This window comes from Kitasatospora sp. MAA19 (genome assembly GCF_029894125.1).
GTDB lineage: Bacteria > Actinomycetota > Actinomycetes > Streptomycetales > Streptomycetaceae > Kitasatospora.
Genome location: NZ_JARXYZ010000002.1, coordinates 112,039 through 223,484, shown reverse-complemented (window position 1 = coordinate 223,484; position 111,446 = coordinate 112,039). Strand labels below are relative to the sequence as shown.

Sequence of the window (111,446 nt, the reverse complement as noted above, 5' to 3'; positions counted from 1 at the left end):
CTACGAGCTGGCGGCCTGTCCGGTCACCCGCGAGCAGTACGGCGCCGGGGCCGGCGACCGGTACCCCGCCGACAGTGTCTCCTGGTACGACGCCGTCCACTACTGCAACGAACTGTCCCGGCGGGACGGGTTCGCACCGGCCTACCGCCTCGACGGCGAGTCCGTCACCTGGGACCGCGCCGCCGACGGCTACCGGCTGCCCACCGAGGCCGAGTGGGAGCACGCCTGCCGCGCCGAGACGGACGGCCCCCGCTACGGGCCGCTCGACGAGATCGCCTGGCACCGCGGCAACTCGGGCGAGCGCCCGCACGACGTCGGTGGCCTGCGCCCCAACGGGTTCGGTCTGTACGACCTGCTCGGCAACGTGTGGGAGTGGTGCTGGGACGTGTACGACGCCGAGGTGTACGGCGGCTACCGTGTGCTGCGCGGCGGTGGCTGGTTCGACGAGCACTGGAGCTGCCGCGCCTCCGTCCGCCGCCGCAGCCACCCCACCCTGCGGATCGACGACGTCGGCTTCCGGCTCGCCCGGTCGATCACCGCCTGAGGACGCGACCGCCGCCTGAAGACGCGACCACCGTCTGACGAAGCGCCCCGGGGAACCCGGGCCCGGCCGTGGACCGTTGGGGTCTGCATGAACGACGCACCGGTGTCCCTCAGACCGATCGACGAAGCCGACCTCGGCCAGTTCGAAGCGCTGCTCCTCGCCCCCGAGGCGGTGGGCCCGTTCCAGTGGTTCGGGTGGCGCGACCCGGGCCGGCACCGGCGGCAATGGACGGAGAACGGTCTGCTGGCGCCCGAGCAGTCGGTGCTCGCCATCCGCTGCGGGGACGAGTTCGCGGGCTTCGTCGGCTGGCGGCAGGTGGGGACCATGAGCGCCTCCCACTACTGGAACCTCGGGATCGTGCTCCGCCCGGAGTGGCGTGGCCGCGGCATCGGCACCGAGGCCCAATGCCTCCTGGTGGACTACCTGTTCGCGCACTCGCCGGTGGTGAGGCTGGAGGCCGATACGGAGGCGACCAACTACGCGGAGCAGCGCGCCCTGGAGAAGTGCGGCTTCACCCGCGAGGGTGTGCGGCGCAGCGTCACCTTCCGGGACGGCGAATGGCGCGACGGTGTCCTCTACAGTCTGCTGCGTACGGACCCCAGGCCTTGGGGCCGGCCCTAGGCGACCCCGAACCACTCCTCGGCCAGGTCGTCCAAGGTCCGGGAAACCGGCTTCAACTCCCTCAGGTACCACGGTAGATGGCTGTACACATGGAGCAGCGTGTACGCCATCAGCAGGCGCGGGTCGAAGCCGCGCCCGTATCCGGCCAGGAGGCGGCCGAGCAGGCGGGGGTCGGCGCGGGTGGTGAAGAGGCCGACGGCGACGAGGTCGTAGGCCGGGTCCCCGATCATGGCGGGTTCGAAGTCGATCAGGCCGGTGAGGCGCCAGCCGGACGCCGGGTCGACGATCAGGTGTTCGCGCATGAACTCGGTGTGCAGCAGGGCGCGTTGCGGGGCCCGGGGCAGCGGCGCGGCGGCCAGGAAGTCGGGGATCTGCTCCAACCAGGCCTCGGACAGCCCGCGTTCGCGCTGCCGGGCCACCGCGCCGGCTCGCTGCCGGGCGAGGAAGGCGCCCCAGTCGCCGGGGCCGAGGACGTCGGCGAGCGGTTCGGGGTCGAGGGCGTGCAGGACGGCCAGGGCCTCGCCGCAGCCGTGGGCGATCCGCTCCCGGTCGGTCTGCGGGATCCGCGGCCAGGCGGGGGCCAGGCCCTCGCCGGGCAGGCGTGACATCAGCACGTAGCGCCAGCCGTTGACGTACGCGCCGGCGGCCCGGACGTTCGGGGTGGGGATCGGCAGGGCGCCCTGGAGGTGGGTGAGGACGCGCTCCTCGGTGACGCCGTCCTCGGCGCCGGCCGCCGGAAACAGCTTGAGGACGTGCTCCCGGCCGACCGCGTAGACCGGGACGGACCCTTCCGCGAAGCGCTCCAACGGCAGCCCGGCGAGGCCGAGTTCGGCGCAGAGCGCCGCGGCGCCCGGGCGCATCACCGCCTCGTCGGGGAGGATCGCGTCCCACTGCTCTTCCGTCTCCACCACAGGCAGCATGGGCGCACGGTAGGCGGGCGGGCGCGGCTGCGGCAAAGGGTTTTGGGCCAGGAGGCTCAGCAGGTGCCGCAGTCGTCGGCGTCCGGGGAGGCGGGTTCCGGTCCGCTGTCCGGGTCGCGGGTGAGGAGGTAGCGGGCGCCGGGGCCGGCCTCGCCGGCGCGGTCGGCGGCGTTGTAGAGGGCGCAGCGGGAGAGGGAGAGGCAGCCGCAGCCGATGCAGCCGGTCAGCTTGGCCTTGAGGCGCTGGAGCTCGGCGATCTGCTCGTCGATGCGGCTCTGCCAGGACTCGGCGACGCGGTCCCATTCGCTGCCGCTGGGGGCGGGGCGTTCGGGGAGCCGGTCGAGCGCGACCCGGGCCTCGTCGAGGGAGAGGCCGACGCGCTGGGCGGCGCGGACGAAGGCGATCCGGCGCAGCGTGCCGCGGGTGTAGCGGCGCTGGCCGCCGGTGGTGCGGGTGGCGTGGATGAGGCCGAGGCTCTCGTAGTAGCGCAGCGCGGACGGGGCGAGGCCGCTGCGGCGGGCGAGCTGGCCGATGGTGACCAGGTCGTCGCGGTGCGGGCCGGGCGCGCGGCCGTGGTCGGGTATCGCGGTCATGGGAACCCACTGTAGCCGCTTGACCTCAAGTCAGCTTTAAGTTGCACGATTCTCGCATGACGACGAACGCGAACGTGGACACCGTCCGTTTTGAGGACCTGCCCGCCCTGATGGGCCTGATGACCGGCGCCGAGAAGCACGGCCCCGCCGCCACCTCCACCCTGGACGTGCTCTGGGTGCTGTACGACCGGGTGCTGCGAGTGACTCCGGAGAGCGCCACGGCCCAGGACCGGGACCGCTTCCTGCTCTCCAAGGGCCACGGCCCGATGGCGTACTACGCGGTGCTGGCGGCCAAGGGCTTCGTCGATCCCGGAGTGCTGCCGAGCTTCGGCGGCTACGACTCGCCGCTCGGCCACCACCCGGACCGGACGCTGATCCCCGGGGTGGAGATCGCCTCCGGTTCGCTCGGGCACGGGCTGCCGCTGGGCGTCGGCACCGCGCTGGGCCTGCGGGCGCAGGGCCTGGCCGACCCGGCGGTGTGGGTGCTGGTCGGCGACGCCGAGTTCGACGAGGGCTCCAACCACGAGGCGGTGGCCTTCGCCGGCGCGTACGGGCTGGACCGGCTGCACGTGGTGGTGATCGACAACTCCTCGGCCACGCACGGCTGGCAGGGCGGGATCGCGGCCCGGTTCGCGGCCGAGGGCTGGTCGACGCAGACGGTGGACGGCCGCGACCACGAGGCGCTGTACCGGGCCTTCACGGCCGAGCACCCGGGCCGCCCGCACGTGGTGGTCGCCCGGGTCGAGCCCAAGGACGCGTAGCAAGAGCCCGTAGCTCAAGAACCCGTAGCCCCGCACCTCCCGAGACCACCAGCAGACCCACCGTGAAAGGCACTTCACTGATGGACACCATGCGCGACCGCTTCATCGACGTCAGCTCCCGACTGCTGGACGAGGACCCGCGGCTGGCCGTGGTGCTCGCCGACATCAGCGCGGCCGCCTTCGGCCCGGCGCAGGAGCGCCACCCGGACCGGGTGGTCAACGTCGGCATCCGCGAGCAACTGCTGATCGGCGCGGCCGGCGGCCTGGCCCTGACCGGGATGCGCCCGATCGCCCACACCTTCGCCAGCTTCCTCATCGAGCGGCCCTTCGAGCAGGTCAAGTTGGACCTGACCCACCAGGGCGTCGGCGCCGTCCTGGTGAGCGCGGCCGGCTCCTACGACTGGCCGGCCGGCGGCCGCACCCACATGTCCCCGGGCGACGTCGCGCTGCTGGACACCCTGCCGGACTGGACGGTCCACGTGCCGGGCCACCCGGACGAGGCCGAGCAGCTGCTGCGCCACGCCGTCGCGGACGGCGACCGCAACGTGTACGTCCGGCTCTCGGCGCACCAGAACGCGGCGCCGGTGCCGGTCGAGGCGGGCCGGTTCAGCACCGTGCGGCAGGGCTCGCGCGGCGTGGTCGTCGCGGTCGGGCCGATGCTGGACGCGGTGCTGGCGGCCACCGAGGGCCTGGACGTCACCGTGCTGTACGCGGCGACGGTGCGCCCCTTCGACGCGGCCTCGCTGCGGGCGGCGACGGGGGAGCGGGCGGACGTGGTGCTGGTCGAGCCGTACCTGGCGGGCACCTCCGCGAACGAGGCGCACGCGGCGCTGGCCGACCGCCCGCACCGGGTGCTGGGCCTGGGCGTGCCGCGCGAGGAGCACCGGCACTACGGCTCGATCGACGAGCACCTGGCCGCGTACGGGCTGGACGCCGCCTCGCTGCGGGAGCGGATCGGCACCTTCCTCTGGTGACGCGCGTGGTGCGTCACACCGCGACGATCGCCACCGCGTCCGCCCCCAGCCGTACCGCCGTCCCGTTCAGCGCCGCCGCCCCGAAGGCCGCGACCAGCTCGCGCCCGGTCCCGTCCAGCGGCGGCACGGCCTCGGCCGGGCCGAGGTTGACGGCGACCCGGTACGGCCCCCGGTGCACCACCAGCCAGCGCGCCGCCTCGTCGTACGCCACCCGCACCGCGCCGAGGCCGGGGTCGGACAGCTCCGGCCGTTCGCGCCGCAACCGGATCAACGTCCGGTACCAGGCGAGGAGTTCGCGGTGCGGCGAGCGCCGGGGCTCGGTCCAGTCGAGGACGGACCGCAGGAGGGTGGCGGGCTCCTGCGGGTCGGGGACGGCCTCCGCGGCCCAGTCGTGTTCGGCGAACTCCCGCCGCCGGCCCTGCCGGACGGCCTCCGCGAGCTGCGGGTCGGTGTGGTCGGTGAAGTACTGCCAGGGGGTGGCGGCGCCCCACTCCTCGCCCATGAACAGCATCGGGGTGAACGGCGAGGTGAGCACCAGCGCGGCGCCGCAGGCGAGCCGGCCGGGGGTCAGGCTGGTGGAGACGCGGTCGCCGAGCGCCCGGTTGCCGATCTGGTCGTGGGTCTGCAGGTAGCCGAGCAGCCGGTGCCCGCCGTCCGGGGGGAACGGCCGGCCGTGGCCGCGGCCGCGGAAGGCGGACCAGGTGCCGTCGTGGAAGAACCCGCGGGTGAGCGTCTTGGCCACGGCGGCGAGCGGCCGGTGGGCGAAGTCGCCGTAGTAGCCCTGGGATTCGCCGGTGAGCGCGCAGTGCAGGGCGTGGTGGAAGTCGTCGCTCCACTGCGCGGTGAGGCCCTGGCCGCCGGCTTCGCGCGGGGCGGTGGTGCGCGGGGTGTTGAGGTCGGATTCGGCGATCAGGAACAGCGGGCGGTTGGTCGAGACGGCCAACCTCTCGACCTCGTGGGACAGTTCCTCCAGGAAGTGCACCGCCCGGTCGTCCGCGAGGGCGTGTACGGCGTCCAGCCGCAGGCCGTCGATCCGGTAGTCGCGCAGCCAGGCGAGCGCGCTGCCGATCAGGTAGCGGCGCACCTCGTCGGAGCCGGGGGCGTCCAGGTTGACGGCCGAGCCCCACGGCGTGTGGTGCCGGTCGGTGAAGTACGGGCCGTACGCGGGAAGGTAGTTGCCGGAGGGGCCGAGGTGGTTGTGGACCACGTCCAGGACCACCCCGAGGCCCTTGCGGTGGGCGGCGTCGACGAACCGCTTCAGCCCTTCGGGCCCGCCGTACGGCTCGTGCACGGCCCAGAGCGAGACCCCGTCGTAGCCCCAGCCGTGCCGGCCGGGGAACGGGCAGACCGGCATCAGTTCGACGAAGTCGACACCCAACTCGACCAGGTGGTCCAGGTGTTCGGCTGCGGATTCGAAGGTGCCGCGGGCGGTGAAGGTGCCGATGTGCAGCTCGTACAGCACCGCGCCGGGCAGTGCGCGGCCGCGCCAGCCGGTCTGCGACCAGCGGAACGCGGCGTGGTCGACCGGCCGACTGGGACCGTCCGGGCCGTGCGGCTGCCAGGGCGAGCGCGGGTCGGGCAGGGGCGGCCCGCCGTCGAGGCGGAACGCGTAGTCGCCCTCCGGCGCGTCGCCCGACCACCAGCCGGCCCGGTCCGGGCAGCGCGCCAACGCGTGGGCGGCGCCGTCGACGTCGACCGAGACGGCGGCCGCGGACGGCGCCCACACCTGGTAGGTCCTCACTTCTCGCCCCTCCTGGTCAGCAGCGCCACCGGGTGGTCCGCCAGCAGTTCGGTGACCGGCACCGCGCCCGCCGGGTGGGTCCGCAGGGTCAGCCGGTCCGTCCAGGGCCCGCCCCCGGGCAGCTCCAGGACGGTGTCCCGCCAGCCGCCGGCCCGCTCCAGCCCGTACGGCAGCCGGGTGACGGCGGTGACCACGTCCGCTCCGCGGGCGAAGGCCAGCAGGTGGTCGGCGCCGCCGCCGACGGCGGTCAGCGGCCGGTAGGGCCCGAGCGGACGGGAGCGCCGCAGGTGCAGCGCCGTCGTGGTGAGGTGCAGCTTCTCGCGGGCGAGGTCGCCGGGGCGCGCGGTGGCCGAGTCGGTGAGCCGGACGGCGAGCGCGCCGAGGTCCACCACGCCACGGTTGTCCGGGTCGACGAGGGTGTACAGCGGCTCCTCGCTGCCCTGGTAGAGGTCGGGCACGCCCGGGATGGTGAGGTGCAGCAGCGCGGCGGCGAGGGTGTTGGAGCGGGCGTACGGGGCGAGGGCGTGCACCAGGCCCTCGATCCGGGGCCGCAGCCCGGGGTCGGCCAGGACGGCGCGGGCGCGGTCGGCGAGCGCCTGCTCGTAGCCGCTGTCGGGGGCGGTCCACGAGGTGCGCAGCTTGGCCTCGCGGGCGGACTTGAGCAGGGCGGCGGCGAGCCGGTCGGGGTCGATCGGCCAGGCGGCGACGAGGGTGTGCCAGAGCAGCCAGTCGCCGTCGCGGTCGGGGCCGGGCCCGGCGGCGGTGGACCAGGCGGCGGCCTCGGCGGCCCAGGCCTCGGGCTGCTCGGCGAGGACGGCGAGCCGGGCGCGGGCGTCGGCGCTGCGCTTGGTGTCGTGGGTGGACAGCGCGGTCATGCTGTGCGGCCAACGGTGTTCCAGGTAGCGGCACCAGTCGTGGAACTCGGCGGGGCGCAGCCCCGGCCGGCCGGGCTCGCCGCCGACCTCGTTGAGGCCGGGCAGCGCGTTCCACCGGTAGAAGGCGGTGTCCTCGACGCCCTTGGCGGCGACGGCCGCGGCGGTCTGCGCGAAGCGGACGCAGAACTCGTCCCGGTCCGTCCCGCGCCCCAGCTCCCCGAGGGCCAGGGCGGCGACCAGCCGGTCCGTCGGGTCGGCCGAGCCGTCCAGCGCCGCCCGCAGCTGCGCGGCGGAGCCCGGCGGCGCCGGCTCCCCGGGGCGGGCGTACGGCCGGTACGCCGGGTAGCCGGTGAGCAGCCGCCGCAGCGCCGCGCGCAGCTGCCAGGGCGCGTGGTCGGCGTACGCCGGCTCGGCGGCGCCGATCCGCAGGGCGCAGCGCACCAGCCGTTCGACCTCGGCGGCCAGCTCGCCGCGCGGCCCGGTCATGTCGGCCCGCCCGTGCCGGGCGGCGGCGACCGCCGGGTGGGGGCCGGGGCCGGGCACCCGGGCGGGGTGACCGCCGAGGAAGTCCTCGTACGCCCCGGCCAGCCGGTCGGCGCCCGCGCGGTCGGTGAGCACGCCGTCGATGTGCCGCAACGCGTCGTAGCCGGTGGTGCCGGCGACCGGCCAGTCGGCGGGCAGCCGCTCGTCGCCGGTGAGGATCTTCTCGACGACGGTGTACGCCCCGCCGCTGGCCCGGGCGAGGCGCCGCAGGTAGCCGCGCGGGTCGGCGAGCCCGTCGGGGTGGTCGATCCGGAAGCCGTCGACGACGCCCTCGGCGTGCAGCCGCAGCAGGACGGCGTGGGTGGCGGCGAACACCTCGGGCTCCTCGACCCGGACGGCGATCAGCTCGTTGACGGTGAAGAAGCGCCGGTAGTTGAGTTCGGTGCGGGCCAGCCGCCACCAGGCGAGCCGGTACCACTGGCGGGCGAGCAGCCCGGTCAGTGGCAGGTCGGCGGTGCCGGGCCGCAGCGGCAGCTCGTGCTGGTGGTAGCGCAGCACGTCGCCGTCCACCACCAGCTGGTCCAGGACGGCGCCGAGCCGGTCGCCGAGCAGCGGCAGCAGCACCCGGCCGCGACCGGGGGCGTCGGCGGGCCCGGGCTGGGCGGCCCAGTCGATGTCGAACCAGTGCGCGTACGGCGAGTCGGGCCCGTCCCGCAGCACCTGCCACAGCGGCTGGTTGAGCCGTTCGGGGACGGGCACGGCCATGTGGTTGGGCACCACGTCGACGATCAGCCGCAGGCCGTGCCGGTGGGCGGCGGCGGCCAGGGAGCGCAGCGCGCCCTCACCACCGAGCTGCTCGCTGATCCGGCCGTGGTCGACGGTGTCGTAGCCGTGGGTGGAGCCGGGGGTGGCCTCCAGCAGCGGGGACAGGTGCAGGTGGGAGACCCCGAGGGCGGCGAGGTAGGGGACGGCGGCGGTGGCGTCGTGGAGGGTGAAGCCGGGCTGCAGCTGGAGGCGGTAGCTGGCGGTGGGGGCGGTGGGGGGACCGGGTGCGGGGGAGGTAGCGGCCGGGCGGGGCTGCGCGGGCTCGGCGGCGGAGGTCATAGGTCCATGAGTACCCGGGGGAGCCCGCCGCCAAGACCCGCTGCTGGCCCGAACAGGTGACCGCACGTCCGTTCAGGCAGGCCGCTGGAGCACCATCAGCGAGCGGTCGGTGAGCCACAGCGCGTCCCCGGCCTTGACCCGGGTGCCCGCGCCCGGGGCGGGCAGCCGGGGCTGCGCGGTGTCGACCACGACCTGCCACTCCTGCCCGTGGTCGGCGGGCACGGTGAACTCCAGCGGCTCGAAGTGCGCGTTGAACATCAGCAGGAAGGAGTCGTCGACGATCCGCCCGCCGCGCCGGTCCGGCTCGGAGATGGCGTAGCCGTTGAGGAAGACGGTCAGCGACTTGGCGTAGCTGGCGCCCCAGTTGCGCTTGGTCATCTCCTCCCCGCCGGGCGTGAACCAGGCGATGTCGGTGAGGTCGTCGTAGCCGCCGGCGGCCGGTGCCCCCGCCCCGTGCCGCCCGGAGACCGGCCGCCCGTGGAAGAAGCGCCGCCGCCGGAACACCGGGTGGTCGCGGCGCAGCCAGATCATCCCCTGGGTGAACTCCAGCAGCCGCGCCTGCGGTCCGTCGCCCTCGGGCCAGTGCACCCAGGTGAGCTCGTTGTCCTGGCAGTAGGTGTTGTTGTTGCCGTGCTGGGTGCGGCCGAGTTCGTCGCCGTGGGAGATCATCGGCACGCCCTGGGAGAGCATCAGGGTGGCGATGAAGTTGCGCTGCTGGCGGGCTCTGAGCTCCTCGACGGCAGGATCGGTGCTCGGGCCCTCGGTGCCGCAGTTCCAGGAGCGGTTGAAGGACTCGCCGTCGCGGTTGTCCTCGCCGTTGGCCTGGTTGTGCTTCTCGTTGTAGGAGACCAGGTCGCGCAGGGTGAAACCGTCGTGGCAGGTGACGAAGTTGATGGAGGCGATGGGGCGGCGGCCGTCGTCCTGGTAGAGGTCGGAGGAGCCGGTGAGCCGGGAGCCGAACTCGGCGAGGGCGGCGGCCTCGCCGCGCCACAGGTCGCGCACGGTGTCCCGGTACATGCCGTTCCACTCCGTCCACAGCGGCGGGAAGTTGCCGACCTGGTAGCCGCCCTCGCCGAGGTCCCAGGGTTCGGCGATCAGCTTCGCCTGGGAGACCACCGGGTCCTGCTGGACGAGGTCGAAGAAGGAGGAGAGCCGGTCGACCTCGTGGAACTGGCGGGCCAGGGTGGCGGCGAGGTCGAAGCGGAAGCCGTCGACGTGCATCTCGGTGACCCAGTAGCGCAGCGAGTCCATGATCAGCTGGAGCACGTGCGGGCTGCGCATCAGCAGGCTGTTGCCGGTGCCGGTGGTGTCCTCGTAGAAGCGCTGGTCCTGGGCGAGGCGGTAGTAGGAGACGTTGTCCAGGCCGCGCAGCGACAGCGTCGGCCCGAGGTGGTTGCCCTCGGCGGTGTGGTTGTAGACGACGTCCAGGATCACCTCGATCCCGGCCGCGTGCAGCGCCTTGACCATCGACTTGAACTCCTGCACCTGCTGGCCCCGGTCGCCGGTGGAGGAGAAGGAGGAGTGCGGGGCGAAGAAGCCGATGGTGTTGTAGCCCCAGTAGTTGGCCAGGCCCAGGTCGCGCAGCCGGTGGTCACGGACGAACTGGTGCACCGGCATCAGCTCGATCGCGGTGACACCGAGCTTGGCCAGGTGCTCGATCACCGCCGGGTGGGCCAGGCCCGCGTACGTTCCGCGGATCTCCTCGGGGATGCCCGGGTGCAGCCGGGTGAGGCCCTTGACGTGGGCCTCGTAGATGACGGTGCGGTGGTAGTCGGTGCGCGGCGGGTGGTCGGTGCCCCAGTCGAAGTACGGGTTGATCACCACCGAGTGCATGGTGTGCGGGGCGGAGTCGAGGTCGTTGCGGCGCTCGGGGGCGCCGAAGTGGTAGCCGTAGACCGCCTCGTCCCAGTCGATGTGCCCGCTCATCGCCTTGGCGTACGGGTCCAGCAGCAGCTTGGCGCTGTTGTGGCGCTGGCCGAGGCCGGGATTGTACGGGCCGTGGACGCGGAAGCCGTAGCGCTGGCCGGGCTGGACGCCCGGGAGGTAGGCGTGCCGGACGAAGGCGTCCGTCTCGCGCAGTTCGACGGCCGTCTCCGAGCCGTCCTCGTCGATCAGGCACAGCTCGATCCGGTCGGCGCTCTCGGAGAACACCGCGAAGTTGGTGCCGACCCCGTCGTAGGTGGCGCCGAGGGGATAGGGCTTACCGGGCCAGACCTGCATGAGTCCTCAACTTCCTTGCACTCAACGGAAACTGACATGTAGTCCGACAACCTGCCCGGACCCGGACGCTCTCTTCCCGGCCGGGCGGCCGGGCATGTGCGGCGCTCGCGCGCCGTGACGCACGGCACAGTCCGCATACTCCCCGAGCCTTCCCCCGGCGGCCGGGACATGTGATCCCGGTTCGCCCGAACGGGTGTCCAGTGGGCATTCCTCTGATAAGCGGGGCCGGTGACGGGCGGGAGCCCGTGACCGGCGGGACCGGTGCCGGGCGGAGCCTGTGAAGGGTGGGGCCAGTGGTGGGCCCGGGCCCCGTGGGCCATCCGGCTGCGCACGGCTCGCGGCGGGCAGTACCCTTGATCGTCCGGCCGCCCCGGGCTGGTGGCGCTCCATCAGCCGGGCGGGGGCGCAAGTCAGCAGCAACCAGGTGAGGTGGCGCATGGTGTTCCCCGCCGGCGGCCGCGGCTCGGGGTCCGACGGCCCCGACCGGGGCGGCGCCCGCAGCGAGGCGCCCACGGTCGTCATGCGCCCCACCATGACCGGCCGCGCCCTGGTGCCCGCGCAGGGCGGCCCGGTCGAGATCCCCGCCCTGGCCTGGTCCGCCGCCGAGTGGGAGGACGCCTACCAGCGGGTACGTCTGTCCGGCCGCGCCTACGTCTGGCTCAACCTCGTCGAGCAGCGGCTGCGCTCCCTCGTCGACGAGGTGCTGCACCCCATCTACGCGCCCGCCCACGGCGAGGACTGGGTCACCGCCGCCGCCGGCCCCGCCGGCGAGGAGTGGGCCCACCGGGCCGGCGCCGTCCGCGAGGTCAGTCGCCGCAAGGGCTACCTGCTCGACCCGGCCGACGACGACCCGCTGGTCTTCCTCACCCTGCCCCAGCTGCGCGAGCTGATGGTCCAGCACTGGCCCTGCTTCGAGCCCTACCTGGCCGACCGGCGCGAGATCGAACTCGCCCTGGACGAGCTGGAGGTGGCCCGGCACGTGGTCTCCCGCAACCGGGTGCTCACCCAGACCGTCCTCGCCCAGACCGAGCGGGCCGCCGCCCGCCTGCTCGCCGTCCTCGACGGCGGCGCCGGGGGAGTGCCCGCCGACGTCGTCGAGTCCCTGGTGGCCGGCCGGTACGCGGACGTCGTCGCCGTGCACGCCGACCGCGTCCGCCTCCAGCGCGACCTGCCCGTCGAGGACCTCCTGGAGGGCGCCCGCCGGCTGGACGCGCTCGGCATCGGCCTCGGCATGCTCTGCCAGAACTACACCGGCAAGCGGCTCGTCCGCCTCGCCGGCGACGGCTGCCGGGTCCGGCTGCTCTTCCTCAACCCGGCGAGCAGTGCCGTCCGCCGCCGCGAACGCGAACTGGGCCTCGGGCGGGGCGAGTTGTCCCGCTCCATCGAGATGAACATCATGCACGTGCGCCGGGTGCGGGCCCGGCTGCGCGATCAGGGCGGCTTCGAGATCCGCGTCTTCGACGAGACCCCGCGCTTCACCGCCTACCTGGTCGAGGGCCCGCGCCCGACCGGCCAGGTCGGCGGCCGCCGGCAGACCCGCGACCTCGGCGTCATCCAGCCCTACCTGCGCCGGGCCCGCGGCATGGAGTCCCCCGCGCTGGTCCTGCGCGGCGGCGCCGGCCAGCAGCCCGGCGGCACCGAGGCCGGGCTGCTGGAGGTCTACCGGGAGGAGTTCGAGGGCGCCTGGGGCGACTCCCGGCCGGTGTCCTGAGCGCCGCCGCCCTGAGCGCCGGTGTCCGCGCTGCCGGCTCCCCGGGCGCCGGTCTCCCCGGCGCCGGTCTCCCGCGCGAGCACAGGTCTCCCGAGCGAGCGCAGGTCTCCCGAGCGTCCGCATGCCGGGAAAACCGCTGGTCGCACGGGTGCGCCCGCTGCCACACTGCGGGCCGTGAACAGCCTTCCCCAGTGGACCCTGCGCCCCGCCACCCCCGCCGACGTCGAACCCGTCGCCGAACTCAAGGCCGTCGTCCTGCGCGCCGACCTCGAACGCCTCGGCCGCTACGACGACGACCGGGTCCGCCGGCGCCTGCGGGACGGCTTCTCCAGCCGGCACAGCTCGGTCATCCTCGTCGACGGCGCCTTCGCCGGCTCCGTCACCGTCCGCCCCGCCGACCAGGGTGGCCGCTGGATCGAGCACTTCTACCTCGCCCCCGCCCACCAGGGCCGCGGCCTCGGCACCGCCGTCCTGCGCCACCTCCTCGCCCAGGCCGACGCCGCCGGCGAACCCGTCCGGCTCGACGTCCTCCAGGGCAGCCCCGCCCGCCGCCTGTACGAACGCCACGGCTTCGTCCTCGACCACGAGGACCCGATCGACGTCTACCTGGTCCGCGAACCCGCCGCCTGAACCGGACCGGTGTGACGATAGGCCGGACGGCTGGTAACCGACCGGTAGTCAGCCGATAGGACGTCAGACCCGGTGCGAGCGCGCGCCGGGGCCCGGCCCGCTTGTTAGCGTCCGGTCCATGATCGACAGCCCGTACCCCACCGGCTCCGAGCACCCCCACGCCACCCGGCGCGGCCTCCTGCGCACCGCCCTCGGCGCCTCCACCGCCGGGGCCCTCGCCCTCACCGGCGCCCGCCCCGCCCACGCCGCGCCCCGCGCCGCCGCCGGGCGGACCGCCTTCCACGGCGTCCACCAGGCCGGCATCACCAACCCGCCCCCCGGCTACGGCACCTTCCTCGCCCTCGACGTCAAGGCCCGCGACCACAAGGACCTCGAAACCCTCCTGCGCACCCTCACCGACCGCATCCGCTTCCTCACCGCCGGCGGCACCCCGCCCGACCCCGGCCCCGACGCCGCCCCCGCCGACAGCGGCACCCTCGGCCCCGTCCTGCCCGCCGACGAGCTCACCGTCACCGTCGCCGTCGGCGCCTCCCTCTTCGACACCCGCTACGGCCTCGGCGCCCTGCGCCCCCGCCGGCTCACCGCCATGCGCCCCTTCCCCGTCGACGCGCTGCGCCCCGCCGAATGCCACGGCGACCTCTCGCTCCAGATCTGCGCCGAGAGCCGCGACACCGTCCAGCACACCATCCGGGACCTGCTGCGCAGCACCCACGGCCTGATCCGGCCCCGCTGGCAGCTCGACGGCTTCCAGAACCGCTCCCGCCCCACCGGCGCCGCCCGCAACCTGCTCGGCTTCAAGGACGGCATCGAGAACCCCGACACCGGGAACGCCCGGGACACGGACGCCCTCGTCTGGGTCGGCGACGAGCCGCGCTGGGCCGCGGGCGGCAGCTACCAGGTCATCCGCGCCATCCGCATCCTCGTCGCCGGCTGGGACGAGGTGCCGCTCCAGCAGCAGGAACGCATGATCGGCCGGCGCAAGAGCGACGGCGCCCCGCTCGGCGCCGCCGACGAGACCGACACCCCCGACTACCGCAACGACCCCGCCGGGGCCGTCATCCCCCTCGACTCCCACATCCGCCTCGCCAACCCCCGCACCGACGGCGCCCGCGACAGCCGCATCCTGCGCCGCGCCTTCAACTACGACCGCGGCCTCGACCCCGACGGCGAACCCGAGCTCGGCCTCGCCTTCTGCTGCTACCAGCAGGACGTGGCCCGCCAGTTCGAGGCCGTCCAGATCCGCCTCGACACCGAACCCCTCGCCCGCCACCTCCGCCCCACCGGCGGCGGCTACTTCTACGTCCTGCCCGGCGTCCGCGACGCCACCGACTGGCTCGGCCGCACCCTCCTCACGGCCGCCTGACGCCCCGCTGCGCGCCACCGGCGCGACCCGTCGCCCTCCCGTCCACCGCCCCGTCGCCCTCCCGTCCACCGCCCAACCGGCCTGCCACCACCCGGCGTTCGGGCCACCCGCCCCCGCCGGGCCCGCGCCTGCGGGGGTGGGCCCGGTCCCCGCCGACCCCGCCGCCGACCGACCCAGCGGCCGGGTTGTCGGTGGGGCGGGTGATGATAGGGGCTGTTTCGAGCAGCAGGACGGAAGGACACACCCTTATGAGCTGGTGGCAGCAGCCACTGGTCGGCTTCGACCTGGAGACCACGGGCACCGACCCGGCCGTGGACCGCATCGTCACGGCCGCGCTCGTGGACACCGTCGGGGCCGGCCGGGTGGGCGCCGTCCACTGGCTGCTCGACCCCGGAGTGCCGATCCCGGCCGAGGCGGAGGCGATCCACGGCATCGGCGACGGCGTGGCCCGCGGCAAGGGCCGGCCGGCCAAGGAGGCGGTGGAGGAGATAGCCGTCGCGCTCTGCGAGCGGCTCGCCGCCGGGCGCCCGGTGGTCGCCTTCAACGCGCCCTTCGACCTGTCGCTGCTCGACGCCGAGCTGCGCCGGTACGGGCTGGCGCCGCTGGCCGAGCGCCTCGGCGGGCCGGTCGGGCCGGTGCTGGACGCGCTGGTCGTCGACCGGGCGGTCGACCGGTACCGCAAGGGCTCGCGCACCCTCCAGCGGGTCTGCGAGGTGTACGGCGTCGAGCTGACGGACGCGCACGAGGCCGGCAGCGACGCGCTGGCCGCCGTCCGCGTCGCCGTCGCCCTCGCCGAGCGCTACCGGGCCGAGGTAGGCGACGTCGCGCCGACCGAGCTGCACCAGCGTCAGATCGGCTGGTACCGGGAGTGGGCCGAAGGCCTGCAGGAGTGGCTGCGCCGCGGCAAGGACCCGCAGGCCGTGGTCGACCCGCGCTGGCCGATGAGGTAGCCGCCGCCGGCAGACTGCCGGGGTGACGGTACGACTCGCCCGGCCCGCCGACCTGCCCGGCTTCCTCGCGCTCGCCGCCGAGGTCGAGCACCGGTTCGGCCCGATGGTGGCCGAGCCCGGCGTCGTCCCGGCCGAAGCCGCCCCCGCAGGCCCGGAGGGCGGCTCCCGGCAGGTCCACCGGCGCCACCTCGGCTGACGGCGCGCCGGGGGTGCGGCTGGCTGCTCCCGCCCGGGCGTGCGGTGCCTGCGCACGCACCTCGCCGCGTTGTCGTCGGCCGCCGATGGCTCCCAGCCTTCGGCCGGGAGGTGCCCCCACCGCATGGACTCTCTCCCAGCCTTCGGCCGGGAGGTGCCCCCATTCCCCGCCTCGCGATGCACGCACCCGGGCACCGCGCGCCGATCCGACGCGAATGGTCGGCCGCACCCCAGGGGCCGGCCCGCGTGCGGCGGACCGCCGGCCGGTCTACGCGGCGGGGAAGTCGAAGGTGTAGCCCTGCGCGACCAGCCAGGGCAGCAGCTCCTTGAGCGCGGCCACGGTCTGGCTGCGGTCGCCGCCGCCGTCGTGCATCAGGATCACGCCGCCGGGCTTGAGCTGCTTCTGGACGGTGGAGACGATGGCGGGCACGCCGGGGCGGGACCAGTCGCGCGGGTCGACGGACCAGGCGAGCGAGGACATGCCGAGGCTCGCGGTGATCTGCTCGTTGTCGGCGTTGAAGCCGCCGCCGGGCGCGCGGAACCAGGTGACCCGGGTGCCGGGGCCGCCGGCCTGGACGATCATGTCCTTGGCGGCGGAGATCTCGTAGGCCGCCTGGTCGTGCGGGAGCTTCGCGAACGGCTGCGGGTGGTGGACGCTGTGGTCGCAGAGCCGGTGGCCGGCCGCGAGGACGCGCTTGACCAGGGCCGGGTTGGCGGCGGCGTTCTGGCCGATCTCGCAGAAGGTGGCCTTGACCTTGTACTGCGCCAGCAGGTCGAGGATCTGGCCGGTGGCGGGGCCGGGGCCGTCGTCGAAGGTGAGCGCCACGGTGCGGCCGCCGGAGGCGGTGGAGCCGATCACGGTGCCCGGCTTGACGGGGGTGGGCGGCGCGGGCGGTGCAGGTGGCGCGGGCTGCGCGGTGGGGGTGGCCGGGGCGGCCGGGTGGGTCGTGCTGCCGGCCGGCGTCGCGGGGACGCCCGTGGTCGCGGTGGCCGTCCCGGTCGGCGCCTTGGGCGTGCGCGGCTTCGGGACGGCCGGCGGGGCGGCGGAGGCGGAGGCGCCGTCGGAGTCGGGGGTGGGCACGACGGTGGCGACCGGGCTGCCGGTCGGCTGGTCGGTGGCCGGCGTGATGGTGATCGGGGGCTGGCCACTCGGGCTGTTCTGCGACTGGAGGGCTCCGCTGGCGGTGCCGCACGCGGCCAGGCCCAGGGCGGCGGCCACCGCGACACAGCCCACGATCAGCCGGCGGCGGGCGGCGCGGGGAGTGGGGGGCGGGAGGGAGGGCCGGCGGGTGGCGGGCTGGGGCATGGCGGCGGCTCCTGTGGTGCAGGGGGGTGCAGCGGACGGGTGCCAATCCCTCGGTCAGGATGACCGTCCGATAGGACGCCGATCGTACGTACCCCGGTTGCGGACCGGACCGGATCGCCGTAGGAGTCTTCTCACAGGCGCCCGAGTTGGCGTCCCCACGGCCCGCCGGGTATCCGGACACCTCCGCCCGCCGGGCCTCCCGAGGCCTGCGCCCGACGGGTGACCGGACGCCTCAGAAGGGGTACCAGCGCACCTCGGTGGCGCCCTCCCGCAGCGAGGCGACCCGGCGCCGGAACTCCGCCAGCGCGCCCGGGTTGCCCGGTGCCTGCTGGGCCACCCAGGAGGCGCTGGCGGTCTCCCGGGCCCCGCGCAGCACCGCGAAGCCGGACCAGTCCCGCACGTCCCAGCCGTACGCCTCGACGAACGCCCGGTACTCCTCGCCGGGCACGCCGTACCGGTCGTGGCTGAGCGCGAGGACCACCAGGTCGTGCTCGCGCAGGTCGTGCGAGACGTTCTCCAGGTCGAGCAGGACGGGCCCGTCCGGGCCGACGTGGACGTTGCGGGGCAGCGCGTCGCCGTGGATCACCCCGGGGTGCAGGTGCGGGGCGAGGTCGGGCAGCGCGGCGGCGAAGCCGTCCCGGCGGTGGCGCAGGAAGGCGACGTCCGCCGGGTCGACGTGCCCCTCGGCGGAGGCCAGCCAGCGTTCGACCGGGGCCAGCAGGTCGCGGTGGGCGAGCGGGAACGGCGGCAGCGGCAGCCGGTGCAGGGCGCGCAGCAGCGGGGCGAGGTCGGCGGGGCGGGCGGGGCGGACGGCGGGGGCGAGCCGGTGCCAGAAGGTGACCGGGTGCCCGTGCGCGAGCTGGGGCTCGGGCGCCACCGCGTCGTACGGCCGGACCACCGGGACGCCCTGGGTGGCGAGCCAGTGGGCGACGGCGAGTTCGCGCTGAGCCCGCTCGTACAGCTCGGGGCCGCGGCCGACCTTGGCGACCACGGCCGGGTCGCCGAGGTCGAAGACGGCGTTCTCGCCGAGTGCGAGCAGCCGGGCGTCGCCGGGGCCGGGCAGGCCGGCGGACTCGCAGGCGTGGGCGAGCAGCAGCCGGGCGCGGCCTTCGTCGAAGGGGATCATGACGGTGCTCCGTTGTGCCGGCGTTCGTCCGGAGGCCTCCGGACGGTGATCATCATGACGCACGGGGGTGCGGGGGTGGGGTTTTCCCTACCCTCCCACCCTGACATCTCCTCCCAGGGGGTAGGGGGTGGGATCCACCCTGAGGGGGAGCTGTCTCCACCCGGAGCACGAGGTCACGGAGGGTGCGCCCGGGTGAGACTGGGACGGGGCCGCTTCGGGGCGGCCCGACGGGGGTTGGAACACGGGGGCTCCTTGCCGGGCGGCAAGCAAGTACTCGTAGGATGACGCCCAGACCTACTTACCTGCCGACCGGCTAGGGAGCGCCGCCGTGCGTCTCCCGGTCGGTCCTGCCGTCGCCCGGCGTCCCGTCCCCCAAGGGCTGCGGTGAACCATGCCCAGGAGGCATCGAGCATGTTCCACCGACTAGGACAATTCGTCGTTCGCCGCGCGTGGTGGGTGATCATCGCGTGGGTGATCGGGATGATCGCCATCATCATGACCGCGCCGAAGGTCAGCTCGCAGGCTGACGAGGCCTCGTTCCTGCCCAAGCACTACGAGTCCATCCAGGCCGCGCAGGTGCAGGAGCGGGCCTTCCCCGCCGCCTTCACCCCGTCCGCGCTCGCGCTCTTCGAGCGCAACGACGGCGCCGCGCTGACCGACGCCGACCAGACCGCGATGGTCAAGCTGGTCCACGACCTGACGGCGAAGAAGATCGACGGCGTCGAGACGATCCTCCCGCCGGACAAGCAGTCCACCTCGCCCGACCACAAGTACGCGATGGCCCTGATAGCCATCGACAAGTCGAAGCAGCAGGACCAGAACCAGACGGCGGACGTGGCCAAGGCCATCCGCGACGACGGCAAGGCACTGGCCGCCGGCACCGACCTGAAGTTCCAGCTCGGCGGCCCCGCCGCGCAGGCGCTCGACCAGAAGGACGCCTCCGGCTCGGCCGAGGGCATCATCACCATGGCCACGCTCCTGCTGGTCATCGTGATCGTCGGCATCATCTTCCGCAGCATCCTGGCCGGCCTGCTGCCGATCCTGGTCTCGCTGATGATCGCGCTGCCCGCCTCCATGGGCCTGATCAACTACGCCACCAAGGCGTTCGACCTCAAGAGCACGCCGATCCTGATGGCGATCCTGATCGTCGTCGTGCTCGGTGTCGGCACCGACTACTTCCTCTTCCTCGCCTTCCGCTACCGCGAGCGGCTGCGGGCCGGCGACGACCGCAAGGACGCCGTGGCCAACGCGGTCGGCCGGGTCGGCGAGGCGATCGCCTCCGCGGCCGGCGCCGTCACCATCGCCTTCGCCGCGCTGATCCTCTCCAGCCTCGGCATGTTCCAGGCCCTCGGCCCGGCCCTGGCCATCGCGGTGGTCGTCACCGCCCTGGCCTCGCTCACCCTGGCCCCGGCGCTGCTCGCCGTCATCCCGGCCCGCGCCGTCTTCTGGCCCGGCAAGAAGTGGATGAACGAGCCGAGCGATGCCCGGTTCGCCGCGCTCGGCCGGGTCGTCCAGAAGCGCCCGGCGCTGGCCGCCGCCGTCTCCGGCGGTGTGCTGGTCGCCCTGTCCGTGGGCGCGCTGAGCTACAACGGCCTCTTCGACATGGCCGGCAGCTCGATGCCCAAGGACAAGGAGTCGATGGTCGTCCAGGACAAGATGGCCACCGGCTTCTCCGCCGGCGCCGCCGACCCGAGCCAGGTCTACCTGAGCTCCACCGACGGCAAGAAGCTCGACCCGGCCTCCTTCCCGGCCTACGCCGACAAGCTCCAGCAGGTCGGCGGGGTGTCCAAGGTCTTCCTGCCGAGCGCCGACGCCAAGAGCATCAGCGCCGACGGCGAGACCGCCCAGTTCACCGTCATGCTCAAGGACGCCCCGGCCAGCAACGAGGCGATCAGCACGATCACCGAGCTGCGCACGGTCGCCCACGGGCAGGCCCCGGCCGGCACGGAGGCCAAGGTCGCCGGTCTCACCTCGGTGTTCAAGGACATCAACCTGGCGATGGCCCACGACTACAAGCTGGTCTTCCCGATCGCCGGGCTGCTGATCCTGCTGATCCTCGCGCTCCAGCTGCGCAGCGTGGTCGCCCCCTGGTACCTGATGGCCTCGGTCGGCCTCGGCTTCAGCGCCACGCTGGGCGCCACCACGCTGCTCTTCCAGAAGATCGGCAACGAGACCGGCCTGATGTTCATGATGCCGATCCTCATCTACCTCTTCGTGGTGGCGATCGGGACCGACTACAACATCCTGATCATCGCCCGCCTGCGCGAGGAGGCCCGCGCGGGCCGCAGCCCGCGCGAGGCGGCCCGTGAGGCGCTGCGCCACGGCGGCCCGACCGTCGCCGCGGCCGGCTTCATCCTGGCGGCCTCGTTCGGGACGTTCATGCTCGCGGGCAACACCTTCATGATGGAGTTCGGCTTCGCGATGGCCTTCGGTATCGTGCTGGCGGCCTTCGTGATGGCGATGTTCTTCACCCCGGCGCTCACCGCGCTGATCGGCAACCGCGCCTGGTGGCCCGGTCACGGCGGCACCCCGGGCCACGGCCACGGGCAGGGTCACGGCACCGGCCCGGCGCCGGTGGCGGGTGCGCACGGCGTGCCGGAGCCGGCCGGCCGGTACTGACCGGTTCGTCCGGATGCCGGTGCCGACCGGTTCGTTCGGACACGGTCGGCGCCACCAAAGGCGCGTCAACAGGCGGCGCCCCGCTTCGGCGGGGCGCCGCTTGCCCCCTTTCCGTGGCCGCCAAACGTGATCTGCCGAGCACAAAAGTCCCCGGTCAATCGGGGTGTCGCCATGCTACGATCGACTCAGTTGCAGTTTTGGTTCCCATGAACGTATGTGTGCGCCTGCTGGTTCCAACCAACAGGCGCATTTGTTTTGTCCGGTGTTTCAGTCTCCGGATGGGGATCGCGGCTACTCCGGGGTTCACGCGGTGTGAATCCCTGATGCCCCAGTTAGAGGAGACGGTTATGGCTACCGGCACCGTGAAGTGGTTCAACAGCGAAAAGGGCTTCGGCTTCATCGAGCAGGCCGAGGGTGGCCCGGACGTGTTCGCCCACTACTCGAACATCCAGGCGAACGGCTTCCGTGAGCTCGTCGAGGGCCAGCAGGTCGAGTTCGACGTCACCCAGGGCCAGAAGGGCCCGCAGGCCGAGAACATCCGCGTCATCGGCTGACGTCAGCCTCCGCGCTGACTCGCGATCTCGCGAAGCGGGGGCCCGTACCACACGGTGCGGGCCCTCGCCCATGCCGCCGTACGGCCGGGGCGGCGATCTTCCCACCGACGGCCGACCAGTCCCTGACCGGGGCTGCCGACCGACGTACGGAGATTTCGTGACCACCCCTGCCCGCCCGCCGCGCGACCGCGCCGCCCGCAGCACCGACCAGACCCGCCGCGGCGAGAACCCGCGCCGCACCGGCAACGCCGGCCGCGCCGAGAACCCGGAGCGCGCCCGCCGCGGCGAGAACCCGCGTGCCACCGGCAACGCCGAGCGCTCGCGCAAGCCGCGCAACCGCACCGGCGCCCCCAAGAACACCCGTGCCGCGGCCGTGTCCGAGCCCGCCGACTTCACCGTCGTCGAGGGCACCCCGGCCCGGCCCCCGGCGGAGACCTTCGCCGAGCTCGACCTGCCCAAGGCGATCCTCAGCGCGCTCACCCGCGAAGGCGTCACCGCGCCGTTCCCGATCCAGGGCGCCACCCTGCCGGACTCGATCGCCGGCCGCGACGTGCTGGGCCGCGGCCGCACCGGCTCCGGCAAGACCCTCGCCTTCGGCCTGCCGCTGCTCGCCCGTACCGCCGGCCGCCGCGCCGTCGCCCGGTACCCGCTGGCGCTCGTCCTGGTCCCGACCCGCGAGCTGGCCCAGCAGGTCACCGAGGCGCTCACCCCCTACGCGACCGCCGTCAACCTGCGGATCACCACCGTCGTCGGCGGCATGTCGATCAACCGGCAGTCCAACGCCGTCCGCCGCGGCACCGAGGTCCTGGTCGCCACCCCCGGCCGGCTCGACGACCTGATCGGGCGCGGCGACGTCAACCTCTCCGACGTCACCGTCACGGTCCTCGACGAGGCCGACCAGATGGCCGACATGGGCTTCCTGCCGCAGGTCAGCAAGCTGCTGGAGCAGGTCGCCGAGGGCGGGCAGCGGATGCTCTTCTCCGCCACCCTGGACCGCAACGTCGACCGCCTGGTCAAGCGCTTCCTGACCGACCCGGTGACCCACTCGGTCGACCCGTCGGCCGGCGCGGTCACCACCATGGACCACCACGTCCTCCAGCTCGACCCGGCCGACAAGGCGTCGACCACCGCGCACATCGCCTCCCGCGACGGGCGGGTGATCATGTTCGTGCACACCAAGCACGGCGCCGACCGGCTGGCCAAGCAGCTGCTCGCCAACGGCGTCAGGGCCGCGGCCCTGCACGGCGGCAAGTCCCAGCCGCAGCGCAACCGGGTGCTGGACCAGTTCCGGGACGGAAACGTCACCGCGCTGATCGCCACCAACGTCGCCGCCCGCGGCATCCACATCGACGGCCTCGACCTGGTCGTCAACGTGGACCCGCCGGTCGACCACAAGGACTACCTGCACCGCGGCGGCCGCACCGCCCGGGCCGGCGAGTCCGGGACGGTCGTCACCCTCGTGCTGCCCGAGCAGCGCCGCGAGGTCAACCGGCTGATGACGGTCGCCGGCATCCGCCCCACCGTCACCAAGGTCCGTCCCGGCGACGCCGACCTCGCCAAGATCACCGGCGCCCGCACCCCCAGCGGCGTCGCGGTCGCGGTCGCCGTCCCGGTGCCCGCCGAGGCGCCCGCCGCCAAGTCCGAGGCCAAGGCCGGCAACCCGCGCCGCCGCCCCGGCAAGCGCTCCGGGCTGCCCGCCGACGTCGACATGAACGGCAACCCGCGCCGCGCCCGCCCCAAGCAGCGCCTCGGCGCCGCCGCCCAGGGCGACCGCCCCCAGGCGGCCGGCTTCATCGGTCGCTCCTCCGGCCGGGCCAAGCCCGGCAGCGGCGCCAAGTCCGGCTCCAACTACGGCACCGGCCGCCAGCGCCGCACCTTCGACTGACGGTCGTCCGAGTCCCGCCGAACGGGCCCCGCGACCTCCCCGCACCAGGGGGAGGCCGCGGGGCCCGTTCCGCGTTCCGGGGCGGGGCCGACGGGCGCGACGCCGCTGCCCGCGCGGTGAAACTGCCGCCCCGGACGACGTCGCAGTCCAGCGCCGGTCACCCCGGCAGCTGCCGTCGAACTGCCGTTGACGGTCGCCCACGGGCCCCCGAGTCTTTCCCGTGGCCCACACACCCGTCGCACCGTCACCACGGAGCCGCGGAGGGTGAGTCGACACCACTCGCCGACCGGAAGGACGACCGTACCGATGCGCCGCACCTCCGCACTGCTGACCACCGCCCTGCTCGCCGGGGCCGCCGCCCTGGTCGCCCCGGCCACCTCCGCCCAGGCCGCGCCCGCCTGTTCCGCCTACGTCGCGGGCTGGAACGCCGTGGGCACCTGTACCGGCCTCGACCCGATGCAGACCTGGTCCGTCACCGCCAACTGCTCCTACTGGAACGCCGACCACACCGTGCAGTTCTTCCGCCCCGCGTTCGGCGGCGTGGCGATCGGCGACGGCACCGCATCCGCCGCCTGTGGCATCGGCGACACCGTCATGTTCCCGCGCGTCCTCCTGGGCGCCGTGCCGCCCGCGGGCCCGACCGGCCAGATCACGGGCTACGCGAGCAAGTGCGTCGACGTGAAGGGTGCCAACGTCGGCAACGGCACCCCCGTCCAGATCTACGACTGCAACAACTCGTGGGCGCAGAAGTGGCGGATCGGCGTCGACGGCACGATCCGCGCCCTCGGCAAGTGCCTGGACGTCTCGGGCGGCGGCACCGGGAACGCCACCAAGGTCCAGATCTACGACTGCAACGGCACCGGCTCCCAGCAGTGGCAGGCCCGTCCCGACGGCTCGCTGCTCAACCCGCAGTCCGGTCGCTGCCTGGACGACCTCGGCTTCTCCACCGCCAACGGCAACCAGCTGGGCATCTGGGACTGCAACGGCGCCGACAACCAGAAGTGGAACCTGCCGGTCTGACGACCCGTCCGGTCCGCCGACCCGGAACCCCGCCGGGGCGGCGGACCGGCGGCTCGGACCGCCGACCCCACCCCCACCGCCGTCATGGCGGGCCCGGCCGGCACCCTCTACCAGCTATCCGGCGGCCTCGCCGCCTCCGACACCGGCCACCCGGCGGACACCTTCACCCTCCGCCGGATCTCACCGCCTCCATGACCCTCCCCGATGTTGGTGAAGTACAGTGGTATGTACATCACCAACATCGATCGACGGAGGTGCCGAATGTCCGTGACACAGATCGACATCGACGAAGAGGCGCTGGAACGGGCGATGGCCCTGGCCGGAGTGCGCACCAAGAAGGACGCCGTCAACCTCGCGCTGCGCTTCTACGCCGATCAGCAGGAGCGCGCGGCCCGCATCGGCCGCCATTTCGAGCGGGCACGGCACTGGGGAGCCGTCGAGCACGCCGAGCGGCTGCACCAGGCCGAGAAGGACGCTCGGTGATCTACCTCCTCGACACCTCCGCACTGTTCCGGCTGCTGCGTGAGCCGAAGCTCCAGACCGCTTGGTACGACGCGATCGACGCCGGGTCGATCGCGTCGTGCTATCCGCAGCGGGCCGAGTTCCTCTACAGCGCGCGCGACGGCCGGGAGTACGACGAGATCTCCGAGATGTTCGCCGAGCTCTACCCGGATGTCTCGGTGCCCAAGAGCGCGGGCCGCTGGATCGACACGGTGCAACGGCGGATGGCGCTCGCCGGGCAGCACCGGAGCGCCTCCGCCGTGGACCTCGTGATCGCGGCGACGGCCGCGCACCACGGACTCACGGTTCTCCACGACGACGCGGACTACCGGACCGTGGCGCGGCACGCCGCCGACCTCGGCGAGCACAGCGTCCTGGACCACGCCTGAGCCGGCACCGGGCTCAGGCGGTGAGGGCCGGGGCCGTCGGTGCGGCCCGGCGCGCGGCGTCGTAGCGCTCCAGCAGCAGGGTGGCGAGTTCGGGGGCGGGGCCGAGCACGCCGGCCACGACGTCCGCCCCGGTGGCCTCGGACGTCCCGGTCGAGGCCTCGGCGATGCGGTCGGGCAGCAGGCCCGGGGCCAGCAGGTAGGGGGAGACGGCGGTACGGGCGACGCCGGCGGCGGTCAGGGCGGTCAGGGCGTCCGGGACGCGCGGGCCGCCCGCGGAGGCGTAGGCCACCTCGACGGCCGCCCAGCCCCGGCTGCGGCGCCACTCGGCGGCCACCGCGCGGGTGGCGGCGTCGGCGGCCGGGTCGGAGGAGCCGGCCGCCGCGAGCACGACGCCGGTCCGGGCCCGGACGGCGGGCGAGGCGAGGTCGGGCCCGGCCTCGGCCAGCCGCCGGTCCAGCGCGGCGAGCAGCAGCGGGGAGGGGCCGAGCACGTCCGCCACCGGCAGCCGGGAGCCGGCGGCCCGCAGCGCGGCGGGGACGTCGTGCTTGGCGTGGTACGCCCGGTTGAGCAGCAGTGGGACGGCCACCGCGTCGTCGAGCCGCCCCACCACCTGCGGGATGCGCGGCGCGCAGTGGTCCAGGTACGCGGTGGCGACCTCCAGCCCGGGGCGCTGCGCCCGCACCCCGTCGACGAGCGCGGCGACCGTGGCGGCGTGCCGCGGATCGCGGCTGCCGTGCGCGATGAGGAGGAGTGCGGGCATGGCGGGAGTCCTTGCTCGGTCCTACTTGGAGGTGGCCAGCAGGCCGCGGTTGCGCAGCACCCGGCGCTCGACCGGGGTGAAGACCAGCAGCTCGATGGCGATGCCGACGAACAGGATGAGGATGATGCCGAGCAGCACCCCGGACATGTCGGAGAACTCGCGCTGGTCCTCCAGGAACCGGCCCAGGCCGCGGCCGAGGTCGGGGGAGGAAGCGACCAGTTCGGCGGCCATCAGGGAGCGCCAGGAGAACGCCCAGCCCTGCTTGAGCCCGGCCAGGTAGCCGGGCAGCGCGGCGGGGATCAGTACGTGCCGGGCGCCGGTGAGGCCGGTGGCGCCGATGGTGCGTCCGGCACGCAGGAACAGCGGCGGCACCTGGTCGATGCCGGCGACCAGGCCGTTGGCGATGGAGGGGACGGCGCCGAGCAGGATGACCGCGTACATCATCTGGTCGTTGATGCCGAGCCAGATGACCGCGGCCGGAACCCAGGCGACCGACGGCAGCGACTGCAGGCCCTGCAGGACCGGTCCGATGGCGGTGCGCACCGGGCGGACGCGGGCGACGACCAGCCCGATCGGGGTACCGATGACGACGGCGAGCAGGAAGCCGGACAGGCCGCGCCAGACGCTGGTCCAGATGATCGAGAACAGGGTGCCCTGGTACCAGAGGTCCTGGGCGGAGTGCCACACGTCCGTCGGGCTGGGCAGCTTGTAGGAGGAGGTGAGGTGCAGGCTGTACGCGCCCTGCCACAGGGCGAGCACCACGAGGACGCCGATCAGTGGCGGCAGCGCCTTGCTCCGCAGCGCCTCGCCGAGCGAGCCGCGCTGGGCCGAGACGGTGTCGAGGGCGTCCAGGCCGGCGCCGACGCCCGCGGTGTCGGTGGCGGCCTTGCGCAACTCCAGGACCGGAGTGGTGTCAGTGCTGGCCATGGCGACGGATCTCCCCACGCAGTTCTTCGGTGATCTCGATGGACAGGTCGGCGACGCCGGAGGACTCGATGCGGCGCGGCTGCGGCAGGTCGATCCGCCACTCGCGGGCGACCCGGCCGGGGCGCGAGGAGAGCAGGACGACGCGCTGGGCGAGCCGCACGGCCTCGCGCACGTTGTGGGTGACGAACAGGACGGACAGCTGCCGTTCGGCCCAGATCCGGGTGATCTCGTCGTGCAGCACGTCGCGGGTGATGGCGTCGAGCGCGGCGAACGGCTCGTCCATCAGCAGCACCTTGCTGCCCTGGGCGAGCGCGCGGGCCATCGCGACGCGCTGGCGCATGCCGCCGGACAGCTCGTGCACGCGCTTGCCGTACGAGCCGCCCAGGCGGACGAGTTCGAGCAGGCGCTCGGCCTCGGCGCGGCGCTCCGGGCGGGGGACGCCGGCGAGCTTGAGGGCGAGTTCGATGTTGCGGCCGGCGGTGAGCCAGGGGAACAGCGCGTGCTCCTGGAACATCAGCGCGGGGCGGCCGCCGGGCACCTCGATGGCGCCCGCGGTGGGCTTGTCGAGGCCGGCGACCAGGTTGAGCAGGGTGGACTTGCCGCAGCCCGAGGCGCCGAGCAGCGTGACGAACTCACCGGGCGCGACGTCGAGGGTGATGTCGTCCAGGACGTGGGTCTGCGCGCCCGGGCGGCCGAAGGATTTGTGCACGTGTGAGATCCGGACGGCGGGCGCGGCGCCGCCGGTGTCGGCACCGGGGGTGTCCGCCGAGGTGGTCAGTGCCGGGGTCATCCGGGCACCTCCTGCGTGAGTGGTCGGAGGCTGGTGAGGTGGGGCCGGGGTCCGGCCCCGCCCGCCCCGGTGGGCATCGATCGGGGATCGACCGGGCGGGGGGCCGGACCGCGGAGTCGGGGGCGGACCGCGGAGTCGGGGCGGACCGCGGCGCTACTTGCCGCCGAGTCCGGCGTCCGCCACGGGGCCCTGGCCCTCGGCCGCGAGCACCTTGTTGAGCAGGGTGAGGTCGTAGATGCCGTTCAGGTTGGGCTTCTTGAGCAGCCCGGCGGTCACGGCGTGGTCGGCCTCGGCCTGCAGGGTGCCGGCCAGCGGGTCGTCGAGGAAGTCGACGTCGGCCCAGGCCGGGTCGAGGACGGCCGGCTCCAGCGCGTTGCCGGCCTCCTTCTTGATCGCCTCGTTGGCGTCGGCCTTGGCCTTGTCCGGGTTGGCCTTGATGAAGGCGTTGGTGTTCACCGAACCGCGCAGCACGGCCTCCACCACGTCCGGGTGCTCCGTGAGGAACTTCTGCGAGACGATGATGTTGGTGATCACGAACTTCTTGTCCGGCCAGACGTCCTTCTCGTTGAGCAGGACCTTCGCGCCGAGGGTGACCAGCTTGGAGGCGGTGGGCTCGGGCACCCAGGCGCCGTCGATGGAGCCCTGCCGGTAGGCGTCGGGGGTGACCTTGTTGTCGGTGCGCACCACCGAGACGTCGCCCGCGCCGGTCGCCGCGTCGATCTTGTAGCCCTTGCCCGCCAGGTAGTTGAGCAGCGCCACGTCCTGGGTGTTGCCCAGTTGCGGGGTGGCTATCTTCTTGCCCTTGAGGTCGTCCAGCGAGGAGATCTTGTCCGGGTTGACCACCAGCTTGACCCCGCCGGAGGCCGAACCGCCGATGATCTTCAGGGACTTGCCGTCGGACTTGGTGTAGCCGTTGATCGCGGGGGAGGGGCCGATCCAGCCGATGTCGATCGACCCGGCGTTGAGCGCCTCGATCTCGGACGGGCCCGCGTTGAAGACCTGGGTCTTGATCTGGGTGGCGCCCAACTCCTTCTGGAACAGCCCCTCCTGGAGGCCGACCAGCGCGGTGCCGTGGGTCAGGTTGGCGAAGTAGCCGATCTTCACGGTGTCCGCGGAGAGCTTCGCGCCGGAGGCGGCGGCCGAGCCGGAGGTGGAGTCGGCGGCGTTGGACTTCTTGTCGTCCGCCTTGGAGCCGTAGCTGCAGGCCGACAGCAGGGTCACGGCGGTCAGGCCGGCCACCGCGGCCACGGCGGAGCGTCTGATCCGGCCGGCGTTCGGGCGGACCGGCCTAGGCGAGAGGGCGCTGCGGGCGGGTGCCTGGTTCGGTGCCAAGGGTGGGTCCTGTTCATGGACGGACCGTCAGGAAGCGGTCCTGGGACGGAAGTTCTGGTGTGGCGCTGGCGGCATCGTCGATGCCGGGCAAGCCGGGCCGGCTGCGGGGGAGCCGGCCCGGTGACGGGGCGTTCTCAGCCCCGTCGGCCCACACATCGGGTCAGGCCGCCCTGGCCGCTGCCGAGGACGCCGCTGCCGATGCGGCCGCCTTCCTTGTCCATGCCCGAGAACGCCTCGCTGGGCATCAGACCCAGTCCTCCTCGGCGGGTTCGGTGGCGCGTACGGTCGCGAAGGCCTCGCCCGCCATGCCGGCGGTGAGGGTGGTGCCGTCGGCCGGGTCGATCAGCAGGAACGAGCCGGTGCGGCGGTTGTCGCGGTAGGTGTCGAGGGCCAGCGGCTCGGCGGTGCGCAGCACCACGTGGCCGATGTCGTTGACGGTCAACCCCTCGGCGCCGGAGCGCTGTTCGAGGGTGTCGATGTCGATCCGGTACGTGATGTCCTTGACCAGCGCGCGCACGGTGCGGGTGGTGTGCTTGAGCAGTACCTTGTCCCCGGCGCGCAGCGGGCGCTCGTTGAGGTGGCTGACGGTGGCCTCGATGTCCTTGGTGGGGACGGGGGCCGGGCCGGCCGCGAGCAGGTCGCCGCGGGAGACGTCGAGGTCGTCGGTGAGGCGGACGGTGACGGACTGGGGCGCCCAGGCGAGCTGCGTCTCCTTGCCGAGCGCGTCGATCCCGGCGACGGTGGTGGTGTGGCCCGAGGGCAGGACCGTCACGGCGTCGCCGACCCGCAGCACGCCGGAGGCCAACTGGCCGGCGTAGCCGCGGTAGTCGGGGTGCTCCTCGCTCTGCGGGCGGATCACGTACTGGACCGGGAAGCGGGCCGGTTCGGCGCTCGGGTCGCTGCCGACCGGGACGGTCTCCAGGTGCTCCAGCAGGGTCGGGCCGCCGTACCAGTCCATGTGCGCGGACGGTTCGACGACGTTGTCCCCGGCGAGGGCGGAGATCGGTACGGCCACCACGTCGCCCACGCCGAGCGAGGCGGCGTAGGCGGTGAACTCCTCGGCGATGGCGGCGAAGACGGGCTCCGCGTACTCGACCAGGTCCATCTTGTTGACGGCCAGCACCACGTGCGGCACCCGCAGCAGTGCGGCGACGGCGGCGTGCCGGCGGGTCTGCTCGACGACGCCGTTGCGCGCGTCGACCAGGACGACAGCGAGTTCGGCGGTGGAGGCGCCGGTCACCATGTTGCGGGTGTACTGCACGTGCCCGGGGGTGTCGGCGAGGATGAACCGCCGCCGGGGGGTGGCGAAGTAGCGGTAGGCGACGTCGATGGTGATGCCCTGCTCGCGCTCGGCGCGCAGGCCGTCGGTGAGCAGCGCGAGGTCGGGCGCGTCCTGGCCGCGGCCCAGGGAGACGCGCTCGACGGCCTCCAGCTGGTCGGCGAGCACCGACTTGGAGTCGTGCAGGAGGCGGCCGACCAGGGTGGACTTGCCGTCGTCGACGGATCCGGCGGTGGCGAAGCGCAGCAGGGAGGTGGCGGTGGTTTCCTGGACGGTGCTCATTTAGAAGTATCCCTCGCGCTTGCGGTCTTCCATCGCGGCCTCGGACAGCTTGTCGTCGGCCCGCGTGGCGCCGCGTTCGGTGAGGCGGCTGGCGGCGATCTCGGCGATCACGGCCTGGATGTCGGTGGCGTCGGAGTCGACGGCGCCGGTGCAGGACATGTCGCCGACGGTGCGGTAGCGGATCAGCCGCCGCTCGACGGGCTCGTCATCCTTGGGACCGCCCCACTGGCCGGCGGTCAGCCACATGCCGCCGCGGGAGAAGACGTCGCGCTCGTGGGCGTAGTAGATCTCCGGGAGGTCGATGCCCTCGCGCTCGATGTACTGCCAGACGTCCAGCTCGGTCCAGTTGGACAGCGGGAAAACGCGGACGTGTTCGCCGACCGCGTGGCGGCCGTTGTAGAGGGACCACAGCTCGGGGCGCTGGCGGCGCGGGTCCCAGGCGCCGAACTCGTCGCGCAGGGAGAAGACGCGCTCCTTGGCGCGGGCCTTCTCCTCGTCGCGGCGTCCGCCGCCGAACACCGCGTCGAAGCGGCCCTTCTCGATGGCGTCGAGCAGCGGGACGGTCTGCAGCGGGTTGCGGGTGCCGTCCGGGCGCTCGCGCAGCCGGCCGTCGTCGATGAAGTCCTGGACGTGGGCGACGTGCAGGCGCAGGTGGTGCTCGGCGACGACGCGGTCGCGGTAGGCGATGACCTCGGGGAAGTTGTGCCCGGTGTCGACGTGCAGAAGGGAGAAGGGCACGGCGGCCGGGTGGAAGGCCTTGAGTGCCAGGTGCAGCATGACGATGGAGTCCTTGCCGCCGGAGAACAGGATCACCGGGCGCTCGAACTCCCCCGCGACCTCGCGGAAGACGTGCACCGACTCGGCCTCCAGCGCGTCCAGGTGGGACAGCGCGTACGGGGTGTCGTCGGTGCGGACCGGGCTGTCGGTCGCGGTGGTCATGCCAGACCCCTCTCGGTCAGGAAGGCGTGCAGCTCGGCGGCGGACTCGGCGACCGCGCGGCCCTGCGTCCGGATCCGCAGCTCCGGCTTCTCCGGAGCCTCGTACGGGTCGTCCACGCCGGTGAGCCCGGTGATCTCGCCGGCGGCCTGCTTGGCGTACAGGCCCTTGACGTCGCGTTCGGCGCACAGCTCGACCGGGGTGGCGACGTGGATCTCCAGGAACTCGGTGCCGGCCGCGGCGTGCCGCCCGCGCACGGCGGCGCGGGAGTCGGCGAACGGGGCGATCACCGGGGCGAGCACCTTGACGCCGTTGGCGGCGAGCCTCTCGGCGACGAAGCCGATCCGGGTGACGTTGGTGTGCCGGTCCTCGCGGGTGAAGCCGAGGCCCTTGGAGAGGAACTCGCGGATCTCGTCGCCGTCCAGGACCTCGACCTTGTGGCCCTCGGCGCGCAGCCGCTCGGCCAGGGCGAAGGCGAGCGTGGTCTTGCCCGCGCTCGGCAGCCCGGTCAGCCACACGGTGGCGCCGCGCTCGCGGGGGGCGGCCGCGGGGGCCGCCTCCGCGGCTCCGTCGGCGGCGGCCGGGGTGTCGGCTGTGGTCACTTTTCGAAGTCCTTAGGGAGTAGGTGACAGGTGGTCAGAGGTGGATGCCGCACTCGGTCTTGCCGGATCCGGACCAGCGGCCGGCCCGGGCGTCCTCGCCCTCGGCGGGCTTGCGGGTGCAGGACAGCGGCGAGCAGCCGATCGAGGTGTAGCCCTCCCACAGCAGCGGGTTGAGCAGCACCCCGTGGGCGGCGACGTAGGCGTCCACGTCCTCCTGCGTCCACCGGGCGATCGGGGCGATCTTGACCTTGCGGCGCCTGGCGTCCCAAGAGACCACCGGGGTGTTCGCCCGGCTCGGGGACTCGTCGCGGCGCAGCCCGGTGGCCCAGGCGTCGTAGCCGCCGAGGCCGCGGTTGAGCGGCTCGACCTTGCGCAGCGAGCAGCACAGGTCCGGGTCGCGGTCGTGCAGGTTCGGCCCGTGCTCGGCGTTCTGCTCGGCGACGGTGCGCAGCGGCGTGAGGGTGATGACGTTGACCGGCATGGTCGCGGCCACCGCGTCGCGGGTGCCGATGGTCTCCGGGAAGTGGTAGCCGGTGTCCAGGAACGCGACGTCCACGCCGGGGAAGACCGAGGAGGCGAGGTGGGCGACGACCGCGTCCTCCATCGAGGAGGTGACGCAGAAGCGCTTGCCGAAGGTGTCGGCGGCCCAGGCCAGGATCTCCTGGGGCGTCGCCTCCTCCAGCTCGCGGCCGGCCCGGGCGGCTGTCTCCTCGCCATCAATCACGTTGCTCATGTGACGCACCCCCGTGGTTTGTCGGAGACAGCAGGCCGAGGAACTTCAACTGGAAGGCGCGGCGGCAGCCGTGGCATTCCCAGGCCCCGTGCCCGGCCTCGGAGGGGCGCAGGTCCTCGTCCCCGCAGTAGGGGCAGAAGAACGGGGCGGCGCGTTCACTCACGACAGCTGCTCCTCGCCGGCGCGGGCCGCCCACTGGGCGAAGCGCTCGCCCTCGGCGCGGTCGGCCTGGTAGCGGGTCAGGAGGCGCTCGACGTAGTCGGGCAGGCCCGCCTTGGTGACCTTGAGGCCGCGGACCTTGCGGCCGAAGCCGGCCTCCAGGCCGAGCGCGCCGCCGAGGTGCACCTGGTAGCCCTCGACCTGCTCGCCGTTCTCGTCCGAGACCAGCTGGCCCTTGAGGCCGATGTCGGCGACCTGGATGCGGGCGCAGGCGTTCGGGCAGCCGTTGATGTTGATGGTCAGCGGCTCGGCGAAGTCCGGCAGGCGCTTCTCCAGTTCGTCGATGAGCGTGCGGCCGCGCTCCTTGGTCTCGACGATGGCGAGCTTGCAGTACTCGATGCCGGTGCAGGCCATGGTGCCGCGGCGGAACGGCGACGGGGTGACCCGCAGGTCCAGCGCCTCCAGGCCGGCCACCACCGCGTCGACCTGGTCCTCGGCGACGTCGAGGATCAGCATCTTCTGCTCGGCGGTGGTGCGCAGCCGGCCGCTGCCGTGCGCGGCGGCGAGGTCGGCGATCCGACCCAGCAGCCGGCCGTCGACGCGGCCGACGCGCGGCGCGAAGCCGATGTAGTACCTGCCGTCCCGCTGCCGGTGGACGCCGACGTGGTCGCGCCAGCGGCCGCTGGGCTCCTGCGGTGCGGGGCCGTCGACCAGCCGGTACTTGAGGTACTCGTCCTCCAGCACCTGACGGAACTTCTCCACGCCCCAGTCGGCGACCAGGAACTTCAGCCGGGCGCGGTTGCGCAGCCGGCGGTAGCCGTAGTCGCGGAAGATGCCGATGACGCCGCCGTAGACGTCGGCCACCTCGTCCAGCGGGACCCAGGCGCCCAGGCGCACGCCCAGCTTGGGGTTGGTGGAGAGGCCGCCGCCGACCCACAGGTCGAAGCCGGGGCCGTGCTCGGGGTGGACCACGCCGACGAAGGCGACGTCGTTGATCTCGTGCGCGACGTCCAGCAGCGGGGAGCCGGAGACGGCGGACTTGAACTTGCGCGGCAGGTTGGAGAAGTCCGGGTTGCCGATGAAGCGCCGCTGGATCTCCTCGATGGCGGGGGTGCCGTCGATGATCTCGTCCTCGGCGATGCCGGCCACCGGGGAGCCGAGGATGACGCGCGGGGTGTCGCCGCAGGCCTCGGTGGTGGACAGACCGACGGCCTCCAGCTTCCGCCAGATCGCCGGGACGTCCTCGATCCGGATCCAGTGGTACTGGACGTTCTGGCGGTCGGTCAGGTCGGCGGTGTTGCGGGCGTACTGCTCGGAGACCTCGGCGATCGCCTTCAGCTGGGCGACCGTCAGCCGGCCGCCGTCGATGCGCACGCGCAGCATGAAGTACTCGGCGTCGAGCTCGTGCGGGTCCAGGATCGCGGTCTTGCCGCCGTCGATGCCCTCCTTGCGCTGGGTGTACAGACCCCACCAGCGCATCCGGCCGCGCAGGTCGGCGGGGTCGATCGAGTCGAAGCCACGGTGCGCGTAGATCGTCTCAATACGTGTCCGCACATTGAGACCGTCGTCGTCCTTCTTGAACTGCTCGTTGGCGTTCAGAGGAGTGAAGTGGCCCATGCCCCACTGGCCCTCGCCGCGGTGGCGGGTCGCCTTGCGCGTCGCCGCGGGGCGGCGCGCGGCGGCGCGGTCGGCCGTGGGCTCGGCGGTCTCGGGAGTGGTGGCCATGGTGAAGTCCTTCGAGGCAGGTGGCTCTGACGCCGGGTGGGTCGCTGGGCGTGCTCGGCGGTGCGCTGCTGCTGTGACCTGCGGGTTTTCCCAGGGCCGGGAGAGCAGTGACCGTGACCGGGCGGGCGCCTGCACGTCCGATTCAGCGGGGACGGCGAGGAGGATGGCGCCGGGGGCGGTGGTGCGGCGGGGTGGGCTCAGATCACCGGACAGATGGCGCTGGACACGCGAAGGAGATCGACGTGGAGTCGACCTACTAGGGTGGTTCCGGCGCTCGGCATGGCAAGAGATTCGCACGGCGCGGGACCCGCGGTCCACTAACATCCGCATGATGGACGCTGAAGTTTCGCCATGTGAGACTCCCGGCCATTCCCGCCGCTCCCCGCGTCGGCGCCCGGCCACGCGCCCGCACCCCGGGGGAGATCAACCGGGCCGCCCCGGCCCGATACCGTTAGTCCTGTGGAAGCAGCAGGCGATACGAGCAGACCGAACCCCGAACGGCCCTCCCGGCGTCGGGGCAAGGGCGCCAGGCGTGCGGCCAAGCAGGCCACCTGGCACCGCACGGCGTGGGAACTGGTCAAGGACACCACCAACACCTGCGTCGAGTACCGGGTCACCGGCCTCGCCGCGGAGGCCGCCTTCTTCACCCTGCTGTCGATCCCGCCGCTGCTCCTCGGACTGGCCGGCACCCTCGGCTACCTCGACGAGTTCCTCGGCGCCGGCACCATCGACCGGCTCAAGCACGACATCGTCTCGGCCTCCGGGACGGTCCTGTCGGACTCGTCCGTCCGCGAGATCGTGGTGCCCCTGCTGAACCAGGTGTTCGACCGCAGCCGGCCCGACCTCGTCTCGATCGGCTTCCTGCTGTCGCTGTGGTCCGGCTCCAGGGCGCTCTACATCTTCATCGACACCATCACCGTCATGTACGGGCTCGACGGCAAGCGAGGCATGGTCAAGACCCGGCTGATGTCGCTCGGCCTCTACCTCGGCGCCCTCGTCATCGGCTCCCTGGTGCTGCCGCTCCTGATGGCCGGACCCGGACTGGTCGAGAACGCCGTGCCCGGGATCGCCGGGCTGGTCGGCGCCGCGTACTGGCCGGTCGCCATCGTGCTGCTGATCGTCTCCCTGACCACCCTGTACCACCTGGCCGTCCCCGTCTCCACTCCCTGGCGCGAGGACATCCCCGGCGCCCTGGTCGCTCTGGTGGTGCTGGTCTTCTGCAGCGTGGCCCTGCGGATCTACCTGGTCAGCTCGGTCGAGGGCCCCTCGGTGTACGGCTCGCTGGCCGCGCCGGTGGCCGTGCTGCTGTGGATCTTCGTGGTCGCCCTGGCCGTCCTCATCGGCGCCGCCATGAACGCCGCCATAGACCGCCGCTGGCCCACCCTGGAGACCGCCGACGCGCGCGCCGAGAACGAGCGCGCCCACGAGGAGGCCGCCGCCGCCGTGGTCCGCGAGGTCGCCGCCCGGCGGGCCGCCGAACGGGCCCGGCGCGCCCGCGAACTCGGCCTCGCCGAGGGCGTCGAGGAGGAGTGGGGCGAGGAGGAGGCCGACGACGTCGAGGTCCCCTCCGAGTACCCCGAGCGCTGGGCCGACGTGCTGGCCGCCGAGAACGTCCGCGGCCGCCTCACCGCCCGCGGCGGGCCCCACCACCGGCCCGCGCCGCCCCCGCCGGACAGCGACCGGCCGACCGGGCCGCCGCCGGAGCGGCAGGCGCCGGACTACCCGCCCCGGCCGCCGTGGGAGCAGCAGCGGTAGGGGCTCCGGGAGCCACGACGCCACGATGGGCAGGGCCTCCTCCGCGGGATGCGGGGGAGGCCCTGTGCGTTTCCTGCGCGTTTCCTGTGCGGCCGTCACCGGGTGTTCGGCGGGTGCCGGGTGCCGGGTGCGCGGGTGTCGGTCCGTGGGTCCGTGCGTCCGGGCGGGGCCCGGGTGGTCGGACGAGGGTCAGGCGGTGGCCGGGCTCGGCGGGAAGGGGGACTGCGGGGCCGGGGGGTTGCCGTACCCGTACGCGGACGGCTCGGCCGGGGCGTGCGGGCCGGCCGGGTCCGCCCCCGTCCGGTCCGGGCCGGCCGGGTTCACGGAGATCGGGGCCGTCAGGGTCGAGCCGCGGGGCGGGGTCGGGCCCGGGGCCGCCGGGGTCGAGCCGCCCGGGGCCGCTGACCGGTCGGCCGGTCCGGCCTGCGCCGGGAGCGGATCGGGGCTCGGCGGCGCCGGCTCCAGGGCCGTCCGTCCGGCCGAGTCGCTCAGCTTGATCAGCAGCGCCACGATCAGCCAGTTCGCCAGCAGCGACGAGCCGCCCGCCGCCAGGAACGGCAGCGCCTTACCGGTCAGCGGCACCAGCCCGCTCACCCCGCCGACCACCACGAACACCTGCAGCGCCAGCGCCGTCGACAGCCCCGCCGCCAGCAGCTTGCCGAACGGGTCGGTCAACCCGACCGCCGTCCGCAGCCCGCGCTGGACCAGCAGCAGGTACACCAGCAGCACCGCCGTCACCCCGGCCAGGCCCAACTCCTCGCCGATCGTGGTGAAGACGAAGTCGCTGCGCCCGGCGAAGCCGATCAGCCACGGTCGCCCCGAGCCCAGGCCCGTCCCGGTCAGGTGCCCGGTGCCCAGGCTGAACAGCGCCTCGGCGGGCTGGTCGGAGATGATCGCCGGGTCGTGGTGCTCCTTGTAGATGTCGAGCGGGTGCAGCCAGGCCTCGACGCGCCCGTGCACGTGCGGTTCCACGGTGCCGACCACCGCCGCTCCGCCGACCGCCATCAGCACGCCGAGCACCACCCAACTGGTCCGCTCGGTCGCCACGTACAGCATCACGACGAAGACGCCGAAGAAGATCAGCGAGGTGCCGAGGTCGCGCTCGAAGACCAGCACCAGCAGGCTGACCACCCAGATCGCCAGCACCGGGCCGACGTGCCGCCCGCGCGGCAGGGTCATCCCCCAGATCTTCCGGCCGGCCAGCGCGAGCGCGTCCCGGGACGCCATCAGGTAGCCGGCGAAGAAGATCGTGATCGCGACCTTCACGAACTCGTCCGGCTCGAAGGAGAGCCCGAACAGGCGGATCCAGCGCTTGGCGCCGAAGTCCTCCGCCCGGCCGGGGAAGAACGCGGGCGCCGCCAGCAGGATCAGTGCCCCCGTCATCAGCAGGTACACGTACCGCTGGAAGAACCGGTGGTGCTTGATCAGCACGATCAGCGCGATCGCCACCGCGACCGAGATGAACACCCACATCAGCTGCGAGGGCGCGGCCGGGAGCTTCTGGTAGTCGCCCTTCCTGGCGTGCGCCGCCGCGTAGGAGATGTCCAGCCGGTCCAGCAGCATCAGCCCGAAGCCGGTCAGGAAGACGCCCAGAGGCAGGATCAGCGGGTCCGCGTACGGGGCGAACCGCCGCACCGCCAGATGCGCCGCCCCGGCCAGTCCGCCCAGGGCCAGGCCGTGCACCAGCAGTCCGTGCGGCATCTTGCCGGTCAGTGCCAGATCGGCGTCGATGTGTCCCGCCAGACAGACGGCCACCGCGAGCGCCAGCAGGCCCAACTCGATGTTGCGGTGGCGCGTCGCCAGCCGGCGGCCCTCGCCGCGTGCAGTGCTGTGCACCCTTGTCGTCCCCTTGTCATCACCCGCGCGGCCGGTATCGCCGACGGTGCATCCTGCCAGACGAACGGGGTTCTCCGCCGGTTGCGATCCGAGGGGTATCGAGGCCGGAACTTTGCCTGGGCAAAGCTTTGTTCAGGCTTGGTAAAGCTTTGTTCAGCTGTGGGTATAGAGGTGGGCCCCGGGCGCGGCGGGCCCCGTCCGGGAGGCCATCATGGCCGGGCGCCGTGGTCCGACCCGCGGCGCCCGACGGCCGACCGGACGGCGCCGGCGGCGGCAGGGCGCGATACGAGGTGAGCGGACGGATGGACGGCGCGGTGCGAGTGCTCGCCTACAGCGGACCGCCGCCCTGGCAGTGGTCCGACCTGGCCACCTCGTGGACGGCCGAACCGCTCGTGCTCGCCCTCTCGGTACTGCTCGCCGGCTGGTACCTGTCCGCGGTGCGCGCCGTCCACCGGGCCGGCGGCGAGCGCTGGCAGCCGTCCCGCACCGCCGCCTTCCTCGGCGGGCTGCTGCTGTGGATCTGGTGCACCTGCTCCGGCCTCGGCGTGTACGAGCGGATCCTGTTCACCGACCGGGCCGTCCAGGTCGTGCTGCTGCTCATGGTCGTCCCGCTGCTGCTCGCCCTCGGCGCACCGGTCTCGCTGCTGGTCGCAGCCGCGCCGCCGGCCCGGCGGGAGCGGATCCTGCGGGTGCTGCGCAGCGGGCCGTCCAAGGTGCTGATGTTCCCGGCCGTCTCCACCGCGCTGCTGATGGCCCCGCCGTGGCTGCTCTACTTCACGCCCTGGTACGAGGAGTCGGTGTCCAGCGCGTTCGGGAACGTGCTGCTGCACCTGGCGCTGGTGCTGCTCGGCCTGGCCTACTTCTGGCCGCGGCTGCAGATCGACCCGGTCGGGCACGAGTACCCGCACCTGGTCGGGTTGTTCATCACCTTCGCCGAGGTGATCTTCGACGCGGGGCTCGGGCTGGTGCTGATCTACGGCGGCCACCTGGTCGCCGAGCACTACTACGTGGCGCTCGGGCGGCCGTGGGGGCCGAGTCTGGCGCAGGACCAGACCTGGGGCGGCAACGCGTTCTGGGTGCTGGGCGACCTGGTCGGACTGCCGTTCCTGGCCGCGCTGGTGCGGCGGATGGTGGTGCAGGGGCGGGAGGAGATCAAGGCCGTGGACGCCGAGCTGGACGCCCGCTTCGAGGAGGCGGCGGCCCAGGCGCAGGCGGCGGGGCTGCCGGTCGAGGAGGAAGCGGGGATGCGGCCCTGGTGGCTGGACGACCCGAACCTCAAGCACCGGTACGGCGGGTAGGCGGCCCCAGCCCCGGCGCTTTTGCAGGGCCAATGTTGGCCCGTGCGCTCCGGTTGCCTCGCGTTTTCGCAGGTCAAAAACCGGTTGGTCCGGGCGGGTCGGTCGGCTAGCGTTTGTCGCGTCCGGTTCGGGGGCCGTTGTGGCCGCCCCGAGGAGTAGAGAGCAGGAGGTGGACCCCGTGGTCGTTGTCGCCCCGATAGCTGCCCAGGGCAGCACTCGCGTTCACCTCCTTTTCCCGGCCGCCGGCTGACCTTTCCGCGCCAGCCGCTGCCCGCCGGGATGATCTCCTCCCGAAGGGCCCACTGCGTTGTTCAACGCTGCCTCCGTTTCGTCGTCCTCTTTTTCTTCTCTTTCCTCGTTCTCCTTCGGTGACTCGCCGCTGCCGCTGTCCGGCTACGGCTGGACGGCAGAGCTCGCCGAGCAGTTCGCGCCGCTCGCCGAGGCCGGGCTGGTCCCGGCCCGGATCGTCCGGGTCGACCGCGGCCAGTGCGACGCCGTGCTCGCGGATCCGGAGACGGGCGAGCCGCGCACCGTCCGGCTCGACACCCGTCCGGTCGGCGACGCCGACATGATCAACTGCCCGTGCACCGGCGACTGGGCCGCCGTCGACCTGTACGCCCAGCCGATGGCGGCCGTGGTGGCGCTGCTGCCCCGCTCGACCGCGATCATCCGCAAGGTGGCCGGCAAGCGCTCCGACGGCCAGGTGCTGGCCGCCAACGTCGACACCGTCCTGATCGCCGCGTCCCTCGCGGCCGATCCCGACCTCGGCCGGATCGAGCGCTTCCTCGCCCTGGCCTGGGAGTCCGGCGCCGAACCCCTGGTCGTCCTCACCAAGGCCGACCTGGTGGACGACGCCGAGTTCATCCGCGCCGACGTCGAGGCGATCGCGCCCGGCGTCACCGTGCTCGTGGTCAGTGCCGAGACCGACGAGGGCATGGACGTGCTGCGCGCCTGCACGCCCGGCACCACGGCCGTGATCGGCCAGTCCGGCGTCGGCAAGTCCACGCTCACCAACGCGCTCGCCGGCGTCGAGGCGATGGCCGTCCAGGAGGCCCGCTCGGTGGACCAGAAGGGCCGCCACACCACGACCACCCGCGAGCTGGTCCTGCTGCCCGGCGGGGGCGTGCTCATCGACACCCCCGGGCTGCGCGAGGTCGGCCTCTACGGTGGCGAGGGCGTGGACCTGGCCTTCGCCGACATCGCCGAGCTGGCCGAGGACTGCCGGTTCCACGACTGCGGCCACCACACCGAGCCCGGCTGCGCGGTGCAGGCCGCGCTGGCCGACGGCACCCTGCCGCAGCGCCGGATGGACAGCTACCTCAAGCTCCAGCGCGAGAACGAGTGGATCGCCTCCCGCTCGGACGCCCGGGTGGCCAAGGCCCGGTTGAACAAGTGGAAGGCGATCACCAAGTCGATGCGAGCGGCGGGAGGTCCGGTGAAGCGCTGACCAGGCCCGCTCGGCTTGACCCCTCGCACCGATCGGCCGTCGGCCCGGCCGGTCGGTGCGGGACGGGGCCGGCCCGGGCGGGTACGGGCGGGCACGGGCGGGACGGTCCGGCCAGGTCGGACGGTCCGGGTACATGGGTGCCGGGCGCGCAGTGGGTGCCATGCGTATGGTGGGTGGTGGGTGGGCGGCCTGGGCGTGGAGGTGGGTGGGCGGGGAGGGGAAGGGGGGAGGGGGAGGGGGGAGAGCCCCAACGGTGATGTCTGATTCCCGCCAGTCACCCCTCACCCAGTGCCGCAGACTGGACAACGTGATCGACGACGACATCCGGTACCGAGCCGTGGACAGCCGCGACGCCCGCTTCGACGGCGTCTTCTTCACGGCCGTCACCTCGACCGGCATCTACTGCCGACCGAGCTGCCCCGCCGTGACCCCCAAGCGCGTGAACTGCGTCTTCTACCCCAGCGCCGCAGCCGCCCAGGGGGCGGGCTTCCGCGCCTGCCGCCGCTGCCGCCCCGACTCCGTGCCGGGCTCGCCGGAGTGGAACCACCGTGCCGACTTGGTCGGCCGCGCGATGCGGCTGATCGGCGACGGCGTGGTGGACCGCGAGGGCGTCGCGGGCCTGGCCGGCCGCCTCGGCTACAGCGCCCGCCAGCTCCAGCGCCAGCTCATCGCCGAGCTGGGCGCCGGCCCGATCGCCCTGGCCCGAGCCCGCCGCGCCCAGACCGCCCGCCTGCTGCTCCAGACCACCGAACTACCGGTCACCGACATCGCGTTCGCGGCCGGCTTCGCCTCGGTGCGGCAGTTCAACGACACCGTCCGCGAGGTCTACGACCGCACCCCCACCGGGCTGCGCGCCGAGGTCGCCGCCGGCCGCCGCAGCGCGACCCCGGCCGGCGGCCTCACCCTGCGACTGGCCTACCGCGGCGCTCTCGACAGTGACCACCTGATCGACTTCCTCGCCCTGCGCGCCGTCCCCGGCGTGGAGGAGGTCGTCCCCGGTGCCCGTCCCGGCGTCCGCACCTACCGGCGCACCCTCGCGCTCCCGTACGGGCACGGCATCGCCGAGGTCGACGGATTGGCGCCGGGCGAACCGCGCACCCGCGGCTGGCTCGACTGCCGCCTGCTGCTCGCCGACCTGCGCGATCTGCCGACCGCCGTCCAGCGCCTGCGCGGCCTGTTCGACCTGGACGCCGACCCGGACGCGGTCGACGAGCAGCTCGGCGCGGACCCGGTGCTCGGCCCGTTGGTCCGGGAGCGCCCCGGTCTTCGTTCGCCCGGCCACGTGGACCCGCACGAGCTGGCCGTCCGCGCCGTCCTCGGCCAGCAGATCACGGTCGGCGCCGCCCGTACCCTGGCCGGCCGGCTCGCCGAGAAGTACGGCACCGCGCTGCCCGAGCGGAACGGCGGCCTGCGGTTGCTGTTCCCGACCGCGGCGGTGCTGGCCACCGCGGACCCCGAGGACTTCGCGATGCCCGCCGCCCGCCGGCTCGCGCTCACCGGCCTCTGCGCCGCCCTGGCCGAAGGGGTGGTCCGGCTCGACGGCGGCGTGGACCGGGAGGAGGCCGCGGCCGGACTGCTGGCCCTGCCCGGCATCGGCCCCTGGACCGTCGGCTACCTGAGGATGCGGGCCCTCGCCGACCCCGACGTCTTCCTCCCGAGCGACGTGGGCGTCAAGCACGGTTTCACCCGGCTCGGCGCCCCCGGCGACCCGAAGAACGCCGCCCGCGCGGCCGAGGCGTGGGCCCCTTGGCGCTCCTACGCCGTCCACCGACTGTGGGCCGGGCCCGCGAGCACCAGCACTGGAACGGAGAACGCACAGCAATGAACACCACCGTCTACACCACCATGGAGAGCCCGTTCGGTCGGCTGCTGCTGAGCGGCGTCCGACCCGAGGACGGCGGTGCGGCCGCGCTGGCCACCGTCACCGCGTCCGGTCAGAAGTACGCGCTCGCCGAGCCCGCCGACGACTGGGTCCTCGACCCGGAGGCGCTCGCCGAGCCGGTCGCCCAGCTGACCGGCTACTTCGCGGGCGAGCGCACCACCTTCGACCTCCCGCTCGCCCCGGTGGGCACCGAGTTCCGCCGCCGGATCTGGGCCGCCCTGGACGAGATCCCGTACGGCGAGACCGTCACCTACGGTCAACTCGCCGATCTGGCCGGGGAGTCGCCGCGCGCGGTGCGAGCGGTCGGCGGCGCGGTGGGCGCCAACCCGCTGCTCATCGTCCGCCCCTGCCACCGCGTCATGGGCGCCAACGGCTCGCTGACGGGCTTCGCGGCGGGCGTGGACCGCAAGCGCCGGCTGCTGGAGCTGGAGAGCGGCACGCTGTTCTAGCGCATGCCTGGTTCTAGCGCATGCTTGCCGGGGCCCGCAGGTCTACCCGCCAGTTGCGGCTGCGCATGAACCGCCCGGGCGGGAACTCGAAGTCCGTCTCGCCGACGAGGCTGAACCCGGCCTTCGCGCAGACCGCGTTGGAGGCCGGGTGGTCCACCGAGGGGAAGGCGTGCAGGTACCGGTGGGCGGCCTCGCGGCGGGCGGCCGCGACGGCGGCGCGGGTGGCGGCGCCGGCGATGCCGCGGCCCTGGTGGCCGGGCAGGACGTTCCACCCCATCTCGTGGACGGTCTCGCCCTCCCAGGTACGGGTGCCGTAGCCGACGGTGCCGACGGCCTCGCCCTCGGGGAGCAGCACGATCCGGTACATGCAGCCCAGGCCGGACGGGACGAAGTCCAGGTAGCGCCGGTGCCGGACGAGCAGCTGCTCCGGGCTCTCCGGGCCGCCGACGTGCTTCTTCATCTCCGGGGTGTTGACCCGGCGCAGCAGTGCGAGGTCGGCGTCCGTCCAGGGCTCGATCAGTACCTGTGCTGTGGTCATGCCGGGGACGGTAGTGGTCCGTACGGGCCGGTGACCAGCGGTTTTGGCGACCAGCGCTTGAGGTGACCAGCGCTTGAGGTGACCAGCGTTTTAGGCGACCAGCGCTTGAGGCGGTGCCGCCGGGCGCCCGGGGGTTCTCAGCCCTGTTCGGGGCCCTGGCCCGGTTCGGCCAGGGCACGGGCGAGTTGTTCGAGGGCGGGCAGGGCGTGGACCACGGCGTCGCGGTCGGCGGGGGCGAGGGTGCCGAGGGCGGTGGCGATGCGGCGCTCGTGGGCGCGCTGCCAATCGTCGAGCTGGCGCCGGCCGGCCGGGGTGAGGGCGATGCGGGCGGTGCGGCGGTCGCCGGGGTCGGCCTGGCGGTCGACGAACCCGGCTTCGAGGAGTTTGCCGACCAGCCCGCTGACGGTGTTCGGGGCGAGCCGCTGCCGGGCGGCGAGTTCGCCGACCCGCAGGGGCGCGGCGGCGAGCGTCTGGAGGAGTTCGACCTGCGCCATGGGCAGGGACTCCCACGGGTAGTCGGTGCGGATGCTGCTGCGCAGGGCACGGCGCAGCCGGGTGACGGTGTCGGTGAGCCGCCGGGCGTGTTCGACCGCTGCTCCGGGGGTTTCGGTGGCAGGGTCGGGAACGTGTGGTGACGACGGCATGGCGGACAGCGTATCGCCTGGTACGGGCCGGTCCGGCGGCGCTGTCCGCCCCTTGGTCGCCCTCGTCCGGGACTCCCGTCGGAGGGCGAGCAGCTCGTAGAAAGAACATGTCTGCATCAGATATATTTGCGGTATGAACGCCACCGCCCTTGCCGCGAGGCTGCTCACCGAGCGGCCCCGGCCGCGCGGCGTAGCCGGCTGGCGCCACGCCCACTGGCTGGCCGTCGGCACCGTCTGTCTCGGCGCCTTCCTCGGACAGCTCACCGCCAGCGTCACCGCCCTCGTCTTCCCGGCCCTCGGCAGGCACTTCGACGCAGGCTTCGCGGCCGTCGAATGGGTCGCCCTCGCCTACCTCCTGGTGCTGGTCGCCCTGCTCGCCCCGGTCGGCTGGCTCTCCGACCTGGTCGGCCGCAAGACCATGTACCTCGGTGGCTTCGCCGTCTTCGCCCTGGCCTCGCTCGGTGCCGGATGCGCCGGCAGCCTGGGCGTCCTGGTCGGCTTCCGCGCCGTTCAGGCGGTCGGGGGCGCGATGATGCAGGCCAACAGCGTCGCCCTGGTGGCGCGCGGCGTCCCGGAGCACGCCATGCGGCGCGCGCTCGGCATCCAGGCGGCCGCGCAGGGGCTCGGCCTGGCGCTCGGCCCCAGCCTCGGCGGGCTGCTGGTGGAGCACGCCTCCTGGCGGTGGGTGTTCTGGATCAACGTGCCGATCGGGGTGCTCGGCATCCTGGCCGGCTGGTTCCTGCTGCCCCGCACCAGGGTCGGGAGCCCGCTCGGGGCGCGTGCCGGGAGCGCCCTCGCAGTTTCCGCCGACAGCGTGCCCGCCGACAGCGTGCCTGCCGGGAGCCCGCTCGCGGGAGCCGCCGCGAGCTCCCCGGCGGACGGCGCGGGCGGCGCGGGCGGCCGCTTCGACCTGCCCGGCCTCCTGCTGCTCGCCGGCTCCACCGCCGCGCTGCTGCTCGCCCTGTCCACCGCATCCGGACTGCCGTTGCCCGGCTGGGCCGTCGCCGCCCTGCTGCTCGCCGCCGCCGTCCTCGCGCTCGGGCTGGTCCGGCAGGAGCGGCGGGCCGCCCGGCCGATCCTCGCGCCCGGCCTGGTCAACACCCCCGGGGTGCGATCCGGCCTGGTGGTCTCGCTGATCGGCTACCTGCTGCTGTTCTGCCCGCTCGTGCTCGGCCCGGTGCTGCTCACCGGCGCGGGCGTGCCGATGGCTCGGGCGGGCCTGCTGATCACCCTGCTGCCCGCCGCGTTCGCGCTCGCCGCGACCGTCGGCGGCGCGCTGCTGCCGCGCGGCTGGTCGGACGTCGCCCGCTGCCGCGCCGGCGCGGTGCTCGCGGGCGCCGGGCTGCTGCTGTTCGCCCTGGTGCCGGTCTCCGGACCGGCCGTGGCGGCCCCGCTGCTGCTCGCCGGCTACGGGCTGGGCCTGCTGCTGCCCGCCAACAACGCGCTGGTGATGCGGGCGATCCCGGCCCAGTGTTCGGCGGTCGGCGGCGGCATGGTGAACATGGCCCGCAGCCTCGGGACGGCGCTCGGCACCGCGTTGCCTGTCCTCGGCGTCCACCTGGCGGGCGCGGCGTCCGGCGGCCGGACGGTGCTGCTCGCCCTCGCGGCGGTCGCGGTGGCGGCCGTCGCCCTGACCCGGCCGGTCCGCCAGGCCTGAGCCTTCCGCCTTGCCTGAGCCTTCGTGAGGCCGGAGGTTTCCGTGAGGCCCTGCCCTATGCCTCCGTACGGACGTTCAGGGCGTCCTGGGCCCGGTTGAGGCCGCGCCGTACCAGGGTCTCCAGCGCGTCCGCGCACCGGTCCAACACTCCGGGCAGGTCGGCCTGTTCGGCGTCCGAGAACTTCTTCAGCACGAAGTCGCCGATGCTCTGCCCCTTCGGCGGGCGCCCGATGCCGAAGCGCAGCCGTACGAAGTCGCGGGTGCCGAGCACCTCGCCCACCGAACGCACGCCGTTGTGGCCGCCGGGGCCGCCGCCGCGCTTGAGTTTTCCGGTGCCGAACGCGAAGTCGAGGTCGTCCTGCACGACCACCAGGTGCTCGACCGGGACGCCGTGGCGCCGCATCAGGCCGGTCACCGGGCGGCCGGACAGGTTGATGAACCACTGCGGCTTGGCCAGCACCACCCGGTGGCCGTCCACCTCGATCGCCGCCACCAGGGCGCCGATCCCGCGCCGCCGGAACCGCGCGCCGTACCGTTCGGCGAGTCGCTCCACGGTCAGGAAGCCCGCATTGTGCCGGGTCAGCCGGAACCACGGGCCAGGGTTGCCCAGTCCGACGATCAGCCAGGGTGCGTCGGGGGTCATCCGGATCTCCAGGGGTTCTCAGCGGACGTCGGACGGCCGGGGCGCGGTACGGACGGTACGGGACCGTCGACCGCGCTCCGGCCGTCCGGGGAACAGCGGGGAGAGGGGGCGGATCAGGAGGCGGGCACGCCGGGGGCGGCGCCGCGCTCCTGGAGCATGTCGGTCATCAGCTGCATCTCCGAGGTCTGGGCGACCACCATCGACTGGGCGAGCCGCTTCTCGGCGTCGTTCCTCGCCAGGTCCACATAGCCCTGGGCCATCTCGACGCCGCCCTTGTGGTGCTCGATCATCAGCTGCAGGTAGTACACCTCGGCGTCCCGGCCGCTGAGTGAACGCAGCTTCGCCAGCTGGGTGTTGGTGGCCATGCCGGGCATCAGCGAACCGTCGTGGGCCTGGTAGTCGTGGCCCATCCTCATCCACGCCATCGGCTTGGCGGTCGAGTGCTGCGACAGCCCCCACTGGTCGATCCAGCCCATCATCATCCCGCGCTGGTTGGCCTGGGTGTTGATGATGTCGAAGGCCAGGGTGCGCGTCGCGTCGTCGCTGGTGCGGTCCCGGACGATGAACGACAGGTCCACCGCCTGCTGGTGGTGGGTCGCCATGTCCCGGGCGAACCCGGCCTCGGGTGAGTCGTCCGCCGGGACGGCCACCGAGGCCGACCCGGACGCCGACGTCCCGCTCGCCACCAGGGCGGGCACCCCGAGCGCCAGCGCGAGCGCGGCGGCCAGCGCGGCCGGCCACCACAGCCGCCGGCGGGCCGGGCGGGACGCCTCGGCCTCGCCGGCGGACTCCTCGGAGGCGAACCTCTCGGAGGCGAACTCCTCGGCGGCGTTCGCGGCGGCGTCCGCGGAGGTGCTCTCGGAGCCGTCCTCGGGAAGGCCCGAGCCGGCGGTCACATCTGCCCCATGGTGCAGGAGGCGCCCGGCTCCTGGGTCTGCTTGCCCTGGACGTACTTGGTGAAGAACTGGTTCACCCGGGGGTCGCTGGCGCTGTCCACGATCAGCTGGGTGCTCCAGGCGTTCAGGGTGATGGTGCCCTTCTCGTCCGGGTACGGGCTCATCAGCGAGTACGGGGTGGTCTTGACCTTGTCGGACAGGGTCTTGATGTCGTCCGGCGTCGCCTTGCCGTTGTACGTCACCCAGACCGCGCCGTGCTCCAGCGAGTGGACGGCGCGCTCGTTCTCGACCGGCTGGTCGTAGACGTGGCCCATGCAGTCCAGCCAGATGGCGTTGTGGTCGCCGCCGACCGGCGGGGTCATCGGGTAGCTGACCTTGTCCTTGACGTGGTTGCGGCTCAGGTCGCCGAAGGTCTGCACGCCCGGAATGTCCGCGTTGGCGGCGACCTGCTTGTCCTTCTTGCTCTGGTTGGCGTCCATGACGATCCAGGTGCCGGCGGCGATCGCGCCGATCACCAGCACACCGGCCGTCACCGAGGCGATGATCTTGTTGCGGCGGTCACGGCGCTGCTCGACGGCGCGCAGCTCGGCTATCCGGGCGCGGCGGTCGTTCGGGCCGGGCTTGCCGGACTGCTTGCTGGACTGCTTCGAGGCGGAACCCATGGTGGTTGTCCTTGTCCCCGCCGCGCACTGCTGGTGGCGCGGCGGTCAGCTGAAGAGGGGGGAGGGGCGGATCCGCCGGCGGATGCCGGGCGGTGGGTTCCGCTCAGGACCGGTGTACTTGCAGCTCGTGCAGATCGGGCGCCGGATGCGGAGCGTCGAGCAGCCCGGCGGGCACCACCCTGGGCAGCGTCTCGACCGCCGGCGTGAGTGGTGACGCGGCCGGCTGCGGATGCGGCGGCGGGTTCGGCAGCTGGGCGTCCTGGGGGCAGTACGGGTGGCTGGAACAGCCGTTGTCACGGCGCGGCGGCTCGCCGTCGGCCGTGCACCACGTCCAGTGCCGCTGCTCCTCGGCACGCTGGCGCTGGTCGGACGCCGTGGTGGCGGGGCCGGTGTGCGGGGCGTGGCCGGAGACCGCCGTGGCGGTGACGGTGGCGGCGACGGTGGTCGGTGCCGGTTGGGCGTGCGCGCCGACCGCCTTCGCCTGGCCCGCGCACGGCAGCGCCGTGAGCAGCGCGACCAGCAGCAGGACCCACAGCGCAGCCGCCGGGCGGCCCGCCGGTGCGGCCCTCCCCGGTCGGGCTGAGCTGGGGGCCGACGCGGTCATGCGCACATTTAATCAGCCGAACGAGTGAAGCGATGCCCCTCCTCCACCCCCATTTTCGGCCGCTCCCGGGGCCGAACGCCCAGGAAACGCCCTGCTCCGGGCACATCCGGCAAGCATGGACGGAACGGGACCGAACGTGGCGGTGAACGTGGTGCCGAAAGCGGCGGTGAACGCGGTGGTGAACGTGTCCTGGGCGCGCGGTGGGTGTGGAGGCGGATGCGGTGGCCGGGAACATCCCGCTGCTGACCGGTTGTCGCCGAAACCCGGACAGCGTCGTTGCACTTGGAGACAATGACGTCGAGTCCGGCCCCGCCGGGGGCGGCGCGACCACGGACCGACCAGGAGCCGCCAGATGAGCAAGCAGGGTGCACCCGCACAGCCGCACCGGTCGGACGACGGCTGGTGGGACACGGTCTACGACGGCCCGGCGGGCACCCTCCCCGACACTCCGCACGCCGACCCCGGCGACGGCAGCGTGGACGACTGGTTCGACACGGCGGTCGGCCTCATCGGGCAGCAGCGTACGGCCGAGCCGGTCCCGGAACCGGAACCGGTATCGGAGCCCGAGCCGGAGCCGGTCCCGGAGCCTGCGGCGGACGAGGTACTCGAACGGGACAGCATCGACGACTGGTTCGACACCGCGATCGGCGTCATCGGAGACCAGTGGACAGACACCACGGAGACCCACAAGTTCCCCGCCCCGTCCTTCGCCCCCGATGCCCCGAAGCCCGAACCCGCTCCGGCCCCGGCCCCGGCCCCGGTCTCCCTGGACAAGCCCGTCCCCGAACCGGCTCCTGAACCGGCTCCTGAGCCCGAGCCGGAACCAGCCCCCGTAGCACCGGCCGCCGCCGAGGAGCCCGAAGCGGTACCGGTACCCGAGGCCGAGGCCGAACCGGAACCCGCCCCGGCCCCCGCACCCGAGCCGGCACCGGACACTCCTGTCACCGCCACCGCCACCGCCACCGCCACCGCCACCGTCCCCGACCCGCGCCCGGCCGTCCGCTCGCCGCTCGCCGACAGCGGGCCCGCCGTGCCGCACATCGGCGAACGGCCGCCGACCTACGGGCCGGAGCCGACCGCCGTACCGGAATCGGACCCGGGCGCGCTCGGGGCGCTCGTACCGGACACCGTCCTGGAGGGCGCGCAGTACGGGCCGTCCGTTCTGCGCGCCGTCTCCGTCCGTGGCGACTCCGCCCGCTACCGGGGCGAGTCGCGCCGGGACACACTGCTGATCACCAGGTTCGGGGACGGTCCGGACGGGCTGCTGCTCGCCGTGCTCGCCGGCATCGACCGGACCGGCACCGCCGCAGACGAGGCGGTCGCCCCGGCAGCCGTCGCGACCAGCACCGGGGAGGCCTGCCGCCAACTGGCCGCCGCGATCGGCCGCAGCCGGGACGGCCTGGCCGCCGACCTGCGCGACGGCGCCCGGGACCGGCTCCGCTACGGCCTCCAGCGGCTCGCCACCGGTGCCGTCGCGCCGCTGCGCGCGCTGGCACCCGGGGGGGAGGGGGACGACGCGCCGTCCCCGGCCTCGCTGCACTGCCTGTTGCTGTCACTCGACCCGGCGGCCGGCCACCGGGCGGCCTTCGGCGTCGGACCGGGCGGGCTCTACCTGCTGCGCTCCGGCCACTGGATCGACGCGTACGCGGCTCGCCTGCTGCACCACCCGGACGGCCCGCAGCAGCCGTCGGAGGAACCGAGGCCGTTCCGCTTCCGGCTCGTCCCCGCCACCCCCGGCGACGTCCTGCTGCTCTGCACCCCCGGCCTGGCCCGCCCGATCGCCGACGAGCCGGCCGTCGCCCACTTCCTCTCCACCCACTGGGCCCACCCGCACCCACCCGGCACCGTCGACTTCCTCCGCCAGGTCCAGGTCCGCGCCAAGGGCTACGCCGACGACCGCACGGCCGCCGCCATCTGGACCGAGTGACGCCGGTCAGCGCGCCTTGGGGAAGGCGGCGCGCAGCGCGGAGCCGCGGACGGCGAACGCGGCCCGGACGACGGGCAGCATGCAGACGACCTGTATCGCGGCGTACCAGCGCGGGCAGACGCCCGGGATCAGGTCGACGCCGACGATGGCGATCGGCATGATCAGGGTGAGGGCGCTCAGGCGCTCGAAGGCCCGGCGGGATCCCCGGGCGGCGGAGCCGGCCAGCCGGTGGACCAGCACGGCGACCACCGGCAGCAGCACCGCCCGGACCCACATGAACGTGTTCACCAGGTGGCCGTCGACCGCCACCGCGACGACCGCCAGGAGGGCGGCGCCGCCGAGCGCGCCGTAGACCGTGATGCTGTTCCTCACCGTGCCGAAGGCCTGCCGGGTACGGGAGTCGTGGAGGAGCGCCGCCTCTGGCGCGCTGTACGTGTTGGTGTCCATGTCCACCGACGCTACGAAGCGCCTCGCCGGGGCGGTATCGGTCTGGACCCACGGGTGGGTGGGGCTGGCCCCACTCCCCGGCCGGTCAGGGCGGCGGCGGGCTCCGCGCGGTGCAGAGTGGGAGCACTGTACGGAAGGGGAGGGTCATGAGACAGCAGGGTTCGTGGGTGGCGCGCGCCGGAGTGGGGTTCGTGCGGGCGTGCGTCGTGGCGGCCGTCTGCATGCTGCTCCCGGCCGTGTGGGCCGCCGCCGTGGCGCTGGGGATCTGGTGGGGGGCGGGCAACCCGTGGTCGTGGACGGCGCCGTTCGTGCTGGTGTGCGTGGGCACGCTAGTCCTGCCCCGCCCGGTCTGCCGGATCGTCCGCCTCCTCGTCGCGCGGTGGACCGCCACCGTGATCCCCGCCGGATACCGGCAGGCCGGGCCGGTGACGCGGATGTCCACCGGGTTCTGGTGGAACGGCTTCTCCTACGAGCGCACCCGCCGGGACGCGCTCATGGACCAGCGGTGGCGGGTCCGGTGGCGGGACCCGGCCAACTGGCGTGACCTGCGGTTCGCGGGGATCGCGCCGCTCACCGCGGGCCTGGTCGCGTGCCTCCCGCCGGCCGGGGTGGCCGCGGCGGTCCTCGGGCTCGGCCGGCCGGAGCCCGTCGCGCGCCTCGCCGGGGTGCTCGGCGCGGTCGTGGCCGTCGCCTCCGCCCCGTACGCCTGGCGGCCCGTCGTGCCGGTGGCCGTCCGCTTCCTGCGCCCCTCGCCGGCGATGGCGCTGGCGGACCGGGTCCAGGAGCTGACCGCCCAGCGCGCGGATGCAACGATCGCGCAGGCCGCCGAGATCCGCCGGATCGAGCGGGACCTGCACGACGGGGCGCAGGCCCGCCTGGTCGCGCTCGGGCTCTCCCTGGCGACCGCCGGGAAGTTGATGGAGACCGACCCCGACCAGGCCAGGGCCCTGATGCGGGACGCGCAGGCCGGCGCCACCGCCTCACTGGCCGAACTCCGCGACCTGATCCGGGGGATCAGCCCGCCGGTGCTGAACGAACGGGGGCTCGTCGAGGCCGTCCGTGCCCTTGCCCTGGACGTCCCCCTCGACGTGGCCGTCAGCGCGGCGGCCCCGCTGTGGCTGGACCCGCCGATCGAATCCGCCGTCTACTTCGGCGTCGCCGAACTGCTGACCAACGCGGTCAGGCACGCCCGGGCCTCCCGGGCGCGCATCTCTCTCACGCGGGACGACACCGGCCTCGTCGCCGCGGGCGCCGCCGCGGTGGTCGTCGAGGTCGAGGACGACGGGCGGGGCGGGGCCGACGCCCGGGCCGGCGGCGGGCTCGCGGGCCTGCGCCGCCGCCTCGCGGTCTTCGACGGCACCCTGGAGATCACCAGTCCGCCGGGTGGTCCGACCCGTGTCAGGATGACGGTGCCATGCGAATCGTTGTAGCCGAAGACCTGTACCTCCTGCGTGACGGGATGGTCCGCCTGATCGAGGCGTGCGGGCACCAAGTGGTGGCGACGGCCGCCACCGGGCCCGAGACGCTCGACGCGCTGCGGAGGTGGCGCCCGGACGTGTCCGTCATCGACGTCCGCATGCCGCCGACCCAGTCGGACGAGGGACTGCGGGTGGCCCTCGCTGCCCGCAGCGAGATGCCCGGACTGCCGGTCCTCATCCTCTCCCAGCACGTCGAGCAGCTGTACGCCCGGGAGCTCCTGGCCGACGGCTCCGGCGGCGTCGGCTACCTCCTCAAGGAGAGCGTGTTCGACGCCGACCAGTTCATCGGCGCCCTGGAGCGCGTCGCGGACGGCGGGACCGCCATGGACCCGGCCGTCATCGCGAGACTGCTGTCCAACAGCGCCCCGAACCGGGGGCTCGAACGGCTCACCGAGCGCGAGTACACCGTGCTGGGCCTGATGGCCGAAGGGCTGTCCAACCAGGCCATCGGCCGCCGCCTCTTCCTCAGCGACAGTGCCATCGGCAAGTACACCACCTCCATGTTCGGCAAGCTCGGCATCACCGACGACGACGACACCAACCGCCGCGTCCGCGCCGTCCTCACCTACCTGAACAAGACTTAGCCCGATCCGGGCGCCTCCCGGTGCGGGCAAAATATGTAGACCGACCGACATATTTCCCAGCAGGTGGCCGCAGGGCCGCGCGGCCGGCTGCGCGAGAAGTCGGCGGGTCCGACTTCTCGCGCGCGGGTCCTCCCTGCGGGTGTCGACTATGTAGACCGACCGACCTATCTTTCCCGGCCGGGGCCGGGGCCGGGGCAGCAGGAATGGCCGCAGGAGTGGGCGCGGTGACGGCCTGCGCAACGCCAGGGGAAATCTGTAGACCGGTCGGTATATTCGTGCCCCGGCGGGTCGGGGTCAGGCGCGGAGGAGGATGGTGGTGACGGCGGTGGCCTGGGTGAGGGCGGCGGGGCGGTGGGACTCCGGGAGGCCGATGGCGATGGGGACGGCCAGGCCGTCGAGGAGGGCGCGGATCTGAGCGGCGCGGTCGGCGGCGGGCCCGGGGGTGAAGTGGCCGGTGGCGGTGCCCTCCTCGATGAGGGTGACCAGGTCGGCCTGCCAGGGCGCCTCGATCTCCTGCTGTCCCCGGCGGATCTCGGCGCTGGTGGGCGAGCGCCCCCACACCTCGACCCAGAGGATCCAGCGCGGATCGCCCGCCCCCTCGGGCAGGTAGAGGCGCAGGTAGGCGTCGAGCCGCTGCCAGGGGTCGCGGGAGCGGTCGGCGAGGGCGTCGCGGCGGCGGGCGCCGAGCTGGTCCTCGCTCCAGCGGAGGGTCTCCAGCAGCAGCTGGTCCTTGCTGCCGAAGTAGTAGAGCAGGTGTCCGGCGCTCATCTGGAGCTGCTTGCCGAGTCCGGCCATGGTGAGTCTGGCGAGCCCGTGTTCGGCGATCGCGGCCCGGGCGGTGGCGAAGACCTCCTCGCGGGGGCGCGCCGGTCGGCGCGGGCGGGCGTCCGCCATGTGTGTCGCTCTCCCTCGGTGGAACGGGTCCGTACGCCACCGGAGCGGGGGGGCGCCCCCGCTCCGGTGGTCGGGGATCAGACGGCCTGCGGCTGCTGCTGGGTGATGCAGTGGATCCCGCCGCCGTTGGCGAAGATCTCGCGGGCGTCGACGAGTTCGACGGTGCGCCCCGGGTAGGCCCGGCCGAGGATGGCGGCGGCCTCCTGGTCGCGCGGGTCGTCGAAGGCACACAGGACCACCGCGCCGTTGGCCACGTAGTGGTTGATGTAGGAGTAGTCGACCGGTTCGCCGTCCTCGTCCAGCAGGACGGTGGGGGCGGGCAGTTCGATGACCTCCAGCGGCCGCCCCTGGGCGTCGGTGGCGGCGCGCAGGATGGCGACGAGCTCCTGGCAGACCGCGTGGTCCGGGTGGGAGGGGTCCGGCTGGACGTGGGCGACGACGACACCGGGGCGCACGAAGGAGGCGACGATGTCGATGTGCCCGCGGGTGCCGAACTCGTCGTAGTCGCGGGTGAGTCCGCGCGGCAGCCAGATCGCCTTGGTGGTGCCGAGGAAGGCGTGCAGCTCGGCCTCGACCTCCTCCTTGGTCCAGTCGGCGTTGCGGCCCTCGCCGAGCTGGACGGTCTCGGTGACCAGCACCGTACCCTCGCCGTCGACGTGGATGCCGCCGCCCTCGTTGATCAGCCGGGAGGCGAAGCGCTGAACCTTCGTCAGTTCGCTGATGTGCTCGGCGATGTGCTGGTCCTTGTCCCAGCGGGCCCAGGACTGGGCGCCCCAGCCGTTGAAGATCCAGTCGGCGGCGGCCAGCGAGCCCTTGCCGTCGATCAGGAAGGACGGGCCGATGTCGCGCATCCAGGCGTCGTCGAGCGGGCGCTCGACGATCTCGACCTGCTCGGAGACGTACGTGCGGGCCTCCGCCGTCTCGCCGGTGTTGACGATCAGCGTGACCGGCTCGTACCGGACGATGGTGTTGGCGACGGCAGCCCAGGCCTCGCGGCCCGCGTGCAGGTTCTCGGGGCTGTCGAAGGTGGGGTTGGCGGTCGGGAAGGCCATCCAGGTGCGGTCGTGCGGGTGCCACTCGGCGGGCATCCGGTAGCCGAGGGAGGCAGGCGTGGGTGTGGTCATCTGGCGGTCCTTGGAGGGAAGGCGGGGGAAGGCGGGGGAAGGTGGGGGAGGGTCAGAGGAAGTAGAGGCGGCTGAGCGAGACGCTGTCCGCGGGTTCGGAGCGCAGCGGCGAGCCGTCCAGTGAGACCAGCCCGGTCTCGGTGACGTCGACCTGGCCGACCCGGGCGTTGCGGACCATGTCGCGCGGGCCGATGCCGCGGGTGCCCCGGACGCCGACGCGGCGGCGGCGGGTGGGCAGGCCGTCGGCGGGGCGGTCGAGGTAGGCGCCGTCGGCGGCCGCCTGGGCGACGAAGGCGACGGAGATGTCGGCGGCGGTGGCGCCGTGGGCGCCGAACTGGGGGCCGAGGACGAGGGGTTCGCAGCGGTCGGTGGAGGCGTTGGGGTCGCCGACCACGCCGTAGGCGGGGAAGCCGGCCTTGAGGACGAGCTGGGGTTTGGCGCCGAAGTGGTCGGGGCGCCACAGGACGATGTCGGCGAGTTTGCCGGTCTCGATCGAGCCGACCTCGTGGGCGAGGCCGTGGGCGATGGCGGGGTTGATGGTGAGTTTGGCGATGTAGCGCAGGACGCGCTCGTTGTCGTCGCCGCTCTCGGTGGTGCCGTATCCACCGTCCAGGGGGCCGAGTTCGGCCTTCATCTTGCCGGCCATGGCGAAGGTGCGGCGTACGGTCTCGCCGGCGCGGCCCATGCCCTGGGCGTCGGAGGAGGTGATGCCGATGACGCCGAGGTCGTGCAGGACGTCCTCGGCGCCCATGGTCCCGGCGCGGATGCGGTCGCGGGCCATGGCGGCGTCGCCGGGCAGGTCGGTCTTGAGGTCGTGGGCGGAGACGATCATGCCGAAGTGCTCGCCCAGGGCGTCCCGGCCGAAGGGCAGGGTGGGGTTGGTGGAGGAGCCGATGACGTTCGGCACGCCGGCCATCTTGAGGACGTTGGGGACGTGTCCGCCGCCGCAGCCCTCGATGTGGAAGGCGTGGATCGTACGGCCCTCCAGCACCTTCAGCGTGTCCTCGACGGAGAGGCACTCGTTCAGGCCGTCGGTGTGCAGGGCGACCTGGACGTCGTACTCCTCGGCGACGCGCAGCGCGGTGTCCAGGGCGCGGGTGTGGGCGCCCATGTCCTCGTGGACCTTGAAACCGGAGGCGCCGCCCTCGACCAGGGCCTCGACGAGCGGTGCCGCGTCGGAGGAGGAACCGCGGCCCAGGAAACCGATGTTGACGGGCCAGGCGTCGAAGGCGTTGAAGGCGTGCCGCAGGGCCCAGGGGGAGTTGACGCCGACGCCCCAGACGGGGCCGAACTCCTGGCCGATGATGGTGGTGACGCCGGAGGCCAGCGAGGCCTCCATGATCCGCGGCGACAGCAGGTGGACGTGGGTGTCGACGGCGCCGGCGGTGGCGATCAGGCCCTCGCCGGAGACGATGGTGGTGCCGGTGCCAACCACGACGTCCACACCCGCCAGGGTGTCGGGGTTGCCGGCGCGTCCGATGGCGGCGATGCGGCCGGCGATCAGGCCGATCGAGGTCTTGCGGATGCCCTGCACGGCGTCGATGACCAGCACGTTGCTGATGACGACGTCGCAGGTGTCGCGGACGGCGGCGGCCTTGAGGTGCAGGCCGTCACGGGCGGTCTTGCCGAAGCCGGCCAGGAACTCCTCGCCGGGCTCCTGGGAGTCGGACTCGACCCGGACGATCAGTCCGCTGTCGCCGAGCCGGATCCGGTCACCGGCACGGGGGCCGTGCACCGAGATGTAGTCGTGGGGGGAAAAGGACGTCACGACGGCACCTCCGCGTCGTCGAAGGTGGTCAGGTAGCCGGTCGCGCGGGCCTTGGCCAGGGCGGCCTGCTTCGCGCCGGGTGCGTCCAGCGGGCCGTCGACGAGGCCGGCGAAGCCGATCGCGACGCGCTTGCCGCCGATCGGCACCAGGCCGACCTGGACGGTGGTGCCCGGGTCGAAGCGCACCGAGGAGCCGGCCGGGACGGCCAGGTGGGTGCCGTAGGCGGCGGCGCGGTCGAAGGCGAGGCGCGGGTTGGCCTCGAAGAAGTGGAAGTGCGAGGTGACCGAGATCGGCACCTCGGAGGTGTTGTGGACGGGGAGCAGCACCGTCTCCTCGACCGGGTCGTAGCCGGCGCCGTCGCCGATCAGCGCGCCGCCGGGGGCTTCGTCGCCGAGCGAGCCGGCGCCCTTGAAGGGGTCGTTGACGACGGCCAGGCGGGTGCCGTCGTCGAAGACCGCCTCGACCTGGACGACGGTGACGACGTCCGGTACGCCGGGCAGTACGTCGTCGGCGGTCAGCACACTGCGGCCGGCCTCGATGGCCTCGGCCAGTCGCCTGCCGTCGCGGGCGGCCTCGCAGACGGTGTCCGCGATCAGGGCGGTCGCCTCGGGGATGTTGAGGCGTACGCCCCGGGCGCGGCGGGCGCGGGCCAGCTCGGCTGCTGTGAAGATCAGCAGCCGGTCCCGCTCGGTGGGGGTCAGTCGCACGGTTCCTCGCTCGCGGTCGCCGGGGGCAGGGGGGTCGGCTTCGGAAGGATGTTAGAACGTCGTTCAAACATCTCGGGCCATTGAACCCGGACCGGGCCGCCGTGTCCAGCGTTGCCCGTCCGGTGGGGTTCGGCTCGCCGGGCGGGCGCCGGGGTGAGACCGGCCGCGTGCCGGGGTGAGACCGACCGTGTGCCGGGTTGGGGCCGGCCGCGTGGAGGGGGCGAGACCGGCCGCGCGGCGGGGGAGGCCACCCGCGCGGAGGGGCGGGAGCGGGCGCCGCGCCCCGGCTGGGGCCCGGCGCGCGGCGGGGCGCGGCGGGGAGTGGCGGGGAGTGGGAGGACGGCGGGTGCCGGCGCCCGGGCGCCGGGTGTGCGCGGGATCGGGCGGGGGCGGGCGCGCAAACAGGCTCTGCGCTTCGCAAACCTGTCCGGCGCGGGCAGTTGGATCACGTGAACCTCCCCGTGCCCCTTTCACCCCACGTGATCGGACGCACACTGTTGCAAACGCCGTCAACTGGGCATGAGGATGAGTGGTCAGAACGAGGGGGCCACCCGGCCGGCGGGGGATCCGGAGGCGGGGGCCTGGATTTGAGGGCGGGGGCATGTGTTGATGGACGGTCAGTCGCGATTCCCGCGGCAGCGGACGGGTTCGGGCGACGCCTACCGGTCCGGGCCCGCCCAGGGTCCGGTCGGCGGCACCGGGACGACCTTGCCGGGGACTCCGGCCCCCGGCTGCGCCCTGCACCGACGGTTGCACCTGACGCTCGACCCAGCCGACCTGGTCGCGGTCGGCTCGGTCCGGCGGCGGTTGCGGACGGCGCTCAGCCACTGGGGGGTGCCGGAGCTGTCGGACACCGCCGAGCTGCTCTCCTCCGAGCTGGTGACCAACGCACTGCTGCACACCGGCAAGGGCGCGGTGTTCGACGCGGTGCTGGGGTCGGACCACCGGCTGCGGATCGAGGTGCAGGACGGCACGACCCGGCTGCCCGGTCGGCGCCGCGATCCGGACGCCGAGTACGCGACCTCGGGGCGCGGCCTGCTGCTGGTGGAGGCGCTCGCGGACGCGTGGGGCGTGCAGTTGAGAGGTGACGGCAAGGTCACCTGGTTCGAACTCGCCCTGCCCTGAGCCGGTTCACCTGAGCCGGTCCACCGGAGCCCGTCCATCTGAGCCGGTCCACCCGAACCCGTCCACCGCATTGTTCGGCGCCGATTCATTCGCCGTCGAAGGATGCCCGGAACAGAAGGCGGAGCGGAAGATTTCCGGCCCGTTACCATTGCCGCTCGGCCGAACATTGGACAGGATGGTGGGAATGTGTGTCCACGTGCGGGAGGCAGCGGGGAGTCCGAACCTCGACTGACCACCGCCCGTCGACACCGTCCCATCCAGCACCACCCACCACACCGCCACGCGGCCCGTCCGGACGGTCGGCGCGGTCCGCCACGGCAGCGGCAGGAGCAGCATGCCCACTGAGCCCGAGTCGCCGGGGCCGGCGCTCCCTCCCGGTGCGTCCACCGTCGAACCGCAGCAGGCAGCCGCCACCCACGCCGAGCCCAGTACGGCTGAGCCCAGCCCCGCCGGTCCCACCACACCCGGTCTCACTACACCCGGTCCCACCACACCCGGTCCCGTCACGGCAGACCCCACCACGGCCGGTCGCACCACCGCCACCGGCACAGCCCGGGCGAAGCCGCCCGCGCAGGCCGTGCGCCGGCACTCGCTGCGCACGGCGCCCGGGGTCGCCGGACGGCTGGCGCCGGTGCTCCCCGGTGGGCTGCCGCCCGCCTCCGCCGACACCATGCCGGACTGGCTGGAGCCCGCGATGGCCGCCAACGGCATCGGCTCCTTCGACTGGGACATCCGCCGCGACGTCCTGGAGGGCGACCACCGCGCCTGCGCGATCATCGGCCTGGACACCATGGACCAGGGCCGCTTCGACCGCACCGCCGGCTCCTTCCTGGCCCTGCTGCACCCCGAGGACGCGCCGGTGGTGCGCCGCCGGGTCGAGCGCGCGGTGGCCGAGCTGGGCCAGTGCGGCGCCTACTACCGCACCGTCGGGCCGAACGGCACCATGCGCGCGGTGCGCTTCCGCGGCCGGGTGCTCGCGGACGCCTTCGGTCGGGCCTCCCGGATGGTGGGCTTCGTCTGGGACGCCACCGTCGAACTGCACAAGCGCGACCGCGCCGACCGGATGGCCCTGCTGCGCGAGGAGCGCTCCCGGTTCATCAAGGAGGCGGCGCGCGCCCTCTCCGAGGCGGTCACCGTCCGAGACGTGGCCCGGGTGTTCACCGGGCTGCCGCTGCCCGGCCTGCCACCGGACGGCCTGGTGCTGGCCTCCTTCGAGGCCGGCCGGGCCCAGATCCTCGGCGCCTCCGGTTACCGGACCGAGGCGCTGGCGGTCTGGGACCGCACGGTGCTGCCGGCCGGGCACCCGGCGGCCGAGGCGCTGCGCCACCGGGCGCCGGTGTTCATCCCGACCCGCGAGGAGTTCCGCGAGGGCTACCCCGCGGTGTGGGAGCCGACCAGCCGCACCGGCCGCGGCTCCTGGGCGTTCCTGCCGCTGGTGGCCAGCGGCCGGGCGATCGGCGTGTGCGTGGTCAGCTTCGACGACGAGCGCGAGCTGGACGCGGACGAGCGCACCCTGCTGTCCACCCTGGGCGGCCTGGTCGCGCAGTCCCTGGCCCGGGCCCGACTGCACGACGCCGAGCACGAGTTGGCGGCCGGTCTGCAGCGGGTGATGCTGCCGCGCACCGTGCCGTCCATCCCGGGCGTGACGACGGCCGTGCGCTACCTGGCGGCCGGTTCCGGCCTGCAGATCGGCGGCGACTGGTACGACGTGGTGCCGCTGCCGGGCGGGCACGTCGGCCTGGTGATCGGGGACGTCCAGGGGCACGACGTGCACGCCGCCGGGATCATGGGTCAGCTGCGGATCGCGCTGCGCGCCTACGCGGCCGAGGGGCACCCGCCGGCCGCGGTGATGGCCCGCGCCTCCCGCTTCCTCGCCGACCTGGACACCGACCACTTCGCGACCTGCACCTACGCCGAGGTCAACGTGGACTACGGCGTGGTCTACGCGGTCCGGGCCGGCCACCTCGACCCGGTGGTGCGTCGCGCGGACGGCACCGCCGCCGTGGTGCCGGTGGCCGGCGGGCTGCCGCTGGGCATCGATCCGGACCAGGAGTACCGGGTCACCCGGTTCAGCCTGGACCCGGGTGAGACCGTGCTGCTCTGTACCGACGGCCTGGTCGAGGCGCGCGGCATGGACCTGGACGAGGGCATCGCCCGGCTCACCCGGGCGCTCGGCCGCCCGCTGGCGCCCGCCGCGGAGGCGGCCCGCGACCCGCTGGAGGACCTGGCCGACCGGATCGCCTCCCAGGCCGCCGACTCCAGCGAGCGCGAGGACGACATAGCGCTGCTGCTCCTGCGCTGGGACGGCCCGGCCGGCGGTCTGGCCGCCCAGCAGCTGCGCCGCCGGATCGGCCAGGCCGACCTGGCGCGGATCTCCGAGGTCCGGGCGGAGCTGCGGGACGCGCTGCGGCGCTGGGGCGTCGCCGAGTTCATCGACACCGCCGAGCTGCTCTCGTCCGAGCTGGTCACCAACGCCATCCGGCACACCGACCGGGACGCCATGTTCACCGCCAGGCTCTACCGGGAGCCGGCCTCGGACGGCGGCCGGGCCCGGCTGCGGGTCGAGGTGGAGGACGAGTCGGACCTGTGGCCGACCCGCCGGACGCCGGGGGAGCAGGCCTCCTCCGGGCGCGGGCTGATGCTGGTCGAGGCGCTGGCGGACGCGTGGGGGGTGGAACCGCGCGGGTCCGGCAAGCGGATGTGGTTCGAGCTCAGCGCCACCCCCGCGGCCTGAGCCGCGCTCCGGGCCGCGGCTCGCGCTGCGGCCCGAGCCGAGCTCCGAGCCGCGTTCGCAGCCGCGGCCCGAGCGGCGCGGTGGGGGCGCGCGGCGGGGTCCACCGATGCCCCGCCGCCGATCACCCGAACTGCTGCTCCAGGTCCTTCAGTTTGCGCTCCAGCGAGTCCAGCCGCGGCAGCGTCACGGTGTCCTCGTCGAGCGTCAGGTCGATGGTGCGGCGCTCCGGGCGGGCGGGCAGGCCCGGCTGCACCACCGCACCCTCGGCGGCCTCGACCTCACGCGGGCCGGCGGGCTGGTCCGCCCCGGGCCCGCCGGCTATGGCGGGCTCCGAGCCGGACTCCAACTGCCGTGCACCGTCGCCGCGTTGGCGCCAGGTTCCGGTGCTGCGGCTGATCGCCCGGATCTCCGCCCGCTCGCGGCGGCCGGCGAGCCTGCGGCGCTCCCGCTCCGCGGCCTTCTCCCGCTTGTCCTCGCGGACCTCGTCGACCGCCTCGTCCAGGCTGCGGACGCCTTCCAGCAGCATCAGCGACCAGGCCGCGTAGGTCTCGCGCGGGGCGCGCAGCCAGCGGACGATGCGGATCTGCGGCAGCGGGCGGGGGACGAGCCCCTGCTCGCGCAGGGCGGCCCGGCGGGTCTGCTTGAGCGCCCGGTCGAACAGGATGGCCGCCGAGAGGGACATGCCGGAGAAGAACTGCGGGGCGCCGGCGTGGCCGAAGCCGCGCGGGGCGTGCACCCAGTTGAACCAGGCGGAGGCGCCGGCGAACAGCCAGACCAGCAGCCGGGAGCCGAGTGCGGCGTCGCCGTGGCTGGCCTCGCGGACGGCGAGCACCGAGCAGAACATCGCGGCGCCGTCCAGACCGAACGGGACGAGGTACTCCCAGCCGCCGGACAGCCCCAGGTTCTGCACCCCGAAGCCGACCAGCCCGTGGAACGAGAGCGCGGCCGCGACACCGGCGCAGCAGAACAGCAGCGTGTAGGAGGCGCCGCCGTACAGGGATTCCTTGCGACGGCGCCGCTCCTCGGAACGCTCCCAGGAATCCGGCCCGTTGGCGGGCGCGGATCCCCGGCTCCGGACCAGGGCCACCAGGAGCGCGCTGACCAGCAGTCCCGCACCTCCGGTGACGGCCCAGCCGAGCGGTATGTCGGACAATTTCATCGCCGGAACCAGCCTCGCTTTCCTACGTCGCGTTCCTGCGTCGTGATGGCGGGGACCATCATGGCGGATGCTCGGCAGGGGAATGGCTGATTCGCCGTCAATGCGCTGAGTAGAGGGATTTCTGACCCCACGGCAATCGCATTGTCGTATGAATTTGAAGCGGGTTATTCCCGAAATTCCGGGCTTTCCGGATCTGATATCGCACGGATATTCGTCAACCCCGCATGACGCGGGGGCAGCCGCCGCACATGTCCTCCGGTTGCGCGGTGTAGACGAGGCAACAACTGGCCCGGGCCCGGTCGGTGCCCGAAGCGTCGCCGCACCCGGCGGCCGCCGCGGCGAAACCGGCACCCGGGGTGAAGGGGGCCGGGGTGAAGGGGGCCGGGACCGGAGCGGGGGCGCCGGGCGCGCCGGGCGCGCACTCCGGAGCCGTCGCCCGGTCGCCCGCCGGCGGGGGCTCCAGCAGCGCGGACAGCTCGGCGCGCGCCCGCTCCTCCTCACCGAGCAGCCCGCCGACGTGCCAGAGCCCCTCCACCGCGGCGTCCGTGGCCATCGCCCACAGCACCCGCGGCCCGCGCCGCACCTCGGGGCGGAAGGCGGCCAGCAGCGGCTCCAGGAACCCGCCCAGCGCGCCGCGCAGTTCGGCGGCCAGCGCGTTCTCGTCCGGCACCGTACGGGCCTGTGGCGCCCCGGCCGCCGGGTCGTCCGGCAGGCAGGCGAAGGCGTCCGGGCGGACCGTCAGCTCCACTGTGCCGGTGCCGCGGCGCACCGAGACGTCCGCCGGGTCGAGCAGCGGGACGCGCCGCTCCAGGAACCACGGCGTGGTGAACAGCAGCGAGACCGGCCAGACCACGCGGTGCAGGCCGAAGCCGGCCGCCACGTCCGGGCGCAGCGGCCGCCCGTAGCGGTCGAGGCCCTGCCGGGCGTCGTGGGCGATCAGCTCGCGGAGCGCCTCGGGCCGGGCGGCCAGGTCGGCGGCGGGGATCCAGCCGTCGCCGCGGCGGGGCGGGGCGCAGCGCACCCGTACGACGGGGGCGAGCGCGGTCAGCCGGTGGTACGAGGTCACGCCGGGGGCGGTGCCGGCCGGCGCGGGGGCGGGGGCGTGCGCCTCGGTGCTGCGGGGGGCGCGCGGCGTGGGGCCGGGCCGGGTGCTGCTCGCGGTCATGGGCGGGCCCCATCGGGTCGACCGGGGCCGCTCATGGACCGCCCGGCGGTGCCCGGGCGGGGTGGTGGTGGCCGCCGGGCCCGGCCGGACCGGGGCATGGCGGTGCCCGGGGAACGGCAAGGCGACCTGGCCGGGGCACTGCTCGCCCCAGCCAGGTTAGGCTCACCTTAGCTGATTGTTCCCCGGGGCTCGCGGGTGCTGCGCCCGTCCGGGGGAGGCCCCGGCGCGCGGGCGGTGCCCAACTGGCGCGCGAGCCAGACCGGCACCCCGCCCAGCGCGTGCACCAGCCGGGCCGCCTCGGCCCGCAACCGGGCCGCCTCGGCCGGCTCGGACACCTCGGCGAGCGCCGCGAGTGCCGGCGCCACCCCCACCGTGAAGCCGAGTTGCTCGCGCAGCCGCAGCGAGGCGTCGAAGCCCTCGCGGGCGTTGCCGCGGTCCCCCCGGGCGAGCGCCAGCGCCGCCAGGTGGCGCCAGGTGTACGAGCGCAGCAGTTCGTCCCCGCGCTCGCCCGCGCCGTCGTGCGCCCGGCGGTAGGCGATCCAGGCGGCACTGCGGTCGCGCAGCAGGTTCTCGGCGACCAGCCCGCGCCGGAAGTCCAGCAGTGGGCGGCCCGGCGCGTCCGGCGGCAGCAGGGCCGAGGTGCGCCCGAGTGCCGCCTGCGCCTCGTCCAGCCGGTCCCGTGGACCGAGCACGCTGGCCACGTACGCCAGGAAGCCGCGGGCGCAGGATGCGGCCGCGCGCTGCTCGGTGCTGGTCACGACGGCCTCCGCGAGGCGGAGCGCCTGTTCCGCCTGGGTCCACTGCGCGGCGGTGAACAGGCATTGCTCGATGAGGAGTTCGGCCCGTGCCAACGCCGTCGTCGGGTCCTGTTCGGCGGCCGGGCGCAACAGTTCGGCCGCCTCCTGCCAGCACCCCCGGGACCTCAGCCGCCACACGGTGTCGCCCGGTTCCTCCGCTTCCGCCCGCCCCCGCCCGTTCGGGCCGTTCGGGCCCCATCCGTGCTCTGACAACGCCACCTCCTTGTGTGCGCCATCCAGCAGGGCACGGGCCCGCCCCACCCGCGTCGCCGTCGACTCCCGTCGGCATGGCGACGGTGACGGCAACGCAAAGGCCCGCGCTGTGGCGGCAATTCAACACGGGGGTGAGCTTGTGCACCAGATCACGAGCGGAGGTTCTTGCGTTCGCGGCGGACTTGATCTAGAGGACGTCCGTCGGTCAGGACGTCCAGCCGGTCTCCATCAGGGCCTCGGCGGCGCCGTTGGCGGGCTGCGGCACCCCCGCCAGATCCAGGCTGAACAGGGCGACCAGCAACTGCTCGCCGCGTACGGTGGCCTGGTGCGAGTAGCCGGCCAGGGTGAACATCGCGGCGGCCATCTCCTCGGCGTGCAGGGTCTGCAGCCACAGGCACTCCACCGACTTCACGTCGGCCGGCTCGGTCCAGGTGTCCACCTGGGCGACCATCCGGCTGCCCAGCAGGGTGACCCCGTCGCGTTCCTGGGCCTCGGTCAGTTCCAGGTCGTCGAAGCCGAGCCACTCCAGGTAGCGGGCGGCGGTGAACACCGCGTCCTGCGAGGTGCGCACCGGGTGCGGGCGAAACGGCGTGCGGTGGCGGAACGGCTTGGGCTGCCCGCCGGAGCCGCCGGGCGGGGCGGGCACCGGCGCGCCCATCGGGTGGGCCGGGTACGGGCGGGAGGCCTGCGGGCCGGGGGTGGCGAGCGGGCCGGCCGTACCGGTGCCGAGCCGGGTCGTGCGGTCCACCGGCAGCCGGACGGTGGCGCCGCAGTTGCAGGTGAACTCGGGCTGCGGCCACTGGTCGGAGCGGCCGCAATGGGGGCAGCGCATGCTCAGCCAGGAGTCCTCCCAGGACCGGAACCGCACCTGCACCGGCACCCCGCCGCGCAGCAGCGGCACCTTCAGCGAGGCGCCGCACGGACAGGGTAGCGACGGTGGTTCGTAGAGGTGCTCGCGGCGGCAGGCGGGGCAGCGGATCGCCCGGGCGCCACCGCCTGCCCCGGGCCCTGGCCGGGCGGGGTCGTGTCCGGTGAAGTCGTCGGGCAGTCCGGCCATCGCGGGCTCCGTCCGTTCGAATCGGGTGGTGGGACGGTTTCCATGCTCCCCGAAACGGTGGGCGCTTGGCGCGGAATGGGGCAATCCTCAGGGATGGATCAGGGGTGTGCGCCCGGTCGGTGCCCGCTGCGGGTGCTTCGGGCACCCGGCCCGGCCGGGGGCGGTCAGCCGGCGGACCAGCGGGCCAGGTCGGCGGGGGTGTCCAGGTCGTCCGGAACGGCGACGTCGGCGCACTCGACGAGCGTGATCCGGTCCGCGTGCGAGGCCAGCAGGGCGCGGGCGCCCGCGTCGCCGGACGCGCCCGCCGCCGCCTCCGCGAAGTACCGGGCGCCGATCAGCACCGGGTGCCCGCGCCGCCCGTCGTAGGCCGCCGCGGCCAGCTCCGCGCCCGCCCGGTGCGCGGCCAGCAGCCGGGACACCGCGGCCGCCGTGACGCCCGGGGTGTCCACCAGCATCACCAGGGCCGCCGACACCCCCGCCGGCAGGGCCGCCAGCCCGGCGCGCAGCGAGGAGCCCATGCCGCTCGCCCAGTCCGGGTTGGCCACCAGCCGGCAGCCCGGCAGGTGCGCCGTCGAGCGGACCCGCTCGCCGTCCGCGCCGAGCACCACCGTCACCTCGGCGCAGCCGCCCGCCCGGACCACCGCCACCGCGTGTTCGACCAGCGGCCGGCCCGCGTACCGGATGAGCGCCTTGGGACGCCCGCCGAGGCGCCGCCCGCCCCCGGCGGCGAGCACCAGCGCGGCGACGGGGCCGGTGTGAGCTTCGGTGTTCTGCATGGGCCAAGCCTGCCCGCCCGGGCCGCCGGCGCGCAGCCGTATCACCCCACAGTTGTACGAATCCACAAGGAGAACCCGCAGGTCGCGGCCGGTCCCCGGCGGTTCGGCCGCTGGCCGTGCGGCCCGCCAGCCCCTGTACTGGGTCGATGAACACCGCACCGCGCCCGCTGGTGGACCGCTTCGGCCGGGTCCACACCGATCTGCGGGTCTCGTTGACCGATCGCTGCAATCTGCGCTGCACGTACTGCATGCCGGCCGAGGGGCTGGACTGGCTGCCGAAGGCGGAGGTGCTGAGTGACGACGAGGTGGTGCGGTTGGTGCGGATCGCGGTGGGGCGGTTGGGGATCGCCTCGGTGCGGTTGACCGGTGGGGAGCCGTTGCTGCGGCGGGGCCTGCCGGAGCTGGTGGGGCGGATCGCGGCGCTGGGGCCGGAGGTGTCGCTGACCACCAACGGGATCGGGCTGGCCCGTACGGCGGTGGCGCTGCGCGAGGCGGGGCTGCACCGGGTGAACGTCAGCCTGGACACGCTGCGCCCCGAGCGGTACGCGGAGATCACGCGGCGGGACCGGATCGGGGACGTGTTCGCGGGGTTGGCCGCGGCCCGGGCGGCGGGGCTGGCACCGGTGAAGGTGAACGCGGTGCCGGTGCGCGGGGTCAACGACGACGAGATCGTGCCGCTGGCCGAGTTCGCGGTCGAGCGCGGGTATGCGATGCGGTTCATCGAGTCGATGCCGTTGGACGCGCAGGGCGCCTGGGACCGCTCGACGATGGTCAGCGCGGACGAGATCCTGGCCGCGCTCGGCGCCTGCTTCGCGCTCGTCCCGGTCGGGCGCCGCGGCAACGCCCCGGCGCAGGAGTGGCGGGTCGCGGGCACGGACGCCGTGATCGGGGTGATCGCCTCCGTCACCCGGCCGTTCTGCGGCGGCTGCGACCGGGTCCGCCTGACCGCCGACGGCCAGCTACGCAACTGCCTGTTCGCCACCGGGGAGTCCGACCTGCGCGCCCTGGTGCGCGGCGGCGCGGACGACGACCGGATCGAGGCCGCGTGGCGCGCCGCCATCGCCGGCAAGGGGCCCGGACACGCCGTCAACTCCGCCGACTTCGTCCGGCCCGATCGCCCGATGTCGGCCATCGGCGGCTGAGCGGCGCGGCGGGCGCGCGGTGTGAGCTTCGACATGGTCGACGGGGCTCGCGTGGCGCCGTCTTGACCTGCTCTTGGGGTGGCTGATCTGCTGGTTCGCCGTCAACCCGCCCCAGCACCCGGGAGTTCTCCGTGCCCGCCCGCCGCACCACCCTGTCCGCCGCCACCGTGTTCCTGATATGCGCCCTCGCCCTGGCCGGGTGGTTGCTCGGCGGCCGCGACCACAAGGCCGGCGACTCCGCCGCCCCCGCCGGGGGCCTGGGCACCAGCCCGCTGCAGAACCCGGACGGCACCAAGCCCGGCCTGGCCCCGCTGACCACACCCGAGGAGCGGAAGGCCGGCCGGGACGTCATCGCCAAGGTCGCCACCGCCGCCGCCGGCCCCAAGGACGGCTACGACCGCAACGAGTTCGGCCCCGCCTGGACGGACAACGTCGAGGGCGTCCCGCTCGGCCACAACGACTGCGACACCCGCAACGACCTGCTCGCCCGCGACGGCACCGCCGTCGAGCGCAAGGACGGCTCGAACTGCGTCGTCACCGCGATGACCATCCACGACCCGTACACCGGCCAGAACGTGCAGTGGACCAAGCAGCAGGCCACGAAGATCCAGATCGACCACGTGATGCCGCTCTCCTACGACTGGCAGATGGGCGCCGCCAAGTGGGACAAGGCCAAGCGGGTCCAGATCGCCAACGACCCGCTCAACCTGATCCCCGCCGACGGCTCCCAGAACGCCTCCAAGGGCGACTCCGGCCCGGCCTCCTGGCTCCCCGCCAACACGGCCGTCCGCTGCTCCTACGCCGTCCGCTTCGCCCAGGTCTCCCTCAAGTACCAGCTCCCCGTCACCACCGCCGACAAGCAGGGCATGCTCCAGCAGTGCGGCGGCTGACGAATCGTTCCCGCGGGAGCGGCCGCCGGTGCGGGTGAGGGGGCGGATGCGACCGGGGCGGGCGGCAGGTGATATGGGTGGGCGGTGATCCCGAAGATCCCCAGGCGTCTGCTGCCCGCCCTGCTCGCCGCCCTGCTCGTGCCGGCGGCGGGCTGCACCGCGCCGCCGGTACCGGGCCGCGGACCGGCCGCCGGCGCGTCCGCCCGGCAGCCCCAGGACCTGGTGCCCAGGACGGCCCCTCCCGCGCTCGCGGCGCTGTACCGGCAGCCGCTGGACTGGAAGCAGTGCCCGGACCGGCCGGAGGCCGAACCCGGTGAGCCGGAGCTGCGGTGCACCGGGCTCAAGGTCCCGCTGGACTACGCCGACCCGGGCGGCGAGAAGATCGAGATCGCCGTCGCCCGGGCCCGCACCGGCAAGGCCGACCGGCGGATCGGCACGCTGGTGCTCAACCCCGGGGGGCCGGGCAACTCCGGGGTGGACAAGGTGTTCTGGGACTGGGAGTCGTTTCGCGGCACCGTGTCGGACCACTTCGACCTGGTCGGCTTCGACCCGCGCGGCGCCGGGCGCACCACCCCCGTGCACTGCCTCGACGACCGCACCCGGGACGGGTGGAACAGCACCGACGACCCCGGCTACGACCGCGGCCGGGTCCTCGCCGACGCCTGCGGGGCCCGGCACGCCACGCTGCTGCCCCACCTCGGCACCCGTGACACCGCCCGCGACCTCGACGTGCTGCGCGGCGCCCTGGGCGAGCGGCGGCTCGACTTCCTCGGCAGCTCCTACGGCACGTACCTCGGCGCCCTCTACGCCGAGCAGTTCCCCGAGTGGACCGGCCGCCTCGTCCTGGACGGCGCCGTCGAGCGCAGCCTCGACCCGGTCCGGCTGAACGGCGAGGCGGCCGCCGCCGCCGAGACCGCCCTGCGGGACTTCGCCGCCGACTGCGCGGGCCTCGACGGCTGCCCGCTCGGCCGGGACCGCGCCACCGCCCCGCAGCGGCTCGCCGACTTCCTGGACGGCCTGCGCGAGCACCCGCTGAGCACCGGCGACGGCCGCCGCCTCACCGCCACCCTGGCCTGGAACGCCACCCTCGACGTCCTCTACGACGGCCGGCGCTCCTGGGAGCGGCTGCGCCAGGCCCTTGACCCGGCGATCACCCGCGGCGACGGCGCCGACCTGCTCGCGCTCGCCGACCGGGCCAACGGCCGCGACGAGGAAGGCCGTTACGCCACCGCGGCGGACGCCTTCGCCGCCATCACCTGTGCGGACGCCCTGATGGCCCCCACCGACGAGGACCTGCGCACCGCCCGCGCCGAACTCGCCGCCCGCGCCCCGCTGACGAGCCGGCACGACGCCCGGGCGGCGCTGCTCGCCCCGGACTGCCGCCCCTGGCCCTTCCGCACCGCCGAACGCCCGTCCCGGATCCGGGCGGAGGGCAGCGCGCCGATCCTGGTGATCGGCTCCACCGGCGACCCGGTCACGCCGTACGTGTGGGCGCAGCGGATGGCCTCCGGCTTCGCCCACGGGGTGCTGCTCACCCGGGACGGCGACGGGCACACCGGGTACGACAAGAGCGACTGCGTGCGGGAGGCGGTGGCCGCCTTCCTGGTGGACGGCACGCTGCCCGCGGCCGGGACGCACTGCCCGTCGGACTGACGGGGCGCGGCGGCCGGGGCGACCGTCAGGGGGCGGGGGAAACGCGAAGGGGGCGCACCACAGGCTGCGGTGCGCCCCCTGGAGGACGGTCAGGAGAGCGGGGCCGTCAGGTCGTAGAAGGTGGTGGAGCCGACCGTCTTCGCGGTGAAGTGGCTCGTCACCCAGCTCTCGATCTGGGCGCTCTCGGACTCCTGCGCCCCGGTGTCGCCCCGTCCGCTCTCGGCTCCGCCGAAGCCGCGGTGGGAGCCGCCGGCGATGAACCAGTGCACCTTGCCCTCCTGGACGTACTTCTGGAAGCCGGCCAGGCTGAGCGAGGGGTCCGTACCGTTGAAGCCGCCGAGGGCCATCACCGGCTTTCCGGTGGCGAGTTGGTAGCTGGCGGCGTTCTGCGAGCCGTTGGTGGCGGCCGCCCAGGTGTACTGGTCGGCGTTCTCCTTGAGCAGGGCGGAGGCCTCCTCGCTCACCTTGGTGCCGCCGAGCAGGCCGCCCATGCCGCCCATGCCACCGGGGCCGCCCATGCCGCCGGGGTCCTCGCCGGTGCCGGGGATCCCGCTGCCGGGGTTGGTACCGGTGCCGCGGTCGCGGTGGCCGGTGCCGCCGTTGAACCCGCCCTTGCCGCCGCCACCGCCGAACCCACCGGTGCCACCGCCCTTGCCGCCGCCGTTGAAGCCCTGCCAGCCGCCGTTGCCGCCGCCGTTGCCGCCACCGCCGAAGCCGCCGGCGCCGCCGCCGTTGCCCCCGCCGGGGACGCCCGGAGCGCCGCCGTTCTGCCCGCCGCCGGGCTGGAACATCCGGCCGCCGCCCGCGAAGCCCTTCCCGCCGGGCCGGCCGCCGCCGCCCGGGCCGAAGGAGCCCCGTACGGCCGGCCCGGCCGTCACGATGGAGCCGCTGTGCGCCGTGTTGACGGTGTCCACCGCGTACGCCGCCGGCCCGCCGAGCGCCGCCGCCAGGCCCACCAGACCCGCCACGGAGGCGATCCGCGCGCCCACCCGTCCGGAGGCCTTCCCGGCGAGCTGTCCGGCGACCAGCGCGGTCGCCGCCGCCAGCCCGCCGACCAGCACCACCCAGCGCAGCCAGGGCACGAACTGAGCGCTGCGCCCGAGCAGGACGTACGCCCAGACCGCCGTCACCGCGAGGGTCCCGGCCAGCACCAGCGCCCACGGCAGCCGGTGCCGGGCCCGCCACAGCCCGTCCACGCCCATGCCGACCAGCGCCGCGACGGCCGGGGCGAGCGCCACCGTGTAGTACTGGTGGAAGATCCCGGACATGAAGCTGAACACCAGCGCGGTGGAGAGCAGCGCGCCGCCCCAGACCAGGAACGCCGCGCGGGCGGTGTCGGTGCGGGCGTGGCGGCGGGTCGCCCAGAGGGCGGCGACCAGCAGGATCAGCGCGGCCGGCAGCAGCCAGGCGATCTGCCCGCCGATGTCGCCGCCGAACAGCCGGGTGAGGCCGGTCTGGCCCCAGCCGCGGCCGCCGCGCATCGCCCCGCCCGGCAGGTCGAGCCCGGCCGGGAGCCGCCCGCCGCCGCCGACGCTGCCGGTCTCGTCGCCGTTGATCCGGCCGAGGCCGTTGTAGCCGAAGGTGAGGGAGAGGAAGCTGTTGTCCTGCGAGCCGCCGACGTACGGGCGGGCCGAGGCCGGCAGCAGTTGGACCACGGCCACCCACCAGCCGCCGGCGAGCACCATGGCCGCGCCCGCGACCAGCAGCTGCCGCACCCGCCGCCACAGGCCGGTGGGCGCGACGACCAGGTAGACCAGCGCGAAGGCCGGCAGCACGAGGAAGGCCTGCAGGGTCTTGGTGAGGAAGGCCAGTCCGAACATCACCCCGGTGAACACCAGCCAGCGGGTGCCCGCCGCCTCGATGGCTCGCACCAGCCCGTACGCGGCCAGGGTGAGCAGCAGCGCCAGCAGCGCGTCCGGGTTGTTGAAGCGGAACATCAGCGCCGCGACCGGGGTGAGCGCCAGCACGCCCCCGGCCAGCAGGCCGCCGAGCGGGGAGAAGCGGCGGCGCACCGTCGCGTACACGACGCCGACGGTGGCGGCGCCCATCAGCGCCTGCGGGGCGAGGAGGGACCAGGAGGAGAGGCCGAAGATCCGCACCGAGAGGGCCATCGGCCACAGCGACATCGGGGGCTTGTCGACGGTGATGAAGTTCCCGGCGTCGGAGGAGCCGAAGAAGAAGGCCTTCCAGCTCTGGCTGCCGGCCTGGACGGCGGCCGAGTAGAAGGCGTTGGCCCAGCCGGAGGCGCTCAGGCCCCACAGGTAGAGGACGACGGTCGCGGCCAGCAGCGCCAGCAGGGCCGGGCGCACCCAGCGCGGGTCGTCCGCGCGCCCGCGCCAGGCGCGGGCGGGGAGGGTGCGCAGCCGGCCGGACCAGGAGGCGGGGCCCTTGGGGCCGATGGGCGGCAGGGGCTGCTCGGGGAAGAGCGGCGCCGGGGCCGGCCGGGCCGGGTCCGGCTGCGGCACCTCCGGCGGCGGGAAGTTCGCGGCCTCCGGCCACGGTTCGCCGGCCGAAGGGGAGTAGCTGGTCGTGGTCATGCGCCATACCGTGCGTGGCGTGGCTGAGAGGAGTGTGAGACGCGGCTGTGAGGCGGGTGTGATCCGAGGTTCAGGCGGACGGCGGCATGGTGAGGTGGCTGCCCAGCCACTCCATGGCCGGGGGGATCTCCCGGGTCCAGGTGTGGAAGTTGTGGCCGCCGCTGTCCAGGGTGATGGTGGACAGCTTGGTGGGGGCCTTGAAGGCCTTGACCATGGCCTGGGTCTCGCCGTAGTTGTCCTCGTCGTAGCTGGTGGTGAGCAGCAGGGAGACGGGGGCGGCGGGCTGGTTCTTCAGCCGCCACAGCAGGTCGTTCTCCTGCTTCAGCCGGTCGTCGCTACCGAACAGGTCGCCGGTGGTCTCGTCGTGGGCCGCGTTGTAGTAGCCGGAGAGGGCGGCCGCCGCGGGGTAGGAGTCGGGCTTGCGCAGCGCGAACTTGAGCGCGCAGTAGCCGCCCGTGGAGTTGCCGATCACCGCGCGGTTGGACGGGGCGGAGCCGATCCGGTAGGCGGTGGCCAGGGCCTTGGGCAGGTCGCTGGTGAAGTAGGTCTCCGCCTGGGGGCCGTTCGGGACGTCGACGCACTCGGTGTCCCGGTTGCCGACGAGCGTGGGACGCGTCATCACCAGGATGGTCGGCGGGAGCTTCTTCTGCTCGATCGCGGTGAGCGCGGACGCCGGGTACTGCATCAGCGAGATCAGCTTCTCCGGGGTGCCCGGGTAGCCGGTGAGCACCAGGGCCATCGGGAACTGCTGCTTGGCGTAGGCCGGCTGGAAGTACTGCGGCGGCAGGTAGACGTAGGCCTCGCCGCTCAGGCCGGTGGCGGCTCCTTTGACGGCGACCTTCTGGATCAGCCCCGAGCGCTCGCGGTCCGACCCCTGCGCCGAGTAGAAGCTCTGCTCACCGGTGATGGACAGGGCGGCGTTGGGCGTGTGGTCGACGACCGTGCCGAGCTTGCCGTTGGTGCCGAGCAGGTCGCTCCAGGAGCTGTAGAAGCCGAAGTAGCCGTTCGCGATCAGGCCCATCGCGACCAGCACGGCGACCTGGGTGGCGAGGAAGGCGCCGATCCGGCCCGCCCAGGACTTCCAGCCCTTCCCGCCGAAGCGCGGCCAGAGCCACATGGTGGCGGCGAAGACGAGGATCGCGACGGCCGAGGTGACGATCTGGAGGGGGAGTCCGGTGAGACTGAGCACGCCCCGATCGTAGTTGACCCCCTTCGGCGCCTCCGGGCGCCCCCTGCACCCCCTGTACCTCCTCCTGCGGGGCCGCGTGAATCCGGTTGACCCGGTTGCCCGGGCTCGGCACCATGGCGGCGTGCACGTGCACGCTGTGTGCACGGGACGTCACCGGGGCGGGGTTCATGAAATCCATCACCAGGGCCGGTCTGGCCGTCGGTATCGCGCTGCTGCTCGCGGCCTGCTCCAGCGGCGGCGGAGGCGCTGCGGGCGGGCGGTCCACCGGTGCGGCCGGCGCCCTGCCCGTACCGGCGCCGACCCCCACGCCGACGCCCACGCCCACGCCGACCGTGCCGCCGTACGGCCCGGTGCTCGGCCAGAACATCGATCCGGTCAACGCCGCGCTCGGCCAGGTGGCCGGGGCCAAGACCCTGAGCGACCTCGACGGCGTGCTCGGCGGCATCGCCACCAGCGCGCGGACGGCCGGCCGGGGCCTGGGCCTGGCGGACGAGCCGGCCGCGGTCACGACGGTGCGGGCCGAGCTGGTGACGGCGCTCACCTCGCTCGCCACCGACGCGACGAAGGTCCGCAGCGACATCAAGAGCAGGGGCGTCTGCGCGGTGGGCTCCGCGCAGGCGGAGTTCGGCGCCTCCGCGAGCCTGGCCGCGGTGTCGGCGGCCCTCGCCAAGATGGCGGCGGCCGGCTACCCGACGACCTTCGCCGTCCCGCAGACCCCGAAGCAGCAGTCCCGCGCGCTGGACAACGGCACCCTGGTCCGTGAGGGGCGGCTGCGCGGCGAGGGCGTGTTCAAGGTCGACAACGGCGGCAAGGGGGACGCGGTCGTCTCGCTCGCGCTGAACGGCAAGTCGGTGCACTCGGTGTACGTGGCCAAGGGGCAGAAGGCCAGCATCGAGGGCGTCGAGGACGGCACGTACGAGGTGTACTTCGCCGGCGGGGTGGACTGGGACTCGGACGCGAAGGCGTTCACGCAGAGCTGCCGGTTCACCAAGTTCCAGGACACGCTGGCGTTCGAGACCGGCCGTACCGCGACGTCCTGGTCGATCACCCTCCAGCCGACGGTCGGCGGCAACGCCAAGACCGACGACGTGGACGCGAACTCCTTCCCGCAGCCGTAGCCTTCGCCTCCGCAGCGGCGGGCACGGTCGGCGCCCCGGGGTGCCACCGGGCCCGCCCTTAACGGGCATACCGGGGCGGATGGTTGCCGTCCCGGGGCACAACGGCCGATTGCCGGTGGCGAGTTCGGCCAATACGGTTGACCGTTTGAAGTGACCATGGCACTTTCGTGCGGCGCGGGCCTCGGCGACCAGTCGTACACCCCGCGATCCCCCACAAGGAGAGCCATGTTCAAGAGACTTGCCGCGATGGCCGGCGTCGGCGCCGTCGTCGCGGGCGGGCTGACCCTCGCCGCCGCTCCCGCGCACGCCGTCCAGGCCAGCGACCTGACGTCCACCATCGCCCTGAGCAACTGCTCGGCCTCGCTGGTGCGTTACCCCACCTCGGTGGCCGGCGACCGGGCCCTGATGCTCACCAACGGCCACTGCCTGCCGACCATGCCCTCGGCCGGCCAGGTCATCCAGAACGTCAGCGCGAGCCGCAGCGGCACCCTGCTCGACGGCGCCGGCAACAGCCTCGGCACCGTCCAGGCCGACAAGGTGCTCTACGCGACGATGACCGGCACCGACGTCGCGCTCTACCAACTCACCGACACCTACGGCTCGATCACCTCCAAGTACGGCGCCACCGCGCTGACCGTCAACGACACCCACCCGGCCGACGGCGCCGCGATGTACATACCCTCCTCGTACTGGAAGCAGGTGTGGAACTGCTCCGTCAACGGGTTCGTGCCCACCCTGCGCGAGGACCAGTGGACCTGGCACGACTCGCTGCGCTACAGCTCCGGCTGCAACACCACGCACGGCACCTCCGGCTCGCCGATCATCGACTCCGCCAGCGGGCGGATCATCGGCATCAACAACACCGGTAACGACAACGGTGAGATGTGCACCCTCGACAACCCGTGCGAGGTCGCCGCCGACGGCACCACCACGGCCACCAAGGGCCAGAGCTACGGTGAGGAGACCTACTGGTTCACCACCTGCCTCGGCACCGGCCGGGTCATCGACCTCAACGTGGCCGGCTGCCTGCTCACCAAGCCGGCCGGCAGCGGCGCCGTCTCCGTGAGCAGCCCCGGTGACCAGTCCACCGCGGTCGGTGGCGCCGTGAACCTGCAGATCAACGCCTCCGGTGGCACCGCGCCGCTGTCCTACGCGGCCACCGGCCTGCCCACCGGCCTGGTCATCAACGCCTCCACCGGCGCGATCACCGGCACCGCCACCACCGCGGGCAGCTACCCGGTGACCGTCACGGTGAAGGACTCGGCCGGCAAGACCGGGACCGCGAGCTTCACCTGGACCGTCGCCGGTGGCGGTGGCGGCTCCTGCACCCCGGCGCAGCTGCTGGGCAACGCGGGCTTCGAGACCGGCACCGCGGCGCCGTGGACGACCAGCTCCGGCGTGGTGGACAACAGCTCCTCGCAGGCGGCCCACGGCGGTTCGTGGAAGGCGTGGCTGGACGGCTACGGCTCCTCGCACACCGACTCGCTCTCGCAGACGGTGACCATCCCGGCCGGCTGCAAGGCGACGCTGAGCTTCTGGCTGCACATCGACACCGCCGAGACCGGCACCACCGCGTACGACAAGCTGGCCGTGTCGGTGAACGGCACCACGCTGAAGACCTACTCCAACGTGGACGCCGCGGCCGGCTACCAGCAGCGCACCTTCGACCTCTCGTCCTACGCGGGCCAGAGCGTCACCGTGAAGTTCACCGGCACCGAGGACACCTCGCTGCAGACGAGCTTCGTGATCGACGACACCTCCGTCCAGACCAGCTGACACCGGTCGACGGCACGACCTGAGGGCCCGGCAGCGGGTGGCTGCCGGGCCCTTGCCGCGCCCGGCGGCGGTCCTCCCGTGCGGTGGGGGCGAGCACGCCGATCGCGCTGGTGACAGTCGTCTGTGACGACCTGCGCCGGCCGCCCGGCCCCTCGGCGGGGTCTACCAGGGGTAGGTGCCGCCGCTCGGGTTGAAGAAGGCGCCCGTCGGACCGTCCTGTGACGCGGTGACCTGTCCCGCGATGGTGCGTCCGCCCTGCTCGGCGCTGAGGTGGCCGGCGTGGCCGTTCAGGTCGGTCGCGCAGTAGCCCGGCTCCAGCGCGTTGACCCTGATGCCGGTGTCGCGCAGGACACGGGCGTAGACGAGGGTGACGGCGTTGAGCGCGGCCTTCGAGGAGTTGTAGGCGAGCAGGGCCGCGTGCTCCCACAGCGGGGAGTCCGGATCGGCGAGGAAGGAGAAGCTGGCCAGGCCGCTGGAGACGTTGCCGACGTAGCCCGCGGGCGACCTGCGCAGCAGCGGGAGCATGGCGTTGGTGACGGCGACGACGCCGAACACGTTGGTCTCGTACGTCTCGCGCATTGCCTCGACCGGCAGTTGGTCCGGTGTGCGCTGCTGGTCCCGGGCGACGCCCGCGTTGTTGATCAGGGTGTCCAGCCGGCCGTACTCGGCGTCGATCAGCTCCGCCGCGGCGGCGATCGTCGCGGTGTCGGTGACGTCGAGGTGGACGAAACGGGCGTCGAGGCCCTGTGCGGTGAGCTCGGCGGCGGCCTCGGTGCCGCGCCGGTGGTCGCGGGCGCCGATCAGGACGGTGTGCCCGGCCCCGGCGAGTTCCCGGGCGGTGGCGAGGCCGATTCCCTTGTTGGCGCCGGTGATCAGGACGATGCGGTGGTCCGCTGCGGTGGTGGTCATGGCGCCACCCTGGCCGCCCGGCACCGGGGCCGGGAGAGCACTGTCGAGGGTGGTATCGGCGGTCCCATGGTGGCACCGGCGCGGCCGGGCCAGACTGGGGGCGTGGAACATGTCGACCGGGCGGAGCTGGCCGCCTTCCTGCGGCGCTGGCGCGCGCGGATCCAGCCGGCCGACGTCGGCCTGCCGACCGGCGGGCGGCGCCGCACTCCGGGCCTGCGCCGCCAGGAGGTCGCCCAACTCGCCGGCATGTCCGTGGAGTACTACATCCGCCTTGAACAGGGCCGGGGGCCGAGGCCGTCCCGCCAGATGATCGGGGCGATCAGCCGGGCGCTGCGGCTGTCCGACGCCGAGCGCGCCCACCTGCACCACCTCGTCGGCGAGCCGCCCGGCCCGCCGCCCGGACTCGCCCGCGACGTGCGTCCGGGCGTCCTGCACCTGCTCGACCGGCTCGACGACACGCCGGCGATGGTCTGCAGCGCCGCCCGCGACGTGCTCGCCTGGAACGCCATGGCGGCCGCGTTGCTCGGGGACTTCTCGACGCTGCCGCCCGGCGAACGCAACACGATCCGGCAGCTCTTCACCGACCCCGGGGCCCGGGCCCGGTACCACCCCGCCGACGTCGAGCAGATCGCCCTCCGGGCCGTCGCCGACCTGCGGGTCGCGGCGGCCCGCTACCCCGCCGACCGCGGGGTGCGCGGCCTGGTCGACCGACTGTCCGCCGTGAGCGCCGAGTTCCGGGAACTGTGGGCGCGACAGGACGTCGAGGTCCGCCGCTCGACCCACAAGCGCATCCTCCACCCCGTGGTGGGCCCGCTCGACCTCGACTGCGAGGCGTTGCACGACCCGCACAGCGACCAGTGGATCATCTTCTACACCGCGGCGCCCGGCACGCCCTCGCACGAGGCGCTGCGGCTGCTGAAGGTGGTGGGCAGCCAGGACCTCGCCGTCCGGGAGTGAGCCCCGCCGTATTTCGGTTGCGGGGCCGTCGCCGCGCTGGCAGGGTCGGGTGCCGCCGCCGGGCGCGGAGCGGTTCGTGGCGTTCCTGGCCGGACCGGCCGGCACCCGAGCCGGTACACGAGAGGGTGGGCAGGGCATGGCAGCGGGCAGGATGCACGCCGACGAGCTGGACATCGACGACGCGCTGGTGCGGCGGCTGATCGCCGGGCAGTTCCCGCAATGGGCCGGCCTCCCGGTGGAGTCGGTCGACTCGGCCGGCACCAGCAACGCGATGTACCGCCTGGGCGGGGACCTGGTGGTGCGCCTTCCCCGCATCGCGGGGGTGGCGGACGACATCGCCAAGGAGCACGCCTGGCTGCCGCACCTGGCCCCGGCGCTGCCCGTCGCCGTTCCCGTGCCGCTGGGCGTGGGAGGGCCGGCCGACGGCTACCCGTGGCCGTGGTCCGTCCTCGGCTGGCTGGGCGGCGCGAACCCGGTGGTCGACCGGATCGCCGAACCCGGTCTCCTGGCAGCCGACTTGGCCGCGTTCGTGCGAGCCCTGCGGCGGGTGGACCCGGCGGGCGGTCCCGCCTCCTTCCGCAGCGAACCGCTGGGGGAGCGGGACGGCGTGACCAGGGCCGCGATCGCGGGGCTGCGCGGAGTCGTCGACACCGAGGCGGCGACGGCCGCCTGGGGCGCCGCCCTGCGGGCCCCCGGGCACCGCGGCCCGGCGGTCTGGATCCACTCGGACCTTCAGCCGGGCAACCTGCTGGTGTCCGACAGCGGGCGGCTGAGCGCCGTCATCGACTTCGGTTGCGTGGGCCTGGGCGATCCGGCCGTGGACCTGATCCCGGTCTGGTACGTGCTGCCGGCGTCGGCCCGGGGCGCCTTCCGGGCGGCGGTGGGCGCCGACGACGCGGCCTGGGCGCGCGGGCGGGGCTGGGCGCTGTCGGTCGCGCTGCGGGAGCTGGACTACTACCGGGAGACCAACCCGGTCATGGCGGGCATCGCCCGGCGCGTGATCGGGGAGGTGCTGGCGGAGGGTTGAGCGTCGGCCCACTGTCGGTGCCCGCCGTCGGTGCCCGCCCCGGTCCCGGTCCCGGCAGGTTTTACCGAACGGTCGACCAGTGGGCGGTCCGGCTCGGGTAGCGTCCGGGCCATCCACTGATCGCGATGCGCGGACGCCTGCCCACCCGGGCCGGGCGGGCCGCCGGGGCACGTTGCTGATCGTGAAGGTGCCGGAGGCGGGGTGATGGACGCGATCACCCCAGGGGAGTGCCGCGAACGTCGCCTCGGCCCGCCCGGAGCCGTGAGCACCGGGCGGCCGCCTCCGCCTCGTCCGGCCGGTGCTCACCGGCTCCGGCCGAGGCCCTCCGCGAGGGGGCCGAACAGCAGGCCCCAGTTCCCGGGCAGGGCGCCGATGGCGGAGCCGAGGTAGCCGCGGACGACCGTCCACTCGTCGGGGCGGCCGAGCGGCCCCTCGGCCAGGACGGCCTCCAGGCAGTCGTCGACGCTGTCCGCGAAGTCGTCATCGTCGGGCCCGGCGAGACCCAGGCGCTCGCAGGCCGGTGGGAGGTCGGCCGGCAGGCCGGTGTCCTCGTCGAGGTCGGTGACCGCGTCGAGGAGGTAGAGCAGGTGGCTGTCCGGGTCCGGCAGCTCGGTGCGCAGGCCCTCGGTGGTGAACTCCCGCTCGGCGTCGTGGTCCACCAGCGCGGAGCCGTCGACCGCCTCGGCGACCAGGGCCGCCCAGTAGGCCGGATCGTGCGGGCCGTCGCTCTGGCGCAGGTGCTCGGCGGCGAAGGCGGCCATCGCGTCCGGGTCGTCGATGAGGGGCGAGACGACCAGATCGCTGCGGTGGTCGAAGCCGAAGAAGTAGCGGCGACCGTCGAGCGTGAGCGACTCGATGGCCGCGACGTGGCCGACCCGTCCGGGCAACGGCTCGTGCTGGTTGGCGAATTCCGGTTCCATGGGGACGACCGTAGCGGCGGCCACCGACACACCCGGCCGGGCTCCCGCGGACGACCGCCCCCATCGGGGAACCCGCGGCGGCGTGGGCCCGGCGAGACCGGCCGGGCGGGCCCCGGCTCCGCCACCCCGGCAGGCTGACCCGGCGTCGGACGGCCCGGTCCGGTCCGGACGCGCTACGCGGACAGGGCGGCGTCGATCGCGGCCTCGGCGTGCAGCCGGGTGGTGGGGAAGACGGGGACGGGGCTGTCCTCGGGGCGGACGAGCAGTTCGATCTCGGTGCAGCCGAGGATGATCCCCTCCGCGCCCGCCGCGACCAGGTCGTCGATCACCCGGCGGTAGGCCGCCCGGGATTCCTCGCGGACGACCCCGAGGCACAGCTCCTGGTAGATCACCCGGTGCACCAGGGCGCGGCCGTCGGGGTCCGGGACGAGGACATCGAGGTCGTGGGCGGCCAGGCGGGCCCGGTAGAAGTCCTGTTCCATCGTGAAGGCCGTGCCGAGCAGCCCGACCCGGCGCAGCCCGGCCGCCCGGACGGCGCGTGCGGTGGCGTCGGCGAGGTGCAGCAGGGGGGTGGAGACCGCTGCCGCGACCTGGTCGGCGACCTTGTGCATGGTGTTGGTGCAGATCAGCAGCAGTTCGGCGCCCGCCGCCTCCAGCGACCGTGCCGCGTCGGCCAGGAGTTCGCCGGCCTCGGTCCAGCGGCCCTCGGACTGGAGCCGTTCGACGGCGGCGAAGTCGACCGAGTACAGCACGAGTGGGGCGGAGTGCAGGCCGCCGAGGCGGTCGCGGGTGAGCTCGTTGAGGAGGCGGTAGTACTCGGCGGTGGATTCCCAGCTCATGCCGCCGATCAGGCCGAGGGTCTTCATGGCGCTATTTATAAAGCAGTGGAAGAAATGAAAGCAAAGGCATAAGGCGCACTTTTAGGCGGTCTCAGCCGTCGCGCGGGACGCGGTGCCGCCACTCCCTGGCGAACACCACCGAGCCGGCCTCCAGTGCGCGCAGCTGCACGAGACTGAGGAAGTGCCCGGCCTCGCAGCGGAGTTGGGTGCGGGTCTGGACGGTGACGTCCCAGCCGGCGTCGGGGCGTTCGAGGCGGACGGTGTGGTCGGTGCGGGCCTGGGCGCTGAGCGGGGCGTCGCTGAGGACGCGGTAGGCGGTGACGGTGTGCTCGTCGCGGACCAGGCCGTCGGGGTGGGTGCGGGTGCCGTCGGTGGCGGGGGAGAGTTCGGTGCGCCATTCGTGGCGGCCGATGTCGTGGATGGTGACGTGTTCGGGCCGGGCGGTGAGCGGGTCGGTGAGGTGGATGTCGAGCGGCTCGGGCAGGGCCGGGGCCGCGAAGGCGACGGTGGCCGCGCCGACGTCGGCGGCGAGGTGGCGGGTGGGCAGGCTGAGGGCGGAGCGGGACGGGTCGAGGGCGTAGCCGGCGGCGCCCGGGGTGGGCCACACCCACGGCCAGTAGACGGAGGAGAGGGTGAGCCGCAGCCGGTGTCCGGCCGGGACGGTGGCGGCGCAGGCGGCGAGCTCGACGACCGCGTCGGGACCGGTGGCGACCAGGACGCCCCGGGTGAGCAGCGCGGAGGTGCCGTCCGGGCCGACGGCGCAGAGCCGGGCGGTGATCTGGGCAGACGGGCCGTCGTCGCGCAGTCGCAGCCGCACGGTCGGGATGCCGAGCAGTTCGACCGGTTCGGGCAGCGGGTGGGAGTCGAAGCAGACCGAGCGCCCGTCCTCCTCCCGCTGGTCGGGCGGCCGGTCGGCGGGGCGGCCGAGCGGGACGTACGCGCCGGCGTTGAGGCCGGTGTGCTGCGGGGAGCGGACGAGGACGTAGCGGTCGTCGGAGGCGGTGCCGGCGGTGCGCAGCGGGCCGTCGAGGCGGTAGTGGATCTCCCGGATGTCGGGGGAGGGCCAGGCCTCCTCGCCGGTCCAGCGGGTGCCGGTCCAGCTGCGCAGGGCGGGCTCGGCGAGGGCGCCGGTGTCGATGTCGCGCAGCCAGTGGTCCCACCAGCGCAGGGTCTCGGGGAGGGTGTCCTCGGGCAGGCCGTGCGGCCAGGGGCCGAGCAGGGCGCGGGCGGTGGGCGAGGTGGCGAGCAGGCGCAGCACGAAGGAGCAGGACGGGTCGCCCCAGCCGGCGATGGCGAAGGTGGGGACGGGGACGGGGACGGTGGCCTCGCCGGCGGTGAGCCAGGCGTCGACGGGCGGGTCCAGGGACTCCAGGCGGGCCAGCCAGCCGGCCCGCCAGGCGTCGCCGACGTGTCGGGGGTCGGGCGGCAGGGCGGCGTCGGCGATCAGCGCGGTGAGCCGGGTGTGCAGGCCGGCGGCGAGGAGGGCACCGCCGAGGCGGTGGCCGCCTTCGGGGCAGGCGGTGACCACGGCGCCGACGGTGTCGGGGGCGCGGGCCGCGAGCAGCAGGGCGGTGGTGCCGGCGGCGCCGACGCCGAGCAGGCCGACCCGGCCGCTGCTCCAGGGGCGGTCGGCGAGCCAGTCGAGGACGGCGACGCCGTCGGCGAGTTCCTGGTCGCCGCCGGGTTCGCCGGGCAGGCCGTCGGAGTTGCCGTGGCCGCGGGTGTCCACCCGGACGGCGGCGTAGCCGTGGCCGGCGTACCAGGGGTGGCGGCGGGCGTCCTCGGCGGCGGTCCGGTCGGTGAACCGGCCGGAGGAGTACTCCAGGACGGCGGGGACGGGTTCGTCGTCGACCGGGCGCCACAGCCGGGCGGCCAACCGCGTGCCGTCGGGCAGCGGGATGCGGACGTCCTCGCGGGTGGTGTGGAAGGGGTAGGACGGCATGGCCGCTCCCATCGGATCCCGGGCCGGTGAGCGCCGGCGGGCCCGCGGCGCGTACGGGAAGCGCGCCGCGGGCGTCGACATCTCGACCCTAGGGGAGGAGCCGTCCGATTTCCTGACGAAGGGCGCGCACTCCCGGTGAAGGGCGCGCGTTCCCGGTTGAAGGGCGCGCACTCCCGGCGGAGGGCGCGCGCGGTGGCTACGCCTTGGAGAGCCAGGCGGTGGCGTTGAGGGCGAGGGCGGCGTTGGTGCCGGCGGGGTCGTCCCAGCCGTTGTAGACCTTCTTCCCGGCCTCGCCGGTGCCGTCGTCGATGGCGGAGCTGTCGCCCCAGATGGCGACCCGGCCGCTGCCGTAGGTGCTGGTGACGAAGAACGCGCCGGTGGTGCCGCTGTAGCCGGTGCGGTAGACGAGGCCCTTGACGGTGGGGTTGTCGGCGGGCCTGAGGGTGAAGGTGGTGCCGTTGCGCAGGATGGAGCCGGTGACGGCGCCGAACGGGCCGTGCAGGACGGGGTCGGTGGGGGCGTTGACGGCACGCGGGTTGTCGGTGGTGATGTTGAGCAGGTCGACGGAGAAGCCGAAGGGGTCCTTGGTGTCGACCCCGTTGGAGGTCATCAGGTCGTTGATGATCGCGGGGGAGTCCCAGCCGTCGTTGTTGCGGTCGCTGTTGGTGTGGTCGGAGACCAGGAAGAGCCCGCCGCCGTTCTGGACGAACTTCATGATCGCGGTCTTCTCGCCCGCGCTGAGCCGGATGTTGGGCTCGGGCAGGACGAAGGTGTCGAAGTTGGCGAGGTCGAGGGCGGCGCCGGTGCCGTAGCTGATGGTGGAGCCGGCCGGGAGGGTCTTGAGGCTGTACTGGCCGGTCTTCTGGAGGGCGACGCCCCAGGCGGACAGCGCGCCGGTCCAGCTCTTCTCGGTGGTGGGGTTGGCGTTCTGGGCGAGCGGGTCGGGCTGGCTGGTGCTGATGATCCAGTCGGCGTTGCCGGCGGTCTCGGCCTTGCTGTCGTCGAACAGCACGCGGTGCCCGGCGGTGGCGGCCTTGGTCGCCGCGGGCCGGGCGGTGGCGGTGGGGGCGGTGGCGGTGAGGCCGGCCGTGAGCAGGGCGGTGCCGGCGAGTGCGGCGACGGTTCGGATACTGATCGTCATGTGCCGTTCCTCCGTGGGGGGTTGAGGCGTTCGGCGCCCGAGTTTTCGCGCGTAGAACGGGAGTATCCGCGCGTAGAGCGGCGACCGAAAGGCTCCGGGGGTTACCAGGATTTGTACGGTCCATGACGAACGGGGGTGGGTGGTGAAGCCCTCGCCGGGACACGGTGAAACCCCGGCCGGAGGAGGCGGTGAATCCCCCCGCCGGGAGGAGCGCGGCCGCTGCCACGCGCCCCCCTCCTGCGCCGCCCGCCTCCGTTCGCCGCCGTCCGGCATTTGCACATGACTTGCAACTACTTCCCCGAGGGGGGAAAGATGGCCCAGCTTCGCCCGGACCACCCGAGCCCGGACCACCCGAAAGGACCACAGGATGTCCAGCCCCGCCGCAGGTGCCTCGCCCGTCAGATGGCGTGACCGGCTCACCCGGGAGGAGTGGATGCGCCTGGCCGGGATGGGCGGCTTCATCCTCGCGCTGCACGTGGTCGGCTGGTTCACCCTGCTCGCGCTGGTCGCGCCCGAGCACTACACGGTCGGCGGCCAGGTGTTCGGCGCGGGCATGGGCCTGACCGCCTACACCCTCGGGATGCGGCACGCCTTCGACGCGGACCACATCGCCGCGATCGACAACACCACCCGCAAGCTGATGGGCCAGGGCAAGCGGCCGCTGTCGGTCGGCTTCTGGTTCTCGCTCGGGCACTCCTCGATCGTCTTCGGCCTCTGCGCGCTGCTCGCCTTCGGCATCCGCTCGCTGGCCGGGCAGGTGGAGTCCGACGACTCGACCCTGCACCAGGCCACCGGCCTGATCGGCACCGCCGTCTCCGGGACGTTCCTGCTGCTCCTCGGCCTGATCAACCTGGGCGCCTTCAACGGCATCCTCAAGGTGTTCCGCCGGATGCGCGTGGGCGAGTACGACGAGGCCGAGCTGGAGCGCCAGTTGGAGCGGCGCGGGCTGATGAACCGCATCCTCGGCCGGGTGACCAGGACCGTCACCAAGCCCTGGCACATGTACCCGGTGGGCCTGCTGTTCGGCCTCGGCTTCGACACCGCCACCGAGGTGTCCCTGCTGGTGCTGGCCGGCGGCGCGGCGGCGTTCTCGCTGCCCTGGTACGCGCTGCTCACGCTGCCGATCCTGTTCGCGGCCGGGATGAGCCTGCTGGACACCATCGACGGCTCGTTCATGAACTTCGCCTACGAGTGGGCCTTCTCCAAGCCGGTCCGCAAGATCTACTACAACCTGACCGTCACCGGCCTGTCGGTGCTGGTCGCGCTGGTGATCGGCCTGATCGAGCTGATCGGCCTGCTCGGCGAGAAGCTGGACATCACCAGCGGCCCGATCGCCTGGGTCGGCGGGCTGGACCTCAACTTCGTCGGCTACGCGATCGTCGGCCTGTTCGTGCTGACCTGGGTCGCGGCGATCGCCTACTGGAAGTTCGGCAAGGTCGAGGAGAAGTGGTCGGCCGGCCTGGCCGCCGCCTCCGCCTCCGCGTCCGCCAAGTCGGAGTAGCAGCGCAGGGCCGAGGGGGCGGTGACCGGGGTCTGGCCACCGCCCCCTCGGGGCTTTCCGGCGGGCCAGGCCTACCGCAGCGCGGCGAGCACCGCGTCCGCCATCACCTTCTCGCCGGTCGCGTTCGGGTGGAACGGCACGGCGGGCGAGCCGGGCAGCGCGCCCTCGATCCAGCGGTCGTCCGAGCACACGTCGTGCCCGACGGTGGGCGTCGCGGTGTCGACGTACGTCGCGCCGCCCGCCGCCGCGGTGGCCTTGAGCGCGGCGTTCAGCTTGTCCAGCACGCCGTGCATGTACTCCACGTCGCCCGGCGTCACCGGCTGGCGCAGGACGCACGTCGCGCCGTCGGCGGGCAGCACGGACGGGTAGCCGACCAGCAGCACCCGGGCCTGCGGCGCCTTGGCGTGGATGCGCCGCAGCGTGTCGGCGATCTGCGGCGCGATGGTGGTGGTGATCCGCTCCGCCAGGTCGTCGTTGCCGTACTGCCAGGACCAGCTGCTCCAGTCCCAGTAGCCGTGGTGGTAGACGTCCTTGCAGGGCGTCCCGAGCGGGTTGACGACCGCGCCGGCGATGCAGGTGGCGACGAGCTCGCCGAGGCCGAGGTCACTGGCCGCGAGGTCGTTGCCGCCGATCCCGAGGGTGACCAGGTCGGTGTCGGGGGTCACGGCGTCCAGCTGCGGGTCGTTGACCTTGAGGAAGACGTCGTACTGCGGCTGCGTCATGGCCTTGACCTTGGCGGCGGCGCAGGTGACGTCGGTGTACGCGCCGGCCTTGAGGGCGGCGGCGACCAGGTGGCCGTAGTTGCGGTCGGAGCGCAGGCAGAGGCCGGCCGACTGGCCGGGCACGCCCGCGCCGGCGGCGTAGGAGTCGCCGAGCGCCACGAGGTGTCGCGGTGCCGGGACGGCGGCCTGGGCGCTGGTGGAGGTGAGCGCGAGGGCGGCGCCGAGCGCGACGGCGGTGAGCGCGGTGGTGGTGCGCACGCGCCGGGGTTTCCGGGCAGGGCGGAGCACGGTTCCTCCTTGGGGGGAGAGAAACGACGGGTGGGGGGTCGTGCCGGCCGCGGCTACTCGCAGGTAAGTTACTTGTTGGTTTCGTGGACGTCCATGCCATGGGCGGAAATTTCCGAAATTCCGTCAGATCGCATTTCGCATTTCGCTCCACCGGGTATCGCGGGTATTTCCGAAACGGCGTGGAGCGGAATTGCCGCGGTCGGTTGTTACCCGCTGGTTGACCGGACGTCACCGCAGGCCGCAGTATCGGGCGCACAGCGACGGCGCCCACCCCCGCGCGTCGTCCCGCCCGCCGCGACGGAGGACTGCGCATGGCCCTGGACGCCGACGTCATCGTCATCGGAGCAGGACTCGCCGGACTCGCCGCCACCGCCGAACTCGCCGATGCCGGACGGAAGGTGATCCTGCTCGACCAGGAACCCGCGGCCTCGCTCGGCGGCCAGGCGCACTGGTCCTTCGGCGGCCTCTTCCTCGTCGACTCGCCCGAGCAGCGTCGGATGCGGATCCGTGACTCGCACGCCCTCGCCTGGCAGGACTGGCTCGGCACGGCCGGCTTCGACCGGCCCGAGGACGCCTGGCCCCGCCGCTGGGCCGAGGCCTACGTCGACTTCGCGGCCGGCGAGAAGCGCTCCTGGCTGTACGGCATGGGCGTGCGGTTCTTCCCCGTCGTCGGCTGGGCCGAGCGCGGCGGCCTGCTCGCCGACGGCCCCGGCAACTCGGTGCCCCGCTTCCACATCACCTGGGGCACCGGGCCGGGACTGCTGGAGCCCTTCGTCCGCCGGGTCCGGGCCGCTGCCGCCCGCGGGCTGGTCGACCTGCGCTTCCGCCACCGGGTCACCGGCCTGGGCGCCACCGCGGGCGTCACCGACACCGTCACCGGCGAGGTCCTGGTGCCCAGCCCGGCGGCCCGCGGCGAGGCCAGCTCACGCGAGAGCGCCGGACGGTTCGAACTGCGCGCCCAGGCCGTGATCGTGACCTCCGGCGGCATCGGCGGCAACCACGACCTGGTCCGCAAGGCCTGGCCCGCCCGGCTCGGCACCCCGCCCGCCAAGCTGCTCTCCGGCGTCCCCGCGCACGTCGACGGGCTGATGCTCGGCATAGCCGGCGACGCCGGCGCCAGCCTGATCAACGGCGACCGGATGTGGCACTACACCGAGGGCATCGAGAACTGGGACCCGATCTGGGCCCGGCACGGCATCCGCATCCTGCCCGGCCCGTCCTCGCTCTGGCTGGACGCACGCGGCAACCGCCTGCCCGTCCCGCTGTTCCCCGGCTTCGACACCCTCGGCACGCTCGACCACATCATGTCCACCGGGTACGAGCACACCTGGTTCGTGCTCAACCAGCGCATCATCGAGAAGGAGTTCACCCTCTCCGGCTCCGAGCAGAACCCCGACCTGACCGGCAAGTCCGTCCGCGGTGTCCTCGGCCGCGCGCTGCCCGGCGCCCCCGGTCCGGTCCGGGGCCACCTGCGGCACGGGCCCGACTTCGTCGTCGCGAGCACCCTCGCCGACCTCGCCCGCGGCATGAACGCCAAGACCCGCGAGGCGCTGATCGACCCCGACGGGCTGCGCCGCGCCGTCGAGGACCGCGACCGGCAGCTGACCAACCCGTTCTCCAAGGACCTCCAGGTCACCGCCATCCACGGCGCCCGCCGCTACCTCGGCGACAAGCTGATCCGGGTGGCCCCGCCGCACCGCATCCTCGATCCGGCCGCCGCCCCGCTGATCGCCGTCCGGCTGAACATCCTCACCCGCAAGTCCCTCGGCGGTCTGGAGACCGACCTCTCCTCCCGCGTCCTGCGCCCCGACGGCGAGCCGCTCCCGGGCGTCTACGCCGCCGGCGAGGCAGCCGGTTTCGGCGGCGGCGGCGTCCACGGCTACCGCTCCCTGGAGGGCACCTTCCTCGGCGGCTGCCTCTTCTCCGGCCGCACGGCGGGGCGCGCGGCCGCGCAGGCGGTGGCGTAAAGGAGGTGTCGGGGGGTGCACCGGCCGCCCGAGGGGGCGCCGGTCACTGCTCGTCGGTGAGGCCCAGGCGCAGGTGTTCGACGTGGTAGACGGCCTGGTCGAGGAGGGCGGCCACGTGGTCGTCGTGCAGGGAGTAGACCACCGAGCGGCCGCGGCGTTCGCCGACGACCAGGCCGAGGTTGCGCAGCAGTCGCAGCTGGTGGGAGCAGGCGGACTGCTCCATGCCCACGGCGTCGGCGAGTTCGGTGGCGGCGCGCGGGCCCTCGCGCAGTGCGGCCAGGATCAGCAGCCGGGAGGGGGTGGCCAGGGCCTGGAGGGTGGTCGCGACCTTGGCCGCGTTGGAGGCGTCCAGGCGCATCCGCGGTACGGCTTTCTCGGTGGTCGCATGTCCCATGAGGGCATCCTACGGACCGGTGTTCGCCCCCGGCACCCTGCGGGGGGCCGTGGGCCGGCGGGTAGGCTGCGCGTGCAGCCAGCGTCCGTGACCAGGGGGAGTACCAGAGCCGATGAGCCGCCGAGACCGGGACCGCAAGCAGGCCGCCGCCTCCCCGGTGACCGTCACCGTCTGCCGCGGCTGCTGTTGCGGCACCGAGGCGAAGCACCCGGGGGTGGACCACGCGGGGCAGTACGAGCGGCTGCGGGCGGCGGTCGGTACGGCGGGCCGGGTCCGTGCGGTCAAGTGCCTGGACGTGTGCACCCAGTCCAACGTGGTGGTGGTCGGCCCGTCCGGGGAGGGCCGGGCGGCGGGCGGCCGTCCGGTGTGGCTGGGCTTCGTGCTGGCGGACGACATGATCGACGAGATAGCCGCCTGGGTGCACGCGGGCGGTCCCGGTCTCGCCGACCCGCCCGGTCTGCTCGACCTCCAGCTGATCTCGGTGTCCCGCCGGGTCCGCGAGGGCCTGTCGGAGTAGCGGGTCCGCCGGGTAGCGGGTCCATCGGGTAGCGGGCCCGCCGGAGCGGAGGGCCCGCCGGCGGAGCAGCCGCGGCGAGCGGAGCTGATCCGTCCTCATCGCCGCTTCCGCGCAAGCGGGTTGGTCGGATCGACGGCCGATGGAGATCCGGTGGACGCCGCCCTCGGCGGCCCCACTACCATGACCGATGGCTGCCAGCGGTTCCGCCCAGGAAGGACGACGATGACGACGGTCTGCCGTATCTGCGCGGGCACCGGCCGGACCGCCGGTCTCAACTGCCGGACCTGCCAGGGCACCGGTACCACCGAGGTGGGCGGCGGGGGCGGCAACTGCTTCCTCTGCGACGGCACCGGGGTGTACGTCCGCTACCGGGTGGACGCGACCGGCGCCAAGCACGCCTACCGGGACGAGATCTGCCGCACCTGCGACGGCACCGGCAACCGGGCCGCCACCACCTGGGACGAGCCGTCCGGCTGAGCGCCCTGGTGCCCCGGAGTCGACGGGGGTTCAGATCGCCCGCCGGGCCGGGGCCATGATCCGGGGTCGGTCCGGCGTGAGCACGGTCTTTGCCTGATCATGGTCGAACGTTGGTGTTCGAGTGAACGGCACGTTGTGGCCCGTTCACCGCGCGTCCGTGTGCGGTCAACGCGCCACTGGAAGAGTCCCGCGCATGGATATCCCTCACATGGGCGTGCCGGCCAAGCTCGCCGACCGCATGAGCATGGCCGAGCAGCACGAGTACCTGCGGGCGCGCTTCTCCCGCCGCCGGATGCTGCGCGCCGGCGCGGTGACCGTGGGCGCCGTCGCCGTCGGCGGCGCGCTGGGCGGTGGAACGGCCTTCGCCGCGCCGGCGAGCCCGCAGCTGCTGACCGGTGCCACGACGGCCGGCGTCGACGGTTCGATGGTCGCGCCGATCGGGCGCCACCTCCAGTTCGGCCCCGAGCCGGACACCCAGTTCCGTGTCTCCTGGCAGGTCCCGGCCCCGGTCAAGAAGCCGTTCCTGCGCTTCGGCAAGACTCCGTGGGAGCTGAGCCACAAGGTCCAGGCCGAGGTCCGCGCCCTGCACACCCCGGCGCTGACCCCGAACAGCCAGCCGGTGGACCAGTACTACCTGCACGTGGCGCTGGAGGACCTGCACCCCGACACCACGTACTACTACGGTGTCGGCCACGAGGGCTTCGACCCGGCCTCGCAGCAGCAGATCTCCACCCTGCACACCTTCCGCACCGCGCCCTCCCGCGACCACCGCTGGGGCAAGGTCTACGAGCCGTTCACCTTCACCGCCTTCGGCGACCAGGGCGTCAGCTCGCACGCGGCCGGCAACGACCACGTCATCCTGGCCCAGAACCCGTCCTTCCACCTGCACGCGGGCGACATCTGCTACGCCGACCCGGCCGGCTCCGGCACGGACCCGGACAAGTCCGTGTACAACGCCCGGACCTGGGACGACTTCCTGGTCCAGACCGAGACGGTCGCGGCCACCGTGCCGTGGATGGTCGCCTACGGCAACCACGACATCGAGGCCTGGTACTCGCCCAACGGGTACGGCGGCGAGAACACCCGCTTCTTCCTCCCGGACAACGGCCCGGACCCGCGCAAGGTCCCCGGCGTCTACACCTTCCGCTACAAGAACGTCGGCGTCATCTCCCTCGACGCCAACGACGTCTCCTACGAGATCCCGGCCAACCTGGGCCTCTCGGCGAACAAGCAGACCACGTGGCTGGAGCGCACCCTCAAGGACCTGCGCAACGACGAGACCATCGACTTCGTCGTGGTCTTCTTCCACCACTGCGCCTTCTCCACCACCGTCGCGCACGCCTCCGAGGGCGGTGTCCGCGAGGCCTGGGTGCCGCTGTTCGAGAAGTTCCGGGTCGACCTGGTCATCAACGGCCACAACCACATCTACGAGCGCACCGACGCGATCCTCGGCAACAAGGTCTCGAAGCAGGTGCCGAGCGGCGCCACCATCGAGCCGGCGAAGGACGGCGTGGTCTACGTGACCGCAGGCGCGGCCGGCCGCAGCCTGTACAAGTTCGACGTGTCGGACACCTACGAGGGGCACGAGAACCACCAGGACGAGGTGAACACCTACTACTGGGGCAAGGGCAGGGTGAAGGTCCCCGAGACCATCCAGTGGTCGCGGGTGCGCTACACCGGCTACTCCTTCATCAAGGTCGACGTCACCCCGGCCCACCTGGGCCAGAAGTCGTCCATGAAGGTCACCGCGCTGGCCGAGGACGGCACGCAGATCGACAACTACACCATCCTGCGCAAGGTCGGCGAGGGTTGGGACTCCGACCACGACGACGACGGCCAGGGCGGCGGCTGGGGCTGGTAGTCCCCGCACCGGTCCCGGTGGCGCCTGAACCGGCGTACGAGGCCCCGGCGTCGAGCGGTCCGCTGCTCAGCGCCGGGGTCCGTACATGATCACCGCGACCCCGGCCAGGCAGATCAGCGCGCCCACCACGTCGTACCGGGTCGGCCGGAAGCCGTCCACGACCACGCCCCACAGCAGCGACCCGGCCACGAACACGCCGCCGTACGCGGCCAGCACCCGGCCGAAGTGGCTGTCCGGCTGCAGCGCCGCCACGAAGCCGTACCCGCCGAGCACCACCACCCCCACCCCGGCCAGCCACCACGGCCGCTGCTCGCGCACGCTCTGCCAGATCAGCCAGCAGCCGCCGATCTCGGCGAGCGCGGCGAGCACGAACAGGGCGACGGAACGCAGGACGGTCATGACCGGTCAGCCTAGGTGTTGCCGAGGTCCGGCAAGATCGGCCGGACAGGCCCTAGCTCTGGCGGTAGGTGGCCAGGAAGCGGCCGATCCGGTTGATGGCCGTCTCCAGGTCGTCGGCGCGGGGGAGGGTGACGAAGCGGAAGTGGTCCGGGCGGGGCCAGTTGAAGCCGGTGCCCTGGACGACGTGGATCTTCTCGCGGAGCAGCAGGTCCAGGACGAACTGCTCGTCGTCGACGATCCGGTGGACCGCCGGGTCGAGCCTGGCGAAGACGTACAGGGCGCCCTTGGGCTTCACGCAGCTGACGCCGGGGATCTCGTTGAGGGCCTTGAAGGCGACGTCCCGCTGCTCGGTGAGCCGGCCGCCGGGCAGCACCAGGTCGTTGATGGACTGGTGGCCGCCGAGCGCGGCCTGGACGGCGAACTGGGCGGGCACGTTGGGGCACAGGCGCATGCCGGAGAGCATGGTCAGGCCCTCCAGGTAGTCGGTGGCGTGCTGCTTGGGCCCGGAGACGACCAGCCAGCCGCTGCGGAAGCCGGCCACCCGGTAGGCCTTGGACAGGCCGTTGAAGGTGAGGGTGAGGACGTCGTCGGCGAGGGCGGCGAGGCAGTGGTGCTCGGTGTCGTCGTAGAGGATCTTGTCGTAGATCTCGTCGGCCAGGACCATCAGGTGGTGGCGGCGGGCGAGGTCGAGGATGCCCTCCAGCAGTTCCCTGGGGTAGACCGCGCCGGTGGGGTTGTTGGGGTTGATGACGACGATGGCCTTGGTGCGGGCGGTGATCTTGGCGGCGATGTCGTCGAGGTCCGGGTACCACTCCGCCTGCTCGTCGCACAGGTAGTGCACGGCCTTGCCGCCGGCCAGCCGGACCACGGCCGTCCACAGCGGGTAGTCCGGCATCGGGACGAGCACCTCGTCGCCGTCGTCGACGAGCGCGGTGACGGCCATCTGGATCAGCTCGGAGACGCCGTTGCCGAGGTAGACGTCGTTGACGCCGACCCCGTTCACGCCGCGCTGCTGGTAGTACTGCACCACCGCGCGGCGGGCCGGCAGGATGCCGCGCGAGTCGCTGTAGCCGTGTGCCCCGGGCAGGTTGCGGATGATGTCCTGGATGATCTCCTCCGGCGCCTCGAAGCCGAACGGGGCCGGGTTGCCGGTGTTCAGCCGCAGCACGCTGTGCCCGGCCTCCTCCAGCGCGTTGGCCTGGTCGACCACCGGGCCGCGGATCTCGTAGCACACGTCATTCAGCTTGCTGGACTGTCGAAACTCCATCTGCGGCCTCCGGACCGTCACCACCCGCATCATTGCTGTTGCTTTGTTCTACCAAGTTGGCACTTGGAAAGTCCAACCTTTTGGCTATGCTGATCCACATGTCACGCCGAAGCTACGACCAGTACTGCGCCGTCGCCCGCGCCCTGGACGCGGTGGGGGAGCGCTGGAGCCTCCTGATCGTCCGTGAACTCCTCGGCGGCCCGCGCCGCTACACCGACCTGCACGCCGACCTGCCCGGCGTCTCCACCGACATCCTCGCCGCCCGGCTCAAGCAGCTGGAGGGCGACGGTCTGGCCCTGCGCCGCCGGCTCGAACGGCCCGCCAACGCCACGGTCTACGAGCTCACCGAACGCGGCCGCGAACTGCGCCCGGTGATCGAGGCGCTGGGGGAGTGGGGCCTGCCCGCCCTCGGCGAACAGCGGCCCACCGACGCCGTCCGCGAACACTGGTTCACCCCCCGGAAGACGGACGACGAGGCGGCCGTCGCGGGGTGAGCGCCGGGGCCCCGGGCGGCGCCCGGACCGGCCGCGCGTACCATCGTCGGGCCACGGAGCAATCGGAGGAGAGCGGAGACCGCCCGTGCCCACCACCTACCGCAGTTACGTCGCCGTCGGGGACTCCTTCACCGAGGGCATGGGCGACGAGCTGCTGTCCGACGGCCACTACCGCGGCTGGGCGGACCGGGTCGCCGACGTGCTCGCCGAGGAGGTCCGGGGCCGGGTCCACGGCGGGGAGGCTCCCGCGTTCCGCTACGCCAACCTCGCCGTCCGCGGCAAGCTCATCGGCCAGATCCACGACGAGCAGCTCGCCGCCGCCACCGCGATGGGCGCCGACCTCGTCACCCTCGCCGGCGGCCTCAACGACGTGCTGCGTCCCGGCTGCGACATCGCCCGGGTCGAGCGGCTGCTCGGCCGCTGCGCCGGCGGGCTGCGCGCCACCGGCGCCACCGTCGTGCTGTTCACCAGCACCGACCCCACCCGGCGGATGGCGGGCAGCGCCCGGCTGCTGCCGGCCATCCTGCGGATGAAGGCCTTCGTGCACGAGCTCGGCCAGGACGAGGGCGTCGCCGTCGTCGACCTGTTCTCCGCCCCCTGCTTCGACGACCGCCGGCTCTGGGCCGAGGACCGCCTGCACCTGTCGCCCGAGGGCCACCGCCGGGTCGCCGAAGGGGTGCTGGAGGCGCTCGGCCGCCCCGCCGCCTTCGACTGGCGCGCCCCGCTGCCGCCCGCCGCCCCGCGCGGCCGGGCCGAACGGCTGCGCGCCGACGCCCGCTGGCTGGGTGGCCACCTCGGCCCGTGGATCGGCCGCCGGCTCACCGGGCGCTCCTCCGGTGACGGCCGGCCGCCGAAGCGGGCCGAGCTGCTGCCCTACCGCTGATCCGCCTCCGGGTGGTCGCTCTCCGGGCGGTCCGTCGCCGGGTGCTCCGTCTCGGGCTGCTCCGCCGTCGGCTCGAAGGCCAGGCTCGCCATCGGGGAACGGGTGGCCCAGCCGAGCGAGGCGTAGAGCGCCTGGCCGTCCGGGGTAGCGACCAGTACGCCGGTGTCGGCGCCCGCCTCCCGTCCGGTGTGCTGCAGCGTCCGCATCACCAGGGAGCCCAGGCCCCGGCGCTGGTGCCCGGGCGCGGTCAGGATCTGGTCCGGGACGGCCACGGTGCCGGCCAGGCCCGCCTGGCCCCGCGCGGCCAGGTGCCCGGCGTCGGTGCGGACCAGCGTCCGGACGACCCCGCCCCGGCTCCAGGTGGTCACGGTGTAGCCGGCCGGCGCCTCGGGCCGCTCGGCGGCCAGCGGGGCGCTCATCAGGTACCCCGGGGCGTCCAGCCGCCACTGCGGGCCCAGCCAGGACCGGGCGACGGCGTCCTCGGTGAACAGCTTCAGCCAGGTGCCCGGCGCGGTGGTGGTCTCGGCGATCTTGCGGACGTCCGCCTCGGTCGGTTCGGGCAGGACGTGCCGGGCGACGTGGCCGACCGCGCCGACGTCGATCGTCCAGCCCCAGGGCTCGTCCACCGGCTCGGCCGCGCCGCGCGAGACGGTCCAGCCGGCGATCCACATCCGGACGAGCTCGTTGATGCTCGGGTCCTGCACTCCAGCCCCCGTGTGTAATAGGTCCACTGTCGATTGACACCTTACCGGTGGCGGGCCGGGGGTGGCCAGAGGAAAGGCGGGACGCACCGGCCCGGCACAGTAGGCTTGCCGGGTTCGACGCACCGGACCGGACGGTGCCCCGATGGTGGAAGGACCACGCGACGTGAGCGAGACCGAGCCGCCGCAGCACCCCACGGCGGCTCAGCCGACCGCACTGCGCTCCGACTGCGGCAGCTGCTTCGGCCTCTGCTGCGTCGCCCTGCCGTTCGCCGCCGGCGCCGACTTCGCCGTCGGCAAGGCCGCCGGCAGCCCGTGCCGCAACCTGCAGACCGACTTCACCTGCGGCATCCACGAACGGCTCCGCGACCAGGGCTTCCCGGGCTGCACCGTCTACGACTGCTTCGGCGCCGGGCAGCGCGTCTCCCAGATCACCTACGGCGGCCGCAGCTGGCGCGAGGAACCCGCCGACGCCAAGCCCATGTACGACGTCTTCCCGGTGGTGCGGCAGCTCCACGAACTGCTCTGGTACCTCACCGAGGCGCTCGGCTACGCCCCCGCCCGCCCGGTCCACGCCGAACTGCGGCAGGCCCTGGAGCAGACCGACCGGCTCGCCGGCGGCACCCCCGAGGAGATCCTCGCCGTCGACGTCCCCGCCCACCGGCAGCGCGTCAGCGACCTGCTGCTGCGCGCCAGCGAACTCGTCCGCGCCGCCGTCCCCCGCCGCCGCGAACACCGCGGCGCCGACCTCTTCGGGGCCCGCCTGCGCGGCGCCGACCTGCGCGGGGCCAACCTGCGCGGCGCCCTCCTCGTCGCCGCCGACCTGGCCGGCGCCGACCTGCGCCTCGCCGACCTCGTCGGCGCCGACCTGCGCGATGCCGACCTCGCCGGCGCCGACCTCACCGAGGCCCTCTTCCTCACCCAGGCCCAGCTGAACGCCGCCCGCGGCGACGCCACCACCCGCCTGCCCGCCGCCCTCACCCGCCCCACCCACTGGCCCGCCACGGCCCCCACCCCGACGGCCGCCCCCACCGGCGCCCGCGCCCCGCGCAAGCCGCACGCGGCCGGCAAGCCGCGCACCGGCGGCAAGGGCCGGCGGCGCTAGCGCGGGCCTGACACGCCCTGGAAAAGGGCTTGCCCGGCAGCGCGGCGTGGTTGATACAAAGGGGCATGGACGACGAGACCCTCACCCCGATCGACCGGATGCTCGCCGAACGCGCCTGCGAGCGGATCGTCGTGGACTTCATCCACCGCCTCGACCTCGGGGAGCCGGGTTCGGTGGCCGAGCTGTTCACGCCCGACGGCGTCTGGTCCTGGCCGCACGGCGACCGCCGGGTCGAGGGCCGGGAGGCCCTGCGGGCGTACTTCGCGTCCCGGCCGGCGGACCGGCTCTCCCGTCGCCTGATGACGAACATCCTGGTCACGGTGGAGTCCGCGACGACGGCCCGCGCGGTCTCCTACCTGACCACGTACCGGGTCGACGGGTACGCAGGCGGGATGATCGAGCCCCGCCTCCCGGCCAACGTCGGCCACTACGAGGACACCTTCCGCGCGGTCGACGGCAGCTGGCTCCTCGCGACCCGCACCGTCTTCCTCCCCTTCGGCGCCGACACGGCGCGCCTCCCCGCCGCAGGCTAGGGCCTGTCCGGCGCAGGCCCGCGCGGCGCGGGGTCAGGCGGTGAGCAGCCGGGCCCGGAGGGCGGCCAGCTGGTCGCGGTCGACGCCGAGGGTGCCGGTGACGTAGCCCTCGACCGAGCCGTAGCGGGTGGCGAGGTCGGCGAGGGCGAGGCGGACGACCGTCTCCGGGGCGCGTCCGTAGCCGGGCCAGCGGAGGGTGCGACCGGGGTGGGCGGCGTGCCACTCGGCGATGAAGTGCGGGGTGGCCAGTTCGGTGCGGGCGAAGTCGGCGGCGATGTCGTCCTCGTGGACGCCGAGCAGGGTGAGGACGAGGGCGGCGACGAGCCCGGTGCGGTCCTTGCCGGAGGCGCAGTGGAAGGCCAGCGGCGCCTCGGCGGCGGTGATCACGTCCAGGGCCTCGCGGATCTCCTTCACCCCGTCCTCGGCGACCTCGGCGAAGCGGTCGGCGAGGTAGCGCCAGGGGTCGACGTCCGGGTCGATCTCGGCCTGGTCGTACGGGCGGTGCTCGATCGAGAGGTTGTGGTAGGTCAGCCCGTCGAAGTCGGGCACCCGGCCCTTGGCGGCGATCTCCCAGGGGTAGCGGAGGTCGATCACGGTGCGGACGCCGAGGGCCTGGAGCCGGTCGAGGTCGGCGGGCGAGGTGATCTTGCCGAGCGAGTCGGAGCGGTAGAGCAGGCCCCAGCGGACGGACCTGCCGTCGGCGGCGGGATAGCCGCCCAGGTCGCGGAAGTTGTGCAGCCGTTCGAACGTGAGGTGACGCGTTGTCATGCGTGGCACTCTAGCCAGCGGCGCCTTCGTGCCCGGTGCCGCCGTATCCGGCGCCGAGGAGGCGGAAGGCGCGGTCGGCGTTGCTGACGGCCTCGGCGTGGAGTTCGTCTGCGGTCCGGCCGTCGTTCCGGATCCGGTGCCAGTTGTGCTCGGCGAGGACGCGCTGGGTGGCGGTGACCTGGGCGGCGAGCAGGGGGGCGGTGAGGTGTCGGGGCGGGGCCAGGTCGGGGGCCTCGCGCAGCGCCCGGGCGAGGGACCCCTCGGCCCGGGCGAGGTATTCGGCGCCCCGGGCGGTCAGGCTGGGGGTCGCGTGGATCAGGGCGCCGAAGGCCAGGACCTCCGGATGGTCGTTGAGCCCGGTGATGGGGTCGCGCCGGGCGAGCCCGTCGAGGAAGTCCCGGTGCAGCGCGGCGAGCACCGGTTCGCCGGCCGCCCGGCCGCGGACGACGTCGGCGGCCTGCTCCTGGTGGTCGGCGAACCGGTGGACGACCAGGTCCTCCTTGGTGGGGAAGTAGCTGAACAGGGTCGGCTTCGACACCTCGGCGGCGGCCGCGACGTCCGCCACCGAGACCCTGTCGAAGCCGTGTTCCAGGAAGAGCGCGATGGCGGCCTCGGAGATCGCCCGCCGCGTCCGCTCCTTCTTCCGTTCCCGCAGTCCGCTCATGGGGTCAGGCTAGCAGCAGTACTTGACCTGGGCAGTTTCCTGACCCGGTATGACATTTTCCCCTGGTCGCCCGCCGCGCCGCCGCTCAGGAGCTCAGCGAGTCCAGGATGCGGCGGATCGACTCCACCACCGGGGCGCCGGCGGCGGCCAGGGCGGCGACGCCGGAGATGTTGCGCAGGGCGCGCCGCAGGGTGGTGGGCGGGGTGGTGTGCCCGTCGCCGATGTCCGCCAGCGACTCGTCCAGCACCTCACGGTCCTCGGCCGGCACCTGGTCGCGCAACTGGCGTACGGCGGCGATGAGTTCGCGCATCGCGGCCTGCGGGTCGGCCGGGCCCTGGTGCTTGATGATGCCGATGTTGTGGTCCCCGTGCTGGGTGACCGAGTCCCCGAAGTGGATGCCGCCGCTCACAGGCCGACCTTCTTTCCGATGTTGTGGTCGCCGTACTGGTTGATCTGGTCGCCGATGTGGACGTTCTCCACCTGGAGCGCGAACTCGGCCTGGGGGTTGTCGATCGCTTCCATGATCAGCTGGATCAGGTTGCCGACCTGCTGGGCGTCGTGGCTGACCACCGCCGTGTTCGAGGAGCTGGAGGTCTCGATGACCAGCTGGTACACCGTCCGCATCCGCAGTCGCTTCACCAGTCGGTGGAGGCTGACCGCGAAGAGCGCGAGCATCACCACGCCGATCACGTTCTTGGTCGTGCCCTGGTTCGCGCCGCTCCCGAGCAGCGAACCGAGGACGGCGGTGGCCACCAGCAGGCCGATCACCTGCCGGATGAACCGGATGATCACCCGCGAGCGCTTGGGCGGCAACAGCTGGAACTGCCGGGCCCTGGCGATGTTGTGGAGTGGGTACGCGTCGCCGCCCACCCACAGCACTCGTCGGCTGACTCTGACGTCGATCACACTGCTTCTGCGTGCCAAGTTCCGTCCCCCTACCCGTAGTGGCGGGGAGAACCATAGCAACGGCCGCCGACGGCGGTGGCGGCACTCCCGCCGCCGCCGCCGGAGGCCGTCGCCGCTGACCGTCGCTCAGTAGCCGATGGTGAAGCGGCGCTGGACGAACCGGGGGAGTTCGGCCTCGTCGACGAGGGCGACGGCGGCGTCCTCGGCGGAGATCCGGCTGAGGCCGTCGGCGTCCAGGACGGGCTGGTCGCCGCCGATGCGGAAGCGGCCGGTGCGTTCCCCGGGGGCGATCTGCTCGGCGGGGCTGAAGTAGGTCCAGAGCCGGTTGGAGGTGCGCAGGACGTTCAGGGCGTCGCGGTGGCCGCGGACGGCGGCGGCGTACCCGCGGGGGAGCCCGAGTTCGTCGAGCGCCTCGTGGAGGAGGTCGTCGTGGTCGGCGCGGACGACGCCGGGGGAGATTTCGAGGCTGCCGGCGCCGCCGATGACGATGAGCCGGGTGCGGGGGTGGCCGTCCAGGGCCTTGAGCAGGGCGCGGGCGGCGGTGGCGTAGACGGTGGGGTCGGCGATGGAGCGTTCGATGGTGTCCATGATGTCCCGGGCGCCGTTGCCGGGCTGGAAGCCGCTGATGAGGACGTCGAGGCCGGGCAGGGCGGCGGCGATGCTCTCGGCGTCGAGGGCGTCGAGGCTCGCCCAGGTGAGGTTCTCCCGCTGGTCGTCGATGGCGGAGGCGTCGCGGCTGAATCCGGTGACGCGGTGTCCGCGGCCGAGGGCTTCGGTGACGATCCGGCTGCCGATGGTGCCGGTGGCTCCGATGACTCCGATGTGCATGGTTCTCCCCTTGGTCATGCCGGTGGACGGCCTGAGAATCTCACGCCGTGCGAAAACTATACGGCGTGAAGTTTTTGAACGGCAATCAGCAAGGTGACGCTGTAGAGTGAGCGCATGGCAGGCACCCGAGGCACTGGACGACGCGAGCGGCTGCGGGCCGAGACGACCGCCGAAATCAAGGGCACCGCCCTGGAGTTGATGGGTTCGGGCGGGCCCGACGCGATCACCCTGCGGGCGATCGCCCGCGAGATGGGCATGACGGCCAACGCCATCTACGGCTACTTCGCCACCCGGGACGACCTGGTCACCGCACTGATCGCGGACGTCTACACCGCGCTCGCGGACGCCGTCGAGGCCGCCTGGAGCGCCGCCCCGGCAGACGATCCGGCGGCCGGGATCCGGGCCTGGGCGCACGCCTTCCGCGGCTGGGCGCTGGCCAACTCCGAGGGCTTCCGGCTGATCTACGGCGACCCCGTCCCGGGCTACCGCGCCCCCGAGGGCGGCGCCGCGCCCGACGCCGCCCAGCGGGTCTGCGTCGGCATCGCCGGCCTCGCGGCGGCGGCCTGGCCGCAGGCCGGATCACCGGGCGCGGACGACGACTTCACCTGGGCGGACTTCGATCCCGGCCTGCTCGGCAAGGTCCGCCCGGCCTTCCCCGGGCTGCCCCCGGCCGGCGTGGCGCTGGCCCTGCGGATCTGGGGCCGTCTGCACGGCCTGGTCTCGCTGGAGGTCTACGGCCACCTGCGGGCCCAGACCACCAGCCCGGACCGGCTCTTCGGCGCCGAACTGGCCCAGCTGGTCCGCTCCTTGGGCCTCGCGGCGGGCTAGGTGTTCTGTCCGGCGTCGCGGGCCCGGCGAGATCCGCCGGGCAGGCCCTGATCAGACGCTGCGGTCGGCGAGCACCTCGCGGACGACGTGGCGGGCGTTCGCGGTGAGGCCCGGGTTGGTGTGGCGGTAGTAGGGGATCGTCACCAGCGCGATGGAGAACGCCCAGGCGCGGCCGCGGCCCCACATGGCGTCGTCCGCGCCGAGTGCGGCGCGGAAGGCGGGACGGGCGGCGGCGGGCAGCAGGTTCCAGGCGACGATCAGGTCGGCGGTGGGGTCGCCGACGCCCATGAGGCCGAAGTCGATGACGGCGCCGAGCCGTCCGGCCCGGTTGAGCAGGAGGTTGCCGGGGGTGAGGTCGCCGTGCATCCAGGTGGGCGGGCCGTCGTACTCGGGCAGGCGCAGCGCCTTGTCCCACAGGGCGGTCGCGGCCTCGGCGTCGATCGCCCCGGCGAGTTGGGCGATGGCCGCGCGGGTGGAGCCGTCGCGGGAGGCGAGCGGGGCGCTGCGGTGGGCGGCCGGGCCGCCGGCCGGGTTGACGGCGCGCAGGGCGTTGACGAAGGCGGCCAGGTCGCGGGCGAGCGCGCCGGGTGCGGCGACTGCGCCGGCGGTCGGGTTGACGCCGTCGAACCAGCGGAGCACCGACCACTCCCAGGGGTAGCCGGCGGCGGGCCGGCCGACCGCGAGCGGTGCGGGTATCGGCAGCGGAAGCCGGGGCGCCAGCTGGGGCAGCCACTGCTTCTCGCGGCGGACGTCCCCGGCCGCCCATTCCACCCGGGGGAGGCGGACGGCGAGGTCGGGCCCGAGGCGGAACATCGCGTTGTCCGTCCCGGTGGAGGCGACCGGTGTGACCGGGCGGCCGACCCAGTCCGGGAACTGGGCGGAGATCAACCGCCGCACCAGGGCCGCGTCGATGACCAGTTCGTCGGGGTGCATCCGGGTGGCAGCGCACATGCCCGGCAGCGTACAGCGCGGATCGCCGCCCTTCAGCAGCTTTCCCGAACCCGTCCTTCCTCGGCCCGGATCCCGACGCGCGCTCGACGCGCGCTCGACGCGCGTCCGATGTGCGTCCGAGGTGCGCCGGTTGGGCGCCGGTTGGGTGCCGCCGGGAGGCTCAGCCCAGGGTGACCCGCACGCCGATCGTCCCGCCCCGGCCGAAGCGCAGCACGTTCGCGGTGAGCGCGATCGCGCAGAGCGGCCCGTACTTGCGGCGCAGCAGCTTCCGGTAGGCGGGCGCGCGGTCGGGGTCGAGGACGGCGGTGGCCGGGACCTGCTCGCCGAGCAGGTTGCCGCGGATGTCGCTCGGCCCGACCAGCACGTCGGAGCGGTTGCGCAGCCGCTTGACCTTTCCGGTACGGGTGACGGTGGTGAAGACCAGTGCGTCGCCGTCGCGTGCCACCCAGACCGGGGTGGGCACCGGGGTGCCGTTTCTGCGGTGGGTGGTGAACAGCAGGTACTTGGCGGCGGCGAGCGCGTCCAGCCGGGGGGAGACGTCCGGTGAGCCGGGGGCGTTCAGCGCGGGGGAGGCGTCGAGCGGGCGGGAGGTGTCCATGCGCGTCAGCGTAGGAAGGCACAACGGGGGCCTGCTTGAGTCTGGTTGGGGCCGCGGGCCGCGGCCGCCACGCCCGGGTGCCCCGGGTGCGGCCGGGAGCTGTCCCCGGCACCTGCCAGAATGCAGGGCGTACGGCGAACGCACTGAAGGAGAAGGTGACCGGCTTCGTGACCACGCCAGTCGAACAGGTGGCCCGGCAGGCCCAGCAGGCGATCGAGCGCAAGATCGCCGAGGAGCTGGGTGTCCGCGAGGGGCAGGTGAAGGCGGCCGTCGATCTGCTCGACGGCGGCTCGACCGTCCCCTTCGTGGCCCGCTACCGCAAGGAGGTCACCGGTTCCCTCGACGACGCCCAGCTGCGCGCCCTGGAGGAGCGGCTGCGCTACCTGCGCGAGTTGGAGGAGCGCCGGGCGGCCGTCCTGGAGTCGATCGCGGCCCAGGGCAAGCTGGACGACGCGCTGCGGGCGCAGGTGCTGGCCGCCGACTCCAAGGCCCGGCTGGAGGACATCTACCTGCCGTTCAAGCCGAAGCGGCGCACCAAGGCGCAGATCGCCCGCGAGGCCGGCCTGGAGCCGCTCGCCGACACCCTGCTCGCCGACCCCTCCCAGGACCCGGCCGCGCTCGCCGCCCGGTACCTGAACGAGTCGGTCGCGGACCAGGCCGCCGCCCTGGAGGGCGCCCGGGCGATCCTGGTCGAGCGCTTCGGCGAGGACGCCGACCTGGTCGGCTCGCTGCGCGAGCGGATGTGGACCCGCGGCCGCCTGGTCGCCACCGTGCGCGACGGCAAGGAGCAGGACGGCACCAAGTTCGCCGACTACTTCGACTTCGCCGAGCCGTACACCCGGCTCCCCTCGCACCGCATCCTGGCGATGCTGCGCGGCGAGAAGGAGGAGGTGCTGGACCTCGACCTCTCGCCCTACGACGGCGAGGAGGGCGACCTGCCCGGCGAGAACGACTACGAGCGGCGGATCGCGGCCCGCTTCGGCATCGCCGACCACGGCCGCCCGGGCGACAAGTGGCTCGGCGACACCGTCCGTTGGGCCTGGCGCACCCGGGTCCTGGTCCGGCTCGGCATCGACCTGCGGGCCCGGCTGCGGGCCGAGGCCGAGGACGAGGCGGTGCGGGTGTTCGCCGCCAACCTGCGTGACCTGCTGCTGGCCGCCCCGGCGGGCACCCGCGCCACCATGGGCCTGGACCCGGGCTTCCGGACCGGTGTGAAGGTCGCGGTGGTGGACGCCACCGGCAAGGTCGTCGCGTACGACACGATCTACCCGCACCAGCCGGCCAACAAGTGGGACGCCGCGCTCGCCACCCTGGCGGCGCTGGCGAGGAAGCACGACGTCGACCTGGTCGCGATCGGCAACGGCACCGCCTCCCGGGAGACCGACAAGCTCGCCGAGGACCTGCTCCAGCGCCACCCCGAGCTGAAGCTCACCAAGGCGATGGTCAGCGAGGCCGGCGCCTCGGTCTACTCGGCCTCCGCGTTCGCCTCGCAGGAGCTGCCGGAGCTGGACGTGTCGATCCGCGGCGCGGTCTCCATCGCCCGCCGCCTGCAGGACCCGCTGGCCGAACTGGTCAAGATCGACCCGAAGTCGATCGGGGTCGGCCAGTACCAGCACGACCTGAGCGAGGTGAAGCTCTCCCGCTCGCTGGACGCGGTGGTCGAGGACTGCGTCAACGCCGTCGGCGTGGACGTCAACACCGCTTCGGCGCCGCTGCTCACCCGCGTCTCCGGCATCACCGGCACGCTCGCCGACAACATCGTGTCCCACCGCGACGCCAACGGGCCGTTCCGCACCCGCAGGCAGCTCAAGGACGTCGCCCGGCTCGGCCCGAAGGCCTTCGAGCAGTGCGCGGGCTTCCTGCGCATCCCCGGCGGCGACGACCCGCTGGACGCCTCCAGCGTGCACCCCGAGGCGTACCCGGTGGTGCGCCGGATCCTCGCCTCGACCGGCGGGGAGCTGCGCGAGCTGATCGGCAACGGCGAACGGCTGCGCGCCCTGCGCCCGGGCGACTTCGCGGACGACGTCTTCGGCATCCCGACCGTCACCGACATCCTCGGCGAGCTGGACAAGCCGGGCCGAGACCCGCGCCCGGCGTTCCGCACCGCGACCTTCAAGGAGGGCGTCGACAAGATCGGCGACCTGGAGGTCGGCATGGTGCTGGAGGGCGTGGTCACCAACGTCGCCGCGTTCGGCGCCTTCGTCGACGTGGGCGTCCACCAGGACGGGCTGGTGCACGTCTCGGCGCTGTCGCGGACCTTCGTCAAGGACCCGCGCGAGGTGGTCAAGCCGGGCGACATCGTGAAGGTCCGGGTCGTCTCGGTGGACGTGCCGCGCAAGCGGATCGGGCTGACCCTGCGGCTGGACGACGAGGCCGGCCGCGAGCGGGGCGGTGACCGGGGCGACCGCGGTGCCGAGCGGGGCGGCGACCGGGGCCGGGGCGGCGAGCGCCAGGCCCGCCCGCCGCGCCAGGACCGGCGGGGCGGCCAGGACCGGGGCGGGCAGGACCGGCGCGGCCAGGGCGGCGGCGGTTCCGCCGGCGGCGCTCCGGTGGCGAACAGCGCCATGGCGGACGCGCTGCGCCGGGCGGGCCTGACCGGCGGCGACGGCGGTTCGGGGGACCGGCGCTCCGGGCGGCGCTGAGCACGGGGACGTGCGGACGGCGGGGCCGGTGGCAGGTGCTGCCGCCGGCCCCGTCTGCGCCGGTGTTCAGGCCAGGAGCTTGTCCTTGGCCTTCTGGTACTCCTCCTCGGAGAGGGAGCCGTTGGTCTTGAGGTCCGCCAGCCTGGCCAGGTCGTCGACGTGGCTGCGCGGGCGGCCTTCCGGCGTGTCGGCGGCCGCGTCCCGGATGTAGGCCTTGAACGCGGCCTCGCTCTGCCGGGCCTGCGCGACGTCCCGCTCGCTCATCCCCTTGCCGCGGGCGATGACGTAGGCGAGCACGCCGATCAGCGGGAGCAGGATCACCAGGATCATCCAGCCGGCCTTGGCCCAGCCGCCCAGGTCATGGCTGCGGAAGATGTCCGTGATGATCTTGAACAGCAGGAAGAACCAGAGGATCCAGAGGAACAGCTCCAGCATCGTCCAGAAGATGTTGAGCACGGGGTAGTCCACGGCCAGCAGTTTGGTATCCATGGCCGAGTCATATCACTGCAAAACGGACATTGCTCTCTGCTGTTCGACTGTTCCAGTGGTCTTCGGGCCCGGCGGGAATATCTCGGACGGGGAGGTCTCAGCCCTGCCCGGCCCGCCGCCTGAGCTCCACGGCCAGTCCGATCAGCTCGCCCCACCAGGCGTCGTGCCCGGCCACCAGCAGTCGCTGCGCCTCGTCCGCCGGCACCGCCCGTACCTCGACCACCTGCTCGCCGTCCGCCGGGTTGGTTGGTGTCGAGTCCACCGCGACCTCCGCCCAGCCCCACAGCCAGGCCTTCTCCGGGTGCGGCTGCCACGGCCGGTACGGCGTCGGGTCGTCCGTGCGGCAGCGGTGCGCGCCGAGCCAGTCCGGCGCGGCGAGCAGCCGGGCGCCCGCCTCCTCGCGCAGCTCGCGCTCCAGGCAGGCGGCGATGCTCTCGTCCCGCTCCCGGGTGCCGCCGGGCAGGAACCAGTGGTTCCGGTCGTCCCGGCAGAGGACCACACGGTCGTCCGAGAAGCCCACCAGGTGGATGTTGGTCACCAGCTCGTCCGGTGGCAGCACGGTCGAGAACAGTGCGTCGTACCTGCCCCAGGTCCAGTACTGCGGCGCGTGCAACGCCGGGAAGAGCGCGGCGAGTTCGGCGGCTCTGCCAGAGGCGTCGGAGCCGTCGGCGGTGTCGGAGGCGTCGCTCCGGTGTGTGGTGTCGGTCATTCGGTGATCGTAGTGCCGGCCGGGAAACGGCGGGGGGCGGTCGGATGGACGAGGGCGATGTCCGAGGTGGAGATGGCGCGGGGCCGGCGGCGGGCGGCCTCCACCGGCGCCCCCACCCAACTCCCCAGTGCGATCTCGGCGGTGATGCCCGGTCCGAAACCGGCGATCAGGCCGGGCGTGCCGTCGGTCACGCCGCCGTCGGCGAACAGCCGGGCGAGGGCGTCGAAGACGACGGCGCTGGCGATGTTGCCGCGTTCGGTGAGCGTGGCGCGGCTGTACCGGAAGGTGGCCGGCTCCAGGTTGAGGAAGTGGCAGAGGTCGTCGAGGATGCGCGGGCCGCCGGCGTGCACGATGTAGAAGCCCAACCCGGAGACGTCCCAGCCGTGTTCGCCGGTCAGGCCGCGCAGCGCCGGGGCGAGCATCTCCATGGTGCCGGGTACCCGCTTGTCCAGCTGGAAGTGGAAGCCGGTGTCCCTGACCCCGTAGGAGATCCAGTTCTCGGTGTCCGGGACGAGGTGCGAGCCGTTGCGTTCGAGGTGCACGCCGGTGCCGCCGTGTCCGCGCACCACCACGGCGGCGACGGCGTCCCCGAACAGGCCGTTGGAGAGCAGCGAGCCGATGCCGAGGTCGGTCGGCTGGTAGCAGAGCGAGCAGAACTCGCAGGACACGATGAGCACGTTGGCGCCCGGGTAGGCGCGGCAGAAGTCGTGCGCGCGGTTGACGGCGGCGCCGCCGGCCGCGCAGCCGAGCTGGGCGATCGGCATCTGGCGGGTGTCGGAGCGAAAGCCCAGGGCGTTGATCAGCCAGGCGGTCATCGACGGCATCATGAAGCCCGTGCAGGACACGTAGATGATCAGGTCGATGTCCCGGGCGGCCAACTCGGCATGGCCCAGGGCCCGTTCGATCACCTCGGGGACGCGGAGCTTGGCCTCCCGCTCGTAGACCGTGTTGCGGACCGTGAAGCCCGGGTGGGTGAGCGTCTGCTCGATCGGCTGGACCAGGTGCCTGGTCCGCACCCCGGTGTTCTCGATCAGCCGTAGGGCGAGGCCGAGTTGCGGGTGGCCGGCGTGCACGGAGCGGGCCAGGTCGAGGGTCTGGTCGAGGGTGATGACGTGTTCGGGTACGGCGATGGCAGGGCAGCAGAGTGTTGCCATGGTGCGGGTCTCCCCCCTGGGTGGCCCGGGCAGGCGGGCCGGTGAGCGGCCTGGGCCGGCGGTCTACGGATGCGTCGGTCGGGCGCCGCGCGGGCGGCGCGGGGAGGAGGTCACCAGGCGAGCGGCAGGGTGCGCGGGTAGCGCCAGATCGAGCCGGTGTGCCAGTCCAGTTCGGACGGCGGGACGGCCAGCCGCAGGCCGGGGAAGCGCCGCAGCAGGGTGCCGATGGCGACCTGGAGCTCCATCCGGGCCAGGTGTGCGCCGAGGCAGTGGTGCTGGCCGTAGCCGAAGGTCATGTGGGTGGGGGCGCCGCGGTCGAGGTCCAGCTCGTCGGGGCGCTCGTACATCGCCGGATCGCGGTTGGCGGCGAGGTAGGAGACGTGGACGGCCTCGCCGGCCCGGATCGGCACGCCGCCCAGCTCGACGTCCTCGGTGGCGACCCGGGCGATGCCGACGCCCTGGCGGAACGGGATGAAGCGCAGCAGCTCCTCCAGTCCGCGCGGCAGCAGTTCGGGCTGGGCGCGGAGTTTGGCGAGCTGCTCGGGGTGGGTGAGCAGGGTGTAGGTGATGTTGCTGAGCTGGTAGGTGCTGGTGTCGTGGCCGGTGACCAGCAGGACCATCGCCATGACGGCCAACTCCTGGTCGTCCAGCAGTTCGTCGCCGTCGCGGGCGGTGGCGAGGGCGCTGACGAGGTCCTCGCCCGGGTGCGCGCGGCGGGCGGCGGTCAGCTCGGTGAAGTAGCCGCGCAGCGCGGCCTTGGCGGTCTCCTGGCCGGCCCGGCTGCCGAGGCCCATCGCCATCATGGCGACGGCGTGGCCGCGCAGTTCGGCGCGGTCCTGCTCGGGGATGTCCAGCAGCTCGCAGATGGTGGTGAGCGGGAGCCGGCTGGAGAGGAAGTGCACCAGGTCGGCGGGGGAGCCGTGTTCGGCCATCTCGTCGAGGTAGCCGTCGACGATCCGCTGGGTGGTCGGGCGCATCCGCTCGACCTGGCGGTTGGTGAAGCCCTGGGCGACGAGGCGGCGCAGCCGGTTGTGGGCCGGCGGGTCCATCAGGTTGATCGCCTCGGCCTGGGCGATCGGGGCGGGCGTCATCCGGGGCAGGTCGCGCCCGATGCCGGCGGCGCGGCTGAACCGCCGGTCGGTGGTGACCACGCGGACGTCCTCGTAGCGGGTGGCCAGCCAGGCCTCGCCCTCGCCGTGCGGCAGGCGGATCCTGGCGATCGGGGCCTCGGTGAGCAGCCGCTTGAGAAGCGGATCGAACTCCAGACCGTCGGTGTGGTTGAAGGGGCAGTCCCACACGGGGGCGGAGGAAGTCACGGGCCTATCCAGATGTCGTGGTAATGCCGCCCGAATGGTTTCTTTCGTTCGGGCTCGGACATAAAGATGTTCCCCCATGGACTGGCAAAAATGTGAATCGGATGGGGAGTTAGCTCTAACGAGTTAGATAGATGATTGTCGTGCGAATCAAGGGAGTTGATTCAGGGCTCAGGGAACGACTGTGGGGTTGCGTCACGGCTGCCGGCCCCCGGGCGCGACCAACCCGGTCTCGTACGCGAGGACGACCGCCTGCGCCCGGTCGCGCAGGTCGAGCTTGGCGAAGATCCGGGCGACGTGCGTCTTCACCGTCGACTCGCTGAGGGTCAGTTCGGCCGCCAACTCGGCGTTGGACAGCCCGCGTCCGAGCAGCGCCAGCACCTCCGCCTCGCGCGGCGTGAGCGGGGCGAGGTCGCGGTGCAGCGCCGGGCCGTCGGCGCCGGGGGCGGGACGCGGGGCGCCGGCGGCGAAGCGCTCGACCAGGCGCCGGGTGATCGAGGGGGCGAGCAGGGCGTCCCCGGTGTCGACCAGGCGGACGGCGGCGGCGAGGTGGGCGGAGGTGACGTCCTTGAGCAGGAAGCCGCTGGCCCCGGCGGCGAGCGCGGCGTAGACGTAGTGGTCGAGGTCGAAGGTGGTCAGCATGATCACCCGGCAGCCGGGCACCCGGGCGAGGATCCGGCGGGCGGCCTCCAGGCCGTCCATGCCGGGCATCCGGATGTCCAGCAGCGCGACGTCGGGCCGGTGCGTGACCGCCGCGGCCACCGCCTCGGCACCGTCGGCGGCCTCGGCGACCACGTCGATGCCGCGCGCGGTGAGGATCATCCGGAACCCGGTGCGGACCAGTTCCTGGTCGTCGGCGATCACCACCCTCGGGCGGCGCCGCTCGTCGGGTTCCCTCGTCGTGTCTTCCACGGTCTCCTCCGTCACGGCCGGTCCAGCGGGATGCGGGCGCGGACCCGGTAGCCGCCGCCGAGGCGGCGCCGGGCGTCGAGGTCGCCGCCGTACACGGCGACCCGCTCGCGCAGGCCGAGCAGCCCGCGCCCGGCGCCGTCGGGCTTGCGGTCGGGCGCGGCCGGGGCGCCGGCCAGCACGCTCGGCCCGCTGTTCAGCACCTCCACCCGCAGGTAGTGGTCCGCGTACCGCACCGTCACCTCGGCCGTCACCCCGTCCCCGTGCTTGAGCGCGTTGGTCAGCGCCTCCTGGACGATCCGGTACGCCGTCACGTCGACGCCGCCGGGCAGCGGTCTCGGCTCGCCCGAGATCCGCACCTCCACCGGCAGTCCGGCGAAGGCGAACCGGTCGATCAGCGGGCTGAGCCGGCTCAGGCTGGGCTGCGGCGCGAAGCCGTCCGTCGCCGGCTCCTCGCGGCCGTCCGCGGCGGGGGCGAGCAGCCCGAGCAGGTGCCGCAGCTCGGTCATCGTGTCGCGCCCGGCGGCCTCGACGGCGCTCATCGCCGCCGTCGCCTCCTCGGGCATGGTGGCGAGCACCTCGCGCGCGGCCCCGGCCTGGACCACCATCAGGCTCACGTTGTGGCTGACGATGTCGTGCAACTCGGCCGCGATGCGCGCCCG

At 73.7% G+C, this 111,446-nt stretch carries 101 protein-coding genes and 4 pseudogenes (2 of these 105 only partly in view); 45 read left to right on the top strand and 60 right to left on the bottom strand.

The window, feature by feature from the left end; genetic code table 11:
- Both P3T27_RS04000 and P3T27_RS03995 read left to right on the top strand, forming a co-directional pair.
- Positions 1 to 544, top strand: the 3' portion of a protein-coding gene (locus P3T27_RS04000) for an SUMF1/EgtB/PvdO family nonheme iron enzyme (protein WP_280674312.1). 95 nt of this gene lie to the left of the window's left edge; 544 of the gene's 639 nt are visible here — the last part of the coding sequence; the start codon falls outside the window, past its left edge; the stop codon is at positions 542 to 544.
- 87 nt (positions 545 to 631) lie between these two features.
- Entirely contained in the window at positions 632 to 1,165 is a 534-nt protein-coding gene (locus P3T27_RS03995; protein ID WP_280674311.1) for a GNAT family protein, read from the top strand.
- Here P3T27_RS03995 and P3T27_RS03990 read toward each other — a convergent pair.
- Together P3T27_RS03990 and soxR are read right to left on the bottom strand one after the other, a co-directional pair.
- Entirely contained in the window at positions 1,162 to 2,085 is a 924-nt protein-coding gene (locus P3T27_RS03990) for an aminoglycoside phosphotransferase family protein (protein ID WP_280674310.1), read from the bottom strand. The two genes, P3T27_RS03995 and P3T27_RS03990, sit on opposite strands and share 4 nt — an antisense overlap.
- A 56-nt stretch (positions 2,086 to 2,141) precedes the next feature.
- A complete protein-coding gene (soxR, locus tag P3T27_RS03985; RefSeq protein WP_280674309.1) occupies positions 2,142 to 2,678 on the bottom strand; it encodes a redox-sensitive transcriptional activator SoxR in 537 nt (178 codons plus the stop codon).
- A gap of 56 nt (positions 2,679 to 2,734) precedes the next feature.
- Here soxR and P3T27_RS03980 point away from each other — a divergent pair, with 56 nt between their 5' ends.
- Positions 2,735 to 3,439, top strand: a complete 705-nt coding sequence (locus P3T27_RS03980) for a transketolase (protein ID WP_280674308.1) — start codon at positions 2,735 to 2,737, stop codon at positions 3,437 to 3,439.
- Between the two features lie 80 nt (positions 3,440 to 3,519).
- On the top strand, positions 3,520 to 4,413 hold the full coding sequence (locus tag P3T27_RS03975) for a transketolase C-terminal domain-containing protein (RefSeq protein WP_280674307.1): 894 nt from the start codon (positions 3,520 to 3,522) through the stop codon (positions 4,411 to 4,413).
- Between the two features lie 13 nt (positions 4,414 to 4,426).
- Here P3T27_RS03975 and treZ read toward each other — a convergent pair whose 3' ends face one another.
- The 3 genes from treZ to glgX form a co-directional block, all read right to left on the bottom strand.
- Positions 4,427 to 6,154, bottom strand: coding sequence for a malto-oligosyltrehalose trehalohydrolase (gene treZ / locus P3T27_RS03970; RefSeq protein ID WP_280674306.1), 1,728 nt, complete (start codon positions 6,152 to 6,154; stop codon positions 4,427 to 4,429).
- A complete protein-coding gene (treY, locus tag P3T27_RS03965) occupies positions 6,151 to 8,616 on the bottom strand; it encodes a malto-oligosyltrehalose synthase (protein ID WP_280674305.1) in 2,466 nt (821 codons plus the stop codon). The genes treZ and treY overlap by 4 nt, the downstream gene beginning before the upstream one ends.
- Before the next feature lie 72 nt (positions 8,617 to 8,688).
- Positions 8,689 to 10,836: a glycogen debranching protein GlgX gene (gene glgX / locus P3T27_RS03960; protein ID WP_280674304.1), complete on the bottom strand. Its 2,148-nt coding sequence runs from the start codon at positions 10,834 to 10,836 to the stop codon at positions 8,689 to 8,691.
- Between the two features lie 532 nt (positions 10,837 to 11,368).
- On the opposite strand from glgX, the gene P3T27_RS03955 reads away from it, so the two are divergent.
- The 5 genes and pseudogenes from P3T27_RS03955 to P3T27_RS03935 all read left to right on the top strand — a co-directional run.
- Positions 11,369 to 12,547: an SAV2148 family HEPN domain-containing protein gene (locus tag P3T27_RS03955; RefSeq protein ID WP_280674792.1), complete on the top strand. Its 1,179-nt coding sequence runs from the start codon at positions 11,369 to 11,371 to the stop codon at positions 12,545 to 12,547.
- A 174-nt stretch (positions 12,548 to 12,721) separates the two neighbouring features.
- Complete coding sequence (locus P3T27_RS03950) at positions 12,722 to 13,177, top strand: GNAT family N-acetyltransferase (protein WP_280674303.1); 456 nt, start codon at positions 12,722 to 12,724, stop codon at positions 13,175 to 13,177.
- A 118-nt stretch (positions 13,178 to 13,295) separates the two neighbouring features.
- A complete protein-coding gene (locus tag P3T27_RS03945; protein ID WP_280674302.1) occupies positions 13,296 to 14,540 on the top strand; it encodes a Dyp-type peroxidase in 1,245 nt (414 codons plus the stop codon).
- 248 nt (positions 14,541 to 14,788) lie between these two features.
- The gene (locus tag P3T27_RS03940; RefSeq protein WP_280674301.1) at positions 14,789 to 15,490 is read left to right on the top strand and encodes an exonuclease domain-containing protein; all 702 of its coding nucleotides are present in this window, start codon (positions 14,789 to 14,791) and stop codon (positions 15,488 to 15,490) included.
- A 22-nt stretch (positions 15,491 to 15,512) separates the two neighbouring features.
- A pseudogene (locus tag P3T27_RS03935) lies at positions 15,513 to 15,611 on the top strand (N-acetyltransferase); the annotation flags it as partial.
- Between the two features lie 342 nt (positions 15,612 to 15,953).
- Here the strand turns inward: P3T27_RS03935 and P3T27_RS03930 are convergent.
- On the bottom strand, positions 15,954 to 16,991 hold the full coding sequence (locus tag P3T27_RS03930; RefSeq protein ID WP_280674300.1) for a polysaccharide deacetylase family protein: 1,038 nt from the start codon (positions 16,989 to 16,991) through the stop codon (positions 15,954 to 15,956).
- Between the two features lie 232 nt (positions 16,992 to 17,223).
- On the bottom strand, positions 17,224 to 18,117 hold the full coding sequence (locus tag P3T27_RS03925; RefSeq protein WP_280674299.1) for an aminoglycoside phosphotransferase family protein: 894 nt from the start codon (positions 18,115 to 18,117) through the stop codon (positions 17,224 to 17,226).
- Between the two features lie 411 nt (positions 18,118 to 18,528).
- On the opposite strand from P3T27_RS03925, the gene P3T27_RS03920 reads away from it, so the two are divergent.
- The 6 genes from P3T27_RS03920 (at position 18,529) to P3T27_RS03895 (ending at position 25,085) form a co-directional block, all read left to right on the top strand.
- Entirely contained in the window at positions 18,529 to 20,736 is a 2,208-nt protein-coding gene (locus tag P3T27_RS03920; protein WP_280674298.1) for an MMPL family transporter, read from the top strand.
- A gap of 347 nt (positions 20,737 to 21,083) precedes the next feature.
- The gene (locus tag P3T27_RS03915; protein ID WP_280674297.1) at positions 21,084 to 21,290 is read left to right on the top strand and encodes a cold-shock protein; all 207 of its coding nucleotides are present in this window, start codon (positions 21,084 to 21,086) and stop codon (positions 21,288 to 21,290) included.
- A gap of 373 nt (positions 21,291 to 21,663) precedes the next feature.
- Positions 21,664 to 23,175, top strand: coding sequence for a DEAD/DEAH box helicase (locus P3T27_RS03910; RefSeq protein ID WP_280674790.1), 1,512 nt, complete (start codon positions 21,664 to 21,666; stop codon positions 23,173 to 23,175).
- A 306-nt stretch (positions 23,176 to 23,481) separates the two neighbouring features.
- The gene (locus P3T27_RS03905) at positions 23,482 to 24,195 is read left to right on the top strand and encodes a ricin-type beta-trefoil lectin domain protein (RefSeq protein WP_280674296.1); all 714 of its coding nucleotides are present in this window, start codon (positions 23,482 to 23,484) and stop codon (positions 24,193 to 24,195) included.
- A gap of 261 nt (positions 24,196 to 24,456) precedes the next feature.
- The gene (locus tag P3T27_RS03900) at positions 24,457 to 24,678 is read left to right on the top strand and encodes a type II toxin-antitoxin system VapB family antitoxin (RefSeq protein WP_280674295.1); all 222 of its coding nucleotides are present in this window, start codon (positions 24,457 to 24,459) and stop codon (positions 24,676 to 24,678) included.
- Positions 24,675 to 25,085: a PIN domain-containing protein gene (locus tag P3T27_RS03895; protein ID WP_280674294.1), complete on the top strand. Its 411-nt coding sequence runs from the start codon at positions 24,675 to 24,677 to the stop codon at positions 25,083 to 25,085. Before P3T27_RS03900 ends, P3T27_RS03895 begins: the two co-directional genes overlap by 4 nt.
- Before the next feature lie 13 nt (positions 25,086 to 25,098).
- Here the strand turns inward: P3T27_RS03895 and P3T27_RS03890 are convergent, their stop codons facing one another.
- From P3T27_RS03890 to P3T27_RS40970, 11 genes are all read right to left on the bottom strand, one after another.
- Positions 25,099 to 25,845: a sirohydrochlorin chelatase gene (locus P3T27_RS03890; protein WP_280674293.1), complete on the bottom strand. Its 747-nt coding sequence runs from the start codon at positions 25,843 to 25,845 to the stop codon at positions 25,099 to 25,101.
- A gap of 21 nt (positions 25,846 to 25,866) precedes the next feature.
- Positions 25,867 to 26,772 carry an ABC transporter permease gene (locus tag P3T27_RS03885; RefSeq protein WP_280674292.1) on the bottom strand — a complete coding sequence of 302 codons (906 nt, stop codon included), beginning with the start codon at positions 26,770 to 26,772 and terminating at the stop codon, positions 25,867 to 25,869.
- On the bottom strand, positions 26,759 to 27,562 hold the full coding sequence (locus tag P3T27_RS03880; RefSeq protein ID WP_280674291.1) for an ABC transporter ATP-binding protein: 804 nt from the start codon (positions 27,560 to 27,562) through the stop codon (positions 26,759 to 26,761). The genes P3T27_RS03885 and P3T27_RS03880 overlap by 14 nt, the downstream gene beginning before the upstream one ends.
- Before the next feature lie 153 nt (positions 27,563 to 27,715).
- Positions 27,716 to 28,810 carry an aliphatic sulfonate ABC transporter substrate-binding protein gene (locus P3T27_RS03875; RefSeq protein WP_280674788.1) on the bottom strand — a complete coding sequence of 365 codons (1,095 nt, stop codon included), beginning with the start codon at positions 28,808 to 28,810 and terminating at the stop codon, positions 27,716 to 27,718.
- A gap of 328 nt (positions 28,811 to 29,138) precedes the next feature.
- Positions 29,139 to 30,455 (bottom strand): GTP-binding protein, encoded by a 1,317-nt coding sequence (locus P3T27_RS03870; RefSeq protein WP_280674290.1) that lies wholly within the window; start codon positions 30,453 to 30,455, stop codon positions 29,139 to 29,141.
- A complete protein-coding gene (cysD, locus tag P3T27_RS03865; protein WP_280674289.1) occupies positions 30,456 to 31,394 on the bottom strand; it encodes a sulfate adenylyltransferase subunit CysD in 939 nt (312 codons plus the stop codon).
- A complete protein-coding gene (gene cysC, locus P3T27_RS03860; protein WP_280674786.1) occupies positions 31,391 to 31,909 on the bottom strand; it encodes an adenylyl-sulfate kinase in 519 nt (172 codons plus the stop codon). Before cysC ends, cysD begins: the two co-directional genes overlap by 4 nt.
- 118 nt (positions 31,910 to 32,027) lie before the next feature.
- A complete protein-coding gene (locus P3T27_RS03855) occupies positions 32,028 to 32,726 on the bottom strand; it encodes a phosphoadenylyl-sulfate reductase (RefSeq protein WP_280674288.1) in 699 nt (232 codons plus the stop codon).
- Complete coding sequence (locus P3T27_RS03850; RefSeq protein ID WP_280674287.1) at positions 32,710 to 32,889, bottom strand: hypothetical protein; 180 nt, start codon at positions 32,887 to 32,889, stop codon at positions 32,710 to 32,712. The genes P3T27_RS03855 and P3T27_RS03850 overlap by 17 nt, the downstream gene beginning before the upstream one ends.
- Positions 32,886 to 34,610, bottom strand: a complete 1,725-nt coding sequence (locus P3T27_RS03845) for a nitrite/sulfite reductase (protein ID WP_280674286.1) — start codon at positions 34,608 to 34,610, stop codon at positions 32,886 to 32,888. The genes P3T27_RS03850 and P3T27_RS03845 overlap by 4 nt, the downstream gene beginning before the upstream one ends.
- A 197-nt stretch (positions 34,611 to 34,807) precedes the next feature.
- Entirely contained in the window at positions 34,808 to 34,891 is an 84-nt protein-coding gene (locus P3T27_RS40970) for a putative leader peptide (RefSeq protein WP_329492070.1), read from the bottom strand.
- Between the two features lie 178 nt (positions 34,892 to 35,069).
- Here P3T27_RS40970 and P3T27_RS03840 point away from each other — a divergent pair, with 178 nt between their 5' ends.
- Positions 35,070 to 36,365, top strand: a complete 1,296-nt coding sequence (locus tag P3T27_RS03840; RefSeq protein ID WP_280674285.1) for a YihY/virulence factor BrkB family protein — start codon at positions 35,070 to 35,072, stop codon at positions 36,363 to 36,365.
- 189 nt (positions 36,366 to 36,554) lie between these two features.
- On the opposite strand, the gene P3T27_RS03835 is transcribed toward P3T27_RS03840, so the two are convergent.
- Positions 36,555 to 38,201, bottom strand: a complete 1,647-nt coding sequence (locus tag P3T27_RS03835; RefSeq protein WP_280674284.1) for an FtsW/RodA/SpoVE family cell cycle protein — start codon at positions 38,199 to 38,201, stop codon at positions 36,555 to 36,557.
- A gap of 302 nt (positions 38,202 to 38,503) precedes the next feature.
- Between P3T27_RS03835 and P3T27_RS03830 the strand changes: the two genes are divergently transcribed.
- The 4 genes from P3T27_RS03830 to P3T27_RS03815 all read left to right on the top strand — a co-directional run bounded on the left by P3T27_RS03830 (position 38,504) and on the right by P3T27_RS03815 (position 43,277).
- Positions 38,504 to 39,499: a cytochrome c oxidase assembly protein gene (locus P3T27_RS03830; RefSeq protein WP_280674283.1), complete on the top strand. Its 996-nt coding sequence runs from the start codon at positions 38,504 to 38,506 to the stop codon at positions 39,497 to 39,499.
- 307 nt (positions 39,500 to 39,806) lie between these two features.
- Positions 39,807 to 40,946 carry a ribosome small subunit-dependent GTPase A gene (gene rsgA, locus P3T27_RS03825; protein ID WP_280674282.1) on the top strand — a complete coding sequence of 380 codons (1,140 nt, stop codon included), beginning with the start codon at positions 39,807 to 39,809 and terminating at the stop codon, positions 40,944 to 40,946.
- 256 nt (positions 40,947 to 41,202) lie between these two features.
- On the top strand, positions 41,203 to 42,771 hold the full coding sequence (locus tag P3T27_RS03820; protein ID WP_280674281.1) for an AlkA N-terminal domain-containing protein: 1,569 nt from the start codon (positions 41,203 to 41,205) through the stop codon (positions 42,769 to 42,771).
- A complete protein-coding gene (locus P3T27_RS03815; protein WP_280674280.1) occupies positions 42,768 to 43,277 on the top strand; it encodes a methylated-DNA--[protein]-cysteine S-methyltransferase in 510 nt (169 codons plus the stop codon). Before P3T27_RS03820 ends, P3T27_RS03815 begins: the two co-directional genes overlap by 4 nt.
- 13 nt (positions 43,278 to 43,290) lie before the next feature.
- On the opposite strand, the gene P3T27_RS03810 is transcribed toward P3T27_RS03815, so the two are convergent.
- Positions 43,291 to 43,815 (bottom strand): GNAT family N-acetyltransferase, encoded by a 525-nt coding sequence (locus P3T27_RS03810; RefSeq protein ID WP_280674279.1) that lies wholly within the window; start codon positions 43,813 to 43,815, stop codon positions 43,291 to 43,293.
- 137 nt (positions 43,816 to 43,952) lie between these two features.
- Entirely contained in the window at positions 43,953 to 44,459 is a 507-nt protein-coding gene (locus P3T27_RS03805) for a MarR family transcriptional regulator (protein WP_280674278.1), read from the bottom strand.
- Between the two features lie 133 nt (positions 44,460 to 44,592).
- Here P3T27_RS03805 and P3T27_RS03800 point away from each other — a divergent pair, with 133 nt between their 5' ends.
- Entirely contained in the window at positions 44,593 to 46,116 is a 1,524-nt protein-coding gene (locus P3T27_RS03800) for an MFS transporter (RefSeq protein WP_280674277.1), read from the top strand.
- A 55-nt stretch (positions 46,117 to 46,171) separates the two neighbouring features.
- Here P3T27_RS03800 and pth read toward each other — a convergent pair whose 3' ends face one another.
- The 4 genes from pth to P3T27_RS03780 form a co-directional block, all read right to left on the bottom strand.
- A complete protein-coding gene (pth, locus tag P3T27_RS03795) occupies positions 46,172 to 46,759 on the bottom strand; it encodes an aminoacyl-tRNA hydrolase (protein WP_280674276.1) in 588 nt (195 codons plus the stop codon).
- Between the two features lie 113 nt (positions 46,760 to 46,872).
- The gene (locus tag P3T27_RS03790) at positions 46,873 to 47,457 is read right to left on the bottom strand and encodes a DUF305 domain-containing protein (protein WP_280674784.1); all 585 of its coding nucleotides are present in this window, start codon (positions 47,455 to 47,457) and stop codon (positions 46,873 to 46,875) included.
- Positions 47,458 to 47,651: 194 nt separating this feature from the next.
- Positions 47,652 to 48,317 (bottom strand): DUF3105 domain-containing protein, encoded by a 666-nt coding sequence (locus P3T27_RS03785; RefSeq protein WP_280674275.1) that lies wholly within the window; start codon positions 48,315 to 48,317, stop codon positions 47,652 to 47,654.
- Between the two features lie 103 nt (positions 48,318 to 48,420).
- Complete coding sequence (locus tag P3T27_RS03780) at positions 48,421 to 48,921, bottom strand: hypothetical protein (protein ID WP_280674274.1); 501 nt, start codon at positions 48,919 to 48,921, stop codon at positions 48,421 to 48,423.
- A 352-nt stretch (positions 48,922 to 49,273) separates the two neighbouring features.
- On the opposite strand from P3T27_RS03780, the gene P3T27_RS03775 reads away from it, so the two are divergent.
- Complete coding sequence (locus tag P3T27_RS03775) at positions 49,274 to 50,848, top strand: protein phosphatase 2C domain-containing protein (protein ID WP_280674273.1); 1,575 nt, start codon at positions 49,274 to 49,276, stop codon at positions 50,846 to 50,848.
- 6 nt (positions 50,849 to 50,854) lie between these two features.
- Here P3T27_RS03775 and P3T27_RS03770 read toward each other — a convergent pair whose 3' ends face one another.
- Entirely contained in the window at positions 50,855 to 51,295 is a 441-nt protein-coding gene (locus P3T27_RS03770; protein WP_280674272.1) for a hypothetical protein, read from the bottom strand.
- Between the two features lie 146 nt (positions 51,296 to 51,441).
- On the opposite strand from P3T27_RS03770, the gene P3T27_RS03765 reads away from it, so the two are divergent.
- Both P3T27_RS03765 and P3T27_RS03760 read left to right on the top strand, forming a co-directional pair.
- Positions 51,442 to 52,725 carry a histidine kinase gene (locus P3T27_RS03765; RefSeq protein ID WP_280674271.1) on the top strand — a complete coding sequence of 428 codons (1,284 nt, stop codon included), beginning with the start codon at positions 51,442 to 51,444 and terminating at the stop codon, positions 52,723 to 52,725.
- Positions 52,710 to 53,357 (top strand): response regulator transcription factor, encoded by a 648-nt coding sequence (locus P3T27_RS03760; RefSeq protein WP_280674270.1) that lies wholly within the window; start codon positions 52,710 to 52,712, stop codon positions 53,355 to 53,357. Before P3T27_RS03765 ends, P3T27_RS03760 begins: the two co-directional genes overlap by 16 nt.
- Before the next feature lie 294 nt (positions 53,358 to 53,651).
- On the opposite strand, the gene P3T27_RS03755 is transcribed toward P3T27_RS03760, so the two are convergent.
- The 4 genes from P3T27_RS03755 to P3T27_RS03740 form a co-directional block, all read right to left on the bottom strand.
- Positions 53,652 to 54,251 carry a TetR/AcrR family transcriptional regulator gene (locus P3T27_RS03755; protein ID WP_280674269.1) on the bottom strand — a complete coding sequence of 200 codons (600 nt, stop codon included), beginning with the start codon at positions 54,249 to 54,251 and terminating at the stop codon, positions 53,652 to 53,654.
- Between the two features lie 77 nt (positions 54,252 to 54,328).
- Complete coding sequence (locus P3T27_RS03750) at positions 54,329 to 55,375, bottom strand: agmatine deiminase family protein (RefSeq protein WP_280674268.1); 1,047 nt, start codon at positions 55,373 to 55,375, stop codon at positions 54,329 to 54,331.
- A gap of 52 nt (positions 55,376 to 55,427) precedes the next feature.
- Positions 55,428 to 57,143, bottom strand: coding sequence for an urease subunit alpha (locus P3T27_RS03745; protein WP_280674267.1), 1,716 nt, complete (start codon positions 57,141 to 57,143; stop codon positions 55,428 to 55,430).
- Positions 57,140 to 57,850: an urease subunit gamma gene (locus P3T27_RS03740; RefSeq protein ID WP_280674266.1), complete on the bottom strand. Its 711-nt coding sequence runs from the start codon at positions 57,848 to 57,850 to the stop codon at positions 57,140 to 57,142. Before P3T27_RS03740 ends, P3T27_RS03745 begins: the two co-directional genes overlap by 4 nt.
- A 708-nt stretch (positions 57,851 to 58,558) precedes the next feature.
- Between P3T27_RS03740 and P3T27_RS03735 the strand changes: the two genes are divergently transcribed.
- Both P3T27_RS03735 and P3T27_RS03730 read left to right on the top strand, forming a co-directional pair.
- Positions 58,559 to 58,975 carry an ATP-binding protein gene (locus P3T27_RS03735; RefSeq protein WP_280674265.1) on the top strand — a complete coding sequence of 139 codons (417 nt, stop codon included), beginning with the start codon at positions 58,559 to 58,561 and terminating at the stop codon, positions 58,973 to 58,975.
- 334 nt (positions 58,976 to 59,309) lie between these two features.
- On the top strand, positions 59,310 to 61,709 hold the full coding sequence (locus P3T27_RS03730) for a SpoIIE family protein phosphatase (RefSeq protein WP_280674264.1): 2,400 nt from the start codon (positions 59,310 to 59,312) through the stop codon (positions 61,707 to 61,709).
- Between the two features lie 121 nt (positions 61,710 to 61,830).
- Here the strand turns inward: P3T27_RS03730 and P3T27_RS03725 are convergent, their stop codons facing one another.
- The 5 genes from P3T27_RS03725 to P3T27_RS03705 all read right to left on the bottom strand — a co-directional run bounded on the left by P3T27_RS03725 (position 61,831) and on the right by P3T27_RS03705 (position 66,876).
- Entirely contained in the window at positions 61,831 to 62,868 is a 1,038-nt protein-coding gene (locus tag P3T27_RS03725; protein ID WP_280674263.1) for a DUF2637 domain-containing protein, read from the bottom strand.
- 214 nt (positions 62,869 to 63,082) lie between these two features.
- Positions 63,083 to 64,033 carry a (2Fe-2S)-binding protein gene (locus P3T27_RS03720; RefSeq protein WP_280674262.1) on the bottom strand — a complete coding sequence of 317 codons (951 nt, stop codon included), beginning with the start codon at positions 64,031 to 64,033 and terminating at the stop codon, positions 63,083 to 63,085.
- A gap of 167 nt (positions 64,034 to 64,200) precedes the next feature.
- Positions 64,201 to 64,968, bottom strand: a complete 768-nt coding sequence (locus tag P3T27_RS03715) for a hypothetical protein (protein ID WP_280674782.1) — start codon at positions 64,966 to 64,968, stop codon at positions 64,201 to 64,203.
- Between the two features lie 280 nt (positions 64,969 to 65,248).
- Positions 65,249 to 66,100: a hypothetical protein gene (locus tag P3T27_RS03710; protein WP_280674261.1), complete on the bottom strand. Its 852-nt coding sequence runs from the start codon at positions 66,098 to 66,100 to the stop codon at positions 65,249 to 65,251.
- 164 nt (positions 66,101 to 66,264) lie between these two features.
- Positions 66,265 to 66,876: a nucleotidyltransferase family protein gene (locus P3T27_RS03705; protein WP_280674260.1), complete on the bottom strand. Its 612-nt coding sequence runs from the start codon at positions 66,874 to 66,876 to the stop codon at positions 66,265 to 66,267.
- A 146-nt stretch (positions 66,877 to 67,022) separates the two neighbouring features.
- On the opposite strand from P3T27_RS03705, the gene moaA reads away from it, so the two are divergent.
- The 3 genes from moaA to P3T27_RS03690 all read left to right on the top strand — a co-directional run bounded on the left by moaA (position 67,023) and on the right by P3T27_RS03690 (position 70,561).
- Positions 67,023 to 68,018 carry a GTP 3',8-cyclase MoaA gene (gene moaA / locus P3T27_RS03700; protein WP_280674259.1) on the top strand — a complete coding sequence of 332 codons (996 nt, stop codon included), beginning with the start codon at positions 67,023 to 67,025 and terminating at the stop codon, positions 68,016 to 68,018.
- Positions 68,019 to 68,209: 191 nt separating this feature from the next.
- A complete protein-coding gene (locus P3T27_RS03695; RefSeq protein ID WP_280674780.1) occupies positions 68,210 to 68,908 on the top strand; it encodes an HNH endonuclease family protein in 699 nt (232 codons plus the stop codon).
- Between the two features lie 84 nt (positions 68,909 to 68,992).
- Complete coding sequence (locus P3T27_RS03690; RefSeq protein ID WP_280674258.1) at positions 68,993 to 70,561, top strand: alpha/beta fold hydrolase; 1,569 nt, start codon at positions 68,993 to 68,995, stop codon at positions 70,559 to 70,561.
- 89 nt (positions 70,562 to 70,650) lie between these two features.
- Here P3T27_RS03690 and P3T27_RS03685 read toward each other — a convergent pair whose 3' ends face one another.
- Positions 70,651 to 73,098, bottom strand: coding sequence for a glycosyltransferase family 39 protein (locus P3T27_RS03685; protein ID WP_280674257.1), 2,448 nt, complete (start codon positions 73,096 to 73,098; stop codon positions 70,651 to 70,653).
- A 70-nt stretch (positions 73,099 to 73,168) separates the two neighbouring features.
- The gene (locus P3T27_RS03680) at positions 73,169 to 74,287 is read right to left on the bottom strand and encodes an alpha/beta hydrolase-fold protein (protein WP_280674256.1); all 1,119 of its coding nucleotides are present in this window, start codon (positions 74,285 to 74,287) and stop codon (positions 73,169 to 73,171) included.
- A 167-nt stretch (positions 74,288 to 74,454) separates the two neighbouring features.
- Here P3T27_RS03680 and P3T27_RS03675 point away from each other — a divergent pair, with 167 nt between their 5' ends.
- From P3T27_RS03675 to P3T27_RS03665, 3 genes and pseudogenes are all read left to right on the top strand, one after another.
- Positions 74,455 to 75,405 (top strand): hypothetical protein, encoded by a 951-nt coding sequence (locus tag P3T27_RS03675; RefSeq protein WP_280674255.1) that lies wholly within the window; start codon positions 74,455 to 74,457, stop codon positions 75,403 to 75,405.
- Between the two features lie 156 nt (positions 75,406 to 75,561).
- A pseudogene (locus P3T27_RS03670) lies at positions 75,562 to 76,248 on the top strand (serine protease); the annotation flags it as partial.
- Positions 76,249 to 76,449: 201 nt separating this feature from the next.
- A pseudogene (locus P3T27_RS03665) lies at positions 76,450 to 77,181 on the top strand (putative Ig domain-containing protein); the annotation flags it as partial.
- Between the two features lie 162 nt (positions 77,182 to 77,343).
- On the opposite strand, the gene P3T27_RS03660 reads toward P3T27_RS03665, so the two are convergent.
- The gene (locus tag P3T27_RS03660; RefSeq protein ID WP_280674254.1) at positions 77,344 to 78,090 is read right to left on the bottom strand and encodes an SDR family oxidoreductase; all 747 of its coding nucleotides are present in this window, start codon (positions 78,088 to 78,090) and stop codon (positions 77,344 to 77,346) included.
- A gap of 102 nt (positions 78,091 to 78,192) precedes the next feature.
- Here P3T27_RS03660 and P3T27_RS03655 point away from each other — a divergent pair, with 102 nt between their 5' ends.
- Positions 78,193 to 79,047: a helix-turn-helix transcriptional regulator gene (locus P3T27_RS03655; protein WP_280674253.1), complete on the top strand. Its 855-nt coding sequence runs from the start codon at positions 78,193 to 78,195 to the stop codon at positions 79,045 to 79,047.
- A gap of 136 nt (positions 79,048 to 79,183) precedes the next feature.
- On the top strand, positions 79,184 to 80,074 hold the full coding sequence (locus P3T27_RS03650; RefSeq protein ID WP_280674252.1) for an aminoglycoside phosphotransferase family protein: 891 nt from the start codon (positions 79,184 to 79,186) through the stop codon (positions 80,072 to 80,074).
- A 302-nt stretch (positions 80,075 to 80,376) separates the two neighbouring features.
- Here P3T27_RS03650 and P3T27_RS03645 read toward each other — a convergent pair whose 3' ends face one another.
- From P3T27_RS03645 to P3T27_RS03630, 4 genes are all read right to left on the bottom strand, one after another.
- Positions 80,377 to 80,994, bottom strand: coding sequence for a hypothetical protein (locus P3T27_RS03645; protein WP_280674251.1), 618 nt, complete (start codon positions 80,992 to 80,994; stop codon positions 80,377 to 80,379).
- 173 nt (positions 80,995 to 81,167) lie between these two features.
- Positions 81,168 to 81,860 (bottom strand): aspartate/glutamate racemase family protein, encoded by a 693-nt coding sequence (locus P3T27_RS03640; protein ID WP_280674250.1) that lies wholly within the window; start codon positions 81,858 to 81,860, stop codon positions 81,168 to 81,170.
- A gap of 64 nt (positions 81,861 to 81,924) precedes the next feature.
- The gene (locus P3T27_RS03635; protein WP_280674249.1) at positions 81,925 to 83,775 is read right to left on the bottom strand and encodes a CocE/NonD family hydrolase; all 1,851 of its coding nucleotides are present in this window, start codon (positions 83,773 to 83,775) and stop codon (positions 81,925 to 81,927) included.
- A 196-nt stretch (positions 83,776 to 83,971) separates the two neighbouring features.
- Positions 83,972 to 84,916 carry a hydrolase gene (locus P3T27_RS03630; RefSeq protein WP_348534050.1) on the bottom strand — a complete coding sequence of 315 codons (945 nt, stop codon included), beginning with the start codon at positions 84,914 to 84,916 and terminating at the stop codon, positions 83,972 to 83,974.
- Between the two features lie 367 nt (positions 84,917 to 85,283).
- Here P3T27_RS03630 and P3T27_RS03625 point away from each other — a divergent pair, with 367 nt between their 5' ends.
- Positions 85,284 to 86,417 (top strand): HoxN/HupN/NixA family nickel/cobalt transporter, encoded by a 1,134-nt coding sequence (locus P3T27_RS03625; protein WP_280674248.1) that lies wholly within the window; start codon positions 85,284 to 85,286, stop codon positions 86,415 to 86,417.
- A gap of 71 nt (positions 86,418 to 86,488) precedes the next feature.
- Here the strand turns inward: P3T27_RS03625 and P3T27_RS03620 are convergent, their stop codons facing one another.
- A complete protein-coding gene (locus tag P3T27_RS03620) occupies positions 86,489 to 87,397 on the bottom strand; it encodes an SGNH/GDSL hydrolase family protein (protein WP_280674247.1) in 909 nt (302 codons plus the stop codon).
- A gap of 341 nt (positions 87,398 to 87,738) precedes the next feature.
- On the opposite strand from P3T27_RS03620, the gene P3T27_RS03615 reads away from it, so the two are divergent.
- Positions 87,739 to 89,394 (top strand): FAD-binding dehydrogenase, encoded by a 1,656-nt coding sequence (locus tag P3T27_RS03615; protein WP_280674246.1) that lies wholly within the window; start codon positions 87,739 to 87,741, stop codon positions 89,392 to 89,394.
- Between the two features lie 43 nt (positions 89,395 to 89,437).
- Here P3T27_RS03615 and P3T27_RS03610 read toward each other — a convergent pair whose 3' ends face one another.
- On the bottom strand, positions 89,438 to 89,788 hold the full coding sequence (locus P3T27_RS03610; protein ID WP_280674245.1) for a metalloregulator ArsR/SmtB family transcription factor: 351 nt from the start codon (positions 89,786 to 89,788) through the stop codon (positions 89,438 to 89,440).
- A 112-nt stretch (positions 89,789 to 89,900) separates the two neighbouring features.
- Between P3T27_RS03610 and P3T27_RS03605 the strand changes: the two genes are divergently transcribed.
- The 3 genes from P3T27_RS03605 to P3T27_RS03595 all read left to right on the top strand — a co-directional run bounded on the left by P3T27_RS03605 (position 89,901) and on the right by P3T27_RS03595 (position 92,643).
- Positions 89,901 to 90,305, top strand: coding sequence for a (2Fe-2S) ferredoxin domain-containing protein (locus tag P3T27_RS03605; protein WP_280674244.1), 405 nt, complete (start codon positions 89,901 to 89,903; stop codon positions 90,303 to 90,305).
- Positions 90,306 to 90,527: 222 nt separating this feature from the next.
- Positions 90,528 to 90,782 (top strand): hypothetical protein, encoded by a 255-nt coding sequence (locus P3T27_RS03600; RefSeq protein ID WP_280674243.1) that lies wholly within the window; start codon positions 90,528 to 90,530, stop codon positions 90,780 to 90,782.
- Positions 90,783 to 90,975: 193 nt separating this feature from the next.
- Positions 90,976 to 92,643 carry a metallophosphoesterase family protein gene (locus P3T27_RS03595; RefSeq protein WP_280674242.1) on the top strand — a complete coding sequence of 556 codons (1,668 nt, stop codon included), beginning with the start codon at positions 90,976 to 90,978 and terminating at the stop codon, positions 92,641 to 92,643.
- A gap of 66 nt (positions 92,644 to 92,709) precedes the next feature.
- On the opposite strand, the gene P3T27_RS03590 is transcribed toward P3T27_RS03595, so the two are convergent.
- Together P3T27_RS03590 and P3T27_RS03585 are read right to left on the bottom strand one after the other, a co-directional pair.
- Positions 92,710 to 93,042, bottom strand: coding sequence for a YnfA family protein (locus P3T27_RS03590; RefSeq protein ID WP_280674241.1), 333 nt, complete (start codon positions 93,040 to 93,042; stop codon positions 92,710 to 92,712).
- A 52-nt stretch (positions 93,043 to 93,094) separates the two neighbouring features.
- Positions 93,095 to 94,309, bottom strand: a complete 1,215-nt coding sequence (locus P3T27_RS03585) for a pyridoxal phosphate-dependent aminotransferase (RefSeq protein ID WP_280674240.1) — start codon at positions 94,307 to 94,309, stop codon at positions 93,095 to 93,097.
- 98 nt (positions 94,310 to 94,407) lie between these two features.
- Here P3T27_RS03585 and P3T27_RS03580 point away from each other — a divergent pair.
- Both P3T27_RS03580 and P3T27_RS03575 read left to right on the top strand, forming a co-directional pair.
- Positions 94,408 to 94,761, top strand: a pseudogene (locus tag P3T27_RS03580) (helix-turn-helix domain-containing protein); the annotation flags it as partial.
- A gap of 127 nt (positions 94,762 to 94,888) precedes the next feature.
- Positions 94,889 to 95,686: an SGNH/GDSL hydrolase family protein gene (locus P3T27_RS03575; RefSeq protein WP_280674239.1), complete on the top strand. Its 798-nt coding sequence runs from the start codon at positions 94,889 to 94,891 to the stop codon at positions 95,684 to 95,686.
- On the opposite strand, the gene P3T27_RS03570 is transcribed toward P3T27_RS03575, so the two are convergent.
- Positions 95,677 to 96,390, bottom strand: coding sequence for a GNAT family N-acetyltransferase (locus P3T27_RS03570; RefSeq protein WP_280674238.1), 714 nt, complete (start codon positions 96,388 to 96,390; stop codon positions 95,677 to 95,679). The genes P3T27_RS03575 and P3T27_RS03570 overlap by 10 nt on opposite strands.
- Before the next feature lie 163 nt (positions 96,391 to 96,553).
- On the opposite strand from P3T27_RS03570, the gene P3T27_RS03565 reads away from it, so the two are divergent.
- Both P3T27_RS03565 and P3T27_RS03560 read left to right on the top strand, forming a co-directional pair.
- Positions 96,554 to 97,492: a pentapeptide repeat-containing protein gene (locus P3T27_RS03565; RefSeq protein WP_280674237.1), complete on the top strand. Its 939-nt coding sequence runs from the start codon at positions 96,554 to 96,556 to the stop codon at positions 97,490 to 97,492.
- Positions 97,493 to 97,557: 65 nt separating this feature from the next.
- Positions 97,558 to 98,025 (top strand): nuclear transport factor 2 family protein, encoded by a 468-nt coding sequence (locus P3T27_RS03560; protein ID WP_280674236.1) that lies wholly within the window; start codon positions 97,558 to 97,560, stop codon positions 98,023 to 98,025.
- A gap of 33 nt (positions 98,026 to 98,058) precedes the next feature.
- On the opposite strand, the gene P3T27_RS03555 is transcribed toward P3T27_RS03560, so the two are convergent.
- The 5 genes from P3T27_RS03555 to P3T27_RS03535 all read right to left on the bottom strand — a co-directional run bounded on the left by P3T27_RS03555 (position 98,059) and on the right by P3T27_RS03535 (position 101,191).
- Positions 98,059 to 98,793 carry a tyrosine-protein phosphatase gene (locus P3T27_RS03555; RefSeq protein ID WP_280674235.1) on the bottom strand — a complete coding sequence of 245 codons (735 nt, stop codon included), beginning with the start codon at positions 98,791 to 98,793 and terminating at the stop codon, positions 98,059 to 98,061.
- A 10-nt stretch (positions 98,794 to 98,803) separates the two neighbouring features.
- Positions 98,804 to 99,457, bottom strand: a complete 654-nt coding sequence (locus P3T27_RS03550; protein WP_280674234.1) for a TetR family transcriptional regulator — start codon at positions 99,455 to 99,457, stop codon at positions 98,804 to 98,806.
- Between the two features lie 85 nt (positions 99,458 to 99,542).
- Entirely contained in the window at positions 99,543 to 99,866 is a 324-nt protein-coding gene (locus P3T27_RS03545) for a hypothetical protein (RefSeq protein WP_280674233.1), read from the bottom strand.
- On the bottom strand, positions 99,863 to 100,363 hold the full coding sequence (locus tag P3T27_RS03540; RefSeq protein WP_280674232.1) for a DUF6232 family protein: 501 nt from the start codon (positions 100,361 to 100,363) through the stop codon (positions 99,863 to 99,865). The genes P3T27_RS03545 and P3T27_RS03540 overlap by 4 nt, the downstream gene beginning before the upstream one ends.
- A 126-nt stretch (positions 100,364 to 100,489) precedes the next feature.
- On the bottom strand, positions 100,490 to 101,191 hold the full coding sequence (locus P3T27_RS03535; protein ID WP_280674231.1) for an NAD(P)H-binding protein: 702 nt from the start codon (positions 101,189 to 101,191) through the stop codon (positions 100,490 to 100,492).
- A gap of 114 nt (positions 101,192 to 101,305) precedes the next feature.
- Between P3T27_RS03535 and P3T27_RS03530 the strand changes: the two genes are divergently transcribed.
- A complete protein-coding gene (locus P3T27_RS03530) occupies positions 101,306 to 102,019 on the top strand; it encodes a TetR/AcrR family transcriptional regulator (protein ID WP_280674230.1) in 714 nt (237 codons plus the stop codon).
- Between the two features lie 51 nt (positions 102,020 to 102,070).
- On the opposite strand, the gene P3T27_RS03525 is transcribed toward P3T27_RS03530, so the two are convergent.
- On the bottom strand, positions 102,071 to 102,970 hold the full coding sequence (locus P3T27_RS03525; protein ID WP_280674229.1) for an aminoglycoside phosphotransferase family protein: 900 nt from the start codon (positions 102,968 to 102,970) through the stop codon (positions 102,071 to 102,073).
- A gap of 160 nt (positions 102,971 to 103,130) precedes the next feature.
- Positions 103,131 to 103,568 carry a PPOX class F420-dependent oxidoreductase gene (locus P3T27_RS03520; protein ID WP_280674228.1) on the bottom strand — a complete coding sequence of 146 codons (438 nt, stop codon included), beginning with the start codon at positions 103,566 to 103,568 and terminating at the stop codon, positions 103,131 to 103,133.
- Positions 103,569 to 103,735: 167 nt separating this feature from the next.
- On the opposite strand from P3T27_RS03520, the gene P3T27_RS03515 reads away from it, so the two are divergent.
- Entirely contained in the window at positions 103,736 to 106,210 is a 2,475-nt protein-coding gene (locus tag P3T27_RS03515) for a Tex family protein (protein ID WP_280674227.1), read from the top strand.
- A gap of 66 nt (positions 106,211 to 106,276) precedes the next feature.
- Here the strand turns inward: P3T27_RS03515 and P3T27_RS03510 are convergent, their stop codons facing one another.
- The 6 genes from P3T27_RS03510 to P3T27_RS03485 all read right to left on the bottom strand — a co-directional run.
- Positions 106,277 to 106,699 (bottom strand): SHOCT domain-containing protein, encoded by a 423-nt coding sequence (locus tag P3T27_RS03510; protein ID WP_280674226.1) that lies wholly within the window; start codon positions 106,697 to 106,699, stop codon positions 106,277 to 106,279.
- 97 nt (positions 106,700 to 106,796) lie between these two features.
- A complete protein-coding gene (locus tag P3T27_RS03505; protein WP_280674225.1) occupies positions 106,797 to 107,408 on the bottom strand; it encodes an NUDIX hydrolase in 612 nt (203 codons plus the stop codon).
- Positions 107,405 to 108,562, bottom strand: coding sequence for a type III polyketide synthase (locus P3T27_RS03500; protein WP_280674224.1), 1,158 nt, complete (start codon positions 108,560 to 108,562; stop codon positions 107,405 to 107,407). Before P3T27_RS03500 ends, P3T27_RS03505 begins: the two co-directional genes overlap by 4 nt.
- 110 nt (positions 108,563 to 108,672) lie before the next feature.
- A complete protein-coding gene (locus P3T27_RS03495) occupies positions 108,673 to 109,878 on the bottom strand; it encodes a cytochrome P450 (protein WP_280674223.1) in 1,206 nt (401 codons plus the stop codon).
- A 192-nt stretch (positions 109,879 to 110,070) separates the two neighbouring features.
- Positions 110,071 to 110,787 (bottom strand): response regulator transcription factor, encoded by a 717-nt coding sequence (locus P3T27_RS03490; RefSeq protein ID WP_280674222.1) that lies wholly within the window; start codon positions 110,785 to 110,787, stop codon positions 110,071 to 110,073.
- Positions 110,788 to 110,798: 11 nt separating this feature from the next.
- Positions 110,799 to 111,446, bottom strand: partial view of a histidine kinase gene (locus P3T27_RS03485; protein WP_280674221.1) — the 3' portion only. 168 nt of this gene lie beyond the right edge of the window; 648 of the gene's 816 nt are visible here — the last part of the coding sequence; the start codon falls outside the window, past its right edge — the gene reads right to left on this strand; it ends in the stop codon at positions 110,799 to 110,801.

What these genes read in the sequence shown, in the direction of transcription:
- P3T27_RS03995 (WP_280674311.1), top strand. Translation starts at nt 632, where the DNA reads ATGAACGACGCACCGGTGTCCCTCAGACCGATCGACGAAGCCGACCTC.
- P3T27_RS03990 (WP_280674310.1), bottom strand. Translation starts at nt 2,085, where the DNA reads ATGCTGCCTGTGGTGGAGACGGAAGAGCAGTGGGACGCGATCCTCCCC.
- soxR (WP_280674309.1), bottom strand. Translation starts at nt 2,678, where the DNA reads ATGACCGCGATACCCGACCACGGCCGCGCGCCCGGCCCGCACCGCGAC.
- P3T27_RS03980 (WP_280674308.1), top strand. Translation starts at nt 2,735, where the DNA reads ATGACGACGAACGCGAACGTGGACACCGTCCGTTTTGAGGACCTGCCC.
- P3T27_RS03975 (WP_280674307.1), top strand. Translation starts at nt 3,520, where the DNA reads ATGGACACCATGCGCGACCGCTTCATCGACGTCAGCTCCCGACTGCTG.
- treY (WP_280674305.1), bottom strand. Translation starts at nt 8,616, where the DNA reads ATGACCTCCGCCGCCGAGCCCGCGCAGCCCCGCCCGGCCGCTACCTCC.
- glgX (WP_280674304.1), bottom strand. Translation starts at nt 10,836, where the DNA reads ATGCAGGTCTGGCCCGGTAAGCCCTATCCCCTCGGCGCCACCTACGAC.
- P3T27_RS03955 (WP_280674792.1), top strand. Translation starts at nt 11,369, where the DNA reads ATGACCGGCCGCGCCCTGGTGCCCGCGCAGGGCGGCCCGGTCGAGATC.
- P3T27_RS03945 (WP_280674302.1), top strand. Translation starts at nt 13,296, where the DNA reads ATGATCGACAGCCCGTACCCCACCGGCTCCGAGCACCCCCACGCCACC.
- P3T27_RS03940 (WP_280674301.1), top strand. Translation starts at nt 14,789, where the DNA reads ATGAGCTGGTGGCAGCAGCCACTGGTCGGCTTCGACCTGGAGACCACG.
- P3T27_RS03930 (WP_280674300.1), bottom strand. Translation starts at nt 16,991, where the DNA reads ATGCCCCAGCCCGCCACCCGCCGGCCCTCCCTCCCGCCCCCCACTCCC.
- P3T27_RS03925 (WP_280674299.1), bottom strand. Translation starts at nt 18,117, where the DNA reads ATGATCCCCTTCGACGAAGGCCGCGCCCGGCTGCTGCTCGCCCACGCC.
- P3T27_RS03920 (WP_280674298.1), top strand. Translation starts at nt 18,529, where the DNA reads ATGTTCCACCGACTAGGACAATTCGTCGTTCGCCGCGCGTGGTGGGTG.
- P3T27_RS03915 (WP_280674297.1), top strand. Translation starts at nt 21,084, where the DNA reads ATGGCTACCGGCACCGTGAAGTGGTTCAACAGCGAAAAGGGCTTCGGC.
- P3T27_RS03905 (WP_280674296.1), top strand. Translation starts at nt 23,482, where the DNA reads ATGCGCCGCACCTCCGCACTGCTGACCACCGCCCTGCTCGCCGGGGCC.
- P3T27_RS03900 (WP_280674295.1), top strand. Translation starts at nt 24,457, where the DNA reads ATGTCCGTGACACAGATCGACATCGACGAAGAGGCGCTGGAACGGGCG.
- P3T27_RS03890 (WP_280674293.1), bottom strand. Translation starts at nt 25,845, where the DNA reads ATGCCCGCACTCCTCCTCATCGCGCACGGCAGCCGCGATCCGCGGCAC.
- P3T27_RS03885 (WP_280674292.1), bottom strand. Translation starts at nt 26,772, where the DNA reads ATGGCCAGCACTGACACCACTCCGGTCCTGGAGTTGCGCAAGGCCGCC.
- P3T27_RS03880 (WP_280674291.1), bottom strand. Translation starts at nt 27,562, where the DNA reads ATGACCCCGGCACTGACCACCTCGGCGGACACCCCCGGTGCCGACACC.
- P3T27_RS03870 (WP_280674290.1), bottom strand. Translation starts at nt 30,455, where the DNA reads ATGAGCACCGTCCAGGAAACCACCGCCACCTCCCTGCTGCGCTTCGCC.
- cysD (WP_280674289.1), bottom strand. Translation starts at nt 31,394, where the DNA reads ATGACCACCGCGACCGACAGCCCGGTCCGCACCGACGACACCCCGTAC.
- P3T27_RS03855 (WP_280674288.1), bottom strand. Translation starts at nt 32,726, where the DNA reads ATGAGCAACGTGATTGATGGCGAGGAGACAGCCGCCCGGGCCGGCCGC.
- P3T27_RS03845 (WP_280674286.1), bottom strand. Translation starts at nt 34,610, where the DNA reads ATGGCCACCACTCCCGAGACCGCCGAGCCCACGGCCGACCGCGCCGCC.
- P3T27_RS40970 (WP_329492070.1), bottom strand. Translation starts at nt 34,891, where the DNA reads ATGCCGAGCGCCGGAACCACCCTAGTAGGTCGACTCCACGTCGATCTC.
- P3T27_RS03830 (WP_280674283.1), top strand. Translation starts at nt 38,504, where the DNA reads ATGGACGGCGCGGTGCGAGTGCTCGCCTACAGCGGACCGCCGCCCTGG.
- P3T27_RS03820 (WP_280674281.1), top strand. Translation starts at nt 41,203, where the DNA reads ATGTCTGATTCCCGCCAGTCACCCCTCACCCAGTGCCGCAGACTGGAC.
- P3T27_RS03815 (WP_280674280.1), top strand. Translation starts at nt 42,768, where the DNA reads ATGAACACCACCGTCTACACCACCATGGAGAGCCCGTTCGGTCGGCTG.
- P3T27_RS03810 (WP_280674279.1), bottom strand. Translation starts at nt 43,815, where the DNA reads ATGACCACAGCACAGGTACTGATCGAGCCCTGGACGGACGCCGACCTC.
- P3T27_RS03805 (WP_280674278.1), bottom strand. Translation starts at nt 44,459, where the DNA reads ATGCCGTCGTCACCACACGTTCCCGACCCTGCCACCGAAACCCCCGGA.
- P3T27_RS03800 (WP_280674277.1), top strand. Translation starts at nt 44,593, where the DNA reads ATGAACGCCACCGCCCTTGCCGCGAGGCTGCTCACCGAGCGGCCCCGG.
- pth (WP_280674276.1), bottom strand. Translation starts at nt 46,759, where the DNA reads ATGACCCCCGACGCACCCTGGCTGATCGTCGGACTGGGCAACCCTGGC.
- P3T27_RS03785 (WP_280674275.1), bottom strand. Translation starts at nt 48,317, where the DNA reads ATGGGTTCCGCCTCGAAGCAGTCCAGCAAGCAGTCCGGCAAGCCCGGC.
- P3T27_RS03780 (WP_280674274.1), bottom strand. Translation starts at nt 48,921, where the DNA reads ATGACCGCGTCGGCCCCCAGCTCAGCCCGACCGGGGAGGGCCGCACCG.
- P3T27_RS03775 (WP_280674273.1), top strand. Translation starts at nt 49,274, where the DNA reads ATGAGCAAGCAGGGTGCACCCGCACAGCCGCACCGGTCGGACGACGGC.
- P3T27_RS03770 (WP_280674272.1), bottom strand. Translation starts at nt 51,295, where the DNA reads ATGGACACCAACACGTACAGCGCGCCAGAGGCGGCGCTCCTCCACGAC.
- P3T27_RS03765 (WP_280674271.1), top strand. Translation starts at nt 51,442, where the DNA reads ATGAGACAGCAGGGTTCGTGGGTGGCGCGCGCCGGAGTGGGGTTCGTG.
- P3T27_RS03760 (WP_280674270.1), top strand. Translation starts at nt 52,710, where the DNA reads ATGCGAATCGTTGTAGCCGAAGACCTGTACCTCCTGCGTGACGGGATG.
- P3T27_RS03755 (WP_280674269.1), bottom strand. Translation starts at nt 54,251, where the DNA reads ATGGCGGACGCCCGCCCGCGCCGACCGGCGCGCCCCCGCGAGGAGGTC.
- P3T27_RS03750 (WP_280674268.1), bottom strand. Translation starts at nt 55,375, where the DNA reads ATGACCACACCCACGCCTGCCTCCCTCGGCTACCGGATGCCCGCCGAG.
- P3T27_RS03730 (WP_280674264.1), top strand. Translation starts at nt 59,310, where the DNA reads ATGCCCACTGAGCCCGAGTCGCCGGGGCCGGCGCTCCCTCCCGGTGCG.
- P3T27_RS03725 (WP_280674263.1), bottom strand. Translation starts at nt 62,868, where the DNA reads ATGAAATTGTCCGACATACCGCTCGGCTGGGCCGTCACCGGAGGTGCG.
- P3T27_RS03720 (WP_280674262.1), bottom strand. Translation starts at nt 64,033, where the DNA reads ATGACCGCGAGCAGCACCCGGCCCGGCCCCACGCCGCGCGCCCCCCGC.
- P3T27_RS03710 (WP_280674261.1), bottom strand. Translation starts at nt 66,100, where the DNA reads ATGGCCGGACTGCCCGACGACTTCACCGGACACGACCCCGCCCGGCCA.
- P3T27_RS03705 (WP_280674260.1), bottom strand. Translation starts at nt 66,876, where the DNA reads ATGCAGAACACCGAAGCTCACACCGGCCCCGTCGCCGCGCTGGTGCTC.
- moaA (WP_280674259.1), top strand. Translation starts at nt 67,023, where the DNA reads ATGAACACCGCACCGCGCCCGCTGGTGGACCGCTTCGGCCGGGTCCAC.
- P3T27_RS03685 (WP_280674257.1), bottom strand. Translation starts at nt 73,098, where the DNA reads ATGACCACGACCAGCTACTCCCCTTCGGCCGGCGAACCGTGGCCGGAG.
- P3T27_RS03675 (WP_280674255.1), top strand. Translation starts at nt 74,455, where the DNA reads ATGAAATCCATCACCAGGGCCGGTCTGGCCGTCGGTATCGCGCTGCTG.
- P3T27_RS03660 (WP_280674254.1), bottom strand. Translation starts at nt 78,090, where the DNA reads ATGACCACCACCGCAGCGGACCACCGCATCGTCCTGATCACCGGCGCC.
- P3T27_RS03650 (WP_280674252.1), top strand. Translation starts at nt 79,184, where the DNA reads ATGGCAGCGGGCAGGATGCACGCCGACGAGCTGGACATCGACGACGCG.
- P3T27_RS03645 (WP_280674251.1), bottom strand. Translation starts at nt 80,994, where the DNA reads ATGGAACCGGAATTCGCCAACCAGCACGAGCCGTTGCCCGGACGGGTC.
- P3T27_RS03640 (WP_280674250.1), bottom strand. Translation starts at nt 81,860, where the DNA reads ATGAAGACCCTCGGCCTGATCGGCGGCATGAGCTGGGAATCCACCGCC.
- P3T27_RS03635 (WP_280674249.1), bottom strand. Translation starts at nt 83,775, where the DNA reads ATGCCGTCCTACCCCTTCCACACCACCCGCGAGGACGTCCGCATCCCG.
- P3T27_RS03630 (WP_348534050.1), bottom strand. Translation starts at nt 84,916, where the DNA reads ATGACGATCAGTATCCGAACCGTCGCCGCACTCGCCGGCACCGCCCTG.
- P3T27_RS03625 (WP_280674248.1), top strand. Translation starts at nt 85,284, where the DNA reads ATGTCCAGCCCCGCCGCAGGTGCCTCGCCCGTCAGATGGCGTGACCGG.
- P3T27_RS03615 (WP_280674246.1), top strand. Translation starts at nt 87,739, where the DNA reads ATGGCCCTGGACGCCGACGTCATCGTCATCGGAGCAGGACTCGCCGGA.
- P3T27_RS03610 (WP_280674245.1), bottom strand. Translation starts at nt 89,788, where the DNA reads ATGGGACATGCGACCACCGAGAAAGCCGTACCGCGGATGCGCCTGGAC.
- P3T27_RS03605 (WP_280674244.1), top strand. Translation starts at nt 89,901, where the DNA reads ATGAGCCGCCGAGACCGGGACCGCAAGCAGGCCGCCGCCTCCCCGGTG.
- P3T27_RS03600 (WP_280674243.1), top strand. Translation starts at nt 90,528, where the DNA reads ATGACGACGGTCTGCCGTATCTGCGCGGGCACCGGCCGGACCGCCGGT.
- P3T27_RS03595 (WP_280674242.1), top strand. Translation starts at nt 90,976, where the DNA reads ATGGATATCCCTCACATGGGCGTGCCGGCCAAGCTCGCCGACCGCATG.
- P3T27_RS03590 (WP_280674241.1), bottom strand. Translation starts at nt 93,042, where the DNA reads ATGACCGTCCTGCGTTCCGTCGCCCTGTTCGTGCTCGCCGCGCTCGCC.
- P3T27_RS03585 (WP_280674240.1), bottom strand. Translation starts at nt 94,309, where the DNA reads ATGGAGTTTCGACAGTCCAGCAAGCTGAATGACGTGTGCTACGAGATC.
- P3T27_RS03560 (WP_280674236.1), top strand. Translation starts at nt 97,558, where the DNA reads ATGGACGACGAGACCCTCACCCCGATCGACCGGATGCTCGCCGAACGC.
- P3T27_RS03555 (WP_280674235.1), bottom strand. Translation starts at nt 98,793, where the DNA reads ATGACAACGCGTCACCTCACGTTCGAACGGCTGCACAACTTCCGCGAC.
- P3T27_RS03550 (WP_280674234.1), bottom strand. Translation starts at nt 99,457, where the DNA reads ATGAGCGGACTGCGGGAACGGAAGAAGGAGCGGACGCGGCGGGCGATC.
- P3T27_RS03535 (WP_280674231.1), bottom strand. Translation starts at nt 101,191, where the DNA reads ATGCACATCGGAGTCATCGGAGCCACCGGCACCATCGGCAGCCGGATC.
- P3T27_RS03530 (WP_280674230.1), top strand. Translation starts at nt 101,306, where the DNA reads ATGGCAGGCACCCGAGGCACTGGACGACGCGAGCGGCTGCGGGCCGAG.
- P3T27_RS03525 (WP_280674229.1), bottom strand. Translation starts at nt 102,970, where the DNA reads ATGTGCGCTGCCACCCGGATGCACCCCGACGAACTGGTCATCGACGCG.
- P3T27_RS03520 (WP_280674228.1), bottom strand. Translation starts at nt 103,568, where the DNA reads ATGGACACCTCCCGCCCGCTCGACGCCTCCCCCGCGCTGAACGCCCCC.
- P3T27_RS03510 (WP_280674226.1), bottom strand. Translation starts at nt 106,699, where the DNA reads ATGGATACCAAACTGCTGGCCGTGGACTACCCCGTGCTCAACATCTTC.
- P3T27_RS03505 (WP_280674225.1), bottom strand. Translation starts at nt 107,408, where the DNA reads ATGACCGACACCACACACCGGAGCGACGCCTCCGACACCGCCGACGGC.
- P3T27_RS03500 (WP_280674224.1), bottom strand. Translation starts at nt 108,562, where the DNA reads ATGGCAACACTCTGCTGCCCTGCCATCGCCGTACCCGAACACGTCATC.